This is a genomic window from Mycolicibacter minnesotensis, from assembly GCF_010731755.1.
Lineage (GTDB): Bacteria > Actinomycetota > Actinomycetes > Mycobacteriales > Mycobacteriaceae > Mycobacterium > Mycobacterium minnesotense.
Genome location: NZ_AP022589.1, coordinates 57406 through 171274 on the forward strand (window position 1 = coordinate 57406; position 113869 = coordinate 171274).

General features: G+C 66.6%; 109 protein-coding genes, 4 tRNA genes and 1 pseudogene (2 of these 114 running past the window's edge). 43 read left to right on the forward strand and 71 right to left on the reverse strand.

What is annotated here, in order from left to right; genetic code table 11:
• Positions 1-477, forward strand: partial view of a protein kinase domain-containing protein gene (locus tag G6N09_RS00290; RefSeq protein WP_083024975.1) — the final stretch only. Its footprint begins 1491 nt before the window's first position; 477 of the gene's 1968 nt are visible here — the last part of the coding sequence; its start codon lies beyond the left edge, outside the window; it ends in the stop codon at positions 475-477.
• Positions 478-491: 14 nt separating this feature from the next.
• On the opposite strand, the gene G6N09_RS00295 is transcribed toward G6N09_RS00290, so the two are convergent.
• The 6 genes from G6N09_RS00295 to yajC form a co-directional block, all read right to left on the reverse strand.
• Positions 492-2810, reverse strand: coding sequence for a RelA/SpoT family protein (locus G6N09_RS00295; RefSeq protein WP_083024901.1), 2319 nt, complete (start codon positions 2808-2810; stop codon positions 492-494).
• Positions 2811-2927: 117 nt separating this feature from the next.
• Entirely contained in the window at positions 2928-3467 is a 540-nt protein-coding gene (locus G6N09_RS00300; protein WP_179959859.1) for an adenine phosphoribosyltransferase, read from the reverse strand.
• Positions 3464-5122, reverse strand: a complete 1659-nt coding sequence (locus G6N09_RS00305; protein ID WP_083024905.1) for an ABC transporter substrate-binding protein — start codon at positions 5120-5122, stop codon at positions 3464-3466. The genes G6N09_RS00300 and G6N09_RS00305 overlap by 4 nt, the downstream gene beginning before the upstream one ends.
• A gap of 6 nt (positions 5123-5128) precedes the next feature.
• Positions 5129-6448, reverse strand: a complete 1320-nt coding sequence (secF, locus tag G6N09_RS00310) for a protein translocase subunit SecF (protein WP_083024907.1) — start codon at positions 6446-6448, stop codon at positions 5129-5131.
• Between the two features lie 4 nt (positions 6449-6452).
• A complete protein-coding gene (gene secD / locus G6N09_RS00315; RefSeq protein ID WP_083024909.1) occupies positions 6453-8558 on the reverse strand; it encodes a protein translocase subunit SecD in 2106 nt (701 codons plus the stop codon).
• Between the two features lie 173 nt (positions 8559-8731).
• Positions 8732-9040 (reverse strand): preprotein translocase subunit YajC, encoded by a 309-nt coding sequence (gene yajC, locus G6N09_RS00320; protein WP_083024912.1) that lies wholly within the window; start codon positions 9038-9040, stop codon positions 8732-8734.
• A gap of 183 nt (positions 9041-9223) precedes the next feature.
• Here yajC and G6N09_RS00325 point away from each other — a divergent pair, with 183 nt between their 5' ends.
• Positions 9224-9544: a hypothetical protein gene (locus tag G6N09_RS00325; protein WP_109558886.1), complete on the forward strand. Its 321-nt coding sequence runs from the start codon at positions 9224-9226 to the stop codon at positions 9542-9544.
• 40 nt (positions 9545-9584) lie between these two features.
• Positions 9585-10925, forward strand: a complete 1341-nt coding sequence (gene gabT, locus G6N09_RS00330; protein WP_109558891.1) for a 4-aminobutyrate--2-oxoglutarate transaminase — start codon at positions 9585-9587, stop codon at positions 10923-10925.
• 7 nt (positions 10926-10932) lie between these two features.
• Here the strand turns inward: gabT and ruvB are convergent, their stop codons facing one another.
• The 4 genes from ruvB to G6N09_RS00350 all read right to left on the reverse strand — a co-directional run bounded on the left by ruvB (position 10933) and on the right by G6N09_RS00350 (position 14497).
• Positions 10933-11991 (reverse strand): Holliday junction branch migration DNA helicase RuvB, encoded by a 1059-nt coding sequence (ruvB, locus tag G6N09_RS00335; protein ID WP_083024916.1) that lies wholly within the window; start codon positions 11989-11991, stop codon positions 10933-10935.
• On the reverse strand, positions 11988-12578 hold the full coding sequence (gene ruvA, locus G6N09_RS00340; protein WP_083024918.1) for a Holliday junction branch migration protein RuvA: 591 nt from the start codon (positions 12576-12578) through the stop codon (positions 11988-11990). Before ruvA ends, ruvB begins: the two co-directional genes overlap by 4 nt.
• Positions 12575-13132, reverse strand: coding sequence for a crossover junction endodeoxyribonuclease RuvC (gene ruvC / locus G6N09_RS00345; RefSeq protein ID WP_083024920.1), 558 nt, complete (start codon positions 13130-13132; stop codon positions 12575-12577). Before ruvC ends, ruvA begins: the two co-directional genes overlap by 4 nt.
• A 105-nt stretch (positions 13133-13237) precedes the next feature.
• Positions 13238-14497, reverse strand: a complete 1260-nt coding sequence (locus G6N09_RS00350) for a DUF2252 domain-containing protein (RefSeq protein WP_234806973.1) — start codon at positions 14495-14497, stop codon at positions 13238-13240.
• A gap of 666 nt (positions 14498-15163) precedes the next feature.
• Here G6N09_RS00350 and G6N09_RS00355 point away from each other — a divergent pair.
• Both G6N09_RS00355 and G6N09_RS00360 read left to right on the forward strand, forming a co-directional pair.
• Positions 15164-16108 carry a bile acid:sodium symporter family protein gene (locus tag G6N09_RS00355; RefSeq protein ID WP_083024925.1) on the forward strand — a complete coding sequence of 315 codons (945 nt, stop codon included), beginning with the start codon at positions 15164-15166 and terminating at the stop codon, positions 16106-16108.
• Positions 16109-16242: 134 nt separating this feature from the next.
• Complete coding sequence (locus G6N09_RS00360) at positions 16243-18468, forward strand: arylsulfatase (protein WP_083024927.1); 2226 nt, start codon at positions 16243-16245, stop codon at positions 18466-18468.
• Here the strand turns inward: G6N09_RS00360 and G6N09_RS00365 are convergent.
• The 13 genes from G6N09_RS00365 to G6N09_RS00425 form a co-directional block, all read right to left on the reverse strand.
• Positions 18465-18836, reverse strand: coding sequence for a hypothetical protein (locus G6N09_RS00365; RefSeq protein ID WP_133053082.1), 372 nt, complete (start codon positions 18834-18836; stop codon positions 18465-18467). The two genes, G6N09_RS00360 and G6N09_RS00365, sit on opposite strands and share 4 nt — an antisense overlap.
• Positions 18837-19306: 470 nt before the next feature.
• On the reverse strand, positions 19307-20302 hold the full coding sequence (eccE, locus tag G6N09_RS00370; RefSeq protein WP_083024931.1) for a type VII secretion protein EccE: 996 nt from the start codon (positions 20300-20302) through the stop codon (positions 19307-19309).
• The gene (gene mycP / locus G6N09_RS00375; RefSeq protein ID WP_083024933.1) at positions 20299-21720 is read right to left on the reverse strand and encodes a type VII secretion-associated serine protease mycosin; all 1422 of its coding nucleotides are present in this window, start codon (positions 21718-21720) and stop codon (positions 20299-20301) included. The genes eccE and mycP overlap by 4 nt, the downstream gene beginning before the upstream one ends.
• Complete coding sequence (eccD, locus tag G6N09_RS00380; protein ID WP_109558887.1) at positions 21717-23117, reverse strand: type VII secretion integral membrane protein EccD; 1401 nt, start codon at positions 23115-23117, stop codon at positions 21717-21719. Before eccD ends, mycP begins: the two co-directional genes overlap by 4 nt.
• A gap of 40 nt (positions 23118-23157) precedes the next feature.
• Positions 23158-27120, reverse strand: coding sequence for a type VII secretion protein EccCa (gene eccCa / locus G6N09_RS00385; protein ID WP_163752587.1), 3963 nt, complete (start codon positions 27118-27120; stop codon positions 23158-23160).
• Positions 27117-28715, reverse strand: a complete 1599-nt coding sequence (gene eccB, locus G6N09_RS00390; protein WP_163752590.1) for a type VII secretion protein EccB — start codon at positions 28713-28715, stop codon at positions 27117-27119. Before eccB ends, eccCa begins: the two co-directional genes overlap by 4 nt.
• Positions 28712-30553: a type VII secretion AAA-ATPase EccA gene (eccA, locus tag G6N09_RS00395; RefSeq protein WP_083027633.1), complete on the reverse strand. Its 1842-nt coding sequence runs from the start codon at positions 30551-30553 to the stop codon at positions 28712-28714. Before eccA ends, eccB begins: the two co-directional genes overlap by 4 nt.
• A gap of 50 nt (positions 30554-30603) precedes the next feature.
• Positions 30604-31569, reverse strand: a complete 966-nt coding sequence (locus tag G6N09_RS00400) for a TauD/TfdA dioxygenase family protein (protein ID WP_083027634.1) — start codon at positions 31567-31569, stop codon at positions 30604-30606.
• A 161-nt stretch (positions 31570-31730) separates the two neighbouring features.
• Positions 31731-32018 carry a WXG100 family type VII secretion target gene (locus G6N09_RS00405; RefSeq protein ID WP_083027635.1) on the reverse strand — a complete coding sequence of 96 codons (288 nt, stop codon included), beginning with the start codon at positions 32016-32018 and terminating at the stop codon, positions 31731-31733.
• Between the two features lie 18 nt (positions 32019-32036).
• Positions 32037-32330, reverse strand: a complete 294-nt coding sequence (locus G6N09_RS00410) for a hypothetical protein (protein ID WP_046187970.1) — start codon at positions 32328-32330, stop codon at positions 32037-32039.
• Positions 32331-32373: 43 nt separating this feature from the next.
• Positions 32374-33963: a PPE family protein gene (locus G6N09_RS00415; protein ID WP_083027636.1), complete on the reverse strand. Its 1590-nt coding sequence runs from the start codon at positions 33961-33963 to the stop codon at positions 32374-32376.
• Position 33964: 1 nt separating this feature from the next.
• Positions 33965-34273 carry a PE family protein gene (locus tag G6N09_RS00420; protein WP_083027637.1) on the reverse strand — a complete coding sequence of 103 codons (309 nt, stop codon included), beginning with the start codon at positions 34271-34273 and terminating at the stop codon, positions 33965-33967.
• Between the two features lie 567 nt (positions 34274-34840).
• Entirely contained in the window at positions 34841-36433 is a 1593-nt protein-coding gene (locus G6N09_RS00425; RefSeq protein WP_083027638.1) for a PPE family protein, read from the reverse strand.
• Positions 36434-36877: 444 nt separating this feature from the next.
• Between G6N09_RS00425 and G6N09_RS00430 the strand changes: the two genes are divergently transcribed.
• Both G6N09_RS00430 and G6N09_RS00435 read left to right on the forward strand, forming a co-directional pair.
• Positions 36878-37129 (forward strand): hypothetical protein, encoded by a 252-nt coding sequence (locus G6N09_RS00430; protein ID WP_133053105.1) that lies wholly within the window; start codon positions 36878-36880, stop codon positions 37127-37129.
• A gap of 224 nt (positions 37130-37353) precedes the next feature.
• Positions 37354-37965 carry a TetR/AcrR family transcriptional regulator gene (locus tag G6N09_RS00435; protein ID WP_197745887.1) on the forward strand — a complete coding sequence of 204 codons (612 nt, stop codon included), beginning with the start codon at positions 37354-37356 and terminating at the stop codon, positions 37963-37965.
• A gap of 21 nt (positions 37966-37986) precedes the next feature.
• On the opposite strand, the gene G6N09_RS00440 is transcribed toward G6N09_RS00435, so the two are convergent.
• The 13 genes and pseudogenes from G6N09_RS00440 to G6N09_RS00500 all read right to left on the reverse strand — a co-directional run bounded on the left by G6N09_RS00440 (position 37987) and on the right by G6N09_RS00500 (position 50966).
• Positions 37987-38742 carry a YebC/PmpR family DNA-binding transcriptional regulator gene (locus G6N09_RS00440; protein WP_083027639.1) on the reverse strand — a complete coding sequence of 252 codons (756 nt, stop codon included), beginning with the start codon at positions 38740-38742 and terminating at the stop codon, positions 37987-37989.
• Between the two features lie 61 nt (positions 38743-38803).
• On the reverse strand, positions 38804-40156 hold the full coding sequence (locus tag G6N09_RS00445) for an ABC1 kinase family protein (protein ID WP_083027640.1): 1353 nt from the start codon (positions 40154-40156) through the stop codon (positions 38804-38806).
• Between the two features lie 66 nt (positions 40157-40222).
• Positions 40223-40819 carry a pyridoxal 5'-phosphate synthase glutaminase subunit PdxT gene (gene pdxT / locus G6N09_RS00450; RefSeq protein WP_083027641.1) on the reverse strand — a complete coding sequence of 199 codons (597 nt, stop codon included), beginning with the start codon at positions 40817-40819 and terminating at the stop codon, positions 40223-40225.
• Positions 40816-41661 (reverse strand): acyl-CoA thioesterase II, encoded by an 846-nt coding sequence (gene tesB / locus G6N09_RS00455; RefSeq protein WP_083027642.1) that lies wholly within the window; start codon positions 41659-41661, stop codon positions 40816-40818. The genes pdxT and tesB overlap by 4 nt, the downstream gene beginning before the upstream one ends.
• 7 nt (positions 41662-41668) lie before the next feature.
• Entirely contained in the window at positions 41669-42586 is a 918-nt protein-coding gene (gene pdxS / locus G6N09_RS00460) for a pyridoxal 5'-phosphate synthase lyase subunit PdxS (protein ID WP_083027675.1), read from the reverse strand.
• A 183-nt stretch (positions 42587-42769) separates the two neighbouring features.
• Complete coding sequence (locus G6N09_RS00465) at positions 42770-43783, reverse strand: alcohol dehydrogenase catalytic domain-containing protein (RefSeq protein ID WP_083027643.1); 1014 nt, start codon at positions 43781-43783, stop codon at positions 42770-42772.
• 62 nt (positions 43784-43845) lie between these two features.
• Positions 43846-44902: pseudogene (locus G6N09_RS00470) on the reverse strand (NUDIX hydrolase).
• Entirely contained in the window at positions 44902-46026 is a 1125-nt protein-coding gene (locus G6N09_RS00475) for a glycosyltransferase family 4 protein (RefSeq protein WP_083027644.1), read from the reverse strand. Before G6N09_RS00475 ends, G6N09_RS00470 begins: the two are co-directional and overlap by 1 nt.
• Positions 46026-46961 carry a phosphatidylinositol mannoside acyltransferase gene (locus G6N09_RS00480; protein ID WP_407662704.1) on the reverse strand — a complete coding sequence of 312 codons (936 nt, stop codon included), beginning with the start codon at positions 46959-46961 and terminating at the stop codon, positions 46026-46028. The genes G6N09_RS00475 and G6N09_RS00480 overlap by 1 nt, the downstream gene beginning before the upstream one ends.
• 5 nt (positions 46962-46966) lie before the next feature.
• A complete protein-coding gene (pgsA, locus tag G6N09_RS00485; RefSeq protein WP_083027646.1) occupies positions 46967-47632 on the reverse strand; it encodes a phosphatidylinositol phosphate synthase in 666 nt (221 codons plus the stop codon).
• Complete coding sequence (locus G6N09_RS00490; RefSeq protein ID WP_083027676.1) at positions 47629-48171, reverse strand: ATP adenylyltransferase; 543 nt, start codon at positions 48169-48171, stop codon at positions 47629-47631. The genes pgsA and G6N09_RS00490 overlap by 4 nt, the downstream gene beginning before the upstream one ends.
• Positions 48172-48203: 32 nt before the next feature.
• Positions 48204-50270 carry a threonine--tRNA ligase gene (thrS, locus tag G6N09_RS00495; protein ID WP_083027647.1) on the reverse strand — a complete coding sequence of 689 codons (2067 nt, stop codon included), beginning with the start codon at positions 50268-50270 and terminating at the stop codon, positions 48204-48206.
• Between the two features lie 81 nt (positions 50271-50351).
• Positions 50352-50966, reverse strand: a complete 615-nt coding sequence (locus G6N09_RS00500) for a PaaI family thioesterase (protein ID WP_083027648.1) — start codon at positions 50964-50966, stop codon at positions 50352-50354.
• Between the two features lie 64 nt (positions 50967-51030).
• Here G6N09_RS00500 and G6N09_RS00505 point away from each other — a divergent pair, with 64 nt between their 5' ends.
• Positions 51031-51534, forward strand: a complete 504-nt coding sequence (locus tag G6N09_RS00505) for a DUF1990 domain-containing protein (RefSeq protein WP_083027649.1) — start codon at positions 51031-51033, stop codon at positions 51532-51534.
• Between the two features lie 12 nt (positions 51535-51546).
• Here G6N09_RS00505 and G6N09_RS00510 read toward each other — a convergent pair whose 3' ends face one another.
• From G6N09_RS00510 to fdxA, 4 genes are all read right to left on the reverse strand, one after another.
• Positions 51547-52437, reverse strand: a complete 891-nt coding sequence (locus G6N09_RS00510) for an NAD(P)H-dependent flavin oxidoreductase (protein WP_083027677.1) — start codon at positions 52435-52437, stop codon at positions 51547-51549.
• A gap of 65 nt (positions 52438-52502) precedes the next feature.
• Positions 52503-52841: a cupin domain-containing protein gene (locus tag G6N09_RS00515; protein WP_083027650.1), complete on the reverse strand. Its 339-nt coding sequence runs from the start codon at positions 52839-52841 to the stop codon at positions 52503-52505.
• A 38-nt stretch (positions 52842-52879) separates the two neighbouring features.
• On the reverse strand, positions 52880-53614 hold the full coding sequence (locus tag G6N09_RS00520; RefSeq protein ID WP_083027651.1) for a helix-turn-helix transcriptional regulator: 735 nt from the start codon (positions 53612-53614) through the stop codon (positions 52880-52882).
• Entirely contained in the window at positions 53611-53955 is a 345-nt protein-coding gene (gene fdxA, locus G6N09_RS00525) for a ferredoxin (RefSeq protein ID WP_083027652.1), read from the reverse strand. Before fdxA ends, G6N09_RS00520 begins: the two co-directional genes overlap by 4 nt.
• A gap of 231 nt (positions 53956-54186) precedes the next feature.
• On the opposite strand from fdxA, the gene G6N09_RS00530 reads away from it, so the two are divergent.
• On the forward strand, positions 54187-54993 hold the full coding sequence (locus tag G6N09_RS00530; protein ID WP_083027653.1) for an enoyl-CoA hydratase/isomerase family protein: 807 nt from the start codon (positions 54187-54189) through the stop codon (positions 54991-54993).
• Positions 54994-55010: 17 nt separating this feature from the next.
• Here the strand turns inward: G6N09_RS00530 and G6N09_RS00535 are convergent, their stop codons facing one another.
• Entirely contained in the window at positions 55011-56678 is a 1668-nt protein-coding gene (locus tag G6N09_RS00535) for an acyl-CoA synthetase (RefSeq protein WP_083027654.1), read from the reverse strand.
• 124 nt (positions 56679-56802) lie between these two features.
• Here G6N09_RS00535 and G6N09_RS00540 point away from each other — a divergent pair, with 124 nt between their 5' ends.
• Positions 56803-57459: a DedA family protein gene (locus G6N09_RS00540; RefSeq protein ID WP_083027655.1), complete on the forward strand. Its 657-nt coding sequence runs from the start codon at positions 56803-56805 to the stop codon at positions 57457-57459.
• A 108-nt stretch (positions 57460-57567) separates the two neighbouring features.
• A complete protein-coding gene (locus tag G6N09_RS00545) occupies positions 57568-58188 on the forward strand; it encodes a hypothetical protein (RefSeq protein ID WP_083027656.1) in 621 nt (206 codons plus the stop codon).
• Between the two features lie 21 nt (positions 58189-58209).
• Here the strand turns inward: G6N09_RS00545 and G6N09_RS00550 are convergent, their stop codons facing one another.
• Positions 58210-59721 (reverse strand): carotenoid oxygenase family protein, encoded by a 1512-nt coding sequence (locus G6N09_RS00550; RefSeq protein WP_083027657.1) that lies wholly within the window; start codon positions 59719-59721, stop codon positions 58210-58212.
• A gap of 250 nt (positions 59722-59971) precedes the next feature.
• A tRNA-Val gene (locus G6N09_RS00555) sits at positions 59972-60043 on the reverse strand.
• 158 nt (positions 60044-60201) lie between these two features.
• Here G6N09_RS00555 and G6N09_RS00560 point away from each other — a divergent pair.
• From G6N09_RS00560 to G6N09_RS00570, 3 genes are all read left to right on the forward strand, one after another.
• A tRNA-Gly gene (locus G6N09_RS00560) sits at positions 60202-60274 on the forward strand.
• A gap of 30 nt (positions 60275-60304) precedes the next feature.
• Positions 60305-60375: transfer RNA gene (locus tag G6N09_RS00565), tRNA-Cys, on the forward strand.
• A 17-nt stretch (positions 60376-60392) separates the two neighbouring features.
• Positions 60393-60467, forward strand: a tRNA-Val gene (locus tag G6N09_RS00570).
• A gap of 60 nt (positions 60468-60527) precedes the next feature.
• Here the strand turns inward: G6N09_RS00570 and G6N09_RS00575 are convergent.
• Complete coding sequence (locus G6N09_RS00575) at positions 60528-60809, reverse strand: hypothetical protein (protein ID WP_046187948.1); 282 nt, start codon at positions 60807-60809, stop codon at positions 60528-60530.
• Between the two features lie 186 nt (positions 60810-60995).
• Between G6N09_RS00575 and G6N09_RS00580 the strand changes: the two genes are divergently transcribed.
• Complete coding sequence (locus G6N09_RS00580) at positions 60996-61742, forward strand: Clp protease N-terminal domain-containing protein (RefSeq protein WP_083027659.1); 747 nt, start codon at positions 60996-60998, stop codon at positions 61740-61742.
• A gap of 97 nt (positions 61743-61839) precedes the next feature.
• Positions 61840-62376, forward strand: a complete 537-nt coding sequence (locus G6N09_RS00585; protein ID WP_083027678.1) for a hypothetical protein — start codon at positions 61840-61842, stop codon at positions 62374-62376.
• A 1-nt stretch (position 62377) separates the two neighbouring features.
• Here the strand turns inward: G6N09_RS00585 and zapE are convergent, their stop codons facing one another.
• Positions 62378-63457, reverse strand: a complete 1080-nt coding sequence (gene zapE, locus G6N09_RS00590) for a cell division protein ZapE (protein WP_083027660.1) — start codon at positions 63455-63457, stop codon at positions 62378-62380.
• On the opposite strand from zapE, the gene G6N09_RS00595 reads away from it, so the two are divergent.
• The 4 genes from G6N09_RS00595 to msrB all read left to right on the forward strand — a co-directional run bounded on the left by G6N09_RS00595 (position 63456) and on the right by msrB (position 67586).
• On the forward strand, positions 63456-64238 hold the full coding sequence (locus G6N09_RS00595; RefSeq protein WP_083027661.1) for a pyrimidine reductase family protein: 783 nt from the start codon (positions 63456-63458) through the stop codon (positions 64236-64238). The two genes, zapE and G6N09_RS00595, sit on opposite strands and share 2 nt — an antisense overlap.
• 10 nt (positions 64239-64248) lie before the next feature.
• Positions 64249-65835 (forward strand): alpha/beta fold hydrolase, encoded by a 1587-nt coding sequence (locus tag G6N09_RS00600; RefSeq protein WP_083027662.1) that lies wholly within the window; start codon positions 64249-64251, stop codon positions 65833-65835.
• A 69-nt stretch (positions 65836-65904) separates the two neighbouring features.
• Positions 65905-67182 (forward strand): arabinofuranan 3-O-arabinosyltransferase, encoded by a 1278-nt coding sequence (gene aftC / locus G6N09_RS00605; RefSeq protein WP_083027679.1) that lies wholly within the window; start codon positions 65905-65907, stop codon positions 67180-67182.
• Positions 67179-67586 carry a peptide-methionine (R)-S-oxide reductase MsrB gene (gene msrB, locus G6N09_RS00610; protein WP_083027663.1) on the forward strand — a complete coding sequence of 136 codons (408 nt, stop codon included), beginning with the start codon at positions 67179-67181 and terminating at the stop codon, positions 67584-67586. Before aftC ends, msrB begins: the two co-directional genes overlap by 4 nt.
• A 101-nt stretch (positions 67587-67687) precedes the next feature.
• On the opposite strand, the gene hemQ is transcribed toward msrB, so the two are convergent.
• From hemQ to hemE, 3 genes are read right to left on the reverse strand one after another with little or no spacing between them, the layout of a single operon-like run.
• Positions 67688-68389 (reverse strand): hydrogen peroxide-dependent heme synthase, encoded by a 702-nt coding sequence (gene hemQ / locus G6N09_RS00615; RefSeq protein WP_083027664.1) that lies wholly within the window; start codon positions 68387-68389, stop codon positions 67688-67690.
• Between the two features lie 34 nt (positions 68390-68423).
• Positions 68424-69788, reverse strand: a complete 1365-nt coding sequence (locus tag G6N09_RS00620) for a protoporphyrinogen oxidase (RefSeq protein WP_109559014.1) — start codon at positions 69786-69788, stop codon at positions 68424-68426.
• Positions 69782-70843 (reverse strand): uroporphyrinogen decarboxylase, encoded by a 1062-nt coding sequence (gene hemE / locus G6N09_RS00625; RefSeq protein ID WP_083027666.1) that lies wholly within the window; start codon positions 70841-70843, stop codon positions 69782-69784. The genes G6N09_RS00620 and hemE overlap by 7 nt, the downstream gene beginning before the upstream one ends.
• Before the next feature lie 265 nt (positions 70844-71108).
• On the opposite strand from hemE, the gene G6N09_RS00630 reads away from it, so the two are divergent.
• The 3 genes from G6N09_RS00630 to G6N09_RS00640 all read left to right on the forward strand — a co-directional run bounded on the left by G6N09_RS00630 (position 71109) and on the right by G6N09_RS00640 (position 73470).
• Positions 71109-71645 carry a DUF3000 domain-containing protein gene (locus G6N09_RS00630; protein WP_234807106.1) on the forward strand — a complete coding sequence of 179 codons (537 nt, stop codon included), beginning with the start codon at positions 71109-71111 and terminating at the stop codon, positions 71643-71645.
• 1 nt (position 71646) lies between these two features.
• The gene (locus tag G6N09_RS00635) at positions 71647-72897 is read left to right on the forward strand and encodes a ribonuclease D (protein ID WP_083027668.1); all 1251 of its coding nucleotides are present in this window, start codon (positions 71647-71649) and stop codon (positions 72895-72897) included.
• Positions 72898-73053: 156 nt separating this feature from the next.
• Positions 73054-73470, forward strand: coding sequence for a PACE efflux transporter (locus G6N09_RS00640; RefSeq protein ID WP_083027680.1), 417 nt, complete (start codon positions 73054-73056; stop codon positions 73468-73470).
• Here the strand turns inward: G6N09_RS00640 and dxs are convergent.
• Positions 73467-75380 (reverse strand): 1-deoxy-D-xylulose-5-phosphate synthase, encoded by a 1914-nt coding sequence (dxs, locus tag G6N09_RS00645; protein ID WP_083027669.1) that lies wholly within the window; start codon positions 75378-75380, stop codon positions 73467-73469. The two genes, G6N09_RS00640 and dxs, sit on opposite strands and share 4 nt — an antisense overlap.
• Before the next feature lie 47 nt (positions 75381-75427).
• On the opposite strand from dxs, the gene G6N09_RS00650 reads away from it, so the two are divergent.
• Positions 75428-75871 (forward strand): CBS domain-containing protein, encoded by a 444-nt coding sequence (locus G6N09_RS00650; protein ID WP_083027670.1) that lies wholly within the window; start codon positions 75428-75430, stop codon positions 75869-75871.
• Between the two features lie 8 nt (positions 75872-75879).
• Positions 75880-77169 (forward strand): ArsB/NhaD family transporter, encoded by a 1290-nt coding sequence (locus G6N09_RS00655; RefSeq protein WP_083027671.1) that lies wholly within the window; start codon positions 75880-75882, stop codon positions 77167-77169.
• A gap of 12 nt (positions 77170-77181) precedes the next feature.
• Here the strand turns inward: G6N09_RS00655 and G6N09_RS00660 are convergent, their stop codons facing one another.
• Together G6N09_RS00660 and G6N09_RS00665 are read right to left on the reverse strand one after the other, a co-directional pair.
• On the reverse strand, positions 77182-78360 hold the full coding sequence (locus G6N09_RS00660) for a class I SAM-dependent RNA methyltransferase (protein ID WP_109559015.1): 1179 nt from the start codon (positions 78358-78360) through the stop codon (positions 77182-77184).
• Positions 78361-78364: 4 nt separating this feature from the next.
• Positions 78365-80356, reverse strand: a complete 1992-nt coding sequence (locus G6N09_RS00665) for an APC family permease (RefSeq protein WP_163752594.1) — start codon at positions 80354-80356, stop codon at positions 78365-78367.
• 103 nt (positions 80357-80459) lie between these two features.
• Between G6N09_RS00665 and G6N09_RS00670 the strand changes: the two genes are divergently transcribed.
• Together G6N09_RS00670 and G6N09_RS00675 are read left to right on the forward strand one after the other, a co-directional pair.
• Complete coding sequence (locus G6N09_RS00670; protein ID WP_179959860.1) at positions 80460-81131, forward strand: potassium channel family protein; 672 nt, start codon at positions 80460-80462, stop codon at positions 81129-81131.
• Entirely contained in the window at positions 81128-81790 is a 663-nt protein-coding gene (locus tag G6N09_RS00675; protein WP_083027335.1) for a potassium channel family protein, read from the forward strand. The genes G6N09_RS00670 and G6N09_RS00675 overlap by 4 nt, the downstream gene beginning before the upstream one ends.
• Here the strand turns inward: G6N09_RS00675 and G6N09_RS00680 are convergent.
• Both G6N09_RS00680 and G6N09_RS00685 read right to left on the reverse strand, forming a co-directional pair.
• Positions 81776-82450: a DUF3159 domain-containing protein gene (locus G6N09_RS00680; RefSeq protein ID WP_083027337.1), complete on the reverse strand. Its 675-nt coding sequence runs from the start codon at positions 82448-82450 to the stop codon at positions 81776-81778. The two genes, G6N09_RS00675 and G6N09_RS00680, sit on opposite strands and share 15 nt — an antisense overlap.
• A 28-nt stretch (positions 82451-82478) precedes the next feature.
• On the reverse strand, positions 82479-82850 hold the full coding sequence (locus G6N09_RS00685; RefSeq protein ID WP_083027340.1) for an OB-fold nucleic acid binding domain-containing protein: 372 nt from the start codon (positions 82848-82850) through the stop codon (positions 82479-82481).
• Between the two features lie 111 nt (positions 82851-82961).
• Between G6N09_RS00685 and G6N09_RS00690 the strand changes: the two genes are divergently transcribed.
• On the forward strand, positions 82962-83663 hold the full coding sequence (locus G6N09_RS00690; protein WP_083027342.1) for an alpha/beta fold hydrolase: 702 nt from the start codon (positions 82962-82964) through the stop codon (positions 83661-83663).
• A gap of 70 nt (positions 83664-83733) precedes the next feature.
• Here the strand turns inward: G6N09_RS00690 and G6N09_RS00695 are convergent, their stop codons facing one another.
• A complete protein-coding gene (locus G6N09_RS00695) occupies positions 83734-84573 on the reverse strand; it encodes a DUF3710 domain-containing protein (protein WP_083027345.1) in 840 nt (279 codons plus the stop codon).
• 40 nt (positions 84574-84613) lie between these two features.
• Positions 84614-85078 (reverse strand): dUTP diphosphatase, encoded by a 465-nt coding sequence (gene dut / locus G6N09_RS00700; RefSeq protein ID WP_083027347.1) that lies wholly within the window; start codon positions 85076-85078, stop codon positions 84614-84616.
• 25 nt (positions 85079-85103) lie between these two features.
• Here dut and G6N09_RS00705 point away from each other — a divergent pair, with 25 nt between their 5' ends.
• Positions 85104-85589, forward strand: coding sequence for a DUF3093 domain-containing protein (locus G6N09_RS00705; RefSeq protein ID WP_083027348.1), 486 nt, complete (start codon positions 85104-85106; stop codon positions 85587-85589).
• 19 nt (positions 85590-85608) lie between these two features.
• Here the strand turns inward: G6N09_RS00705 and G6N09_RS00710 are convergent, their stop codons facing one another.
• Entirely contained in the window at positions 85609-85911 is a 303-nt protein-coding gene (locus tag G6N09_RS00710) for a DUF4193 domain-containing protein (RefSeq protein WP_083027351.1), read from the reverse strand.
• Positions 85912-86090: 179 nt separating this feature from the next.
• On the opposite strand from G6N09_RS00710, the gene cei reads away from it, so the two are divergent.
• From cei to G6N09_RS00740, 6 genes are all read left to right on the forward strand, one after another.
• Positions 86091-86741: an envelope integrity protein Cei gene (gene cei / locus G6N09_RS00715; RefSeq protein ID WP_083027353.1), complete on the forward strand. Its 651-nt coding sequence runs from the start codon at positions 86091-86093 to the stop codon at positions 86739-86741.
• Positions 86742-86766: 25 nt separating this feature from the next.
• Entirely contained in the window at positions 86767-87564 is a 798-nt protein-coding gene (ppgK, locus tag G6N09_RS00720; protein WP_083027356.1) for a polyphosphate--glucose phosphotransferase, read from the forward strand.
• Between the two features lie 182 nt (positions 87565-87746).
• A complete protein-coding gene (locus G6N09_RS00725) occupies positions 87747-89243 on the forward strand; it encodes an RNA polymerase sigma factor (protein ID WP_407662705.1) in 1497 nt (498 codons plus the stop codon).
• A gap of 11 nt (positions 89244-89254) precedes the next feature.
• The gene (locus G6N09_RS00730; RefSeq protein ID WP_083027358.1) at positions 89255-90337 is read left to right on the forward strand and encodes a methyltransferase; all 1083 of its coding nucleotides are present in this window, start codon (positions 89255-89257) and stop codon (positions 90335-90337) included.
• A gap of 32 nt (positions 90338-90369) precedes the next feature.
• On the forward strand, positions 90370-90645 hold the full coding sequence (locus tag G6N09_RS00735; RefSeq protein ID WP_083027360.1) for a hypothetical protein: 276 nt from the start codon (positions 90370-90372) through the stop codon (positions 90643-90645).
• A 549-nt stretch (positions 90646-91194) separates the two neighbouring features.
• Positions 91195-91509 (forward strand): hypothetical protein, encoded by a 315-nt coding sequence (locus G6N09_RS00740; RefSeq protein WP_163752598.1) that lies wholly within the window; start codon positions 91195-91197, stop codon positions 91507-91509.
• Positions 91510-91596: 87 nt separating this feature from the next.
• Here G6N09_RS00740 and G6N09_RS00745 read toward each other — a convergent pair whose 3' ends face one another.
• A complete protein-coding gene (locus G6N09_RS00745) occupies positions 91597-91953 on the reverse strand; it encodes a DUF952 domain-containing protein (protein ID WP_083027363.1) in 357 nt (118 codons plus the stop codon).
• Between the two features lie 119 nt (positions 91954-92072).
• On the opposite strand from G6N09_RS00745, the gene G6N09_RS00750 reads away from it, so the two are divergent.
• Together G6N09_RS00750 and G6N09_RS00755 are read left to right on the forward strand one after the other, a co-directional pair.
• Positions 92073-92267, forward strand: coding sequence for a DUF7455 domain-containing protein (locus G6N09_RS00750; protein WP_083027365.1), 195 nt, complete (start codon positions 92073-92075; stop codon positions 92265-92267).
• 74 nt (positions 92268-92341) lie between these two features.
• Complete coding sequence (locus G6N09_RS00755) at positions 92342-93298, forward strand: YihY/virulence factor BrkB family protein (protein WP_083027368.1); 957 nt, start codon at positions 92342-92344, stop codon at positions 93296-93298.
• On the opposite strand, the gene G6N09_RS00760 is transcribed toward G6N09_RS00755, so the two are convergent.
• The gene (locus G6N09_RS00760) at positions 93285-93524 is read right to left on the reverse strand and encodes a DUF3039 domain-containing protein (RefSeq protein WP_083027472.1); all 240 of its coding nucleotides are present in this window, start codon (positions 93522-93524) and stop codon (positions 93285-93287) included. The two genes, G6N09_RS00755 and G6N09_RS00760, sit on opposite strands and share 14 nt — an antisense overlap.
• Positions 93525-93590: 66 nt before the next feature.
• On the opposite strand from G6N09_RS00760, the gene G6N09_RS00765 reads away from it, so the two are divergent.
• The 3 genes from G6N09_RS00765 to G6N09_RS00775 all read left to right on the forward strand — a co-directional run bounded on the left by G6N09_RS00765 (position 93591) and on the right by G6N09_RS00775 (position 95983).
• The gene (locus G6N09_RS00765) at positions 93591-94025 is read left to right on the forward strand and encodes a DUF3099 domain-containing protein (RefSeq protein ID WP_083027370.1); all 435 of its coding nucleotides are present in this window, start codon (positions 93591-93593) and stop codon (positions 94023-94025) included.
• 129 nt (positions 94026-94154) lie between these two features.
• Positions 94155-95120, forward strand: coding sequence for a sigma-70 family RNA polymerase sigma factor (locus tag G6N09_RS00770; RefSeq protein WP_083027372.1), 966 nt, complete (start codon positions 94155-94157; stop codon positions 95118-95120).
• 170 nt (positions 95121-95290) lie between these two features.
• The gene (locus G6N09_RS00775; RefSeq protein ID WP_083027374.1) at positions 95291-95983 is read left to right on the forward strand and encodes an iron-dependent transcriptional repressor DtxR; all 693 of its coding nucleotides are present in this window, start codon (positions 95291-95293) and stop codon (positions 95981-95983) included.
• A gap of 10 nt (positions 95984-95993) precedes the next feature.
• On the opposite strand, the gene G6N09_RS00780 is transcribed toward G6N09_RS00775, so the two are convergent.
• From G6N09_RS00780 to G6N09_RS00790, 3 genes are all read right to left on the reverse strand, one after another.
• Positions 95994-97055: a DUF4192 domain-containing protein gene (locus G6N09_RS00780; RefSeq protein ID WP_083027473.1), complete on the reverse strand. Its 1062-nt coding sequence runs from the start codon at positions 97053-97055 to the stop codon at positions 95994-95996.
• A 105-nt stretch (positions 97056-97160) separates the two neighbouring features.
• On the reverse strand, positions 97161-98924 hold the full coding sequence (locus G6N09_RS00785) for an MOSC and FAD-binding oxidoreductase domain-containing protein (protein ID WP_083027474.1): 1764 nt from the start codon (positions 98922-98924) through the stop codon (positions 97161-97163).
• Between the two features lie 93 nt (positions 98925-99017).
• The gene (locus G6N09_RS00790) at positions 99018-99653 is read right to left on the reverse strand and encodes a pyridoxamine 5'-phosphate oxidase family protein (RefSeq protein WP_083027376.1); all 636 of its coding nucleotides are present in this window, start codon (positions 99651-99653) and stop codon (positions 99018-99020) included.
• A gap of 186 nt (positions 99654-99839) precedes the next feature.
• Between G6N09_RS00790 and sthA the strand changes: the two genes are divergently transcribed.
• Both sthA and G6N09_RS00800 read left to right on the forward strand, forming a co-directional pair.
• Positions 99840-101252 (forward strand): Si-specific NAD(P)(+) transhydrogenase, encoded by a 1413-nt coding sequence (sthA, locus tag G6N09_RS00795; protein ID WP_083027379.1) that lies wholly within the window; start codon positions 99840-99842, stop codon positions 101250-101252.
• 176 nt (positions 101253-101428) lie between these two features.
• A complete protein-coding gene (locus tag G6N09_RS00800; RefSeq protein ID WP_083027381.1) occupies positions 101429-102406 on the forward strand; it encodes a proteasome assembly chaperone family protein in 978 nt (325 codons plus the stop codon).
• A gap of 20 nt (positions 102407-102426) precedes the next feature.
• Here the strand turns inward: G6N09_RS00800 and G6N09_RS00805 are convergent, their stop codons facing one another.
• The 3 genes from G6N09_RS00805 to G6N09_RS00815 all read right to left on the reverse strand — a co-directional run bounded on the left by G6N09_RS00805 (position 102427) and on the right by G6N09_RS00815 (position 104061).
• Complete coding sequence (locus G6N09_RS00805; RefSeq protein ID WP_083027383.1) at positions 102427-102912, reverse strand: peroxynitrite isomerase; 486 nt, start codon at positions 102910-102912, stop codon at positions 102427-102429.
• A 38-nt stretch (positions 102913-102950) separates the two neighbouring features.
• Complete coding sequence (gene nrdR / locus G6N09_RS00810) at positions 102951-103415, reverse strand: transcriptional regulator NrdR (RefSeq protein ID WP_083027475.1); 465 nt, start codon at positions 103413-103415, stop codon at positions 102951-102953.
• A gap of 145 nt (positions 103416-103560) precedes the next feature.
• Positions 103561-104061 (reverse strand): LysM peptidoglycan-binding domain-containing protein, encoded by a 501-nt coding sequence (locus G6N09_RS00815; RefSeq protein ID WP_083027385.1) that lies wholly within the window; start codon positions 104059-104061, stop codon positions 103561-103563.
• A 212-nt stretch (positions 104062-104273) separates the two neighbouring features.
• On the opposite strand from G6N09_RS00815, the gene lexA reads away from it, so the two are divergent.
• Positions 104274-104960 (forward strand): transcriptional repressor LexA, encoded by a 687-nt coding sequence (lexA, locus tag G6N09_RS00820; protein ID WP_083027387.1) that lies wholly within the window; start codon positions 104274-104276, stop codon positions 104958-104960.
• Between the two features lie 34 nt (positions 104961-104994).
• Here the strand turns inward: lexA and G6N09_RS00825 are convergent, their stop codons facing one another.
• The 7 genes from G6N09_RS00825 to G6N09_RS00855 all read right to left on the reverse strand — a co-directional run.
• Positions 104995-106959, reverse strand: coding sequence for an LGFP repeat-containing protein (locus G6N09_RS00825; protein WP_234807091.1), 1965 nt, complete (start codon positions 106957-106959; stop codon positions 104995-104997).
• Between the two features lie 229 nt (positions 106960-107188).
• Positions 107189-108349, reverse strand: coding sequence for an acyl-CoA dehydrogenase family protein (locus G6N09_RS00830; protein WP_083027391.1), 1161 nt, complete (start codon positions 108347-108349; stop codon positions 107189-107191).
• Positions 108350-108431: 82 nt separating this feature from the next.
• Positions 108432-109784, reverse strand: coding sequence for a DEAD/DEAH box helicase (locus G6N09_RS00835; protein ID WP_083027393.1), 1353 nt, complete (start codon positions 109782-109784; stop codon positions 108432-108434).
• A gap of 215 nt (positions 109785-109999) precedes the next feature.
• Entirely contained in the window at positions 110000-111421 is a 1422-nt protein-coding gene (hflX, locus tag G6N09_RS00840) for a GTPase HflX (RefSeq protein WP_083027476.1), read from the reverse strand.
• On the reverse strand, positions 111418-112296 hold the full coding sequence (gene dapF, locus G6N09_RS00845; protein WP_083027395.1) for a diaminopimelate epimerase: 879 nt from the start codon (positions 112294-112296) through the stop codon (positions 111418-111420). Before dapF ends, hflX begins: the two co-directional genes overlap by 4 nt.
• 4 nt (positions 112297-112300) lie before the next feature.
• Positions 112301-113206: a tRNA (adenosine(37)-N6)-dimethylallyltransferase MiaA gene (gene miaA, locus G6N09_RS00850; protein ID WP_083027397.1), complete on the reverse strand. Its 906-nt coding sequence runs from the start codon at positions 113204-113206 to the stop codon at positions 112301-112303.
• Positions 113203-113869, reverse strand: partial view of a class III extradiol ring-cleavage dioxygenase family protein gene (locus G6N09_RS00855; protein WP_083027399.1) — the 3' portion only. The gene runs 2 nt beyond the window's last position; only the last 667 of its 669 coding nucleotides appear in the window; only part of the start codon is in view: it crosses the right edge, with 1 base visible at position 113869; its stop codon occupies positions 113203-113205. The genes miaA and G6N09_RS00855 overlap by 4 nt, the downstream gene beginning before the upstream one ends.

A 113869-nucleotide genomic window follows, 5' to 3' on the forward strand; every position in this document is an offset into this window, starting at 1 on the left:
GTGACTTGTTCGGAGGACCACCGGACGGCCTACCTGCTGGCGCCCGCGATCTTCACCGGAGCCCAGGTCACCGACGCGGTCGGGCGCCGGAGCTGGGATGTCGATGGCGACTACGTCAAAGTCCTCTTGTCGCCCGCCGCAACCGCCACCTGGGCAAGCTATGCCGCATCGCACATCGGCGATCAGGTCGCGTACACGTTGGACACCCAGGTGCTCAGCACGCAAGAGATACGCGAGACGAACCGCGATGGCGATCCCAAGATTGCGATGGGCAACTCACTGCCCGGAGACCTAAGCAGTTTGGCGAACACCTTGAAGCATCAGCCGTTGCCGACAACGTTCGGCATCGGCGCCCCTGAAGAGGCCCCGATAGCGTTCGACCGCCCGTCGACCGCGCTGGTCACCGGCACCGTGGCTGTGTCGCTGATGTTGCTTGGGGCACTGGCTTACCTGCTCCTGCGCCGACAACCTGACTAGCCCAAAACGGGCCGTCATGCCGCCGACGTCACCCGATAGACGTCGAATACACCCTCGACGTTGCGGACCACGTTGAGCAGGTGACCGAGATGCTTCGGATCACCCATCTCGAATGTGAAGCGGCTGATCGCCACCCGATCACGTGACGTGGTGACTGAGGCCGACAAGATGTTGACCTTCTCGTCGGCGAGCACCTTGGTGATGTCCGACAGCAGCCGGTGCCGGTCCAGCGCCTCAACCTGAATAGCGACCAGGAACACCGACGAGGGCGACGGTGCCCACTTGACCTCGATGATCCGCTCATCCTGCTGACGCAGCGACTCGGCGTTGGTGCAGTCGGTGCGATGGACCGACACGCCGCCGCCACGGGTGACGAAACCCATGATCTCGTCGCCTGGGACCGGGGTGCAGCACTTGGCCAGCTTGGTGAGCACGCCCGTGGCGCCCGGGACCGCGACTCCGACGTCGTCGGCGTGCCGTTCACGACGCGGAGTGGTCAGAGGTGTGGAGCGCTCAGCCAGGTCGTCCTCGGCCTGGTCGACGCCGCCCAGCTGAGCCACCAGCCGCTGCACCACGTGATGTGCCGAGATGTGGTTCTCGCCCACGGCGGTGTAGAGCGCGGAGACGTCCGAGTAGTGCAGTTCGCGGGCCACCGCGGCCATCGACTCGCCGTTGACCAGTCGCTGCAGCGGCAGACCTGCCCGGCGTACCTCGCGGGCCATCGACTCCTTGCCGGACTCCAGGGCTTCCTCGCGACGTTCCTTGGCGAACCATTGCCGGATCTTGGCCTTGGCCCGCGGCGACACTACGAACTGCTGCCAGTCGCGCGACGGCCCGGCGTTTTGAGCCTTGGAGGTGAAGACCTCCACAACTTCGCCGTTTTCAAGCTTGCGCTCCAACGCCACCAGCCGGCCGTTGACCCGGGCGCCGATACATCGGTGGCCGACTTCGGTGTGCACCGCGTAGGCGAAGTCCACCGGCGTGGAGCCGGTGGGCAGCGTGATCACATCGCCCTTCGGAGTGAACACGAAGATCTCTTTGACGGCCAGGTCATAACGCAGCGACTCGAGGAACTCACCCGGGTCCGCGGCTTCCCGCTGCCAGTCCAGCAACTGGCGCATCCAGGCCATGTCGTCGATCTCGGCGGCGGAGTTGACGTGCGGAACGCCGTTGCGGCCCTTGGATTCTTTGTAGCGCCAGTGCGCGGCGATCCCGTACTCGGCGGTGCGGTGCATCTCCCGGGTGCGAATCTGGATCTCCAGCGGCTTGCCCTCCGGGCCGATCACCGTGGTGTGCAACGACTGGTAGACCCCGTAGCGCGGCTGGGCGATGTAGTCCTTGAACCGGCCGGCCATCGGCTGCCACAGCGAGTGCACGACACCGACGGCGGCATAACAGTCCCGGATCTCGTCGCACAGGATCCGCAGTCCTACCAAGTCGTAGATGTCGTCGAAGTCACGGCCGCGCACGATCATCTTCTGATAGATCGACCAGTAGTGCTTGGGTCTCCCCTCGACGGTCGCGGTGATCTTCGACTTGGCCAGCGTATTGACGATCTCGGCGCGCACCTTGGCCAGGTAGGTGTCGCGGGACGGCGCCCGGTCGGCCACCAACCGGACGATCTCCTCGTAGCGCTTGGGATGCAGGATCGCGAACGAGAGGTCTTCAAGCTCCCACTTGACGGTGGCCATACCGAGCCGATGGGCCAGCGGGGCAATGACTTCCAGCGTCTCGCGCGCTTTGCGGGCCTGCTTCTCCGGCGCCAGGAATCGGATGGTGCGCATATTGTGCAGCCGATCGGCGACCTTGATCACCAATACCCGAGGATCGCGTGCCATGGCGATGACCATCTTGCGGATGGTCTCGGCCTCGGCGGCGGTGCCCAGCACCACCTTGTCGAGCTTGGTCACGCCATCAACCAGGTGGGCGACCTCGTCGCCGAACTCTGCGGCCAGCGCCTGCAGTGTGTAACCGGTGTCTTCGACAGTGTCGTGCAGCAGCGCAGCCACCAGTGTGATGGTGTCCATGCCCAACTCGGCCAGGATCGTCGCCACGGCCACAGGGTGGGTGATGTAGGGATCCCCCGAATGGCGCAGCTGGGTGGCGTGCCGCTGCTCGGCCACCTCGTAGGCGCGCTGCAGCAGCGCAAGATTGGCTTTCGGGTAGTACTGCCGGTGCACCGCCACCAGGGGTTCCAGCACCGGGCTCAGGGCACCGCGTTGCGCGGTGATGCGCCGGGCAATCCGGGCCCGCACGCGCCGGGAGGCACTGGTGGGTACCTTCAGCAGATCGGTGCGCTCGGTGGGCGAGTCCTGGGCGACAGCCTCCGACATCACTACCGGCTGACTCGTGTCGACGCCGTACCGATCGGGGTCTGAGCCCTGCTCGGGGCCGTGCGGAAAGCCATTTTCAGGGCCCACTGTGCTCACCTCCGACCACGAGAATATCGACTAAATCTGATGCAGGCGCTCAAGCCGCAACGGCGCCACCGCCGCGCGCCCGCCCAGCCCGGCCAGTTCCAGCACCACGGCCGCCGCAACCACTTCGGCGCCGGCCCGTCGTAGCAGGCGCTGCGCTGCGGCCAAGGTTCCGCCGGTGGCCAGCACGTCGTCGAGGATGACCACCCGCATCCCGGCTAGTTCGATTCCCTCGGCGGGTATTTCCAAAACAGCAGTGGCGTATTCGAGCTGATAATGCTCCGCAAGCACCGGCGGCGGCAGCTTGCCGCCCTTGCGGACCGCCAACGCGCCCACTCCCAGCCGGTCGGCTACCGCCCCGGCCAGCAGAAAACCGCGGGCGTCGATACCGGCCACCAGGTCCGCACCGGCGGCGATCCGGGCCAGCTCATCGGTGACCACGGCCAGCCCGGCGGCGTCGGCGAACACCGGGGTCAGATCTTTGAAGGCTATTCCCGGGGAGGGAAAATCGGCCACCTCACGGATCAGCGACGCAATGAGCTCAGCGGCCCCCACTGCCGGCCCGGGGTTCACTGCTGCAGCTCCCAGCGGTCCATGTTCCAGCCTGCGCCCCACCGAGTCGGATTGGCTGCCACACCGTAGGTCTTCTTCGACGACAACAGCGTCCGTTGCTGACGGTAGAGCGGCAGTGTGGGCACGTCGGCCCACAGCACAGGAGCACTTTCGCCGAGCAGCCGAACCATCTCGGCGGGGTCGGCGGTGACCGCCAGCGCAGAGACGATGCCATCGATCTGGTCGTTGTGGTAGCCGGACAGGTTGTTTCCGTTGCCGCTGAACAGCTCGTAGGCGTCCACCGATGACGATCCGCTCGAACCGCTGCCGGTCGATCCCCCGGTGCTGGCGAGCAACACGTCGATCTGCCCGTCACGCAGCGCCAGCGGACCGACGTCGTCGGAGGCCACCTCGACGACGGTGATGCCGGCCGGCGCGCATGAAGCGGTGATCGCCCCGACCACCGCGGCCAGCCGGGTGTTGGGACCGCGGTAGCCGATACGCACCGTCAGCGGCTTGCCCCCGAGTGTGTCGCGGGCGGCATCGGGGTCGGCATGGGCGAACTGACCGGCCTCAGGCACGTTCTCGGCCTGGTCGAAGGCGTCGTCGATGGCGGTGTTGAGCCGCGAGTTGACCACCGGAACGCCCGCGTCGCGGGCGATCACGTCACGCGGGGTGCACAGGGCCACCGCGCGGCGGGCAGGAGTCTCCGACAGCGGGCCGGCCGGGGCGAAGATCAGCTGCTCGATTCCCCCCGAGGGGCTGTCGCTGCTCTGGTAGTCGTCGGGGGTGTTCAGTGACCCCGCGGATCCGGTCGCCACGTCAACGACCTCGATGACCCGCTTGCTGACCCGGTCGGCGATGTCGGCGGTCTGGGGCCACACGGTGATCCGTGTGGTGACCGGCTTGGCGCCCCACCACAGGTCGTTGGCCACCAACACCACGGCGCCACCCTCGAGAACCGAGTCGATCCGATAGGGACCCGAAGAAGGAAAGTGCCTCAGGTCAGCTCCGCGATCAAGCTGCCAGGTCGTGTTCCAAGCCTGCGCGATCTTGGCGATGGCCTCGTCGGCCGGTCCGAGCTTGCCCAGCAGGACTTCGGTGGTGTTCAGGCCGAGCTGGTCGCTGATGACGTGCGACGGCATCATCGAGGTGGCGCTGAACAGTTCCTCGTAGTCAACGATGTTGCGGTCCGGGAAAAAAGACACTCGGGCCTTCTTCGCTCCGGGCTGACACTCGATGTTCTCGATGTCGAGGTAGCCGGCGCGGCTGGCGGCGTCGAAGCCGGCGAACCTGCCGGATTGGGCCGCCCACGCCAGGACAAGATCGTCACAGGTGATCGGTTTGCCGTCGGAATACACCGCCGCGTCCGCGATCTGATAGTCCAGCACCAGCGGGGCGCGGCCCACCACCGAAATACTGCCGAAGTCGTGGTCGGTGACGATCTGACCGTCCGGACCGTGGTATCCGAAGCCGGTCAGAGTACGGGAGAACGCCTGCGGGCCGGCCGAAGCCGCACCGACGACGGTGGTGGTGTTATAGGTCATCAGGCCGCCGTCGACGGCGTAGTCGATCTGATCGACGGTGGCGCCGGTGCACGCCGACACCGACCAGACGGCAAGGCCGGTGATGAGCGCCACCACCGACGTCGCAGCGTGCCGCCAGCGGGCCGCCATCGCCGGTTACCGACCGGCGCCCGGCTTGCCGGTCGGACGCTGGCCGCGCCGGCTGGTAGGCCGTACCGGCTTTGCGCCGGGAGTCGGTGCCCCTGAACCCGTGGTTGCCGCACCCTCGTCCTCAGGGGTGAGGTTGTCGTCGGCATCTCCGGAATCCTCGGCGGTGTCCGAGCCCTGCGTGCCGGCCGACACCGGTTTCGACCCGGCAGCGGCGTTGCGCCTACGCATCACTCGCCTGGTGTGGTTCTGCACCAGCTCGGTCCGCTCCCGCAGGGTGACCAAGAGCGGCGTGGCCAGGTAGATCGACGAATAGGTACCGACCACGACGCCGACCAGCTGCACCAGCGCGAGGTCCTGCAACGTTCCGACGCCGAGCAGCCACACCGCGACCACCATCAGCGAGATGATCGGCAACGCCGAGATCAGGCTGGTGTTGATCGAACGCATGAAGGTCTGGTTGATGGCCAGGTTCGCCTGTTCGGCATAGGTGTAGCGGGTCTTGTGCTCGAAACCGCTGGTGTTCTCCTCGACCTTGTCGAACACGATCACGGTGTCATAGATGGAGAACCCGAGGATGGTCAACAGGCCGATCACGGTGGCCGGCGTGACCTCGAATCCGACCAGTGAGTACACCCCGGCGGTGACGAGAATGTCGAAGACCATCGAGATCATCGCCGACAGCGTCATGAACCACTCGTAACGCACGGTGATATACAGCGACGCCAGCAGCAGGAACACCACCAGAGCGATCACGGCCTTCTGGGTGATCTGGCCACCCCAGGTCTCCGAAACCGCCGAGTCACTGATCGCCTGCCTGCTGGGCTGCCCATCGGGCCCCTGAGGCTGGAAGGCCTCGAACAGGTCATCGCGCAGTTTCTCGGTCTGCTCGTTGGTGAGCGTCTCGGCGCGGATCTGCACCGTCGCCGAATTGCCGTTGCCGACCACGACCACCGACTCGGGACTGTTCCCGACGCTCTTGCGGAATACCTCTTCGACCTGCGTGACGGTCGTGTCGCCGCGCGGGAACGACACCTTGGTGCCCCCGGCGAAGTCGATTCCGAAGGTGAAACCGCGGACCAGAATGCTCACGATGGCGATCGCCACCATGACGCCGCTGATGGCGTACCACATCCGCCTGCGGCCGATCACCTCGAACGCGCCGGTACCGGTGTAGAGCCGCGACAGGAAGCTGTGCTTCGGCGCCTTGGCTGAGCCCTTGCTTGGCGTCTTTTTTGCTACGGCGCCGCTACCGCTCTTCTTCGGCTCCCCGGCTGCCGGAGCCTTCTTTGCGGGCTTGGTGCCGCTGCTGGTGCTCGGTTTGGCCATCTGGCTATCCCTGTCCCGTCGACTGGGCGGTTACCCGCGTGCGCGCTTTGGTTCCGGGCTTGCCGCTCGATCCGCCCCCCGATTTGGCGAGCGCCCGCCGCTCACGTGCAACCTGCTGAACCGCGCCGAGGCCGTTGTAGGACGGCTTGGCCAGCGTCGGCGACTTGGACGCCAGGTAGACCAGCGGCCAGGTCACCAGGAACACCACCACGATGTCGAGGATTGTGGTCAGCCCCAGGGTGAACGCGAAGCCTTTCACCTGGCCGACTGCCAGGAAGTAGAGCACCGCGGCGGCCAGGAAGGTGACCGCGTTGCCGGAGACGATCGTCTTGCGGGCTCGTGCCCATCCTCGCGGCACGGCCGAGCGGAAAGACCGGCCTTCGCGGATCTCGTCCTTGATGCGTTCGAAGAACACCACGAACGAGTCGGCGGTGGTGCCGATTCCGATGATCAGACCGGCGATACCGGCAAGGTCAAGGGTGTAGTTGATGTAGCGACCCAGCAACACCAGGATCGCGTACACCACGGCGCCGGCCAATACCAAAGACAGCGCCGTCAGCACTCCGAGAACCCGGTAGTAGAGCAGCGAATAGATCAGCACCAGCGCCAGACCGATCGCACCGGCGATCAGACCTGCCTTCAGGGAGGTCATTCCCAGTGTGGCCGAGACGGTCTCTGCTTCCGAGGCCTCGAAGGACAACGGCAGCGAGCCGTACTTCAACACATTGGCCAGCTGGCGCGCGGCGTCTTGGGTAAAGCCCGGGGAACCGCCGGTGATCTGGGTGCGGCCACCGGGAATCGCTTCCTGGATCTGCGGGGCACTGACCACCTGAGAGTCGAGCGTGAACGCAGTCTGGGTGCCGATGTGTGCGGCGGTGTAGTTGGCCCAGACGTCGGCCGCACCGCTCTTGAACTGCACCTGGACGACGTTGGCGCCGCTGCGCTGGTCCATACCCGAGCTGGCGTCGGCGATCTGGTCACCGCTGATGATCGACGGGGCCAGAACGTAGGCGACCTGGTGGTCTTGGGAACACGTCACCAACGGCAGGTCCGGGTCGTCGTTGCCGGCAAGGATGTCTTCTTTGTCGCAACGGCCGGCCTGGATCTGCAGGGCCAGCGCTTGGACAACCTTGTTGTCGCTCTGCCGCAGGCGCTTCTCCGCCGCGATACGCGCGGCCAGGCCCTGGGCCTGGTCGCCCTGCCCGGGCAGACCTGGCAGCCCCGGCAGACCGGGGAGGCCCGGGAGTGCGGGCATCTGTGCACCGGGCACCGCGGGCATACCGGGCAATCCCGGTGCCGCTGGCGCCGGCAGTGTGGCGGACTGGCTGGGGCTGGCCGGCTCGGGGCTGGCTGTCGTGGTGCCCGGAGTGGGAGTCGGCTCCTGCGGGAAGGGCCGCGGCTGAGCCGCCGGCGTCTGCGGGAGTGACCCGCTGTTTCCACCGAACAGGCCCTGTCCGCTCGCGCCGGGACCGCCGGGCAGCGTTTGGCCCCCGGACGGGAGACCGGGGATACCGCCACCGCCGAGGCCCGGAGGCAGGCCAGGTACGCCACCGCCCAAGCCCGGAGGCAGACCGGGCACGCCACCGCCCAAGCCCGGAGGCAGACCGGGCACGCCACCGCCGAGACCCGGAGGTAGGCCCGGTACGCCACCGCCGGCACCGGGCGGCAGGCCGGGCATGCCACCGCCACCGAGACCGGGCATCCGGCCGGCGGCCTGCGCTGCTTCTTCGACCGACACCGCGTTGACCACCGGACGGATGTAGAGGCGGGCCGTCTGGCCCAGGGTGCGAGCCTCATTGCCGTCGCTACCCGGCACGGTGATGACCAGGTTGTTTCCATCGATGATGACCTCAGAGCCAGATACACCGAGGCCGTTGACACGGGCACTGATGATCTGTTGCGCCTGGTTGAGCGCCTCGCGGGTCGGCGCGGAGCCGTCCGGGGTGCGCGCCGTGAGTGTCACGCGCGTGCCGCCCTGCAGGTCGATCCCGAGTTTGGGTTCGGCAAGCTTGTTTCCGGTCAGGAATACCAGCAGGTAAACACCGATGAGCAATGCCAGGAACACCGCCAGGTTGCGGGCAGGGTGCACCGACGCCGAAGGCGATGCCACGTTGTTGAGTCTCCTTCGCTCATTGCGCAATGCGCTCTCATGATCGTCGGTGCTGGCCCAAGCCCAGGCCGCCCCCGCCGATCAGTACCACTGCACCCGGAAAAGGGTACGTGCCCGGCTGGCTGGAGCGATCGTTGGGCGGGCGTTCCGCGCGTCGGGCTCTTGAGGACCCGCTAAGCGCCTTCGACGGCCTGTTCGACTGCGGGCTCGGCCGCCAGCTCCTCCAGCTCGATCTTGTCCCGAACGGCCAGCTTCATCCAGGTGGTCACCACACCCGGTGCGATCTCCAGGTCGACATCGTCATCGGTGATGCCGGTGATAGTGCCCTGCAGCCCCGAGGTGGTGTGCACCCGGTCCCCTACCTGCAGCGACTCGTGCAGGTCGATGGTGGCCTGCATCGCGCGCTTCTGCCTGCGCGAGGCGAAGAACATAAAGGCACCCATGACCAGGATCAGAGGCAGGAAGGCAACCATGTTTTCCATGACGACAACCGATCTTTCATCGTGTTCGAATGAATCTCCGGCACCGGACCACCTGAAGTGTGGCGGGCCACAGTGATCACAACAGTGTGCCACTGAGTGCGGCGACCGCACGCCGGTACCGTCGAGCACCGCCTAGGCTGTGGGAGTCATGGGGGGTCAGGATTCTTGAGGGAAGGTTGACCGATGAGGAACTTCGCATGGGGTCTGGCGACTGCCGTTGCCTTCGCGGCAGCACCCCTGGCAGTGGGAGCGATCGCCATGCCCGCCGTCGGATCTGCGGAGCCGCTGGCCTGTCCGGGCGGGCAGTACTGGGAGCCGAGCACCAACACCTGCATGCCTCTCGGTCAGGGACCGACGCCACTGGACTGCCCTGGCGGCCAGTACTGGGAGCCCTCCACAAACACCTGCATGCCTCTCGGTCAGGGACCCAAGCCGCTGGACTGCCCGCCAGGTGAATACTGGCAACCGTTCGGCAACGCATGCCGGCCACTCGGCCAGATCTGACCCACGGCAAGGATCGCCCAGGAGGGTCCCTCCCATGTCTGTGCCGCCGCTGCCCCAGAGCCGTCACTTGGCCACCGAGATTCCCGGGCCGGGCTCGGTGCAGCTCTCCCGTCGCCGAGCGGCCGCCGTCGCCCGTGGCGTGGCAAGCACACTGCCGGTCTACGCGGCGCGGGCCGGTGGGGGCATCGTCGAGGACGTCGATGGCAATCGGCTGATCGACCTGGGTTCGGGCATCGCTGTCACCACCGTGGGAGCGGCCGCCCCCCGGGTGGTGGACGCCGTGCAGCGGCAGGTCGCCGAGTTCACCCACACCTGCTTCATGGTTACGCCGTACGAGGGATACGTGGCCGTAGCCGAGGCCCTCAACCGGATCACGCCGGGCACGCACGAGAAGACGTCCGTACTGGTCAACTCCGGTTCGGAGGCCCTGGAGAACGCCGTCAAGATCGCCCGGGCTCACACCCGTAAGACCGCGGTGGTTGCGTTCGACCACGGCTATCACGGCCGGACCAACCTGACGATGGCACTGACCGCCAAGTCCATGCCCTACAAGAGTGGATTCGGGCCGTTCGCGCCCGACATCTACCGTGCCCCGACGTCCTATCCCTACCGCGACAGCCTGATCGACAAAGACCTCGGCAGCGACGGCACGCAGGCCGCCGAGCGCACCATCAGCGTCATCGAGAGCCAGATCGGGGCCGCCAACCTGGCCGCGCTGGTCATAGAGCCGATCCACGGCGAGGGTGGCTTCATCGTTCCGGCGCCGGGATTTCTGCCCGCGCTGCTGGCCTGGTGTCGCGACAACAACGTCGTGTTCGTCGCCGACGAGGTGCAGACCGGATTCGCTCGAACCGGGGCGATGTTTGCCTGCGAGCACGAGCCGATCGTGCCCGACCTCATCTGTACCGCCAAGGGAATCGCCGGTGGATTACCGCTGGCAGCGGTCACCGGCAGTGCCGACATCATGGCTGCCCCACACCTCAGCGGGCTGGGCGGCACGTTCGGCGGCAACCCGGTGGCCTGCGCCGCGGCCCTGGCGGCCTTGGCCGCGGTCGAAGCCGACGAGCTGGTGGGGCGGGCACGCCAGATCGAACGGCTGATCCTCGAGCGCCTCCGCCGGGCACAGGCCGACGACGATCGGATCGGGGACGTTCGTGGTCGCGGCGCCATGATCGCCGTCGAACTGGTGCGGCCCGACAGCGCCGAACCCGACCCGGACCTGACCAAGGCGTTGGCGGCAGCCTGTCATCAGGCCGGGGTAATCGTGTTGACCTGCGGAACGTTTGGCAACGTGGTGCGCCTGTTGCCGCCGCTGACGATCAGCGACGAGCTACTGGCCGAAGGCCTAGACGTGCTGACCGCCGAACTCGCGAAGCTCTAGCTGCGAGTCAGTCGGCCTCGAACAGCCCCTGCTGACCGAGGCCCGCCGCGCCGGCCGGCGGCACCAAACCCAGGTGCGTCCAGGCTGCCGGTGTAGCGACACGACCCCGCGGTGTCCGGGCCACCATCCCGGCGCGCACCAGGAACGGCTCGCACACCTCTTCGACGGTGGTGGCTTCCTCGCCTACCGCGACCGCCAGCGTGGACACCCCGACCGGCCCGCCACCGAAACTGCGGGTCAGCGCTGAGAGCACCGCCCGGTCGAGGCGATCCAGGCCCAACTCGTCGACGTCGTAGACCGCCAGGGCTGCTTTCGCCACGTCGCGAGTGATCACCCCGTCGGCGCGCACCTCCGCGTAGTCACGTACCCGACGCAAGAGCCGGTTGGCGATCCGGGGAGTTCCGCGGGACCGCCGTGCGACCTCCACCGCCGCCGCCTCGCCCAATTCGATCCCCAGGATCTTTGCCGAGCGGGCCAGCACCCGCTGCAGTTCGGCGGGTTCGTAGAAATCCATATGCGCGGTGAAGCCGAACCGATCGCGCAGTGGGCCGGTCAGCGCACCGGATCGGGTGGTCGCTCCGACCAAGGTGAACGGCGCGACTTCCAGCGGAATCGACGTTGCCCCAGGCCCCTTCCCGACGACGACATCGACCCGGAAGTCCTCCATCGCCAGGTACAGCATCTCCTCGGCGGGCCGCGCGATGCGATGAATCTCGTCGATGAACAGCACGTCGTGTTCGACCAGATTCGACAGCATGGCGGCCAGGTCTCCGGCACGTTCCAGCGCCGGCCCCGAGGTGAGCCGCAGCGACGTGCCCAGTTCACTGGCGATGATCATCGCCAGCGATGTCTTTCCCAGCCCAGGCGGGCCGGACAGCAGGATGTGGTCGGGTGTGCCGCCCCGGTTCTTGGCGCCCTCGAGCACCAACTGAAGCTGTTCGCGGACCCGGGGCTGACCGATGAATTCGGCCAGGCTCCGTGGGCGCAGACCAGCGTCGATGTCTCCCTCGCCGACGGTCAGCGCCGGAGAGACTTCGCGTTCGTCGGGATCGCCGGGTTGGTTCACTTGGTCTTCCCCAGCCGACTCAGTGCGGTCCGCAGCACCTCAGAGGTGGTGGCGTCGGGAGCGTCGGCCAAGACCTTGTCGGTGGTCTCCTCGGCCTGCTTGGCGGCGAAACCGAGCCCGATCAAGGCCTCGATCACCGGAGCGCGCACCCCGTGAGCTGCGAACACGGCACCGTCGGAGGTCGCGACCGATCCGATCTTGTCGCGCAGCTCGAGCACCAGCCGCTCGGCACCCCGCTTACCGATTCCCGGTACGCGGGTCAAGGCCGTGACGTCCCCGTCGGCCAATGCCCGACGCAGCGCAGCCGCGTCGTAGACCGCCAGCGTCGCCAGGGCGATCTTGGGTCCGATTCCCGACACCCCGATCAGCGTGAGAAATAGATCGCGGGCCTCGGAGTCGGGGAATCCGTAGAGCGTCATCGAGTCTTCCCGCACGATCATCGCGGTGATCAAGCGGGATTCGCTGCCTCGTCGCAGGGTCGAGAGGGTCGCCGGGGTGGCCATCAACTTGTAGCCCACCCCCGCCGCCTCGACCACGGCATGATCCAGCGCGATGTCGACGACCTCACCACGGACCGACGCGATCATGCCCGCGCCGCCTTGAGTTTGGCGGTGTACTTGCGCCGCTGCTCTGCCGCCAGCGCCTCGGCGGCGGCCATCCGAGCGATCATCGGAGCCCGCCAGCAGTGGCAGATCGCGAGCGCCAGCGCGTCGGCCGCGTCAGCCGGAGTCGGCTTCTGCTGCAGCCCAAGTATCCGGGTGATCATCGTGGTCACCTGCGCCTTGTCGGCAGAACCGTTGCCAGTCACCGCGGCTTTGACCTCGCTGGGAGTGTGAAAATGCACAGCGATGCCACGGCGGGCGGCCTGCAGCGCGATCACCCCGCCGGCCTGCGCGGTGCCCATCACGGTGGAGACGTTCTGCTGGGCGAAAACGCGCTCGATCGCGATGACGTCGGGGCGGTGAGTGTCCAACCAATGTTCCGCAGTGTCACTGATAGTCAGCAAGCGCTGCGGAAGCGGCTGGTCGGCCGGGGTGCGCACCACGTCGACATCCAACGCGGTGACCTGACGGCCCTGCCCGCCTTCGACCACCGACAGCCCGCAGCGCGTCAGGCCGGGATCGACGCCCATCACCCGCATCCGATTCCTCTCCTTACCGAACAATTGTTCGACAGTCTAGAGGGGTGGTAGCTGTCGAGACCGACGCGACACGCGGCGCGGCTGCGCTCTCCAACGGCGCGGAGATCAGGCGGCGGTGATCCGGCCGCTCTCTGCCGCGGCGCGTAACGCCTGGTAGTCGCACTGGTTCTGCTCGGCATAGGCGATGGCGAACCGGGCCAGCGCCCGGTCTGCCTTGTCCCCCTTGCCAAGATAGGCCGCAATCGCCACCCGGTCACCGGAGCGGCTGTGCGCCCGCGCAAGCGCCCGCCCGCACGCCTGGATGTAGGCGGTAAGAACTCTGGGCCGCATCGTCTCGACGTCGGCGGAGCCCTTCATGTCCCACAGTTGTCGTACGTAGTAGTCGCCATGGTGGCCGTCAGGGCCGATCGCGTGCAGCCAGCCCAACAGGATGTCGCTGCTGGCCTGCATCAACCGCTGACCCGCGACCACCCGTTCGCCGGCATTCGGGTAGGAGCTGCGCGTGAGGTGGGCTTCCAACACCGATGGTCGCGCCTCTTTGACCTGCATGAGCAGTGGGTCGCGGCCGCTACGTCCTTCAAACAGCACGATCCACGTGCGGGTTCCGACGCTGCCCACCCCCACGACCTTGCGCGCCATCTCCACATAGCGGTAGCGCCTCGCCAAAACCCGCAGGTCGCCGCGAAGGCTGGATACATAGTCGCGAATCAGCTTGCGCATGTAGATGTCATAGAGGTGCGCGACGACGTCGGTGACCAGCTCGCCGGCCGGCACTATCAGCGGCGGATCACTGCGCAGGTGTCTGCGGCCGTCGCGCGAGTGGGTCAGCTTGTCGGCGGCCTGCTGTCGCCCGCGGGCCAGGGCTCCCGCCGCGGTGCGCCGGATCTCCTTGGCGTATAACGGTTCCACTGTGTCGAGTAGCTCAGCGTCGACGACAGATTGGGCGTACCAGACGTCGAGTTCACCCAGCTGCGACAACTCCCGCATCTGGCTGCGATAGGCCTGGGCGCACGCCCGAACCATCGACTCCTGGCGGGCAACATCGAGTCCCCTACTGCGGCACAGGACCGCAGTACTGGCCACCAGACGTTTGACATCCCAGTCCCACGGTCCCGGCAGCGTCTCATCGAAATCGTTGAGATCAAAGGTCAGATGGCGTTCCGGGGAGGCGTACAGCCCGAAGTTCGACAGGTGCGCGTCGCCGCACAGTTGCACCCCCAGCCCGGTGTTCTCCCCGGCAGCAAGGTCCGCGGCCATGATCACCGCGGCACCTCTGAAGAACGCGTAGGGCGAGGCCAACATGCGGGTGTAGCGGATCGGCACCAGCTCCGGGACGCGGTCCTTGGCCTGCGATTCCAGCAGCACTACCGGATCGCAACGCCTCGGTGACGCCGTATACTCCCCGAGCGCCGATCGCGGCAGGGCCTTCCGCCGTGATCTGCCGTTCTCTTGCCGCTCCCTCGCCGACACGGCGTCAGTCTAGATCCGTTGCCAGCCACCCGGCCCGGTATGACTGCGTTCGACTCAGACAGATTCCAGCCCGCACCCATGTCCGGACAGAAGTTGCCAGCCCAGAATCGCAACAGTCCGGGATGCCCGCCCACGGCGTTGCCCGCAGGCAAGCGCGCGGCGCTGGTCGAGCACGGTCCGCGATGCACGTCGTGGATCTACTACCGGGTAAAGATGATCATTCTTGTGCCATTGTCTCGCGGAATCTCCTTGCTGCACAGTTTATTAATGCACGGATCCCCCGCAGCGCGGCGAGGTCGGCGGTGCACCCTGAAGGCGATCCAGCGAGGCGGAGAACTCAATCGGATGGATGCTCGGACCAGCGCCCTCCGCCGAACCGGAGCCAGCCCGAATCCGTTTGCTCAGCGCCGCACCCGTGGGCGCATTCAGCTGTATCTCACCGCCACTCCCGGAGACGAGCTTCCGCCGCCTCCGGCACGCTGAGCATTCACTGCATCATTGCGCCGAGCCGCGGACCGCTTGACCGTCAGGGCATCTGCGCACGGACACCGCGGAGCACGCATGGATAGCCGGTTCTTCCCCTTGGTCGTCGTGACGGCCATGCTCGCCCTGGGAATGACCCTCACGGTCGCCGACTTCCGCAGGGCTGCAGCACTCAAGCGCCCCCTGGCGGTCGCCTTGATCTGCCAGGCGATCATGCTGCCGGCCCTGTGCCTGTTGATCGCCGAGGCCTTCCACCTCCCGCCCAATCTCGCGGTGGGGCTGATGCTGATCTCCGCAGTTCCCGGCGGCCTGTTGGCGAATGTCTTCAGTCACTTGGTCAATGGCGACCTTGCCCTCAATCTCACGCTGACCGCGATCAACGCCGTGCTGTCGATCGCTTCCCTACCAGCGATATTGGCGATATCCATCAGCTGGTTCACCGGCGAGGGGCGCAGCATCCCGCTGCAGCTGGACAAATTCGTCGCGGTGGTCGGCCTGGTGATCATTCCCACCGCCATAGGTGTTGCCATCCGCGAGCGCTTCCCCGATCTGGCTCGCCGCCTGAAGCGGCCGGTCCGGGTCGCCGCGGCCACGCTGCTGGTCGCGATCTCCGTGGCGGCGATCGTGGGCGGGCACACGACATTGGCGAACAACCTCGGCGCACTGACCGGTGCCGTCGTCTCCTTCGCCACCGTCAGCTTGACCGTCGGATATCTCGTGCCGCGCTGGATGAAGCTCGCTCCGAGGCAGGCGATTGCCATCAGCCTCGAGATCGGGATGCATAACGCGATGGTGGCCACCGCGATTGCACTGAGCCCACAACTACTCAACAGCGCCGAGATCGGAACCGTGCCGGCGCTGTATGGGGTCATCGCACCCGTTATCGCGTTGCTTCTGGTTGCCACCATTCGCGCCGTAGACCCCGCCCATCGTCAGGCCGCCGCGGATTCGCGGTCCGTTTCCGCGGCAACCCCAGCCCCTGACGACGATGCTCAGCCGGCGTCGGAGGCGGTGGCAACCTAGGCCCCAGTCCGAGGCACGGACGGACGGCGATGGACCCTGCGAAACCTTGTGATCCCTCTCTTCAACCCACCAGCGTTCCCAGCAAAGTAGTCATGCGACTACCCACAAGACACGGCGAAAGGTGACCTACCGAGATGAGCCTGCCCCAGCGCGCACCACAGGACGCGCCCAATGTCGTGGTGATCCTTCTGGATGACCTCGGCTTCGCTCAATTCGGTTGCTACGGGTCCGATATCGCTACTCCTGCAATCGATCGACTGGCGTCCGGAGGCCTGCGCTACAACCGGTTCCACGTCACCGCCCTGTGCTCGCCGACTCGGGCAGCGCTGCTGACCGGGCGCAATCACCACGCGGTCGGAATGGGTTTCCTCGCCGATCTGCCCACCACGCATCCCGGTTACACCGCGCACATTCCACGCTCGGCAGCAACGCTGCCACGGATTCTGCGGGACTCAGGCTGGAGCACGCTGGCGACCGGCAAATGGCATCTGGTTCCGCGCGGGGAGCGTGGCGGCGCGGGGCCGTTCGACCAATGGCCGCTGGGCTTGGGATTCGAGCGTTACTACGGATTTCTCCGGGGCGATGCCAATCAATGGGCACCGGAGCTGGTTCGTGACAATTCATTCGTCGAGCCGCCCGCTCGGCCCGACGAGGGATACCACCTGACCGAGGACCTCGCCGACGAAGCGATTCGGATGGTGCTGAGTCAACAGGCCAACGCCCCGGGCAAGCCGTTCTTCCTCTATTTCACTCCGGGCGCCATGCATTCGCCGCACCACGTGGAGCGCTCGTGGGCGGACGCCTACGCGGGCAAGTTCGATGTCGGATGGGATTCCTGGCGCGACGACTTGTTTGCTCGTCAGGTGAAATCCGGTGTTGTCCCGGCTGACACGACCTTGACGCCGCGGCCGCCGTGGGTGCCGGCCTGGGAGGACCTCAGCGCTGACGAACGCCGCCTCTACGCCCGGATGCACGAGGTCTATGCCGGTTTCCTGAGCCATACCGACGCGCAGATCGGCCGATTGGTCGACACTCTGGAGCGTATTGGCGTGCTCGACAACACCCTGATTCTGTTGATGTCTGACAACGGCGCCAGCGCCGAGGGCGGCGTATCGGGCACCGTCAACGAGCACCGGTTCACTCACCGAATCCGCGATGATCTCACCGACAACCTGGCACAGCTCGACGAGTGGGGCGGTCCGCACACCTACCCGCACTACGCGTGGGGCTGGGCGTGGGCCGGCAACACACCGTTTCGGCTGTGGAAGCGCTACACCTGGCTCGGGGGCACCCGGGTGCCATTCATCGCACACTGGCCCAAGACCATTCGCGAGGGCGGCGGGGTTCGTGGACAGTTCGCCCACGCCATCGACGTCCTGCCGACAGTGCTCGACGCGTGCGGAGTCACCGCCCCGGAGTCGGTGGACGGCATTGCCCAGCAGCCCATCCAGGGCGCCAGCCTGCTGCCCTCCTTCAGCGATCCCGCGGCACCCAATCCGCGTTCCGTGCAGTACTTCGAGATGATGGGTTCACGGGCGATCTTCGCCGACGGCTGGAAAGCCACCACCGATCACGTTCCGGTGGGCGTGATGGACGAGGACCTGCTGCTCACCGGCAGCCGCGATTTCGAGAGCGACCACTGGGCACTGTTCCGCCTCGACGAGGACTTCTCCGAGTCGCACGACCTCGCCGAGGACCATCCGGAAGTCATCGAGCAGCTCAAGGAACAATGGTCGAACGAAGCAGAGTCGAACAACGTTCTGCCGCTGCTGGACTCACTGATCGGTCGGCTATCCGCCGTGGCGCTGCCGCAGTATCCTGTCGGCCTGCAGGTCACGTTGTATCCGCAGGCCGGACCGGTGCTCGATGAGGCGCTGCCGATGCTTGCGGGCGGAGGTCACATCCTCGCCGATGTGGAGGTCTCGCCGGACTCCCCCAGCGGTGTGCTGTTCGCCATCGGCGACCGCAACGGCGGGTTGGCCGCCTACGTCGTCGACGGCAGCCTGAACGTCGCGGTGGCGTTGCCCAGCGGCCCGCTGCACCTGCGATCCGAGCAGCGCCTCCCCTCGGGCCGCCACCTCGTCGGTTGCGTACTACGACTGGTGTCCGGAGGTGTCGCCATCGACGCCATCGTCGATGACACCGTCATCGCAACTACGACGACCGAACATGCGCTGCCGTTCATCTGGCAGCACGGCGGCACGCACCTGACCCTCGGCTACGACCGTGGCCTACCGGTCTCCGATGACTACCAGCCACCCTTTGCCTGGAACGGGGACCTGCACGCGGTCCACGTTCAGGCGGGCCAAGCCGACCTGGACCAGATCGACGCGCTGCGCATAGCCCTGCAATCCGATTAGTCGCCGGTGAAGGCGAACTGGAAGCCGCTGAGGATTGAGTCCTTCTCGCTAACGTAGTCCGGGTTGTGCGGATCGAAGCCCTGAACGGTGAGCGTGGCGGACCACAGTGTGTTGCGACTGCCCCAGCCCGCAACGATCAGGCAGGTGGCACCGTGATTGTCCACGCCCGTATCGTAGGTAACAATCGCGGAGGAGTAACCGCAAGTCGTGCCGCGGATATCGTCAACAACGACGGCAATCCTGGATACCCCGACGATTTGCGCGTCGATTGCTTCTTCTGGAGTGTCTACCAGCTCGGAATTATTCTCCAGTGTCAGAACCGCTTTCGGCTGATAGCGGTTGTCCTCTCGACCTGGCCCAGTGCTCACCGCCCGAACTATTGGCGACATCGGCGCCGAGTCCAATCGCCATCCGGGCGGTAGCGGCAGTGCCAGCCGGGGCTCATCGGCGGCGTCATAGTCCAGGTTGACGAGCGGCACCGTGCTGGGCCTGCATCTGCTCGACAACGAGCTGAAGGAAGCTCGACCCTCCGGTGGAGGACTGGCAGATGCTCGATCCTCTGGTCGATGAGATGATTCGCCAGCCGGCGCATGGCCGCCGCGACTCACGATCAGAGCAGCGGCGACCAGCCCAACGGCCAGCACGACAGCGGCAGAAATAACGGCCACTGGTAGCCACAATCGTGCTGGCTGACTCGCGGCGTCATTGAGCGACTGCCCCGGCGGTTCCTGAGCGGATGGCCATTGGCTGCCGGGTGTATCGCTTTCCATCGGCAAAGAACAGCCCCCCCCCTGCGGGGTCAGGGCACGTGGCGCATGACGTCAAGACCACACACTATTCAGCCGGCAACACTCTGCGCCGGGGCCCGTCCCGCGATGCTGCTCGGCCACTGCACCCGGGTCAGCACGTCATGGGGCACGGCGACGTGACCGTCGAGGTGCTGCCCCGATGACGGATGCAGCGCCGCCAGTGACGCCCGCTGGTTTCCGGGTTGCGGGCTCAGTCCGGGCACGGGCACGCCAGTGGGTTGCCCCGCGGTGCGCAAGGCTGCGCCGAGCGCGAGGGTCTGATCGTCACCCGAGCCGGCGATCTCTAGGACCGTCCAGGTTTCCGGCGCCGGATGCGACCACACCTTCGCCAGCAGCTCAGGAACATCATGTCCGGGCGTAACCCCATACGCGGCAAGATAATCGCCCCCATCGCCCCCTACTGCCTGCCAGGTCTCGCGGGAGTGGCCGTCGTCGAGGTCCGGGATCTCCTCGGGACCGACAAGGTTGACCGCCCAGCCGGATTCACGCAGGCTGTCGGCAAGCCGTCGGGCGACTACCACCGCAGTTCTGTGCAACGGGATCTCCGGGGACCGGGCCGCAAGGGCGCCCAGGTTCTCCACCGCAGAGAGGGTGAGCCCGATCCACGTCGTTCGAGTGCGGTTGCCTGACTCATCCACGACATCTCGGCTGGTGACCCGGATCGCCTCAGCCCGCAGGCCGTAGCGGTCCAAGTAGCGGGCAATCAGCGGCAGCGGGAGTAGATCGGGCTCACTCTTCGGCGCCGTCACCGCCAAGAGGACTGTGACCCGCTCATTGGTATCGGGCCGGTGTGCGCCCCGCTCACCACCGCGGGGCAGCTTGAGTGCCGCCCAGCGCCGCACGAGCGTCGTGAGGTGCAAGCCCCGCCACCGTGCCACCGATGCGGCCGCCAGGGCAATGGCGACGCCCAGCACCCAGCGCTCCCGTCCTGACTCCCATGGGTAGGCCGTCGCCGCGGCGGCAAGCGCCAACAGCACCAAAGTGATCCGTCCGGTACCGAGCCGGGGTGATCGGTACGTGCTCACAGTGCGGTCTCCTTTCGCCGACGCGCCACGATCGCGGCGGCCAGGGCGGTCAATGTCAGCGCCGCTGTGCCGCCGAATGCAACGGCCAGCGGTGTGTAGTCCTTCGGAGCCGGCTCAGGAGGCGCGGCAACCTGTTTCACCGGATCTGCGTCGCGGCCGCCCCCTGCGGGCAGGTGCCAGGTCAGGGCGGCTACCGGATCCACCGCGCCGGCACCCACGATGTTCGATGGCGCGCGGGCGACGTTGTGGGCGGTTGCGGTGATCCGGTGAATCACCTCCGTCGCGGCGAGGTCCGGGTAGCGGCTCCTCAGGAGTGCCGCGATACCGGCCACATAGGCCGACGCGTAGCCGGTGCCGTTGAGCGAGGTCAGTCGCTGCTTGGCTCCGGGCAGGCCATTGGCCAGGCCGCCATCGTCGCGGTTGCTCACCGATACAACGTTTTCGCCCGGTGCCGCGACACCGACCCACGGTCCAGCCGCGGTGAACTTCGACGGCTGACCGTCAGCCGACAACGACGCCACCGACAACACGTAGGGCTGCCACGATGATGGGATCGACACCGAGGTGACAGCGGCCCAGTTGCGCGGGTCGGCGGGCCTGCTCAGGTCGGTCAGCGGGTTGGACTGGCATCCGGGTCCGCCGAACACCGACCCCCCGGAACCACTGTCACCGGAAGCAGCGATCACGACGGCGTCTTTCTCGACTGCGGCGTAGCGCAGCGCAGCTCCCAACTCGGACTGATCGATGTCGCGATCGGCCGGCAGGCAGAACACCGCCGAGACGGTGATGACTTGTGCACCAAGATCTGCGGCGTGCACGATCGCCCGGCTCAGTGCCGTCACCGCAGCGTTCGCCCGTACGACCTCTGGATCCCCGGTAGAGGCTGCGGGCGTGATCTTTGCGGAGGTGGCTCGCAGGGAAAGCACCCGTGACGCAGGTGCGACGCCGGAGAAGCCGTCGCCATCGGGTTGACCGGCGATGAGTCCCGCAACGAGCGTTCCGTGCCCGTCGCAGTCGACAAGACCGTCAGTGGTACCGACGTAGTCTCCCCCCGGATCGACTGCGGGCAACCGCGGTCCAGGCCGGACCCCGGTGTCTATGACGGCAACCGTCTGGCCTTCACCGCGGGAGAATCGCCACGCTGAAGGAAGATCCAGCAGCGAAAACGCGGGATTGGGCGCTGCCAGATCGGTTCCCGCGATGACCTCTGAGGTGCTGCACTCGCCGAACTGTTGAGTGGCTTGCACCGGACCGGGGGTTCCACTCGGTGGAGCCACCGCGGGATCGACGGTCGGCGGAGTGATCGCCGAACCCGACGGGGACGTGCACAAGGCTGTAGCCAGCACCACAACAAGCCCGGTGAGGGTGATCCCCACCCGCCCAGCCGGTCTCAGACCGGCTCCGGTCAGGCTGGTCATCGATTGAGGACCCAGCTGAATATCCCCACCAGGTAGGCGATCACGGGAATCAGCGAGGCGTCCAGACCCGAAGAAACAAAGCCCACCAGCCGACGCAGCGGCAGGGAATAGCTGTGCGGGTCGCCGACGGCGGGAACCAAGGCGGCCACCAACCACGCCGATACCAACACTGTCAGCACTGCCAGCGCCAACAGTGCGGCGAACGGGCGGCCTGTCGCTGCGTAGTAGACCAGCAAGGCGGCCGCCACCAGGTAGGGCTGGGCCAGTGACCAGGCCTTGCTCGCCGCCGAATCCCACACGCGCGCCCGCAACACAGCAGCTGCAGCACTCGCCGCGACGGCATACCATCCCCACCCCGGCAGTGTCGCTGGTTGGGCTGCAACCGCAAACGATCCCAAGGTGCTCAGCAGCACTGCGCCTGCAACCAGTCCGGTCTGGTAGGCATCAGCGGCCCGCACCCGCCGTGGCAAGTCTGACAACACCTGTTGCGACGGAGCAGCAGGGGTGGGATCTCCTGGCGCCGGGATGACCGGGAGGGGGAACCGCGCCCAGAGTGCGGCCAGCTGCGGCGCCGCGACGCTGAACAGCAGTCCGATCACGATCAGTCCCCCACCGAGGGTGCTCACTGGCAACGACCACAGCGATGCCGCGGCGGCCACCACGGTCAGACTCGCCCCGAGGACTCCCGTGGCGGTGAAGAAGCCGAGGTTTCGTCGCACGGCGAAAACACGGATCGCTGACCATGCGGCAACGCCGGCGGCGCCCAGCGTCACCTGCGCCGCACCAAACTGTCCCGGCACCGCCAAGGTGAGCGCCGCAGCGATCGGTGCCAGTGCGGCGACCGCCACAACAGCATCGTGCGGTGGCCGAGCCGCCAACGCGACGACCGCGGTAATCAGAGCAATCGCTGCGAGCGCATACAAGCCCGCAGGTGCGCCGGCCGCGACCCGATAAGTCGCCGCCAACCCGGTGGCCGCCAGGATCCACGCGACAAGCGCGGCCTGTGCTCCGCGTTGGATATGCGCCAGGCCCCACGGGTGACGCCTGGACTCCGAGAAGATCACCGCCGCGTCGGCGATGTCTTCGACGATGCCGGGTGCAGCGGGCCCGGGAGGCACCGGCTGCAGCGCCAGCAGATCACCGTCGACCACCCCGACGGTGTCCAAGCTGGCATCCAGGCTGAAGGGTGCGCCGCCGATGGGCGCGAGGCTGATTCGCTCGGGTATCGCTTGGGCACCGCCGACGTCATCGGAATCGTCCGAATCGTCTGGTAGGACCAAACGTTGGACCGTGGGAACGATCTCGCGCAGGGGTAGGTCCGCGGGCAGGGCGATCTCAGTCAGTCGGCTGTCGGCCAGGACAGCAATCCGCACGATCGGTATCACAGCGTTGGCCATCACGGGGTCCTCAGGTTCAGAAGTGACATGGTTTCTTCTCCTAGCGCGTCAAGGTTTGGCTGAATTGGGGGTTGACGAGTTGTAGGTAGGTGGGTTCGTCGTTGTCGGCTAGGAGGATTGCGCGGCCTGCGGGGAGGCGGGCGAAGCGTTGGCCGCGGATTTTGCCGCTGTCGGCGGGGTTGCCGGAGAGCATGAGTGTGGTGGCTTGGAGGTCGTTGAGGCGTCTGAGGAGGGGGTTGGTCATCAGTGCGTGGCCGGAGCCGGTGGCGCGGCCGGTGACGATGACGCGTAGTCCCAGATCGGTTGCTTGGGAGAGCAGTTCGATGAGGGTGGTCCAGGGACGTTGCCCGGCGTAGGGCCCAGACAGCGCTGGGGTGTCGGGGATCGCATCAACGTCGTCGATGATCAGGTAGTGGGTGTGGCCCTCATAGCTCCAGGCCGCCAGATCGGTCGCAGACAAGCCCGCCGGGGGGCGTCTGGAGCCGACCAACGCTGATAGGCCCAGCATCGCCGGGATGACCCGGTCAACGTTGGCGGTGTACTCATTGTCGGGATAGAGGGGCTCATCGACGAGGTGCAGGCGCCGGTCGATGACGGTGAACGCGACCTGCTCAGCCGTGTTGTGTTCGCGCACGGTGCGGATGAGGTGCCGCAGCAGGCTGGTCTTGCCTGACTTGGTGTCACCGAGCACCAACAGCAGGGGGTTGGTGGTGAAGTCGACCTGCACGGGTGCCAGGTCCTCTTCGCGCACCCCGATCACCACATGCTCTGGTGCCGGGTAGAGGGTTCCGAGTTCTTCGGGGGCCAGGTTGGTCGGCAGCAACCGCACCGGGGGTGCAGCCAAGCCGGGGTGGCGGGCGTTGATCGCAGCGATCTGCTCCAGGTCGGGTTGGGCGATCAAGAAATGCTCGGCGGCCATGGTCAGACCGCGACCGGGCTGGTTGGCCGGCACGGCTTCAGCCGGGCGGGTCAACGCCCCAGCAACACGCACGTTGGAGTCGCGGGCATCATGGAGTTTCAGTTCCAGGCGCAGGCCCAAACCGTCACGCATCGCCAACGGCACTTCCAGCCAGCTGGGGGTGGTGACCACGACATGGATGCCGTAGGCCAGCCCCACATTGACCAGTTCAGTGACCTTGGCCAGCAACGGGTTGCGGGTGTTGAAGGCATCGGTGTTGTCACGACTGAACCCATACAGGTTGTCGATGATCAGGAACACTTCACCGTAGCCGTCGTTGAAGGCACCGATACTGCCGTCGCGGAACGCTTCACGTTGCTGACGTGCGGTCAACAACTGCTCGAGTTCCCCGAACGTGCGGCGGATCTTGTCCGGTTCCAGCCCCGAGGCCACACTGCCCACATGAGCCAGCCCGTCGAGGGCCCGCAACTGCCCGCCCCCGTAATCCACGCAGTAGAAGCTGACTTCCCGCGGGGAATGCAGTGCTGCCGCCGAAAGGATGAACGTTTGCAAGGCGGTGGTCTTACCCGACTTGGGGCTGCCATGGATGAGCAGGTTGCCGCTGGCGGAGCGGGCATCAAAGACCAGTGGGTCACGACGCATGTCGAAGGGCTTGTCGATCTGCCCCAACGGCCACCGCAACGCCCGCTCGGAGATCCCCGCGGTGGCCAGGGTCGCCGCCAACGGGATCGGCTCCTCCAACGGCGGCAACCACAACGGTGGCGCCTGGGGCCCATACCCGGCCAGCTGGTCACCGATGGTGGCGATCAACTTGCGCGGCGCCACCTCGGGCAACTCCTGCTCATCGACGATCGTGGTGTCCTGCCCGGAGTCCACGGCTGCGGCGGTGAACAGTCTCGGTTCCGGCAAGGCATTGATCACCACCGCCCGCGATCGCCGCGGCGGATCATAAATCCCATCGACATAGGTGGAACGGAACTTGATCGGCGCCGCACCCGGGGCCGGCACCAAAAAGCCCTCACCTTTATGTTCTTTACCCGATTCGATGTGATAGGCGTCCTCGACACCGATGATCTGACGCGACACGCTCGCCGAGGCGACCTTCAACCCGATCCGATACGACGTGTTCTTGTCGATGTCTTTGATCTTGCCGACATCCAACGTCTGCGACGCGAACAAGATATGGATCCGGAAGGAACGGCCCTTACGGGCGACGTAGTCGAACAACTCGGCGTACTCGGGATGATCGGCCAACATCAACGTGAACTCATCAGCAACGATGAACAGGGTCGGGATCGGCGCCAGATCATGACCGGCCGCGATCGCCGCCTCATACTCAGTCACCGAGTTAAACGCACTGCCCTGAACCCGGCGGCCCGCCTCCCGCAGCAACAACTCCCGGCGGGCGACCTCACCACGCAACGTGTCCGCGAACCGATCGGCTAGGGACTTCTTCTCGGCCATGTTCGAGATCACCGCAACGACCTGCGGGAAATGCCGGAAGATGTCCGCGCCGGCCTCACCCTTGAAGTCGGCGTAGATCACGATCAACCGATCCGCCGAATGCGTCGTCAGCAACGACAACAGGATCGACATCAACGTCTGCGACTTACCCGAACCGGTCATACCGATCATCAACCCGTGCGGACCCATCCCGCCCTCGGCCTCATCCTTGAGGTCGAAGTACAACGGCTCCCCGGTCGCGGTCACCCCAATCGGCACCCGCAGCTCGTCCTCACGAGACCGGGGGGACCACAACGCCGGCACATCCAACTGCGAGGCATCAGCAATGCCCAACAACGTGGTGAACGTCGCACCCCGAGTGCCCGCCGACCGCAACCCGGCATGAGTGGGATTGGAATCCCAGCGTGACAACCGCCGGCCCAAATGCCCCACATCAGCAACACTCACACTGTCAGCGGCATCCACAAACCGCACCCAGCCACCGGTCTGCCAGCGATCAATGGCCTGCCCGCCGGCGGTGATCCGCAAGATCGGGCGTTCCGGGTCGGGGTACTGCTCACGATGCGGAGCGCTAGCACCGCCCACCACAATGACCGTCACCCCAGCACGACCGGCACCCAACACTGAGGCCGCCACATCAAAATTCGGGTCATCAACAATCACCAACAAGTGCCGCACCGCATCAGCAGGCTCACCGGTAAACGGTGGACGTGTCGCCAACACCGGCGCCAACAATCCCACCAACTGCTCACCACTGGCCGCCAAATACCGGGCCGGGCCCACACCATCAACCGCACCCGCAATATCAGTGTGCGGCAACCACTTCAACCACGACCACTCCGGAGATTCCAACTCCGGCGACGCCAACGCCACCCCCAACATCGTCGGGTCATGCCAGCACACCGCCTGAGCAAGCCACGCCCGCACCGCCGCACGCACCTCATCGCCGGCCTGCTCACCCTCACCAAGCACCGTCACCCGCGACACCGACGCCACATCCAAGCCCACCGGGACATCACGCACCGTGCGCTGGGTATCCAACAAACTGCGCAGAGCACTGTGAGACACCGGCTCCAAATCAATCTCATCAGCGGTATCAGCCACCCGCACCGCACTCGCCAGCCCCACGACATGGCGGCCCGTGCGCACGACCAGGAAGTCCTCATCGTGGGGATCGCGTTCCCACTGCCGACGCGAACCGGGTACCGCCACCAAGTCCACCGGATCCGGATGCGACCACTCCGCCGCCGCCCGCTGCTTAGCTGCCGAACCCCGAATGTTGTCGCGGACCACCGACAAATACCGCAGATAGTCCGCCCGCTCAGCGTCGACCTCAACAGTGCGGGACTTCTTGTCCCCGCCGCGATAAATACCCGCCGCCGCCACCAACAACGCGAACGGGAAGAACAGCATCACCGGCGAGATCAACCGCATACCCGTGGCGAACATGGCAATCACCATGCCCACGATCAACAACACGATCACCACCGGCAACGCCCGCTGCAAAAATGACGCTGCAACCAACCGCGGCAACTCCGGCGGCGGCTCCACAGTGATCGCACCCCGATCCACCGGCGGGACCGGCAACCGACGACGTGCCTCAAAGATCAAACGACTCATCGGGTCTCTCCCCCGCTAGAACCAACCGCTGACACCCGACGACCCGGCCGCGCATCCGGCGCCAAACCGTCATGAGCCAACAACGCATCGACGCGCGACAACGACGGCCCCACCGCAAACTGCGACAACACCGACCACGGAATCGGCACCGCAGGCTCACTCAAACCCAACGCCGACACCGTGTCACCCTCACCACCAGTGGTGCCGCCCTCAGTGTCAATGCCATAACGCACACCCGTGTCAGAAACCCAAAACAACGGACCTGCAACCGGATCCGCTGCCGGATCACCATTCACGCTCTGCACGAAATACCCCGAACCCGCAGGCAACGCCACCCGAGCAGCAGTCCCACCCACACCAGCACCCACCAGATCCAACGTCGCCACACCCTCACGCAACGGCAACACCGAACCCGACAACAACACCAACGAACTCGTCGAAGCCCCAGCAGGCCTACTCCACTGCGCACACGTCACCGGAGCCGACACCACATCCACCACACGCACCGGCCGCTCCGGAAAACGCGACACATCCAACAACCCCGACACCGGCAACCGCGCAACATCATCAGCACCCAACACCGGCGGCCGATCCAACCCCTGCGAATCCGAATTACGCAACACCGCCGCCAACACACCCGAAATCGGCTGCAAACCATCCCCCAGCACCGCGTAATAACGCAACCCACCAGCAGAATTGCTCTCGGTGACCTCATGGGCTACGACCACACCACCGACGGGCACGGGCAAGCCGAACGACGGGAGGCTTCCCAACTCGGGGATCGCCGGTGCCGTCAATGGCGGCGCCTCGGGGATCGCGTTGAACAGTCCGGTAGCGATCTGCCGTGGCCTCGCTGCGGCATCCACACCAAGCGCTGCGGTCACGGCCCGATCGCTGAGGTCGATCCTGCTGCGTTTGCCGTCCCACAGCAGCCATGCGCCGGCACCGTTGTCGACCAGCACCGCATGGTCAGGCTGCAAAGTCTCGGCCCGAGAACCACTGCTGTCCAACGGACCTGCGATCAAGGTAACGCCGCTGGCCGTGCCAGAAGCGGCATCGCAAACCGTCCAGTGTGCGTCGACAGAAGTGCTTTGCACCGTCCGCTCGGGCGCCCCGGGAATGCCCAGAAGATTGCCCCGCGGGAATTCGTCGAGGACAGCCGGTCTCACCGGAGTCGGGTTGACCGGACGGCCCACGATGAGTCGCGCGGAGGTCAGGTTCAGCACCGGGTGCAGCTGGTCGCCGACCCGGACATACAACGCCGAAGTCGACCGGTCGGCCAACACCGGATCGTTGTGGGCCGCACTGTTGGGCCGAATCAGGGTCAGGACAAAGCAGCCGGCCAATCCAGCCACCAGGAGGACCGCGCCCATCAGTACCGCTCGGGATTGCGAGCGCAGTGGCTCCACCAGCATCCGGGTGTCGTGCAGCGCCACTCCGGAAGCGATCCGTCGCATGACGAAGCGCCATCCACTGACCTGGTGCTTGGTGACGAACCCGCGTCGGTACTCCACCCGGTCGGGATTCTCGTTCACCGGAGTACGAGAGGCGAAGGAACGCCGCCCGTCGTCGGACCAATCGGATTGCTCGCTCACGCCTGCACCTCCAATCCGAGGCCGCGCAGCAACGGTGCCACCGAGTTACTAACGTCGTCGGCCGTGATGGTCATGAGCTCCTCATCGGTGAACGCCTCGGTGCCGGCCTGTTCGGAATGGTCAAGCCGGAATTCACGCTCTTCCTCGGAGCGCTCCACCAGGTTTCGCACGAACCGGCCGTTACCGGCGATGTCGAGGCTGCGCCGATCAACACCGTTGGCATCCGGGTGCGAGGCAGACGCCAAGTGCGCGAACAAGGTCTGAAGGTCTTCCTGCGCGGAGGGCTCAAAGACGCTGTCGCGGTGTTGCGCCATCACCGTGGCGATCTCCACCAGCTCGGCCGCTGTGTAGGACGGGAAGTCGATGCTGCGGCTGAAGCGTGACCGCAGACCTTCATTGGTGTCGAGGAACCGGTCGAGGTCGGCCCGGTAACCCGCGATGATCACCACGAGCCGGTTGCGGTCGTTCTCCATCCGCGCCAGCAGCGTGTCGATCGCGATGAGGCCGAAGTCGTTCTTGGCACCGGTGGCCACCAGGGCGTAGGCCTCATCGAGGAACAGCACGCCGTCCAACGCGCTGTCGATGACCGCGTTGGTCTTGGCCTCGGTCTCCCCGATGTGCTGACCGATCAGGTCAGCCCGGTGGACCTCTCGCACGTTCTCCTTCTTCAACAGTCCCAAGCCGCAGTAGATCTTGGCCACCACGCGAGCGATGGTGGTCTTACCGGTTCCAGGCGGACCCGCGAAAACCAGGTGATGAGCACGCTGAGCGACGGCCAAGCCATGCTGTTCACGCCGGATCGCCATCGCCACGGAACTTTTGAGCCGCTGAACCTGATCCTTGACCTCGTCGAGCCCGATGAATTCGGCGAGTTCACGTTCGGCCTCGGCCAGTAGTTCGGCCTTGCGCTCGTGTGATCCCGGATCGATGAAGTCGGCTTCAGCCGGCTCGGTCGCGGGGTCCCAGGGATCGGTCCTCGCCGCGATCCGATCCGCGGTGGTCGTGACGATCCCGAAACTGTGGTCCAGCAAGGCATGCTGGACCTCTTCGTTCTCCGGATTGGCCGCATAGAGGTCCTGCAGTACCTCCGCCGCGGTCTCCTCATCGTCCTGCGCCCGCAAGATAAGACCCTTTGCCAGCGCGCCATCGGTGGCGGCGACCGCGATCGGGCCTTCCGGTTCTTCGAGGTAGGACAACGCCGGCGCGTACATACCCAGCCGGGCCAGCGCTGTGCCCAGGGCGATCTTGGCGGCGTGGGCGAACAGCTCGTCGAGTCCTGGATCGTTGACGATCGGCGTCAGCAGCTTGACGACATCCGACCAACGCTGAGCCCGATAGTGGATCACGATGGCGATCCAGCGGGCGTCACGGAAACCTGGCCTGCGCTCAGCGATCTCGATGACGATCCGATTGGCCTCGCCGAAACGGCCGGCCGCAGCGAGCGCGGCGGCGTAGGCCAGTCGAAAGTCGTCGGTATCGGTGGCGCGGAACTTCAGGTAGAGACCTGAGTCGTAGTGGAAGCCCAGTTCGCCCGGCGGAAGCTCAAGCTTCCGCTGCAGGATTCCCACCGTGGGCGCGGTGCGCCACACTGCCTCCAGCACCCGTGGCGATGTATCACCGGCCGCAGCCAGCCCCACCCATGCGTCGCACTGCTCATGGGCGACGCGGGTCAACGCCGCGAAACCGGTGCGAGCCGCGTCCAGGTCGGCGGGCCGCTTCCGACCGTGGACCGCAATGCCCAGTGCCCTACTGCAGGTGGCGAACCGGCTGACGACGTCGGCGTCCACTCTGGCTGTGGCGGTGCGTGCGTCCAGCACACCCACGTCACGGTTACTCATTCTCAGATCACTTCCCACTCAAAGCTGTACGGCCCGGGTCGAGCGGTGGCTTATGCCACTGCTCGGGGCTCTGCGATGACGGAGTACGCCGAAGCGTCCCCTTGGAGTACGCGGCTGCGCTCGCCGTGGACACTGACGGGAATGTCGCCGGCGAGGGTGATGCGGTGCAACCGCCGATGCGCCTGCCCGAAGTCGGAGACTCCGTAGTGCTGGGTAGAACGGTTGTCCCAGATCGCCAGATCGCCCAGCTGCCAGTTCCACCGGATGGTGTTCTCCGGCCGGGTGATCCGCTCCTGGAACAGCTGGAACAGCGCACGCGACTCGGAGTGCTTCACATCGGCGATTCGCTGCACAAAGTTGCCGAGAAGCAGCGAACGTTCTCCGCTCTCGGGATGCACCCGGACCACCGGGTGCTGCGTCTCGTACGTGGTGGAGTTGAACGTCTGGATGTACTGCTGGAACTCTTCGGATTGCAGAAGGTCGGCGTACTTCTCCAGCTGCTTGGAGTCGGTCAAGTCGAGCTGCGTGTAGTCGAAGGCGTTGCTGTGCACGGCCCAGAGCTCGTCCGCCAGCCGGGCCAGCGGATGGGGCAGCTGCTCGTAGGCGGTGACGGTGTTCGCCCACAGGGTGGTTCCGCCGTAGGGGGGCAGCTCTACGGCCCGCAGAAGTGATGCCTTGGGGGCCCGATCCACGAACGTGACGTCGGTGTGCCAGCTGTTGGCGGCGGTGCCTCCAAACGAGTCGATCGGCAGGATCGCGCCCTCGCCCTTCAGCAGCGGGTGGGGCGCCGTCGGGGTACCCAGCAACTGCGCGAACTCGAACTGGCTGACGTCGTCCAGATTGTGCTGTCCCCGGAAGAAGATGACCTTGTGGGTGACCAACGCGTCGTTGATCGCGGTGACCGTCTCGTTGTCCAGGTCACCGCCCAACTGGACGCCATCTATCCGGGCGCCGATGTATTCGCCGAGTTTCACCACGTCGAGGTCGGTGCGGGTGGGCGACGAGCTGCTGGACATAGTTCTCTCCTCAAGGTTGTACGAGCTGACTTGTGTGCGATGTTCATGCGGTGCGCCGACGATCCGTCATGCGCGGCGGGAGGCCGAAAAACATTTCGGCGCAAAGGTTGTACGGGGAAAGGCGCGTCGATCTGGACGCCCCGAATGAGCTGGCGCCGGAGTCAGCCCCAGCGGGCGGCCTCGGCGGTATCGCGCGCGTTCATCAGCAACGTGTTGGTCTCGTGCGTCGACGCCATCGCGCGATAGGCCAGAACCAACTCCTCCATCGCCTGGTTCCACTGCACCTGCCACGCCTGATAGGTCAGCCCGGTATCGCCCTGCCACGCCGCGTGCAACGCCGCCTGCTCAGTGGCGATGTCCGCGCCCACCGCCTGCAACGTGCCCGCGTACCCATTCATCTCCGCGGCGTGCGCCAACATCGCCGGGTAGTTGTACAGAATCTGCGACATCACTCAATTCCCTTCTCGTCAGAATCCGGTGTAGGAGCTCGCCGCCGCGGCGTCAGCCGCCACATACGTGCTGCCCGCATCCGCCAAGTTCACCTGCGCCGTGTCCAGCAACGCATTCACCCGTGCCGCCAACGCCACAAACCGCGCATGCGATCCCTGAAACGCCGCGGCCGCCTCACCCACATGCACCGCCTGCGCCGACAACGCCGCCTGCTCCGCCTGCGCCATCGTCGACCGCATCAACGCCGCCTTGGCACCAAACGCCGACTCCGACGCCACCAACTGCGGAATATGTGCATCCAAAAAACTCATCGTCTACTCCCTGTCCACATCGATTGCCTTGTGTTTCCGGTGATCAGGTCTGTCCGTGGCCATTCGCTCCTTCGCTGGGCTGACCGGTCCAGCTGGCCGGCAGTAGTGGCTCGGTTGGAGCGCTCTGGAAGGAGTCCCCCGTCAGGGTGGTCAGTCCCGCTTGCCGCACGTCATGTTTGACAACGCTTCCCTCGAACCCGAGCGCGCCCGCGCTCCCGTCCGAAGCAAGCGGTCCCCCACCGGTAGGCGGTGCCCATTGGGCATCCACCTCAACATTCATGTCGGCATACCCGTGATCGTGCAGCTGCGCCTTGCGCCGGCGACGCGTCCGCGAAGACCGCCGCGCAGCCGACTCCTCCGCAGCGGAATCCGATGCCGGGCTTTTCGCGTGGGCACCCGTTCCACTTCCGGTCCTGTTGGTCGAATCGAAGCCCACACCGGGACCGCCTCCGAAGCCGACCACGGCCGGAAAGAATCCCATCGCCGCCGGCGCCGTAGGCGGTGGTGCCGGCGGAGCCGCGCCGCCGGGCACACTCGCCGGCGGCGCTGCCGCCGGCGCTCCGGTCGCCGGCACCGACCCTGGCAGACCCACCACATGCAGGTTCGACACCGTCGTCACCGGCACAGGAGCCGCAACCGCCTGCGGAAGCCCCACGTCAATGGGCAGTGCGAAGGCGAATGGCCGCGGCAAAGCGCCTAGTGCCGACAATGCACTCAAGCTCGCCCAGGGTGCCGCGAGACTCGAAGAGATCGCGGCACCCAGCTCGATGGCGGTCAAGGGGTGCGCGAGCAGCCACGGCGCGAGAGTCACTGGGTTGAGAAGGAGCAGGCCCACTTCCGGGTTCGTCGAAAAGTTGGCGATGATGTAGTCGATCTCTTGGATCTGCGTCAGTGTGTTCTTGAGCCAGTAGGCCACGGTCAAAGGGTTGGTGTAAGAGGTGTAGGGCAGCCCGTCGATGGTGCCGGTCACCGGATCCCAATTGAGGCCGAAGACTGCTCGGACGAAATCCGCGACGCCCTCGAGAAAGGGGTCGGTCCAGGTGTGGGCGGGCCCCCATGGGTCCGATGAGTCCGCAGCCGCTGCCGAAGCCTCCGACTTGAGGATCGCCGGCGCCACTGGAGTCGGCGGCACAGACGCCGCAGCCGAACCCGCAACCGCCTGATAAGCACTCATCGTGGCCGCCGCCTGAACCCACATCCGCGCGTAGTCCGCCTCATTGAGCGCAATCGGAATCGTGTTCACCCCAAAGAAATTGGTCGCCACCAAAACTCCGTGCACTGCATGATTGGCAGCCAGCTCCGCCATCGTCGGCATCGCCGCCAACGCGGTCACATAGGCCGCCGCCACCGTCTCATGCTGAGCCGCCGCCACCGCACTATCAGCACTAGCCTGCGCCAACCACGCCAAATACGGCACATTGGCAGCCGCATACGACTGCGCGCTAGGACCCTCCCACACCCCAGCCTCAATCGCACCAAGCACCTCACCAAGCTCCGCAGCCACCTCGGCATACTCGGCACTGAGCGAATTCCACGTCCCCGCCGCAGCCAACACCGCACCCGGCCCCGGACCACTACTCAACAACGCCGAATGCACCTCCGGCGGCAAGGCCATAAACGCAGGCGCCGTCACACTAACCACCCCAACTCGAGTAGACCGCTGCCGCGTGGGCGTCGCCGACCGCATAGCCCACAGCCGCCTCGCCGACACCGATGCCCGAGCGGCCGAGTTCAGCTGTGCCGGCCGCGGCGACCACGACATGCCGACTTCCGTGACCACTCAATGTCGCTGCGCTCTGCAGGGAGACGGGGTCGGCGGCGGGAGGAAGCACTGCCGTGATGATCGGCACCGCGCCGGCGTGGACGGCGGCGAGCCTGGCGCTCAACGCTTCGATACGAGCGCTGGCGGCGGCCAGTCCTTCGGGGACGACATGTAGCGGCATGACCAATCTCCTTCCGAACCGAGAAACACACCCTCAGGCAACTGCCTTGTGGTACTCATACGACCACCAAGACCGAACACGTGTCGACCGCCGGGGCGGCGTAGGGCGCGCTCTGACCCGGGATGCGGGGCCGGGGAACGTCAGCTCGATTTTTCTGAATAGTGCTGGTGAGAGGCATTTTTCAGAATTGAAGGAAGATATGTTAATCGTTGCACGTCGCACGCTCTGAGTTTGAATCAGCAGGTTCGGAATGACAGACCGGCACTGGGAAGTCAGATCCGGCATGCGGTCTGGTGATGCTCACCGTGGCGGAAGTCCGCAGTCGTGCCTGCTCTCGATTCTGCGCATGACAGATCTGCGAGGCGCCGGTCTTCTCGAATCATGCTGTGCAACAAAGTTGTAGTGGCTCCAGCCCGGTCAGATTCGGCGAGGCGGAGCAGTCGTCCGGGCATGCATGTGTTCGCGCATGCGACAAGGAGGATGCGAACAAGAGACTGTGCGGCGTCCGCCGCGCGCAGCGGTGGACGCCGCACAGCGAGGAAATGACTAAAGTGCGCTTGTCGGCGATCAGGGCTGTGCGTCGGGATCCTTCACTTCACTAGGCTGACCGGTCCAGCTACCCGGCAGTAGTGGTGCAGTCGGAGCAGAGCCGAAGGAGTCCCCCGCCAGGGTGGTCAGTCCCGCTTGCCGCACGTCATGTTTGACAACGCTTCCCTCGAACCCGAGCGCGCCCGCGCTCCCGTCCGAAGCAAGTGACCCCCCACCGGTAGGCGGTGCCCATTGGGCATCCACCTCAACATTCATGTCGGCATACCCGTGATCGTGCAGCTGCGCCTTGCGCCGGCGACGCGTCCGCGAAGACCGCCGCGCAGCCGACTCCTCCGCTGCAGAGTCCGACGCCGGACTCTTCGCCTGCGCCCTCGCGCCGCTTCCGGTCCTGTTGGTCGAATCGAAGCCCACACCGGGACCGCCTCCGAAGCCGACCACGGCCGGGAAAAATCCCATCGCCGCCGGCGCTGCAGGCGCCGGTGCCGGCGGAGACGCACCGCCGGGCACACTCGCCGGCGGCGCTGCCGCCGGCGCTCCGGTCGCCGGCACCGACCCCGGCAGACCCACCACATGCAGATTCGGCACCGTGGTAACCGGACCAGGATCCGCAACCGCCTGCGGGAGTACGTCCAGCGGCAGCGGTGATCCCGTTGGCCACGGTATGGCGGCCAGTGCCGACAGCGCGCTCAGTCCCGCCCAGGGCGCGGTAAGGCTCGAGCCGATCGCGACACCCAGTTCGATGGCGACCAGGGGATGCGCGATCAGGAAGGTCGAGAGCGTTGCCGGGTTGAGAAGGAGCAGTGCCACTTCCGGGTTCGTGGGAAAGTTGAAGAGGACGTAGTTGACCTCCTGAATCAGGGTCACCGTGTTCTTGACCCAGTACAGGCCGGTCGCGGGGTTGACGTACGCCGTGTACGGCAGCCCGTTGATGGTGCCGCTCGCAGGCTCCCAGTTGACCCCCACGGATCGCAACACCTGCGCGATGCCCTCCAGTACCGGGTCGGTCCAGGTGTGGGCGGGCCCCCATGGGTCCAACGGATCTGATGAGTCCGCGACTCCGGCAGCCGCCTCTGACTTCAGAATCGCCGGCGCCACTGGAGTCGGCGGCACAGACGCCGCAGCCGAACCCGCAACCGCCTGATAAGCACTCATCGTGGCCGCCGCCTGAACCCACATCCGCGCGTAGTCCGCCTCATTGAGCGCAATCGGAATCGTGTTCACCCCAAAGAAATTGGTCGCCACCAAAACTCCGTGCACTGCATGATTGGCAGCCAGCTCCGCCATCGTCGGCATCGCCGCCAACGCGGTCACATAGGCCGCCGCCACCGTCTCATGCTGAGCCGCCGCCACCGCACTATCAGCACTAGCCTGCGCCAACCACGCCAAATACGGCACATTGGCAGCCGCATACGACTGCGCGCTAGGACCCTCCCACACCCCAGCCTCAATCGCACCAAGCACCTCACCAAGCTCCGCAGCCACCTCGGCATACTCGGCACTGAGCGAATTCCACGTCCCCGCCGCAGCCAACACCGCACCCGGCCCCGGACCACTACTCAACAACGCCGAATGCACCTCCGGCGGCAAGGCCATAAACGCAGGCGCCGTCACACTAACCACCCCAACTCAGGCACGCGCTCAAGTCCTACGGGAGGCGGGCAGCTGGCGATCAGCCCCTCGGGGAAGACGCAGTGCGGCATGGCCAATCTCCTTCCGAACGGGGAATCACACCCTCGAGTGACTTCCTCTCACTAGCCATGGGACCACCGTGGCCGAATACTGTCGACCTCCGAGGCGGCAGCCTCGCATGTAGTTTCCCGGAGAGGCCAACCAGAGGGAAGCGCCGATAGCAATGAATTAGCTTGTTCGCCAAGGGAATTAGGGCGCCGCCTGCAGCACCCATGGAGCAGAAGACGCCTCGATCGAGTTTCAATCAGTAGAACCTGAAAGCTACACCGGCACTTGAGAATCGGATGGTCCCATCAAGGCGATCGCAAGATTCAACGCGTCACGCGTGTTGGTTCTCAGGCATGGGGAGAGCAGAAAAGTGAGCGAGTGGCCTCACTCGCATTGCACAGCAACGCATATGCGGCCATAGAGCTCGATATTGAGCGAACCCCTCTGATGACTGAATCAGATGAGGTGGAGCCGCAATCCGCGGATGCGGAAAGCGCATCGGGGCAGATTGAGCCGGAACTCACGCACTGGGACCACGGGGAGATCAATTGTGGCGCGCGATCAGTTCAAGATCGTCAATCCGACAATCCGGGCACGGACGTCTGCATGGCGGCGGTGCCGGTGTCATGATCCCGTGACGTCACGAGGAGCGGAAACAATAACATCGCCCGCTCCCGTCCAGCCGTCGGCACCACAACTCCGACCGGCTCCGGGCGACCTGTCCGACGGTAGGCCTCGGAGACACCATAGGGACCTCCATGAGTTGGCGGATCGGTGTCGCCCCTGCCGCGCCCGTAACGACGCGCCAGGTTAGTCAAACGACTACACCGATGCGGTACGGCTAGCGTAGTCATGTGGCTGACAAGAGGGCAACAGATGCCCAGACCGACGAGAGCACATCGTCGGCACGCGAGGAGACCATCGCCGCGGTGCTGACACACGCGGCCGAGTTGTTCGCCGAGCGTGGACCGGCGGCCACCTCGATCCGTGATATCGGCACCAGGTCGGGAGTCAACCACGGCCTGGTTTTCCGCTACCTTGGCACGAAGGATCAGCTGGTCAAAGCGGTCTTGAATCATCTCGCCGATGACGTTTCCGCTGCCGCGCAGGCCGGTGCTCCAGTGGCCGTGATCGCCGCCAAGACGGAGCTGCAGCTGCGCGTGGTGGCCCGGGCCACCCTCGACGGGTTTGCGGTCGGCCGCCTGCAGGACCGATTTCCGATCGCAGCAAATCTCATCAGCCATGCACTGTGCAGCAACGAAGATGAGCGCACCGGACGACTCTCCGCCGCGAATGTCATTGCACTACAACTGGGTTGGCAGCTTTTCGAACCACTCGTGCGCGCGGCCACCGGCACCGAGGACATCCCGGCCGATGAACTTCAGCACATCATCAACACTGAGATTGCGCGCATGCTCCGAACCGATCCAGCAGAGCTCTACCAGATTGCATTCCCGGTGAACTAAAGGACGGGCCGCCGATACCGGTTATTCGGCTTCCAAGGCGGCCAGGACCTCGTCGGACAGATCGACATTGGTCCACACGTTCTGAACGTCATCGTTGTCTTCAAGAGCCTCGACCAGCTTGATCACCTTGCGGGCACCCTCGACGTCAACGGCCACACTCACCGACGCCACGAAACTGGCCTCCGCCGAGTCGTAGTCGATACCCGCATCCACCAGCGCCGAGCGCACCGCCACCAGGTCACCCGGCTCCGAAATCACCTCGAAGCTTTCGCCCAGGTCATTCACGTCCTCAGCGCCGGCATCCAAAACCGCCACCAAGACGTCATCCTCGGTCAGACCGTTCTTGTCCAAAGTGACCGTCCCCTTACGGCTGAACAAGTAGGCCACCGACCCCGGGTCAGCCATCGCCCCGCCGTTACGGGTCATCGCCACCCGCACCTCACTGGCCGCGCGGTTACGGTTGTCGGTCAGACACTCGATCAGGACCGCGACGCCGTTAGGCCCATAGCCCTCATAGGTGATGGTCTGATAGTCGGCCCCACCAGCCTCTTCACCAGCACCACGCTTTCGCGCCCGCTCGATGTTGTCGTTGGGGACCGAACTCTTCTTCGCCTTCTGAATCGCGTCATACAACGTCGGATTACCCGACGGATCCCCACCACCAACGCGCGCGGCGACTTCGATGTTCTTGATCAACCGCGCAAAGTTCTTCCCGCGACGCGCGTCAATGACGGCCTTCTTGTGCTTGGTGGTAGCCCACTTGGAATGGCCGCTCATGCGATTGCCTACCTCACTGTTGCGTCAGAACTTTGCGCGACGAGTCTACGTGTCAGCTCGGTCAGCGCGCCGGGGGCTGCCCCGGCGGGAAGAAGCCGGGTGCCCATCGCTCGATCAGCGCGGCATAGTCGACGTGCGCGTCCAGCTGAACCGCGACCCCCAACAGGCCGCCCAGTGTGCGCAGCAACATGACGTAACCAGCCGGGAGTGTCATCTGACGCGCCATCCGGAATCGGTCGCCGAAGCCTTCGGCCAACGGATCGGTGGTGACCAGCGCAGACTTCTGGAACCACTTGCGGGTGAAGTGGAACTCGCCCGACCGCAGCGGATCGATGTAGGGCCACAGCGGCTGGATGTACTCGACCAGCTGCTCGGCACTCAGCTCGTAGTCGGCCGGCATGAATCCGAGCTGCTTGAGCAGACGGATCGACTCGTCCCACTGCTCATCACGCGCCCAGCACAACAGTTCGGCGAAGCCGGAGGGGATGCCGCCGGGATGTTCGGCCACCGCACCGAAGTCGATGACGCCCAGCCGGCCGTCCGGCAACAGCATGAAGTTGCCCGGGTGCGGGTCGGCGTGCACCAGCCCGACCCGCGCCGGTGAGCTCAAGGTGAACTCCAGCAGCAACGCGCACGCGGAGTCTCGCTCCTGTTTAGTGCCGCTGCTGATGATGGCGGAGAGTCGCCGTCCTTCGATCCACTCCGAGACGATCACCTTGGGTGCGCTGGCGATCACCGCCGGAACGAAGAACTTGGGATCATCTGCGTAGGCCTTGGCGAACGCCCGCTGGTTGTCGGCCTCCTGGCGGTATTCCAGTTCGGCTTCCAGGGTGTCGTTGATCTCCGAGACGAGCCGGTCCACATCAGCACCGGGCACGACTTGCTTGGCTATCCAGTTGAATCGCTGAATCAGTTTGAGGTCGGCGCGCAGCGCCTCGTCGGCGCCGGGATATTGAATCTTCACCGCGACGTCCCGACCGTCCTTCCAGACAGCCCGGTGCACCTGTCCGATGCTCGCCGATGCGGCGGGTGTGTCGTCGAAGGACGCGAAGCGCTCGCGCCACTTGGTGCCGAGCTGGGCATCGAGCACCCGGTGCACTTTGGCGGCAGGCAAGGGTGGGGCCTCACTCTGCAGCTTGACCAGGGCCTCGCGGAAAGGTTCGGCGAACTGCGGAGGGATCGCCGCCTCCATCACCGAGAGGGCCTGCCCGACCTTCATCGCGCCGCCCTTGAGCTCGCCGAGCACCTTGAACATCTCGTCGGCGGCCTTCTCCAGGAGCTCGGCACTGACCTCGTCCTTGGACTTGCCGGTCATCCGTTTACCTACGCCCAGCGCTGCGCGGCCCGCGACTCCGGCCGGGAGGCTCGCCAGTTTTACTGCGCGGCGAAATCCACCTCGCGCGAGATCTGCCATGCCGCCATCATGCCTCGCCGGCGCCGGCGGCGGTATTCCTGGTCGCCGGATCGGTGGCCGCGTCGGTCAGGCCTGCCCCGCGACGATGTCGACGAAGAGCCGGTGGATCCGGCGATCGCCGGTCACCTCAGGATGAAATGAGGTGGCCAATACGCCACCCTGACGCACGGCCACCGGATGCCCGGCGGCCTGCGCCAGCACCTGCACGCTGGGACCGATGCGTTCCACCCAGGGCGCGCGGATGAACACCGCGTGCACCGGCCCTTCCAGGCCTTCGAAGTCGACGTCTCCTTCGAAGGAATCAACTTGGCGCCCGAAGGCGTTGCGCCGCACGGCCATATCGATTCCGCACAGCGGGGTCGCCGCACGTCCCTGCGCACCGGCATCCAGGATCTCGCTGGCCAGCAGGATCATCCCCGCACACGATCCGTAGGCCGGCATCCCGTCGGCCAGCCGATTCCGCAGCGGTTCGGTCAGCTCCAGCTCACGCAGGAGAAGACTGATCGTGGTCGACTCCCCACCGGGGATCAGCAGCGCGTCTACGGCATCCAGTTCTGCGCGGCGGCGTACGGGCACCGGGTCGGCGCCGACGGCACTCAGTGCGGCCAGGTGTTCACGAACGTCGCCCTGTAGGGCGAGCACACCGATCTGGGGTCCGCTCACTGGGCGGTCGGCTGATGTCCGGACGGGAAGCGGGTCAGCCCCTCCTGCATGACGGCGGCCACCATGTCCCCGGATCGGTTGTAGATCTTGCCCTGGGTCAATGCCCGCCCCGCCCCCGCCGACGGCGAGGACTGGTCGTAGAGCAACCATTCGTCGGCTCGGAACGGCCGCAGAAACCACATGGCATGATCCAGTGACGCCACCTGAAGGTGATCGCGCATCTCCGGGTGAATGGCCCACGAGGTGCCCAGCAGGGTCAAGTCACTCATGTAGGCCAGAGCGCAGATATGCAGCACCGGATCGTCGGGCAGCGGGTCGCGGTGGCGGAACCAGACCTGCTGCTCGGCGACCTTGCCGGTCCTGTGCGGCAGCTGCTCCCGCGGAACCCGGCGCAGATCCCACTCGGCGAAGGCCTTCAGGCCCTCGTCATCGAAGGCCTTCATCGCGCTGATGTCCGGAAGATCCCCCGGCTCGGGCGCACCGGACATCACATCCTGGTGCTCGATGCCCCGCTGCTCGGTCTGGAACGAGGCCGACATATTGAAGATGGTCTCGCCGTGCTGGACGGCGTTGACCCGCCGGGTGCAGAACGAACCACCGTCACGCACTCGCTCCACCAGAAACACGGTGGGGGCCCTGGCATCCCCGGGACGCAGGAAGTATCCGTGCAGCGAGTGGACTCGGTAACGCGGATCCACGGTGCGAACCGCCGATACCAGCGCCTGACCGGCGACGTGGCCCCCGAAGGTGCGCTGGGTCTCCGCGGAGTTCGGGCTGAACACGCTCCCGCGGTAGATGTTGACCTCAAGTTGCTCGAGGTCAAGGATCTCTTCGATCGCCACGAGTGGGCTACCAGCCGCGTTCTGCGAGCCGGTGCGGCGCAGCGATGTCCTCCACATTGATGCCGACCATTGCCTCGCCGAGGCCGCGCGAGACGCGGGCCAGCACGTCCGGGTCGTCGTAGAAAGTGGTGGCCTTGACGATGGCCGCTGCACGCGCGGCGGGGTCACCGGACTTGAAGATGCCGGAGCCGACGAACACGCCCTCTGCACCGAGCTGCATCATCATCGCCGCGTCCGCGGGGGTAGCGATACCACCCGCGGTGAACAGCGTCACCGGCAGCTTTCCGGCCCTCGCAACCTCGGCTACCAGCTCGTAGGGCGCCTGGAGTTCCTTTGCGGCAACGAACAATTCGTCCTCGGACAGCGATGTGAGCCGACGGATCTCGCCACCGATGGACCGCATGTGCGTGGTGGCGTTGGAGACGTCGCCGGTGCCGGCCTCGCCCTTGGAACGGATCATGGCCGCGCCCTCGGTGATCCGGCGCAACGCCTCGCCCAAGTTGGTGGCCCCGCACACGAACGGCACGGTGTAGCGCCACTTGTCGATGTGGTGGGTGTAGTCGGCCGGGGTGAGCACCTCGGACTCGTCGATGTAGTCCACCCCGAGGCTCTGCAGAATCTGCGCCTCGACGAAATGTCCGATACGCACCTTGGCCATCACCGGGATGGTGACCGCGGCGATGATCCCCTCGATCATGTCCGGGTCACTCATCCGCGAGACCCCGCCCTGGGCACGAATGTCGGCGGGTACCCGCTCCAGGGCCATCACCGCGACGGCTCCGGCCGCCTCAGCGATGCGGGCCTGATCCGGGGTGACGACGTCCATGATGACGCCACCCTTGAGCATCTCGGCCATGCCGCGCTTTACTCGCGCAGTACCCGTTTGTCCATCGGGTGCCGAACCGTTCTGCGCCGCGCTGTCCACTGAATGCTTCTCCTTGCTGGCCACTGATACCCGATCAGTGTAGTGGGCCGCCGCCAGCCGTTTTCCGGCTCGTTGCCCCTGCGGGGTCAAGTAGGGGTCCACCGGATACCGGCCGACCCTCGGTGAGGCCGACACAACGGGCCTCACCCGGCTACGGGCCAGCTCAGGGTCGTCGACCGAAGTTCACATCGTCAGAACCATGCGGTAGTGCGCCCGGCCCTCCACCATGGCGGCATACGCCTGGGCGGCCTCGGCCAACGGTCGTTCTTCGATGCGCGCCCGAACTCCGGACAACACCGCAAAGCGCATGGTCTCCTCGATATCGCGGGCGGTGCCCGAGGGATGGCCGGTGACACTGAGCCCGGGGCTGATCAACTGCATCGGGGTGATCGGCAGTGGTTCGGCGGTGACACCGATGATCACCAGCTCGCCCCGCGGCGACAGTCCGTCGAGGGTGTCAGCCATGGCCCGCGAATTGGCCGCGGTGGCCAGCACCACCGATGCTCCCCCGAGCGCGGCCATCGCGCGAGCGACATCCGTGGTGGTCGAGTCGATGTAGTGGTGAGCGCCGAGCGCGCGAGCATCGGCCTCTTTGGCGGCCCCGCGGGCGATCGAGATGGTCTCGAAGCCCATGGCCCGGGCGAACTGCACACCCAGGTGACCCAAGCCGCCCAGGCCGAGCACCGCGACCCGGTCCCCCGGTCGGGCCTTGGTGGAACGCAGCGCGTGGTAGGTGGTGACCCCGGCGCAGCCCATGGGTGCGGCCTCAACGAAGGACAATTCGTCGGGGATTCGGGCCAGAGCGTTGGCTGGAACCGTGACCGATTCGGCGTATCCGCCCGGGTAGTGCAAGCTGGGCACCTCAGCGTTGACGCAGTGGATGAAATCGCCCTTGCGGCAGGGGATGCAATGGTTGCAGTTGCCACCGAACCAGCCCACCGCGACGCGTTCACCCAGCCGCCAGTCCGTAACTCCTGAGCCCAACTCGGCTATCGTGCCGGCGATTTCGTGTCCCAGCGTCACCGGCCACGTCATTCCCGGAAAGCCACCTTGAACGAAGGCGTGATCGGTGCCGCAGACGCCGCAGGCGGCCACCGCGATACGGACCTGGCCCGGCCCCGGCCGGGGGGTGTCGACGTCGACCAGCGTCAGCGGCGCATCGACAGCAGCCACCTGAACAGCGCGATGTGAGGGCATAGGGGCTCCCTTGGTAGCGCGGATGATTCGCCAAATACTTCGTTCAGCCTAGGCCGCCGCGGTCAGGAAATCCGGCGAAGAAACACATCGCTTCCGGGCCCGCGGTCGGCCGAGCGCGCGGCTTCGGCGAGCCGCTGGCCCAGCTGTACCGGGTAGACCTTCTCCCCGGCGGCAGCCAACGCCTCGATCGCTGCCGCATCACACCAGCGATGGCCCTGCAGGTAGCGATGTTCCAGGCCGGTCCGCCCGCGATCAGACAGCTCGAACCGTTCGGTGCGGTGGGTGAAGAAGAACTCCTGGCTTTTTAGGCGCTCACCGTTGAATTGGAACACCGCGTCGCGGCGCCAGATCGGCCCGACGAGCTCTTCGCCGCCCACGCGCAGACCGGTCTCCTCCGCCAACTCCCGGGCCGCCGCAGCGGCGAGCGACTCCTTCGGCTGGACCTGTCCGCCGACGGTGAACCACCAGCGTGGAGCCGGATCTGATGGCTCATCGGGCAGTGCCGGATCGCGACCACGCAACAGCAGCACGCATCCGGCCTGGTCGAGCAGTACTACCCGCGCCGATACGCGGGGGGCGGCGACGCCACGCTCACCGCTCATCGCGTGCGATCATGCCCGCGCGCTCGACGATCTCGAAATATGTGGGCATCGGCGCGGTTCCACCCAGGTGCAGGGCTCGAACCAGCGGACGCTCTCGCAGTGCCACGGTGTCACGGACCGCGTCGTTGTGGAACCGGCGTGCCAGCAGCACCCGGGCTTCGGCATCGGCAAGCTCGGCGACCATCACGTGTGGCAGCGCGCCGGGATCGACCAGTGCCAGTTCAGCCGACAGCGCGTTCTCGGCGGCCTCCCGCGCGTCGCGCGGCGCTCGTTCGGCCGCGTCGGCCAGGCTCGCGAGTCGCCGACCGGCCGCCGCATCCCCGTAGGCGTCGATCGCAACGGCCCGGGCCACCACCGCTCGGCGGGCCAACGCCCCGTCCAACGCCTGCCAGGACAGGTCACAGCGCACATGCAGCCGGTTGAGCCGATTGGCGGTTTGGTAGGCCCAGGCCCCCGCGGCCGCCAGCACCGCCACCCCGATCAGCACAACGACGGTCGCCATGATGGTCATCTCCATCAGTCGCCCACCGTCACCTTGCTGCCGACGCCGGCCACGGTCTCGTAGACCCGGATGATCTGGTCTGCCACCACAGGCCAGTCGAACCGGCGTACCGCCTCGGAACCGGCTGCCACGTAGGACGCCCGCAGGGCGTCATCGTCGAGCAGGTCGATCAGGGCGGCTGCCAGCGCGGCGTGGTCACCGACCGGTACCAGTCGACCGGCTACCCCATCGTTGAGCACCCGGCGGAAGGCGTCCAAGTCGCTGGCGACCACCGCGGTGCCGGCGGCCATCGCCTCGGCCAGCACGATGCCGAAACTCTCTCCGCCGGTGTTGGGCGCGCAGTACACATCGGCGCTGCGCAGTGCCGAGGCCTTCTCGGCATCGTCGACCTGCCCGAGAAAGCGGAGGTGGTTCGCTAATTCTCCTGCGCTGCTGCGTAGTTCGTCTTCATCCCCTCGGCCGACGATCAGCACCTCAACGTCGCTGTGCCTTGCGACGAGCGCCGGAAGCGCCCCCATGAGCACCGCCATCCCCTTGCGGGATTCGTCGTAGCGGCCCAGAAAAAGCACTGTTCGGCCCGTGCGCGGATACCCCGGCAGGGGCTGCGCGGTGGCGAACGCGGCGACGTCGACTCCGTTGGGGATCTCCACCGCGTCGGATCCCAGGGCCTCCATCTGCCAGCGCCGGGCCAGGTCCGAAACGGCGATACGGCCGATGATCTTCTCGTGCATGGGCCGCAACAAGCTCTGGACCACGCTCAGCGTCAATGATTTGGTGGTTGAAGTGTGAAACGTTGCCACGATCGGGCCCTCGGCCACATTCAGCGCCAGCATCGACAAGCTGGGGGCGTTCGGCTCATGCAGGTGCAGGACGTCGAAGTCCCCCTCCATGACCCACCGTTTGACCTTGCGGTGCGCTGCCGGGCTGAATTGCAGCCGGGCAACCGAGCCGTTGTAGGGAATCGCGACGGACTTACCTGCCGACACCACGTAGTCGGGCAGCTTCACATCCGGCGACGCCGGCGCCAGCACGCTGACCTGATGTCCTCGCTCGCGCAGCACCTCCGCCAGCTGCAGCACGTGGGCCTGCACCCCTCCCGGTACATCGAACGAGTAGGGGCAGACCATGCCGATGCGCATCAGGTCTCCCCCAAGCGCGCCTGTCGCGATTCGGGAAGGTCGGCGATCCACTGCGGCTGCATCATGTGCCAGTCCTGCGGGTACGCCGCGATACTCTTCGCGAACTTGTCGGCCAGCGCCTGGGTGATCACGCCGACGTCCCCACTGCTGCAGTCCAGTGGAGCGCCGAGGTCGACGCCCCAGCCCGCGCCGTCGAACCAGCAGAATGCCGGGAGCAGTGCCGCTCCGGTGGCAATGGCGAGTTTGGCCGGACCGGCCGGCATCCGGGTGGGCTCACCGAAGAAGTCGACCGCCACCCCGTTGCGGCTCAGATCGCGGTCGGCCATCAGACATACCAGGCCGTTGTTGGACAGCCTCTCGACGAGGATCTCGAATGGCGGTCGACTGCCACCGGAGGAGGGCACCACCTCGAAACCCAGGCTCTCCCGGAACGCGAGGAACCGCCGGTAAAGCGACTCGGGTTTGAGGCGCTCGGCGACGGTGGTGAAGCCGCCGTGGGTCTGGGCCATCCAGACCCCGGCCATGTCCCAGTTGCCGCTGTGCGGCAACGCCAGCACCACGCCACGACCGGCCTCCAGCCCCGCAATGACGTTGTCGCGTCCCCGCACCGACTCGTGCAATTGCTTCGCCAGCGCCGCGTGGTCCATCGTCGGCAGTCGGAAGGCTTCTCGCCAATACCGGGCGTAGGACGCCAACGATGCCCGCATCAACTCTGGCGGTACCTCGTGCGGCGCCACCCCCACCACGCGGGCCAAGTTTTTGCGCAGCTGCTCTGGGCCGCCACTACGAGCCGCGAACAAGGCGCCGGCGTCGAAGGCACCACGCGCGAAGAACTCCGGCATCGCACGCACCAGCATCCAGCCCGCCGCGTATCCGGCGTCGGTGGCCCACTCGTCTAGCTGACTGAGCCCCGGAAGGCGCAGGGCGCTCGGGATGAAGGTCACAGTCCCCCGGTCTCCTCGCCCTCGGTCGCCCGCGGCAACGGCTGCACTGCACCCGGCGACGTCCGCACGGTGTGCAGTCGCTGGGCGCAGGTGATCAGACTCGCCACGGCCAGCAGCCACATCGCCACGGGCAGTGCCCACGGCAGCGGGAACACCGGCAGACCGGACAGACCGGCACCCACCAACACGATGATCAACCGCTCGGGACGTTCGATGTAGCCGCCGTCCCCGCGCAGGCCACTGGCCTCGGCTCGGGCCTTGATGTAGGAGATCACCTGCGAGGTGACCAGACAGATCAAGGTCGCCACCACCAGTGGGGGGCTGTCCAGTCCGAACGCCGCCCACCAGGCCAGCCCGCAGAACACCGCGCCGTCACTGATCCGATCGCAGGTGGCGTCCAGAACGGCGCCGAACGCGCTGCCGCCGCCACTGAGTCGGGCCATCGCCCCGTCGACCATGTCGAAGTGCACGAAAAACCAGACGATCAGAGTGCCGGCGAACAGCTGTCCGGTCGGGAACAGGGTCAGCGCCGCCAAGACCGCGCCGGCGGTGCCCACCATCGTGACGATGTCGGCGGTGAGCCCAGCGCGCAGCAGGAATCGCGCCACCGGCGTGGTGATCCCGGCGAACGTCGCCCGCGACAGAAACGGAAGCCTGCTCATTGCTGTCGAGCCCACTCGTCGGCGAGCAGCCGGCGAGTGTCGCGCAGCAGCTGCGGGATCACCTTGGAACCGCCGACGATGGTGATGAAATTCGCGTCGCCGCCCCAGCGCGGCACAACGTGGACATGTAGGTGCTCGGCCAGCGATCCCCCGGCTGACTCGCCGAGATTCATCCCGACGTTGAACCCGTGCGGACGCGACACCGCCTTGATGACGCGAATCGCCTTCTGGATGAACGCCATCAGTTCAGCGCCCTCACCCTCGGTGAGGTCTTCGAACTCCGAAAAACGCCGGTAGGGCACCACCATCAGGTGACCGGGGTTATACGGGTACAGGTTGAGCACGGCGTAGACGTGCTCACCGCGGGCCACCACGAGACCGTCCTCGTCGGACATCGTGGGGATGTCGGTGAACGGTTGGGTGGAGCGTGCCGACCCGGAGTCCGAACGCTTGAGGGGCGCCTCGGCCAGATACGTCATCCGGTAGGGCGTCCACAGTCGCTCCAACCGGTCGGGTTCACCGGCGCCGGTGTCGATCATGGCCGCCTGCTCCTCGCCCGCCCGGTCCCCGCTCACTGCGCCGCGCCTCCCGTGAGGCTTGCTTGGAGCGACTCTGCCGTCGGCACCGTGTTGGTCCGTGCGGCGATCCAGCCGGCGATGGCCGCCACCGCCTCATCGCGCGGCACGCCATTGATCTGGGTGCGATCGGCGAAGCGGAAGCTGACTGCGCCGGCTTCGACGTCGCGGTCGCCGGCGAGCAGCATGAACGGGACCTTCTGGTTGGTGTGGTTGACGATCTTCTTGGGCATGCGGTCGTCGCTGGCATCCACCTCGACCCGCACCCCCTGGCGGCGCAACTGCGCGGCCAGGTGGTCCAGGTAGGCGACATGGGCGTCGGCGACCGGGATGCCGACCACTTGGATCGGAGACAACCAGGCCGGGAAGGCGCCGGCGTAGTGCTCGGTCAACACGCCGAAGAAACGCTCGATGGAACCGAACAGCGCTCGGTGGATGAGCACCGGCCGCTGGCGGGTCCCGTCGGAAGCGGTGTATTCCAGCTCAAAACGGTCGGGCATATTGAAGTCGAGCTGAATGGTCGACATCTGCCAGCTGCGGCCCAGCGCATCCTTGACCTGCACGGAGATCTTCGGTCCGTAGAAGGCCGCACCACCCGGGTCGGGCACCAGGATCAACCCGGACGCCTCGGCGACTTCGCGCAGCGTCTCGGTGGCCTCCTCCCACACCTCGTCGGATCCGACGTACTTCTCCGGGTCCTTGGTGGACAGTTCCAGGAAATAGTCGTCCAGGCCGTAGTCGGCGAGCAGATCGAGCACGAACCGCAGCAACGAGGCCAACTCGTCGCGCATGCTCTCTCGGGTGCAGTAGATGTGCGCGTCGTCCTGGGTCATTCCGCGAACCCGGGTCAGTCCGTGCACGACACCCGACCGCTCATAGCGATAGACGCTGCCGAACTCGAAGAGCCGCAAGGGAAGTTCCCGGTATGAGCGCCCACGCGACCGGAAGATCAGGTGGTGCATCGGGCAGTTCATCGGCTTGAGGTAGTAGTCCTGGCCGGGCTTGCGCAGCGCGCCGGTCTCGTCGAATTCGGCGTCGATGTGCATCGCCGGGTACATGCCCTCGCGGTACCACTCCAAGTGCCCGGAGGTCTCATACAGTTCGGACTTGGTGATATGCGGGGTGTTGACGAACTGGTAGCCGGCTTCGATGTGCTTGCGCCGCGAGTACTCCTCCAGCTCCCGACGGATGATGCCGCCCTTGGGATGGAAAACCGGTAGACCCGAACCGATTTCGTCGGGGAAGCTGAACAGGTCCAGCTCAACGCCGAGCTTGCGGTGATCGCGGCGCAGCGCCTCCTCGATCAGCTCGAGGTGACGGTCCAGCGCCTCCTGCGATTCCCAGGCGGTGCCGTAGACGCGCTGCAGGCTGGCGTTGTTCTGGTCACCCCGCCAGTAGGCGGCCGACGAACGGGTGAGCTTGAACGCCGGGATGAACCTAGTGGTCGGGATATGCGGGCCCCGGCACAGATCGCCCCAAACCCGTTCCCGGGTACGTGGGTTCAAGTTGTCGTAGGCGGTGAGTTCGTCGCCGCCGACTTCCATGATTTCGCTGTCGCCGGACTTGTCGTCCACCAGCTCCAGCTTGAAGGGCTCGCCGGCGAGCTCGGCGCGGGCGGCATCCTTGGACTCGTAGACGCGCCGGGAGAACAACTGCCCGTCCTTGATGATGGCGCGCATCCGCTTCTCCAGCTTGACCAGATCTTCGGGGGTGAACGCCTCGGGCACGGAGAAGTCGTAATAGAAGCCATCGGTGATAGGCGGACCGATGCCGAGTTTGGCGTCGGGGAAAAGATCCTGAACGGCCTGGGCCAGCACATGAGCGCAGGAGTGCCGGATGACGCTGCGTCCGTCGTCGGTGTCGGCGGCCACCGGGGTCACCTCGACGTCGGCCTCTGGGGTCCAGCTCAAGTCCCGCAACCGGCCCTCGGAGTCACGGACCACCACTATGGCGTCCGGTGCACCTCGATCGGGTAGACCCGCCGCGCGTACTGCCGCGGCCGCGGTGGTCCCGGCAGGAACCCGGATCGGGCTGGCCGGGGCGGGGATGGCGGGCGCGCTCATGGCGTGGTCTCCAAGGGGGTGCTAGGGGCTAGAAACGTCCGCGACCATGCTATCCGGGCACCCGTTGACGACCGCCTGCGGTCATGGCTGGCCGGGTTTGAGCACCACAAACAACGCCTCACCGTCGGTCAGCACGGTGTCACCGTCACACAACCTGGTCTCGACGAAGATCTTGCGGCCTTCGGTCCTGCTGACCCACGCCTCGACCTGTAGCTCCTTGTCGATCGGGACGATCTGGCGATAGTTGAGATGCAGGTACGCCGTGCGTTGATAGGGGCCGCCGGTCAGTACCCAGGAGGCTGTTCCCAGCACCGAGTCGAACAGCAACCCGATGGCCCCGCCGTGCGCTGCACCGTTACGTCCCAGGTGAAACCGGCGGAACCGGGCCCAGCCGCGCAGCCGTCCGTCTTCATCCTTCTTGAGCTTCATCGGAATCGGCAGCAGATTGCCGCGCATCGGAAGGTCCAGCCGGCGACCCGATGGCGAGGACCACTCGTCGGCGTCGAACGGGGCCAGCATGTCGCAGACTTCTTGCAGGGCGTCTGCGGCGCGGGTGATCACCTCGGCTGGGGCGTCGACGGCACGCGCGTGATCCTGCAACGCGCGCATGGTCTCCAGGAACCGGCCGTAGTCCGGCCCGCCCTTCTCGGTCGGCTCCGGCGGGTTGAACCCGCCGCCGGCATGTGGGTCCTTCACCCCCCTATTTAACGTTCACGCGATAACCGGGCCAACGGCACGCCCGCGATGGCAAGGTGGGTCCGTGGATCTGAGGACGCTGCGCGAGTTGCCGCTCACCTACGCCGAAGTGGGCGCCACTGCAGGACCGCTGCCCGCCGGATACCACCATCTGGAACTGAGTGCGCCGATCGGCAGGGGCCGCGCACGTTTCGAACAGGCCGCCGACGCGGTGCTGCGCTGGGGTATGCACCGCGGTGCCGGGGTTGGGGTGCGGGTCGACGCCGACAGCGAGATCGCCGAGGTCGACGCGGTGGCGCTGGTGCGGCTCGGTCTCCTGCGTGCACCCTGCCGGGTGGTTTATGTCATCAATGAACCGGATCGGCGTGGGTTCGCTTACGGCACGCTGGCCGGACATCCCGAATCCGGCGAGGAGCTGTTCTCGGTGCGCTACGACCCGGCCGATGAGACGGTGTCCGCGCACATCCGGGCGTTCTCCCGGCCCGCAACCTGGTGGACGAAGGTGGGCGGCCCGGTCGGGCGGCTGACGCAGCGCGTGATCGCCAAACGCTATCTTCGGGCGGTGTGAACCCCTACCGGGTTAGGCCCAGCGGGACAATAGGCGCTGCGCCCCCGCGCACAGCTCCTCGATGAGCACCCCGGCCGGCCGGCTGTCGATCAGCATGCCCACGCCCTGACCGGCATCGACCGGAGCGAGTCGCTGATCGCCCGCGGCGATCCCGGCGGCCAGTTCCGCGCTGGCACGCAGATCTGCGGCCAGAGCGTCCTCGTGGCCCGCCCAACGGCCGGTGAACGCGTTGCGCAACACCCGCGACGGGAACCTCTCCGGCCAATCCAGTCGCTGCCCGACGTCGAACACCCGGGTGGTGACCGTGTCTGTGCCGGCCGCCTCGATCAGCGCTTGGCGGGAGCTCTCGCCGGTCAACGCCTCCGGGCACGCCGACAGGCAGGTTCCCAGCCAGGCCCCGGCGGCGCCCGCGGCGAGCACCGCCGCCAGGCTGCGTGGCGATCCGATCCCACCGGCGGCCAGTACCGGGCCCGGCACTGCATCGAGTACCACGTCGAGCAGTGGCAACGTGGCCAGCCGGATCTCACCGTGGCCACCGCCCTCGGCTCCACGCGCCACCAGGAGGTCCACCCCGGCGTCGTGCGCGCGGCGGGCGGTGTCGGCGTCATAGACCTGAGTGACGGCGAGTGTTCCGGCTGCATGGGCGCGATCGACCCAGGACAGGTCGGTGCCGAAGCTGACCGAAAGCATCGTGGGACGGGCGGCCAGCGCCGCCTCGAACAGGTCCGGCTGATCGCGAATCACCCAGTCCACCAAGCCGATCCCAAACCGGGTTACGGTCCCGAGTGCAGCCAGTTCGGAAGCCAGCGATGCCGCTGTGGCAGTGCTCCCCATCCCGACCATGCCCAGCCCGCCCGCAGCGGTGACGGCGGCGGCGAGCCGGCCCCCGGCCACCCCGCCCATCGGCGCATTGAGGATGGGCACCCGCAGGCCTGCTCCGTGCGACCAGGCGGTGCGCAGCGGCACGTTCAGTGCGAGGCGCTCTTGGCGACGGTCAGCAGCACTGCAGAATCTTCCAGCGCCTCGAGTGCGTGGCGGGTACGCGGCAGGGTGACCAGGTCCCCCGCCGCCCCCTCCCAGGCATCATCGCCGGCGGTCAGCCGCACCCGGCCGCGCAACACCTGCAGGGTCGACTCCCCAGGGCTGTCGTGTTCGGCCAGCGACTGGCCCGCCTGGAGCGCAACCAGTGTCTGACGCAGGTGGTGCACCGAGCCGCCGTAGACGGTGTGGGCCGCGCGCCCACTGTGGTGTTGGTTGGCCTCGGCGAGCTTCTCGTCGGCCAACGTGGTCAAAGAGATCGATTCCATCAACAGTCCTTCGGCTCAGTGGGCGAATGGAGCGACACTCACCCGATGGGCCCGTCAGCATGCACGACGGTCCGGGGCGAGAATCCGAGCGGCACTGCGTCGAGGTTCACCGGTTTCAGGTGCGCCACGCACAGATCAGGCCTGGTAAACGGGTCGAGTCGTTCGACGGTAACCGGCGAGTCCCAGGCCTCCAACGCTCCCTGCATGAGTCCCAGGTGGATCGGACAGACCACGTCAGTGGAGGTTTCGGCGAGCTCCAGAAACGGACAGTGCCGCAACCCGAGCTGGTCTTCGCCCGTGGAACCGGCGGCAAGCCGTTCGGATTCAAATCCCAACTCGTCGAGCATCTCCAGCAAGTGGCCGGTGGAGTCCTCGGCATCCGTCGATCTGGCCGTGTTCTCCAGCGGCCGCAGGCGCTGGCCCCACGCCCTGCCCGCAGCCAGTGCCTTGCCGCTGGGGTCGGAGTCGGCGGCCAGGCCGTTGGCGAGAATCTCGGCGAGGAGCCGGAACCTCCGGGTTCCGCCCCGATCCATCTGCCGGATGGCCCGGAACATCAGCGCCGGACGACCCCGCCCCTTGTGGTCGGGTTCGGTGTGCTCGACCCGACCTTCCTCAACCAGGGTGTCCAGGTGAAACCGCACCGTGTTGGGGTGTACCCCCAACTCGTCCGCGATCTGGGCGATGCTCAGCGGCTCGTCCGCGGCCTGTACCAACCGAAGTACGTCAAGGCGACGTCCTCCAGCAGACACAGGCGTCTTGGCGATGTCGGTCACTCCCCCTGGGGAGGATAACTGGCCACCAACGGGGTATCGATCCCCAGCGGGCCGACCTTGGCGGCACCGCCCGGTGAGCCGAGCGCTTCGTCACGACCCGGCAGGGCGTCGGTGAAGAACGCCGCATTGTCGGCCTGGTGAGGCTGAAGCTCATCCGGAAGGTCATCTTCGTAGTAGATGGCCTCGACGGGGCAGACCGGCTCGCAAGCTCCACAGTCCACACACTCATCCGGGTGGATATAGAGGGCTCGCCCGCCTTCGTAGATGCAGTCAACCGGGCACTCCTCTACGCAGGCCCGGTCCATCACGTCAACGCACGGCTTCCCGATCACATATGCCATGGGCAGAGAGTTTACACAAGAGATTTTGTAGAAACGAGAAAGGCAGACCTAATTCCCAGTGGCTGAATCCCGCGATTCGACGTACCGCATCATTGGACCCGTCGGTATGGCCAAATCGATTGCATCCGTTGCCGATTAGCCCAGTTGAGCCTCACTCGACAGGGCGGTTGCCCCACCGCCGCGGGCCGGGCCTGAGTGCCGTGATGCCAGGCCGTCGAGTAGAAACTAGTGATGACTGACGCGCCCCGCTATCGTGCCTCCTCCGACTTCCCCAGCCTGCGCTTCGAGCTCGGCGGCAACGGCGTGCTCGAGCTGGTGCTCGATGCACCGGGTCTCAACGCGGTGGGCCCACAGATGCACCGCGACCTCGCCGATGTGTGGCCGGCGATCGACCGGGACGACGAGGTCCGGGCAGTCCTGGTGCGCGGCGAAGGCAAGGCGTTCTCCGCCGGCGGCAGCTTCGAGCTGATCGAGAAGATCGTCGGCGATTACGCCGGGCGGATGCAGGTGCTGCGGGAGGCCCGCGATCTGGTGCTCAACATGGTGAGCTTCTCCAAGCCGGTGATCTCGGCGATCAACGGGCCCGCCGTCGGTGCGGGCCTGGTGGTGGCGCTGCTGGCGGATATCTCGGTGGCGGGGCGCACCGCGCGGTTGATCGACGGCCACACCAAGCTCGGAGTTGCCGCCGGGGATCATGCAGCGATCTGTTGGCCGCTGCTGGTGGGAATGGCCAAGGCCAAGTACTACCTGCTGACCTGCGAGACCCTGCAGGGCGAAGAGGCCGAACGGATCGGCCTGGTCTCCACCTGCGTCGACGACGACCAGGTGCTGACCACCGCCCTGCGGATCGCCGACGATCTGGCGCACGGTTCGCAGGACGCGATCCGCTTCACCAAGCACAGCCTGAACTACTGGTACCGGCAGTTCGCGCCGGCGTTCGAGACCGCTCTGGGGTTGGAGTTCCTCGGGTTCTCCGGTCCCGACGTCCACGAAGGCCTGGCCGCCATCCGCGAGAAGCGCAAGCCGCAGTTCGGCTGAGCCACCTACACGGCCGCTCAGACCCGCTGCGCGGCCACCGCCTGCTCCTTGGCCCAGCGGTAGTCGGCCTTGCCCGACGGCGAACGCTGCACCTGGGCGCAGAACACCACATCCTTGGGCAACTTGTACCGCGCGATGTAGTTGGCAGCCTCGGCCACGATGTCGTCGGCTTCGGCGTCGGCATCCCGGGCCAACTGCACCACAGCGACTACCTCGTTGCCCCAGCGTTCGCTGGGCCGGCCAACCACCACCACGTCGTAGACGGCGGGATGGCGCGAAACTGCGGCTTCGACCTCCTCGGCGAAGATCTTCTCGCCGCCGGAATTGATGGTCACCGAGTCGCGGCCCAGCAGATCGATGCCGCCGTCGGCGTCCCAGCGCGCCCGATCCCCGGGTACCGAATGGCGGATGTCCTCGATGATCGGGAAGGTACGTGCAGATTTCTCCGGATCTCCGAGATACCCCAGCGGCACCTGCCCCTGCTGCGCCAACCACCCGATCTCGTCGTCACCGGGCGACAGAATGCGGGTCATGTCCTCGCTGACCACGACCGCACCCGGGTTCGGGGTGAACCGGCCGGTGGAGGCCTGTGCACGGCTGGTGGTCTGCCCCATCTGCGCGCCGGTCTCCGAGGATCCCCCGGCGTCGAGGATCGACAGGTGCGGCAGCAGGTTCACGAGCCGTTGCTTGATCGGCGCGGTGAACGGTGCACCGCCACTGGCCAGCACGAGCAGTCCCGACAAGCCCTCGGCCAGGGTGGGGCCGCCCGCTTCGAGGGCGTCGGCGAGCGGTCGAGCGAAAGCATCACCGACGATCGACAGTGAGACAATCCGCTCCTGAGCGGCCAGATCCCAGGTTCCGACCGGGTCGAACCGGTCGGTGGTTGTCGACATCACGAAAGGTCGCCCGCCCAGCAAGGTGATGAAGGCGGCCCACTGGGCCGCACCGTGCATCAGCGGTGCCACCGTCATCGAGCCGGCCGGCCGGGCCGCTCGGGCGCGTTCGACAATCTCCGTCAAGGTCGTAGGGATCGCCCCAGTGCCGAACTCACGGCCCCCCATCGCATTGATGAAGATGTCGTGCTGGCGCCACAACACGCCCTTGGGCATGCCGGTGGTGCCACCGGTGTAGAGCACATAGAGGTCGTCCGGAGATAGCACCAGGTCCAACGGGTCGGCGGAGGTCTCCGCCAGCAAATCCTCGTAGCGGACGGCACCGGGCAGCGGCGCGTTTCCGGAGTCGTCGTCCACGTGGATCAGCGGCATCGCGGGCAGCCGGTCGCCGGCCTGCTGGAGTGCGTCGGCCAGCGTAGGGGCGAACCGGGCGTGATACATGATGGCCTCGGTGGAGGCGTTGGTCAGCAGATAGACCAGTTCGTCCGCGACGTAGCGGTAGTTGACGTTGAACGGCGCCACGCGGGCGTGGTAGGCACCGAGCATGCCCTCGATGTACTCGTTGCCGTTGGCCAGATAGAGCGCGAGGTGACTCTGGCCGGATTCGTGGGGGGCTAGTTGGCAGCGCTCCCGGCGCGTTCCGAGGCCGCGCTCGTGCAGGGCGCGCGCCAGCCGGCGCGCGCGGTCCTCGATCTGCTGATAGCTGAACCGCCGGTCTCCGAAGACGACGCAGTCCCGTTCTGGGATGGCGTGCGACACCGCCGAGAAGACTTGGGCGAGGTTGAATTCCACTGCGCTCCTCGATTCGATCACCGGCACCTGAGCATCCGCGGGGTAACGCTACAAGGTGGTTCGGTCCGGACTCGGTGACGGTGTCGTTGGCCGGAACACACCGAAGTCAGGCATGCTTGGCCGCATGTCGGTGGATGTCCTGCTCTATGCGATCCCGCCCGTGCTGGTCTATCTGCTCGTCGGCGGTGTGATCGGGCTGGAGAGCCTGGGCATCCCGCTGCCGGGCGAGCTGATGCTCGTCGGTGCGGCATTGATGTCGTCGCGCCACGAACTGTCGATCGACCCGGCCGGCGTTGCCGCGGCGGCGGTGGTGGGGGCGGTGATCGGTGACTCGATCGGTTACTCGATCGGTCGGCGCTTCGGCATGCCGCTCTTCGACCGCCTGGGCCGGCGCTTCCCCAACCACTTCGGTCCCGGACACGTCGCGCTGGCCGAGCGGTCATTCCACCGCTGGGGCACCAGCGCCGTGTTCTTCGGCCGGTTCATCGCACTGCTGCGCATTCTGGCTGGTCCCCTGGCCGGGGCTTTGAAGATGAGATACCAGCACTTCCTCGCCGCCAACGTGCTCGGCGCGATCTGCTGGGCAGGTGGCACCACCGCATTGGTGTACTACGCGGGGGTCGCGGCCGAACACTGGCTGTCGCGGTTCTCCTGGGTGGCGTTGCTGGTGGCGGTCCTTGCCGGGGTTATCGGCACGCTAGCGCTGCGCGGGCGGGTCGGGGCCCAGATTGCCGAACTGGAAGCCGAGCATCGGGCCGAGCCGGACGCTGTCATCGACTAACCAGCGAATTGACGGCGAATAGGGCTTGTCCCCGCACCACGGCCGGAGCATGGTGGAAGGGACCGGCGGCGCCGCCGCGGCGTCGCCACCGTTGAACCGGAGGCCGACATGTTCGCGCGCGCAACCTCGATACACGCCCACCCATCCTTTCTCGATGAGGGAATCACCCACGTCCGCGGCGTGGTGATGCCGACGCTGGCCGACACCGAAGGCTGCGCAGGAATGTCCATGCTCGTCGATCGCGACGCGGGACGGTGCATCATCACCTCCTCATGGCTCGACGACGACACGTTGCGTGCCAGCGAGGGCAGCGCACAGCTGCTGCGCGACCGCGCCACCGAGATCTTCCACGCCACCGCCGAGGTCAGCCGATGGGAGATCGCCGCGGTGCGCCGCGATCACCGCGCGCGACGGCACGCCGGCGTCCGGGTCACCTGGCTACGCACCGATCCGGACCACCTGGAGCGGCTCATCGACACCTACAAGTTGGCGCTGATGCCCGAGATGGCGGACCTCGACGGCTTCTGCAGCACCACCTTGATGGTGGACCGGCCATCCGGCCGGGCGGTGTCGTCGGTCGGATTCGACGACCGCGCGGCGATGGTCGCCAGCCGTGGCCACGAACAGGCGATCTGGGCCAGGGCCGTCAACGACGCCGCCGCCCAAGTGCTCGAAGTCGCCGAATTCGACTTGGCGATAGCGCATCTGAACGCCCCAGAGATGGCCTGAGGGGGCTTCGCCCCCGGCCGGTCAGTCTGCCCGGCCGGGGCTGAAGCTGCCGTGAAAGCCCTGGGGCAGGTGATGCTTCAGGGCGGCCGTGGCGACCGGTCCGGCGCCGACATCGCGAGCGTCGATGATCACCAAACGGGAAGTGTGCTCAGCTGCCTGGTATTCGACCGTGAGCAGCCAGCCGTCGTCCTCGGCGGTGGCATCGGGCCGTGGGGTGAAGACAGGCTCGCAAAAGCTATTCCCGGCAGCCTCAGCGGTATAGGAGGCTTCGCTTCGGTCGATCAGGTCCAGCTTGGCAATCGAGTCGTAAAACGAACCCAGCCTCCGGCGACTACTCACGTAGGCGTATCTATGCGCCATCCCCTGGTAGCCGCCATGGTGGCGAGGAAACTCACACGGCGTGTCACTCAACTGCTCGCGGCTCACCCGCCCGGCGGCGGAGATCCGGAAGCGGGAGAACTCTGAGGGGGCATCGGACAGGCTGCTGGTATGGAACCGCGCGATGCGCCCGAGCAATCGACCGTCGGCGTAGGTGATCGCATCCACAACCACATCGCCACGGTCGTCGTAGGCGTTGCTGAGATGGAATTGCAGGACCGCGTCGCACTCCACCCGACGGATGGGGCCGCCGTCACGCGGGACCAGGATGAACACGCTGCCACGCTCGGGGCGATAGTGCATGGCATCGCCGAGCGGCGTGAGTCCCAGTGCGATCGGCATCGCGTCGGGAATGATCGGTGACACCAGAAAGACCAGATACCGCTGCGTCAGCGCGAAGTCGTGCACCATCGCGAGATAGGGCAGCCGGGCCGAGCGGAAATGCTCAAGCCGCCCACGTACATCGGTGCGGTAGATACGCAGGTGTGGCCGCGGAATGAATTCGACACCGAAGTTGAACATCTCGCCGCTCCGAGGACAGAAGCTGGGATGCGCTGAGTACGAGCCCATCCACCGCAGGCGCCCACCGAACCGACGGACCCCGCGGGTCTCGAGGGTAACCGGATCGATCTCGTGCGGCGGCCCGCCCTCCCACAACGCGTAGAGATGTCCTGCGTGCTCAACAATGTTGGTATTGGCAAGGTTTGGCGGAATTCTTCCGACGTTGGCCAGCCAGCCGCCGGTGGCGGCCGTGCCCAGGTGGCGGGTCCCCGATTTGCCGCGGAAGTGACGGGTGCGGACGTAACGATTGCGGTAGTGCACCTGCCCCGCGGCGAGGGTGAACGCCGAAACCATTCCGTCACCATCGAAGAGATGGTGCAGCGGTCGCCCGGTGTGGTCCTCCCACCTGCCCGGGCCGTTGCGATAGAGCGTCCCCGCCAAGCCGGCGGGCAGCGAGCCCTCGATCTGCTCGACTCGGTAGTCGTATTCGACCGGTTGCGGTTCACTCACCCCGAAGCTGAGCCAGTCGGCTTCATCGAGTCCGGCGAGTCGTTCGCTCGCGTGTTGACGTTCGCCGGCCGACAACTCATCCAGATATCGCTGCAGGCCTGGGTGAACGGCGGTATCGGCCGTCGGTTGCGAACCGTGGGTCACCGAGACTCCTCACGCAGGGGCTGCCCGGCAAATTAGTCGACCTCCGGCCAGTCCACCGACAATTCGCCCGCGGATCTCTTGAGGCCAATCTGCGCCATTCCGCGCCATTCCAACGATTGCCACCGGAGGAATGAATTTTCTGCGCGACTTGACCATTGGGGATCGAATACCCGGAATTATCAGCGGGTAGAAGCGTTAGCTGCCATAGCTGCCACGCCGGGCGAGGCCCGACGTGGCAGCATGACCGTTGTGGTCCCGGCTGGGATCGAACCAGCGACCTTCCGCGTGTGAGGCGGACGCTCTCCCCCTGAGCTACGAGACCGGGCGAACGAGGAGGAACAGTAGCACGCCCCCCTCGCTAAGCATCAATGCGCAGGCCGCTTTTCAGGCGAATCGCCGGGCTGACATGCAGAGTTGTGCTGTCTCACATGTCTCCGCTAATGTTCTGCAGGCACCGGGCGACGATCTCGCCCGAGGCACGCGGATGTAGCGCAGTTGGTAGCGCATCACCTTGCCAAGGTGAGGGTCGCGGGTTCGAATCCCGTCATCCGCTCGAGGGTGTCAAGTGGCATCAACCCCTTGCGGTGGAGTGGCCGAGTGGTGAGGCAACGGCCTGCAAAGCCGTGCACACGGGTTCGATTCCCGTCTCCACCTCCGTCCCAAGGCTCTAAGCGCGGTTAGCTCAGCGGGAGAGCGCTTCCCTGACACGGAAGAGGTCGCTGGTTCAATCCCAGTACCGCGCACCAGGCTTAACAGCGAAAACCCCTGCCGCCACGGTGTGACGACAGGGGTTTTTCCGTCCCGGGCTAGCCCTTCTGGTTGGCCTTGAGCACCAGACCGACCAGCGCGGTGACGACGGTGCCCAGCACGCCGCCGCCGACCAGACTGCCGGCAGCGTTGGCGAGGTCGAATCCACCGGCACTACCGCTGGCGAGGATGCTGTTCAGCAGGCCGCCGCCGGCTAGGCCACCGAGCCCACCACTGATCAGACTCCCCAGCCCTCCCGGACTGGGAATCTTTGCCGAAGCGTCGGCCGCTTTACCCCCGAGTGCGCCCCCGAGAGCCCCCGCGATCAGCGATTCGAGCATGGTGTACTCCTTTTCGACGGTGCGCCGCATTGTTAGCTACGCATACAGGTCAGTTATAACGAAGATCACAGTTGACAGCGCCGCGAATGCGGAGATCGGGCCGGAAATGCTCGGCGGAGCTACCACGAGGGCCATTCGTCAACTAACGGTTGACGCACGGCCACCGTCAACCTAGAGTTGACGATCATGGCCGATCCGACCCGCCTGTCCCCTACCGTCCGCCTCGACGACCTGATCAACGCCATCACGGGCGTGCATGACAATCCCTTGGAGCGCCTGACCGACGCGGTACTGGCCGCCGAACACCTCGGGGAGGTGGCCGACCATCTCATCGGGCATTTCGTCGACCAGGCACGGCGATCAGGCGCGTCCTGGACCGATATCGGCAAGTGCATGGGAGTCACCAAGCAAGCGGCCCAGAAGAGGTTCGTACCGCGGCCCGAGGCCGCCACTCTCGATCCCTCCCAGGGCTTCGCGCGTTTCACCCTGCGGGCACGCAATGCTGTGGTGGCGGCCCAGAACGCCGCCCAGCGCGCCCATCACGCCGAGATCACCCCCGAGCACCTGATTCTCGGACTGCTCGACGATCACGAGGCGCTGGCCGCCGCACTGCTGACCGCGCAGCACATCGACCCGGCGGTGGTCGCGGCCGCTGTCACCCTGCCACCGGGTGGCACCGAACCACCGGTGCTGATCCCGTTCAGCGGCCCGGCCCGCAAGGCCCTGGAGTTGACCTTCCGCACCGCACTTCGTCTGGGGCACAACTACATCGGTACCGAACACCTCCTGCTGGCCCTGCTGGAGGCAGAAGACGGCGACGGCCCCCTGCATCACGCCGGCGTGGACCGGGACCGGGCCGAAACCGACCTCACCGACGCGTTGGCGGCGATCACCACAGACGGCGCTGCCCCCGACGCTGAAACCACGAGCTGAGCGCAATCCCACCGCTGGGCGAACCCACCGGGCCAAGGCTGCTGCACCCGCGATCCCGATGTGCCATCATGCCCAGGAGGCAAACGAAGAGGACATGATGCAACGCTGGATTCTGGCCCTGGTCACGTCGGTCATCACCACGCTGGCGGCGTTGATGACGCCGGCCGTCGGGTACGCCACGCCAACCACCACCCCCGAGGCTCCGATCGGACGCCTGGGTGACACGCTGCGCATCTCCTACCACGACGAGGCATTCGGCCCCATCGTCGCCGATGTCACGGTGCATGACGTAGTGCCCAGCGAGATCCCGCCGGGTTGGGGTGCCAACGGTTCGCCGCGCTGGCGCAATCAGGGCGGGCCGTGGCGGGCCAACGTGACCATTCACCCGATCTCGGTGCCCAACCCCTACATCATGGCCGCCTCGGTGACCTTCGACGGCGTCACGCCCGGTGGCGATGCCTACGTCGCCAAGCACACCGATGACCCCACCACCCTGGACGCCGTACTGATCAACGCTCCCGCGGGCTCCACCGTGGACGGCGGCGTCTACTGGGATGTCTACCGGGGCTTAGTCACCCACGTGGTGATGCTGGCGCGCAACACCGGCCTGCGCCTGGCCCAGTGGAATCTGTGAATTAGTCGGTCCGGCTCAGCGCCAACAGCCGGGAGGTGGCCCGCAGATATTTCTTGCGATAGCCCCCGGCCAACATCTCCGCGGTGAAAATGCCGTCCAGCTTGGTCCCGGATGCCACCACCGGGATACCCGCGTCGTACAGCCGGTCGGTGAGCGCCACGAGCCGCAGCGCCACATTCTGATCTTCGATGGGGTGCGCCCCGGTGAGAAACACCGCGCTGACGCCCTCGATCAGCGTGAGATACCGCGACGGGTGCATGGTGGCCAGATGCGCGCAGAGCCCATCGAAGTCGTCCAGCGTGGCACCGGGCCGAGCGGCTGCGCGCTGAGCGACCTGCTGGGCTGAAGGAGGCTCGGGTGCCGGTGGAAGATCCCGATGCCGATAGTCCGGTCCGTCGACCCGTACCGGAGTGAAAATGCTTGCCAGTGCACTGATCTCGCGCAAGAAATCCTGGACCGCAAAACGCCCTTCGCCAAGTTGGTCGGGCAACGTGTTCGATGTCGCGGCGATCGACACCCCACGCGCCACCAGTTCCGACAACAGCCGCGAGACCAAGGTGGTATTGCCGGGATCGTCGAGCTCGAACTCATCGATACACACCACGGTGTAGCCACCGAGCAATTCGATGCACTCGGTGAAGCCGAAGACCCCGGCCAACTGAGTCAGCTCCATGAACGTCGCAAACGCCGTCCGGTGCGGCTGCGCTCCCGGAGCGTCGGTGATCTCGCGATAGACCGAAGCCAGCAGGTGTGTCTTGCCGACTCCGAAACCCCCGTCAAGGTAGATGCCCACGCCCGGAAGCACCTCGCGTCGGCCCAACAGCCTGCGGCGTCCGGCGCGCCGAGCCAGCGCCTGCGTGCAGAACGTGGTGCACGCACTCACCGCCGCCGCCTGACTGGGTTGCGCCGGATCCGGCCGGTAGCTGCTGAAGCGGGCGCCGGCGAACGTCGGCGGGGGTTTGAGCTGCGCTATCAACCGTTCCGGGGAGACCGCCGGATGCCGGTCCACCAGGTGAGGAATCGACTCGGCGGCGGGATTAGACACGCACGAACTGTAGTCACATGGTGCAATCGAGGCCATGTCCGACCTCAGCGCAGACCCCGGATTCACCCTGCTGGGCTCGACGTCCTCCGTCGATGACGTCGAGCTGGACAGGCTCTACGCCTACCCCGAGGCAGCCGAAGCACGGGTGTGGCTGCGGGCCAACTTCATCGGCAGCATCGACGGCGGCGCGACCGTGGTCGGAACCTCCGGCGGACTGGCCGGTCCCGGCGATCGGACCCTGTTCATGCTGCTGCGGGCACTGGCCGATGTCGTCGTCGTCGGCGCCGGAACGGTCCGGGTCGAAAACTACGGTGGAGCGCGACTGAGCGTGGCGCAACGCCAGGACCGCCGAGACCGCGGGCAGTCCGAGGTGCCGCGCCTGGCCATCGTGACGCAATCCGGGCAGTTGGACCGCGACATGCGGGTCCTCACCGACACCGAAACCGCGCCGCTGGTGCTGACCTGCGCTGCGGCCGCCGAGGACACCCGCCGGCGACTGATCGGGCAGGCAGAAGTGGTCGACTGCTCGGCGGATGACCCCGGCCGGGTCGATGCGGCGGCGCTGCTGGCGGCGTTGGCCCAACGTGGTCACCACCGGCTGCTCACCGAAGGCGGACCCACCCTGCTGGGATCCTTCATCGAAGGCGAACTGCTCGATGAACTGTGCCTGACCATGGCGCCTTTCCTGGTCGGCGGACTGGCCCGGCGCATCGCCACGGGTCCCAGCGAGCTGCGGACCCCGATGCGCTGTGCGCATCTGCTCGCCGACGAATCCGGCTACCTCTACGCCCGCTACCTCACGAGCGGGCGCCTATAAGGTGACAGGCATGACCAGCTCTTCGAGGCTCGCCCGGATCGCGGCAGTGACGGTAGCCGCCGCCGTACTGACCGGCTCCGCGTCCCTGCTGGCCGGTTGCGCACCCGGGCTGGCCGCCGACCCGCGTTTCGCGACCAACTCCGGGGCCGGGGCCCAGGGTCAACCCGAATCCACCCCGGATCACGCGGGGCCACCCCCGGTCGAGGTACCCAAGAACGACCTGCCCTGGCACGACTGCACGGCTCGGGTGTTCGGCGACGCCGCGCTGCCTGCCACACCCGGTGTACGGCTGGACTGCGCCAGCTACGACGCCGACATCGACCCGCTGGGCGGTGGCTCCAGCGCGATCAGCATCGGGGTGGTACGCGCCCGGTCGGTGCAGACCCCGGCAGATGCGGGCCCCGTGGTGTTCACCACCGGCTGGGACCTGCCGTCGTCGCTGCAGCTACCGATCTGGCTGTCGCGTGCCGGAGCGGACGTACTCACCAGCCACCCGATCGTCGCGGTGGACCGTCGTGGCCTCGGGATGTCCAGCCCGGTGGACTGCCGAGACCGCAGCCAGCGCGACACGATGTGGAATCAGGCGCAGTTCTCCCCCGGCGACGACCCGGTAGCCAGCCTGGCCACCGTCACGATGGAGGCCACCACCGACTGCACCGACTCGATCTCGCCCGGCGAGTCCTCCTACGACAACACCCACGCCGCCACCGACCTCGAACGCCTGCGCAGCATCTGGGATATCCCGGCCCTGTCGCTGGTCGGCATCGGCAACGGCGCCCAGCTCGCGCTGGCGTACGCCGCGTCGCACCCGGGGAAGGTGGCCCGGCTGGCACTGGACTCCCCCATCCCCTTGGGTGCGGCCGCCGAATCCGCTGCCGAGGAGCGGGTCAAGGGCCAAGAGGCTGCCTTCGAAGAGTTCGCCGCCCAGTGCCTCGCGGTGAGCTGCGCACTGGGCCCCGACCCCAAAGCCGCGATCGATGCGCTGCTGGGCGCGGCACGCGCTGGGCACGGCCCCGGCGGCGCATCAGTCGCCGCGGTCACCAACGCGATCGTTACGGCCCTGGGCTATCCCACCGGCGACCGTGTGAACAGCACCAACGAATTGGCCAAGGCGCTGGCCTCGGCCAATTCCGGCGATGCCAACCTGCTCAACAATCTGATCAACCGGGCCCAAGGCACCACCGGAAGCGACGGCCGGTTCATCAATTTCTGCGCCGACGCCCTCAACCGCCCCACCCCGGACCGAATCCGGGAACTGGTGGTCGCCTGGGGCAAGGAGTACCCCCAATTCGGTGCCGTCGGCGCCCTAGACATGGCGCAATGTCTGAGCTGGCCCAGCAGCAGCACCCCCGAACCGCCCAAGGAACTCACGATCGACGTCCTGCTGCTCGGGGTACAAAACGACCCGATCGTCGGTGAAGAGGGCGTGGCCGCAACCGCGGCGGCCGTCATCAACGCCGGAGCGACCAGCAAGCGCGTGATGTGGCAGGGCATCGGCCACGGCGCCGCGGTGTACTCGTCGTGCGCTCTGCCGCCGCTGATCGGCTACCTCGACAGCGGCAAGCTGCCCGAGACCGACGTCTACTGCCCCGCCTGACCCAGCCTGATCCGGACCACCAGTCCCGGTCCGGGGTACGGTTCGCTGGTGACGGCAGCCGACTCCTTGATGCACCGGGCGGGCACCGCCCTGCTGGCCGCGTTCCGGCCCCCCACGTCCCCGCCCAGCACCGCGACGGTCCTGCGTTCGGTGCTGTGGCCGGTGGCAATCATGTCGTTGATCCACCGCGCCATCATTCTGCCGTTGAACGGCAACATCACCGACGACTTCAAGCCGGTGTACCGGGCGGTGCTGAACTTCCGCCAGGGCCTCGACATCTACAACGAGCACTTCGACTACGTCGACCCGCACTATCTGTACTCCCCCGGCGGCACCCTGCTGATGTCGCCGTTCGGGTATCTGCCCGAGACCCTGTCGCGGTACACATTCATCGCCACCAACACGATCGCGATCGTGCTCGCCGCCTACCTGCTGCTGCGGATGTTCGGATTCGGGCTGAGCTCGGTCGCGGCGCCCGCCCTGCTTGCTGCGATGTTCCTCACCGAAAGCGTGAGCAGCACACTGGTGTTCACCAACATCAACGGCGTGATCCTGCTGGCCGAGGTACTGTTCCTACGCTGGTTGCTCGACGGCCGGGCGAGTCGCCAGTGGTGGGCCGGGCTAGCGATCGGGCTGACAGTAGTGGTCAAGCCCGTCCTGATTCCGCTGCTGCTGCTGCCACTGCTGAACCGGCAGTGGCGACCTCTCATCGGGGCGATCGCGATGCCGGCACTGTTCAACGTGGTGGCGTTCCCGCTGGCCAGCGACCCGACCAGCTACTTCACCCACACCGTTCCTTACATCATGGGAACGCGCGACTACTTCAACTCCTCGATCCTGGGCAATGGCGTGTTCTTCGGGCTGCCGTCGGGTCTCATTCTGTTCCTGCGGGTGTTGTTCACCGCCCTGGCCGCCGTCAGCCTGTGGCTGCTCTATCGCTACTACCGCACCCGCGACACCCGGTTCTGGCTGCTGACGTCCTCGGGTGTGCTGCTGACGGCGTCGTTCCTGGTCCTGTCACTGGGCCAGGGCTACTACTCGATCGTGTTGTTCCCGTTCCTGATGACGGTAGTGCTGCCCAACTCGGTGCTGCGCAACTGGCCGGCGTGGTTGGGTGTCTACGGCTTCATGACGCTGGACAAGTGGCTGATCTTCCGCTGGATGAATATCGGGCGGCCACTGGACTACCTCAAGATCACCTACGGCTGGTCACTGCTGCTGATCGTCGTCTGCACGGTGTTGTGCTACCGCTACCTGGACGCCCGCGAACAGGGTCGCCTGGCTGATGGAATCGATCCGGCATGGCTGGCCGCCGAGTCGACGCGGAAGGTTAACGTGGAGGTATGACGTCTCCCAAGGTGTCCCTCACCGACGACGAGTGGCGCGCGAAGCTGACCCCCCAAGAGTTCGCGGTGCTGCGCCGCGCCGGTACCGAACCGCCCAACACCGGCGAATACACCGATACGACCACCGAGGGTGTGTACGAGTGCCGAGCGTGCGGCGCCGAATTGTTCCGCAGCACCGAGAAGTTCCACTCGCACTGCGGCTGGCCGTCGTTCTTCGACCCGGCCGACTCCGACGCGGTGATCCTGCGCTCGGACAACTCGCTGGGTATGGCACGCACCGAGGTGCTGTGCGCGTCCTGCCACAGCCATCTCGGGCACGTGTTCACCGGCGAGGGCTACCCCACCCCGACCGATCAGCGCTACTGCATCAACAGCATTTGTCTGCGACTGGTGCCACCGTCCTGACGACACGGATCCTCTCGTCTGTCGGCGAGCCGGAATCTGACGACGGGACACGCCGATAGCGCGTCGCGGTTTTCCGTGTGGAGCCGCACGCGGTCGAGCTGTTAGGGCAGCGACGCCACCAGCTGTTCGACCTCGACCCGGGGACCGGTGAAGAACGGTGTCTCCTCGCGGGCGTGCAGACGGGCTTCGGTATTGCGCAGGTCGCGCATCAGGTCGACGATCCGATCGAGTTCGGGAGCCTCGAACGCCAGGATCCACTCGTAGTCACCGAGCGCGAACGCAGGCACGGTGTTGGCCCGGACGTCCTTGTACTCCCGTGCGGCCATCCCGTGCTCGGCCAGCATCCGGCGGCGGTCCTCTTCGGGCAGGACGTACCACTCCAGCGATCGCACGAAGGGGTAGACACAGACGTAGGCGCCTGCCGGCTCACCGGCGATGAACGCCGGGACGTGACTCCGATTGAACTCGGCCGGCCGGTGCAACGCCACGTTGCTCCACACCGGCTCGCAGGCCCGGCCCAGCGCGGTACGACGGAACCCGGCATAGGTGGCCTGCAGATCCTCGATGCGCTCGGCGTGGGTCCAGATCATGAAGTCGGCATCGGCTCGCAGGCCTGCCACGTCGTACACCCCGCGGACCACGACGCCGCGCTCCTCCTGCTGCTTGAGGTAGGTGACAACCTGGTCCGCGATCACCTCGCGGCTATCGGTCCCCTCATCGAGGACTCCGGGACGAACCGAGAACACCGAGAACATCACGTAGCGGAGGGTGGAATTCAGCTTGTCGTAATCGAGGTGCGCCATGGCCCCTATGCTGCCACGACGCGCCCGGCGATCTCTACGGCGCCGGGGTGGCGCTGATCACCGCCGCAACGGCCCGATCGGCCGCGGCGATACAGGCCGGCACACCGATGCCGTCGAGATAGTTGCCGGCGACCGCGATGGTCGCCGGCAGCGCGGCGCGCAACCCGCCGACCAGCCCCGCATGGCCGGACCGATACTGCGGCATTGCCGCAGGCCAGCGCTGCACCCGCACATCGATCGGGTCCACCGTGACCCCGAACACAGCCTCCAGGTCGCGTACCGACCACCCCACCAGCTCGGCGTCGGAGGCGCTGGTGCGCGAGTCTCCGAACCGGCCGAACGACAACCGCAACACCTCCACCCGGCCGCCGTAACCCCGATCGCCCCACTTACGCGACGTCAGGGTGATCGCCTTGGTGTACAGCCGTTCCCCGGTGGCCACCAGAACCCCGGAGTTGGCCGGGAACGCTGCGCCAGCCGGCACGGCCATCGCCACCACCACCGACGACGCGCTACCGATCCGGCTGGCCGCCGCCGCGGCACGCGGCGCGAACCCGGTTGCGAGCCGGGCCAGTGCGGGGGCGGGTACCGCCACCACCACCCGGTCGGCGCGGTGGTGGCCGCCACCGGCGTCCCGGAGCAGCCAGCTGTCACCGAGCGGATCGATCTGAGTCACCGCCGACTGCACCCAGCGCAGCCTGGCACTGCGCACCAGCGCGTTGACCAACACCTGATACCCGCCGGTGATGGCGCCGAACACCGGCTGACCGGTCGTGGTGGGCAATGCCCGCCGCACCGCGTCGGTCAGGCTGGCGGCTCCTTGATCGAGCAGGGTGGCCAGTCCCGGGACCGCCGACCGCAATCCGACCGTCGCTGCCGATCCCGCGTACACCCCGCCGATCAGAGGATCCACCGAGCAGGCGACCACCTGTTCACCGAACCGGTCGGCCACCAATGCGCCCAGCGTCGGATCACTACCCGGTTCGAATGAGAACGGGCGAGTGGGTTCGCCGGCGATCCGCGCAAGGGTCGGGGCATCGACCAGCCCGGTCATGGATTCCGGCGACGACGGAATCCCGCTGAGGGTGTTGGGCGGTAACGGGTGCAGCACCCGACGGCTGTACAGCAGTGGCCGCACCCCGGTGGTACTGCGTTGGCGTTCGGCCAGCCCCAGCTCAGCCAGTAGGGCGGGCACCTCGGGTCGGCGAGCGATGAACGCCTCGGCGCCCACGTCCACGCTCATGCCGCCGAGGGTCTCGGTGCGCAAAAGCCCGCCGAGTCGGTCCGCCGGATCGAAGACCGTGATGTCGGCGGAGTCGCCGAGTGTCGCACGCAGTCGGTGGGCGGCGGCAAGACCGGAGATGCCGCCCCCGACAACGCAGTACGACGTGGTCACAATGAATGGACCAGCGATACCAGGTCGGTCAGAATCTCGGGGTCTGACTGCGGCAGCACGCCGTGCCCGAGGTTGAACACGTGCCCCGCGGCCCCGGCGTCGACAGCGCAGCGGCCGTCGTCGATCACGGCTCGGGCGGCGCGCTCAACCACCGGCCAGCCCGCCAGCAAGACCGCCGGATCCAGGTTGCCCTGCAGGGCGATACCGGCGCCGACGCGGGCGGCGGCATCGGTCAGGGAAGTGCGCCAGTCCACGCCGACCATCGTTGCCGGGGCGGGGCGCATGACGTCGGCCATGGCTCCCAGCAGCTCGCCGGTCTGCACCCCAAAGTGCGTCATCGGCACCTGCCGGTGTGCGAGCGTGGCAAACACCCGGGCACTGTGCGGCGCCACGAACCGCCGGTAATCGGCCAGGCACAGCGCGCCGGCCCAGGAGTCGAACAATTGGATGGCGTCCACACCGTGGTCGAGTTGCACGGTCAGAAAGGCGATAGTCAGGTCGGTGAGGCGGGTCATCAGCTCATGCCAGCTGTCGGGATCGGCCAGCATCATCGCCTTGGTGCGGGCGTGGGTCCGGCTGGGCCCGCCCTCAACTAGGTAGGAGGCCAGCGTGAACGGCGCCCCGGCAAAACCGATCAGCGGCACGTCTTCAAGCGCCGCCACCAGCAGCGATACCGCCTCGGCGACGGCGGTCACCTGCTCTGGGTCGAGCGGCCGCAGAGCGGCGACGTCGGCCGCGGTGCGCACGGGTTCAGCGATCACCGGCCCGACGTCGGGAACGATGTCCAGATCGACCCCGGCGCCGCGCAACGGCACCACGATGTCGGAGAACAGGATCGCTGCGTCGACCCGGTGGCGGCGTACCGGCTGCAGCGTGATTTCACAGACCAGTTCGGAGTCGAAGCAGGCGTCCAGCATCTTGTGGTGAGCGCGCAGCTCACGGTATTCGGGCAGGGAACGCCCGGCCTGGCGCATGAACCAGACCGGGACCCGACTGGGTTTCCGGCCGGCAATGGCGGTCAGGTACGGGGAATCAGGCAATTCACGACGGGCACTCATCGCGTTCAATGCTGCCACGCCCCCTGCTGCCTCGCCCCACCCGGCGGTCCCGGCCTCACCCAGCGCCGAACTGTGCCCGGTTCGGCGCGCCTGTCTGCGCTGACCGGCGCTGGGGGTTAGCGTGAGATTCGGTGACCCCCGTCGCGGCGGTGCGCAACAGAACCCTGGGTGCCGGCCGTTGGAGACGCGGCACACAGCGAGCAGTTAAGGAGCGGCACCCGTGACATCAGCCGAGCCTGCCCCCTTCCGGGAAGCGGTGGCGACAATGCACGCCGCGACCGTGCGCTCCGAGATCGAATTGGGCCCGATCCGTCCGCCGCAGCGCCTGGCGCCCTACAGCTACGCGCTCGGCGCCGAAGTCAAGCATCCCGAGACCGAGGTCATTCCGGAGGATTCCGACGGCGACGCCTTCGGAAGGCTGATCCTGCTGTACGACCCCGACGGCACCGATGCCTGGGACGGCACCATGCGCATGGTGGCCTTCATACAGGCCGACCTGGATTCGCACGAGGCGATCGACCCGCTGCTGCCCGAGGTCGCCTGGAGTTGGCTGGTCGAGGCGCTCGGTGCCCGTACCGCGCATGTCACCGCGCTGGGCGGAACCGTCACCGCCACGACCTCGGTGCGCTACGGCGACATCTCCGGCCCGCCGCGGGGACACCAGTTGGAGCTTCGCGCATCGTGGACCGCGACCACGCCGGACTTGGGCAGCCATGTCCAGGCGTTCTGCGAAGTCCTCGAACACGCCGCGGGCCTCCCGCCGGTCGGGATCACCGACCTGAGCTCGCGAACCCGCGTCTGAGATGTCCGAGCAGAACACCGAACCGGCCACCGAAGAGCCCGCGCCGACACCGCTGTCGCATCCCGCCGACGGAGTGCCGGAGGTGTCGGTCACCCGCTCGCAGATCGGCGCCGCCGCAGACCTACTGGCCGGGGGCCACGGCCCGTTCGCGGTAGACGCCGAGCGGGCTTCGGGCTTCCGCTACTCCAATCGGGCTTACCTGATCCAGATCCGGCGCACGGGCGCCGGGACCGTGCTGATCGATCCGGTGGGCGCGGGCGAGGACCCGGCGGCTCTGCTACGCCCGGTGGCCGAGGTCCTCGACGACGACGAGTGGATCCTGCACGCTGCCGACCAAGACCTGGCCTGCCTGGCCGAGGTCGGTATGTGGCCCAAGGCGCTCTATGACACCGAACTTGCCGGGCGACTGGCCGGCTACGAGCGGGTCAACCTGGCCGCGATGGTGCAACGACTGTTGGGGCTGGGTCTGGACAAAGGCCACGGGGCCGCCGACTGGTCGAAGCGGCCGCTGCCCGCCGACTGGCTGAACTATGCGGCACTGGACGTCGAAGTGCTCATCGAACTCCGTCACGCGATCGCCGATGTTCTGGCTGGGCAGGGCAAAACTGATTGGGCAGCACAGGAATTCAACCACCTTCGGGTCACCGACTACGCCACGACCACGCGCCGGGACCGCTGGCGACGCACATCGGGCATCCACAAGGTGCGTGATCAGCGTGGCCTGGCAGCAGTTCGAGAGCTGTGGACGGTTCGTGACCAGATCGCGGCGCGACGTGACATCGCGCCCGGACGCATCCTGCCCGACTCGGCGATCATCGCCGCGGCCGTGGCCAACCCCACCACCGCAGAAGAGTTGCTCGCACTGCCGGTCTTCGGCGGACCCAGACAACGTCGCAGCGCGGCCACCTGGCTGGCGGCACTGGCCGCGGCCCGCGATAACCCCGAGCCGCCCGAAGCAGCAGAATCGAGCAGCGGCCCCCCGCCCCCGTCGCGATGGGCACGGCGCAAACCCGAGGCGGCGGCCCGGTTGGAGGCGGCTCGCGCCGCACTGGGTGTGGTGTCTGAGCGGGTGCAGGTACCGACGGAGAATCTGATCATCCCCGACCTGGTGCGCAGGTTGTGCTGGGACTGGAAACCGCCGAAGTCGGACACCACGGTGGTGATCGAGGAGTTCTTGGCCGCCGGCGGAGCGCGGCCATGGCAACGCGAGCTGACCGTGCCGGTGCTGGCACAGGCCCTCGGCAGCGCCTAGCCGGGACGGTCTTGCGGTCCGAGGCTTTGCGCCACTGTTGCTAGACTGCCCCGGAAGCGGCCGTCCGCCGAAAGGCCGGCTGCATTTCTCACGTCACTCATACCGTGGACGCGAACCGTCAAGGACTTCCCATGGTCGATTTCCTTGGAGGACTTCGTGTCACCAGCTTTTCGCCGGGTCGTCTACGTCATCAGCTACGAGCTCGTCGCTATCGTCCTGACCACAGTGGGCCTGGCGGTCCTAGGCTTCGGCGGCACCAGTTCTGGCGCCGTGGCGGTGACGGCGTCGACAGTCGCGGTGGTGTGGAACTACCTCTGGACCACCGCGTTCGAAGCATGGGAGCGCCGACAGGAATCCCCGACCCGTACGGTGGCGCGCCGGGTCGCACACGCGGTCGGATTCGAAGGCGGCCTGGTGGTGCTGCTGTTGCCGATCGTGGCCGCGATCTTGAAGGTGTCTCTGCTGCAGGCGTTGAGCCTTGAGTTGGGCCTGCTGGTCTTCTTCTTGGTGTACACGTTCGCGTTCGCGTGGTTGTTCGACACGGTCTGGCCGCCCATTGGAACGGGACGCTAGTCGAGCCGCTCGCTGACCTCGTCGACACACGGGGAGGCGGCCATCGCCGCGACCCAGCCGGTGATCTGGCGGGCCACATCCTGTGCGGTCAGGCCGATCTCGGCCAGCAATTCACCACGTGAGGCGTGGTCGTAGAAACGTTGCGGCAGGCCGACATCGCGACAGGGCAGGTCTACCTCGGCGCGCCGCAGCGCCGCCGAGACCGCCGAGCCGATACCCCCGGCGACACCGTTGTCCTCGCAGGTGACGACCAGTTTGTGCGTGGCGGCCATCTCAACGAGCACCTCCGGCACCGGCAACACCCAGCGCGGGTCGATCACCGTCACCCCGATGCCCTGGTTGTGCAGCCGGTCGGCCACCGCCAGCGCCATGGGCGCGAACGCCCCGACCGCCACCAGCAGAACGTCTTGCGGCAGGCCATCTGCCGGGACCGCGAGCACGTCCACCCCAGACCGCCGTTCGAGGGCGGGAATGTCTTCGCCCACCTCCCCTTTCGGGAAACGCAGTGCGGTAGGCCCGTCGCCGACGTCCAGTGCTTCGCCGAGCTCTTCACGCAGCCGTACGCCGTCGCGGGGCGCGGCCACCCGGATACCGGGCACGATCCCCAGGACCGACAGATCCCACATGCCGTTGTGACTGGCGCCGTCGGGTCCGGTGATCCCGGACCGGTCCAATACCAGCGTGACCGGCAGCTTGTGCAGCGCGACGTCCATCACGAGTTGGTCGAAGGCACGGTTGAGGAACGTCGAGTAGATAGCCACCACGGGGTGCAGGCCGCCCATGGCCAACCCGGCAGCCGAGGTGAGCGCGTGCTGCTCGGCTATCCCCACGTCGAACATTCGATCCGGAAAACGCTGCCCGAATGCCGCCAGGCCGGTGGGGCCGGGCATCGCGGCGGTGATCGCGACGACATCCCGGCGTTTGATGCCGTATTCGATGAGCGCATCGGAGAACACCGCGGTCCAGCCGCGGCCGGAGGTTTCGGTGGCGTAGCCGGTCAGCGGGTCGATCACACCGCACGCATGCATCTGCTCGGCCTCGTCATTCTCGGCCGGGGCGTAGCCCTTGCCCTTGCGGGTGACCACGTGCACGATCACCGGGCCGCCGAAGCCCCGCGCGCGACGCAGCGCGGATTCCACCGCGGCTTCGTCATGACCGTCGATCGGGCCGAGGTACTTCAAGCCCAGGTCGGTGAAGAGCGCCTGCGGCGCCAAGGCATCTTTGAGGCCAGCCTTGAAACTGTGGATCACCTGGTAGCCGATTTCGCCGACGACCGGCACTCCCCGCACCGCGGCGCGGCCCTTCTCCAGCAGCCTCTCGTAGGCGGGCTGCAGCCGCAGCGCGGCCAGATGGTCGGCGAAACCGCCGATGGTCGGCGCGTAGCTGCGGCCGTTGTCGTTGACCACGATCACCACGGGCCGGTGGCCTGAGGCAATGTTGTTCAAAGCCTCCCAGCACATGCCGCCGGTCAGGGCGCCGTCGCCGACCACTGCCACCACATGCCGGTTGCGGTGCCCAGTCAGCTCGAAGGCTTTGGCCAGCCCGTCGGCGTAGGACAGCGCCGCACTCGCGTGGCTGGACTCCACCCAGTCGTGCTCGCTCTCGGCACGTGACGGATAACCCGACAGACCGCCCTTCTTGCGCAGGGTGTCGAATTCGGGGGCGCGCCCCGTCAGCATCTTGTGTACATAGGCCTGATGCCCGGTGTCGAAGATGATCGGGTCATGGGGCGAGTCGAACACCCGGTGCAGCGCCAGCGTCAGCTCCACCACACCCAGATTGGGCCCCAAATGCCCACCGGTCGCGGCGACTTTGTGGATGAGGAACTCGCGGATCTCCGCCGCAAGATCGGTCAGCTGTGCCTGCGAGAGGTGCTGCAGATCGGCGGGGCCGCGGATCCCTTGAAGCATCCGGTCAGTCTACGCATCGCGGGCGGCAGCCACCGTATGGTCGTCCTATGCATGCCGCAGATATCGCCGAGGAATTCCCCGTGGTGTCCATCGACTCGGATGCTTTGGACGCTGCCCGGTTGCTGGCCGAGCATCGACTGCCGGGGCTGGTCGTGACCGACGCCGCAGGCAAGCCCTATGCGGTGCTGCCGGCCTCCCAGGTGGTGCGCTTCATCGTGCCGAGCTACGTTCAGGATGACCCATCACTGGCCGGTGTCCTCAGCGAAACGATGGCCGATCGGGCCGCCGAGAAGCTCGGCGGCAAGGCCGTGCGCGACGTTCTGCCCGAACACCTCCATGACGTACCGGCGGCCGATGCCAATGAGACCATCATCGAGGTGGCCGCTACCATGGCCAGAATGCGTAGCCCGCTTATCGCCGTGGTCAAAGACGGTGAACTGCACGGAGTCATCACCGCATCGCGGTTGCTGGCCGCCGCATTGAAGGTCTGATCCCGCGGATGGCGTTTATCGCGGTCACGGTGTTCCTGATCGCGTATGCGTTTATCGCCGCCGATCGAGTAAATAAAACCCTGGTCGCGCTCACCGGGGCGGCGGCCGTGGTGATCCTGCCGGTCATCTCCTCGGACGACATCTTCTATTCCCGCGAAACCGGAATCGACTGGGATGTCATCTTCCTGCTGCTGGGCATGATGATCATCGTCAGTGTGCTGCGCCAGACCGGCGTGTTCGAATACATCGCGATCTGGGCCGCCAAGCGCGCCAAGGGATCTCCCCTGCGGATCATGATCTTGCTGGTGCTGGTTACCGCGGTGGCATCGGCACTGCTGGACAACGTCACCACGGTGCTGCTGATCGCCCCGGTCACACTGCTGGTCTGCGACCGCCTGGAGATCAGCGCCGCGCCGTTTCTCATGGCTGAGGTGTTCGCCTCCAACATCGGTGGCGCCGCCACCCTCGTCGGCGACCCACCCAACATCATCATCGCCAGCCGGGCGGGTTTGTCGTTCAACTCTTTCCTGCTGCACCTGGCCCCCATCGTCGCCATCGTCATCGTCGTGTTCATCGCGATGCTGCCCCGGCTGTTTCCCGGGTCGTTCACTGTCGAGGCCGAGCGGGTCGCGGACGTGATGGCGTTGGAGGAAGGTGAGGCCATCCGCGACCGCGGGCTGCTGATCAAGTGCGGTCTGGTGCTCGCCGCGGTGTTCGCGGCGTTCATCGGGCATTCGGCGCTACACCTGGAGCCCTCGGTGGTGGCGCTGCTGGGCGCCGGCGTGTTGATCGTGATCTCGCGCCTGGAACGCTCGGACTACCTGTCGGGTGTCGAGTGGGAGACGCTGTTGTTCTTCGCCGGCCTGTTCGTGATGGTCGGCGCCCTGGTGGACACCGGTGCTATCGCCGCCCTGGCCAAGACCGCCACCGAACTGACCGGTGGCAATGCACTGCTGACCACGATGGGGATCCTGGGAGTGTCCGCGCCGGTGTCGGGGATCATCGACAACATCCCCTACGTCGCGACCATGACGCCCATCGTGGCGGAGCTGAGCGCCACCATCCCGAGCGACGTGCATCCCGATGCCCTGTGGTGGGCACTGGCGCTGGGTGCCGACTTCGGCGGCAACCTGACGGCGGTCGGTGCCAGCGCCAACGTGGTGATGCTCGGAATCGCCCGCCGCTCAGGCAATCCCATCTCGTTTTGGGAATTCACCCGCAAGGGCATCGTGGTCACCGCGGTCTCGGTGGCCCTGTCCGCGGTGTACCTGTGGTTGCGCTACTTCGTGTTCGGCTGATCTCCCCCGAGATCAACCGCGTGTCAGCAGCGCCACACACTCCACGTGATGGGTGAGCGGAAACGCGTCGAACACCCGGATCTGCTCGACGGTGTAACCGTGCCCGCGATACAGGCCGATATCGCGGGCGAAAGCCGCTGCTTCACAACCGATATGCACCACCCGCGGCACCCCGGCCCCGGCCAGTAGGTCGATCACCTCGCGGCCGGCACCGGCGCGCGGTGGGTCGAGCACGGCAACGTCGGCCACGGCACGCTCACCGCCCAACGCGCGGCGCACCGAGTCGGTCCGCACCGTAACCTGCGGCAGGTCGGCCAGCGCCGCCCTCGCCGCGCCAGTTGCCGCCCGCGACGTATCCACGCTGATCACCCGACCGGACTCCCCCACCGGCTCAGCCAATGCCGCGGCGAAGATGCCGGCCCCACCGTAGAGATCCCACGCCGTACCGCCGGTGGCGGGCTGCGCCCACTGCGCGACCAACGCGCTGTAGAGCGCGGCCGCCCGACGGTGCGCCTGCCAGAAGGAGGTCACCGGGATCTGCCAGCGGCGGCGCCCTACCCATTGCGTCGCGTGATAATCCCCCTCGATCACCTCCGGACGGTGCTCGCGGCCGGTGCTCACCACGTGGCGAACGCCGTCATCGTCGGCCACCACGTGCAGGTGGTCGCCGGGCCGCCAGGTCCGCTCGGCCAGCCCCTTGGTCATTCCCGTCGGCAGCTGCCCACAACGCAGGTCGGTGACCAGTTCCTCGCTGTGGTACCGGTGAAATCCGGCTCGCCCATCGGCACCCACCTCCAGACGCACCCGGCTGCGCCAGCCCGTCGCGCCCTCATCACTGAGTGCCTCCGCCTCGCCCCGCCATTCATGACCGCCGAGCCGGGCCAGCTGATTGGAGACCACATCGCCCTTGAGTGCCCGCGCCGTAGCCGGTTCGACGAAGGCCAGGTCGCAGCAGCCCGCACCGTCGACCCCGGCAATCGGACACAACGAGTCGATCCGGCCCGGTGCCGGTTCGAGCACCTCGACGCATTCGCCGTGCCAGTACGACCCTCGCTCGGCGGTGATGCGCACCCGCACGCGTTCGCCCGGCAGGGCGTAACGCACGAAGACGACCCGCCCGTCGTGCCGGGCCACACAACTGCCGCCGTTGGCCGGCGCCTCGGTGACCAGCGTGAGCTCTTGATCGATCACTGCGTTAGAAGCCTCTCCGGGTATCGCCGGGTGCGTGGTGCGGTTCCAGGACCTTGCGCCGCTCCGAGGAGTTCAGCTGCCAGGGCACCGAGGTGACCATGACCTGCGGCATGAACAGCAGCCGTGTCTTGAGCCGCAACGCACTCTGGTTGTGCAGCAGCTGTTCCCACCAATGCCCCACGACGTATTCGGGAATGTAGACGGTCACCACGGTGCGCGGCGACTCCTTACTGATGCGTTTGACGTACTCGAGTACCGGTCGGGTGACTTCTCGGTACGGCGATGCGATCACCTTAAGCGGAACGGTGACGTCGCTATCTTCCCACTCACGGACCAACGCTCGGGTCTCGGTGTCGTCGACGCTGACGGTGATCGCTTCCAGCGAGTCGGGGCGGGTCGCCCGGGCGTAGGCCAGCGCGCGCCGGGTCGGCAGGTGAAGTTTGGACACCAGGACCAGCGCATGAGTGCGGCTGGGCAGCACCGCCTGGCCTTCCTGGGCGGCCGTTTGTGCCGCCAGCTCGACATTGACGGCGTCGTAGTGCCGCCGGATCAGTTTCATCAGCCCGAACAGCACCGCCATCGCCATGATCGCGATCCATGCGCCGGCCAGGAACTTGGTGGCGATCACCACGATCAAGACCGCCCCGGTGGCGACGAACCCGATGGTGTTGACCACCCGGGAACGCATCATCTGAACCCGCGCCGCACGGTCGGTCTCGCTGCGCAGCAACCGATTCCAGTGTCGCACCATGCCGATCTGACTCAGCGTGAAGGAGACGAACACGCCGACGATATAGAGCTGGATCAGCGCGGTGACCTCCGCGCCGAACGCCACGATGAAGGCGATGGCCACCACCGCCAGGAACACGATGCCGTTGGAAAACGCCAGCCGGTCACCTCGGGTGTGCAGCTGGCGCGGAAGGTAGGAGTCCTGCGCCAGGATCGATCCCAACACCGGGAAGCCGTTGAAGGCGGTGTTGGCGGCCAGCGCCAGGATCAGCGCGGTCACCCCGGCGATGATCCACAGTCCAGGCGGAAAGCCCCGGAATACGGTCTCGGCCAGCTGCGCCAGCAACGTCTTCTGGTCGTAGTCGGCCGGGGCCCCGATCAGCTGGTCGTGCGGGCGGGCCGCGATCTTCACGCCGGTCTCACTGGCCAGCACGATGATGCCCATCATCATGGTCACCGCGATCGCGCCCAGCATCAGCAGTGTGGTGGCGGCGTTACGCGACTTCGGCTTGCGGAATGCCGGCACACCATTGCTGATCGCTTCCACCCCGGTCAACGCCGCACAGCCGGAGGAGAACGACTTCGCCACCAGGAACACCAGCGCGACTCCCACGAACTCGCCTTCGGTGGAGTCGATCCTGTAGGCGGCCGACTCGGCCTGCAATGGGTGATTCATCACGAAGATCTGGAACAGCCCCCACCCGAGCATGCCGAAGATCCCGATCATGAACGCATAGGTCGGGAAGGCGAACGCGGTGCCGGATTCGCGGATACCGCGCAGATTGGCCGCCGCCACCGCGATCACGGTCCCCACCGCGAACACAACCTTGTGCTCCGCGATGAACGGTATCGCCGAGCCGATGTTGGCGATCCCCGAAGAGATCGAGACGGCAACCGTCAGAACGTAATCCACCATCAACGCGCTCGCCACGGTCAGACCTGCGGTGGCACCGAGGTTGGTGGTGACAACCTCATAGTCACCTCCGCCGGAGGGGTAAGCGTGCACGTTCTGCCGGTACGAGGCCACCACAGTGATGAACACGAACGCCACCGCCAGACCAACCCACGGCGTCATCCGGTAGGCAGCAAGGCCGGCCACCGACAACACCAGAAAGATCTCTTCGGGCCCGTAGGCGACCGAGGACAGCGCGTCGGAGGCGAACACCGGCAGCGCGATGCGTTTGGGCAGCAGCGTGTGGCTGAGCCGATCACTGCGGAAGGGGCGGCCCAGAAGGAGACGCCGAGCAGCGGTGGAAATCTTCGACACGAGAGCCAAGGGTAAGCCAGCCGGGGCTTGGCGGTAGCGTTCACCGCATACGGGCACTACTCCAGTCGAAAGCCAGCCGGAACCGGCCGAAAGGACCTTGCACGTGCGGGTAGTTGTGATGGGATGCGGCCGGGTGGGCGCCTCGGTCGCCGATGGACTGTCCCGGATCGGCCACGAGGTTGCGATCATCGACCGAGACAGCACCGCGTTCAACCGGCTCAGCCCGGAATTCAACGGTGAGCGCGTGCTCGGCATGGGCTTCGACCGCGATGTTCTGCTGCGCGCGGGCATCGAGGAAGCCGCCGCGTTCGCCGCCGTCTCCTCCGGTGACAACTCCAACATCATCGCGGCACGACTGGCCCGTGAGACGTTCGGCGTATCCCGGGTGGTGGCCCGCATCTACGACGCCAAACGGGCCGCGGTCTACGAACGCCTGGGCATCCCGACCATCGCCACGGTGCCCTGGACCACCGACCGGCTGCTCGACGCACTGACCCGAGAGAACCAGACCGCCAAGTGGCGTGACCCCACCGGCACCGTCGCCGTCGCCGAGGTTGTCCTGCACGAGGACTGGATCGGTCGCCCCGTCACCGATCTGGAGGCCGCCACCAATGCTCGGGTGGCGTTCCTGATCCGATTCGGGACCGGTGTCCTGCCCGAGCCCAGGACCGTGATCCAGGCCAGCGACCAGGTGTACGTGGTAGCGGTCTCGGGACGGGTGGCGGAGGCCATCGCGATCGCCGCGTTGCCGCCGAGCGAGGATCTGGACAAATGAAAGTGGCGGTGGCCGGGGCCGGAGCCGTCGGACGGTCGATCGCGCGCGAACTGCTCGACAGCGACCACGAAGTCACGTTGATCGAGCGCAACCCGGATCACGTCGACACCGAAGACATCGCCGACGCGCACTGGCATCTGGGTGATGCCTGCGAGCTGAGCCTGTTGGAGGCAGTGCACCTGGAGTCGTTCGACGTGGTGATCGCAGCCACCGGTGACGACAAGGCCAACGTGGTGCTCTCCTTGCTGGCCAAGACCGAATTCGCGGTGCCCCGGGTAGTGGCGCGCGTGAATGACCCCCGCAACGAATGGCTGTTCACCGATGCCTGGGGCGTGGATGTCGCGGTATCGACGCCGCGGATGCTGGCCTCCTTGGTCGAGGAAGCCGTCGCGGTCGGAGACCTGGTGCGGCTCATGGAGTTCCGCAAAGGGCAGGCCAACCTGCTGGAGATCACGCTGCCCGACGACACGCCGTGGGGCGGCAAGCCGATACGCAAGCTGACCTTGCCGCGTGACGCCGCGCTGGTGACGATCCTGCGCGGGGCGCGGGTGATCGTGCCGCACGACGACGAACCTCTCGAGGGCGGCGACGAGTTGCTGTTCGTGGCCTCCGACGGCGTCGAACCCGAACTACGCGCGCTGCTGCTACCGGCCCACTGACCGGGGTTCGTCCTGCGGTGCCGCGGCGGCGGGCACTGCATCCAAGGCGCGCTGAACGTATTTCACCGCCAGGTAAGTGACCACCGCGGCAACCGCAGTCAGCGGCCAACCCATGGCGATACGCGCCACTCCCAACCACCCGGTCTGATCGGCGTCATAGAGGAGTCGCTGGACCACGAAACGGGAGCCGAACACCACAACCCAGGTCAACGTCGCGAGATCGTAGGCATAGACCGCCGTCCGCACCTCGCGCCAGGCCTGGGTTTGGCCGCTGGCCCACGACCAGACATAGCCGACCAGTGGCCGGCGAATCACGACAGATGCGGCGAACACGACCGCCCACACCAACGAGGTCCAGATTCCGAGCAGGAAGTACGCCTTGGAGTCGCCCATCCGGTAGGCGATCAGGGCGCAGACCGCGACCCCAAAGAAGCCGGATATCGCCGGTTGGGTGGATTGCCGACGAAAGAGCCGCCAGACCAGGACTGCCGCAGCCACCCCCAGTGCGGCAAGGACGGCGACCTTCAGTCCGAACAGGTTGGAGGCCGGGACGAACACCACGATGGGCAACGAGGAATAGATCAGGCCGGCGACCCCGCCGATCTGCTCAAGAAGCCGCTGCGGCCCCTGGGCGCCCTCTGCGCTGTAGTCCTCGCTCATAGGCACGCGGGCCCACCAGAAGGTCCCGTCACTGCTGAATTTCGTAATGCGGGTTGTAAATGGCCTTGCAGCCGCTCTCCAGCTTGCCCAGCCGACCATGCACCCGCAATGTACGGCCGGAGTCGATCCCGGGAATGCGTCGCTGGCCCAGCCAGACCAACGTCACCGTGTCGGTACCGTCGAACAGTTCGGCGCGGACACCTCCCACACAGCCCTTGGCGTTGGCTTCGACACTGCGCAAAACCCCGACCATGGTGACCTCTTGGCCGCGCTGGCAGTCGATCGCGCGTTGCGCGCCGGTGTTGAGCGCCTCGTCCGACAACTCTTCGACGTCACGCAGCTCGGGATCTTCGGTCAATCGCCGAGTCAGCCGCCGCAAGTAGCTTTCCGGAGCAGCCATTGCTCTCTCCCTCAATCGTGTGCGCACGCTACGGTAGACCTGTTGTTTACCTAATGCCACACGACCGGCCTGTGGCGTGGCCGACAACACCAAACACGATCAAGAGGTGGCATGGTTCTGCGCGGCGTGACGGCCGTTGTGCTGCCGGGCACCGGATCCGACGACGACTATGTCCGACGGGCGTTCCACTACCCGTTGCAGCAGGTGGGCGCCACATTGGTCACCCATCGACCGCAGCCCGACCGCCTCATTCAGGGCTATGTGGACGCACTGGACACAGCCGCAGCGCGGTCAGGTCCGATCCTTGTCGGCGGGGTGTCGATCGGCGCCGCGGTGGCCGCCGCGTGGTCGCTGCGTCATCCCGAACAAGTGGTCGGAGTGCTCGCCGCGCTGCCCGCCTGGACTGGAGTTCCCGACGAGGCGCCGGCAGCGCATGCCGCGCGTTACAGCGCCGGACAGTTGCGTCAGGACGGCCTGGCGGCAGTGGTGGCACAGATGCGGGCGTCGAGCCCGGCGTGGCTCGCTGACGAGTTGACCCGCTCCTGGACTGCCCAGTGGCCGCAGTTGCCAGCGGCGATGGAGGAGGCGGCCGCCTACGTCGCCCCCACCTACGCCGAGCTGGCGTCACTGCGGGTGCCGCTGGGGGTGACCGCGGCGGTCGACGACGCCGTCCATCCTCTACAGACGGCCTCCGAGTGGGTGGCGGCCGCACCGCGGGCGGCGCTGCGCACGGTCACCCTGGAGCAGATAGGCGCCGATCCGGCCGCGTTGGGAACCGCCTGTGTGGAGGCGCTGGCGCTCGCCACGAGCTGAGCGCCCACAGCCAGCTAACCGCCGGGGTTAGTACGGCGGTCCAGCTTCGCCTCTCCTACGTCGAGCCTCGCTAACCGCCGGTGATGGTGCGCAACTGCTGCATCGCCGAGCCCTCCGCACTGCGGCGGGCAGCCGGTGCGGGCGGGGCGGGCGGTGCCGCCGGTGCACGCGGCGCGTCGCCACCGCTGAAGATGGCGGCCCCGTGCAGTCCGGCCGCCTGCTGCGCAGCAGCCTGCTCGACGGCAGCCTGCTGGGCCGCGGCCTGTTGCGCCGCGGCAGCCCGCAACTGCTCAGCCATCGGCTCGGGCAGTCGAACCGGCAATGGGGTACGCACCGGCAATGGGGTGTCGCCGCGCCGGACGACGGTGTCTGCCAACGCCTGTCGCGCCATCTGCGACAGCGCCTCCATGGCCTCGGGTCGTCCATTGATGACGCAGCGCACCATCCAGCGGTAGCCGTCGATGCCGATGAACCGCACGGCGCCGGCCGCCATGCCGAGCACCTCTCGGCCCCACGGGCCGTCGATGATGCTGACGTTCGCATTGTCCCTGCGCAGCGCTTCAGCCAGCTCCGCAGCCACCTCCCGCCACAGACCAGCCGACTTGGGCGCGGCGTAGGCGGCGATATTGAACCGGCCGTGCGGCGTGACGAGCCACACCGCACTGGGGACCCCCGCTTCGCTCAGTTCGACCTGAACCTGTGCACCCGCCGGCATCGGTACCAAGACCGATCCCAAGTCGAGGCGGGCCGTCGCCGCCGCCTCAGGGTCGTCGAAATCCTCGATGTCGAAGGGACCCTCGAGCTCCTCCGCCAACTCCGATTCGAACCCTTCCGACTGGCCCGAGGCGTCCGGCCGGGCGCTCGTCGGCTCGACGGCCTCGCGCTTGCCTTTACCTCTACCGAATGCCATTACCGCCGCCCCACCTTCATCACGTCGTCGTCACAAGCCATCACAAGCTCGCGTGCCCACCCGAGGACCCATGTCCGCCGGAGCCACGCGTCGTCGGCTCCAACCCGGCCTCGTCAAACGAAGCCACCTCCACCAGCTCCGGAAGCTCAACCCGCTGCACCAGCAACTGTGCGATCCGGTCACCCCGATTGATCTCGATCGGGGTCGTCGGGTCGAGGTTGATCAATGAGACCTTTATCTCACCACGATAGCCCGCATCCACCGTTCCGGGACTGTTGACAATCGAAAGGCCCACCCGCGCAGCCAGACCCGATCGCGGATGAATCAAGCCAACCATGCCGAACGGGATTGCCACGGCAATTCCGGTGGGCACCAGCGACCGCTGCCCAGGGTCCAGCACAACATCGACTGAGCTGTAGAGGTCGACGCCGGCATCACCGGCATGCGCACGGCTCGGCAGGGGCAGATCCGGATCCAGGCGAACAACCGCGAGACTGGGCGACACGAGGCGCAAGACTACTCTTAGCCGGATGTCGGGATCGCGTCTGAACCACCGGGCATCGCAAACTGTGCGGTACAGCGAACAGCTGTGGGTGCCGTGGTGGTGGTGGCCACTGGGGTTCTTGGGTAACGGCCTGATGGCCTACGAAGTCCGGCTTGGCCTGCGCACCCTGCCTGACTGGCTGCCGTTCGCCGTGTTCTTCGCGATCACCGTCGGCGCACTGCTCTGGTGGGGGCGGATTCAGGTGCGCGTCATCGACAGCGGTGGGGAGACGCAACTGTGGGTAGGCGACGCGCACCTGCCCACCAACGCGATCGCACGCTGCGCTGAGGTACCCCGATCGGCCAAATCCGCAGCGTTAGGCCGCCAACTCGATCCGGCGGCATACGTCGTGCATCGCGCCTGGGTGGGGCCCATGATCTTGGTCGTTCTCGATGACCCCGATGACCCAACACCGTACTGGCTGATCAGCTGCCGCCAGCCCCAACGGGTGCTGGCGGCCCTGCAGAACTGACGAAGCGGGAAGGGGCGGGTCAGGCCGCGCAGTCGTTGCAGATCATCACGCCATTCTTCTCGCTGGCCAGACGACTGCGGTGCTGCACCAGGAAGCAGCTCGAGCAGGTGAATTCATCGGCCTGCTTGGGAACGACCCGCACCGAGAGCTCTTCGCCCGACAGGTCAGCGCCCGGCAGCTCGAACGACTCGGCCGACTCGGTCTCATCCACGTCGACCACGGCGGATTGCGCCTCGTTACGCCGCGCTTTGAGCTCCTCCAACGAATCCTCAGATACGTCATCGGTCTCGGTGCGCCGCGGGGCGTCGTAATCGGTTGCCATGGTTTCTCCCCTCAAGTCCCCTCGAGTCCCCTCGAAAGCCTGCGCGAGCTTTGTACCAGCGTCGAACGCATCCACCAAATGATTCGTGCCCGGATTCCACTCCGATCAAGTGTGATTTACGCCACATTGTATTCCTGACCACGGTTATCGCCCGCGCCGGCGCCCTCTAGAGTGCGTACGTGGTCGCGCAAATCACTTCCGGTACCGAGTTCGACAAGCACGGTCGGCCGTTCCGGCGACGCAACACTCGTCCGGCCGCCTACGGCCTGGCAGCCCTGGTGCTGTTGACCGCCGTGGCATGGGCGGTGGCCCTCACCCGTCCAGCCGATGTCCACGAGGTCGCGGCGTGCAACGCCCCGCCGGTCACCGCCGAGCCGGACCAGCCCAGACTGGGCACCCAGGTCCCGCGCGCCGCAATGATCAGCACCACCCCGGCCAAGCTCGCCGACATCAAGGCCCGCGTCCTCAACGCCAGCGGCAGGGCCGGGCAAGCCGCCGACGTCGCCGACGCGCTGCGCGACGACGGCTTCCCCCAGCCGACAGCCGCCAACGACCCGATCTACGCCGACGACCGGCTGGACTGCCAGGGCCAGATCCGATTCGGGCCGTCAGGCCAGGCCGCGGCGGCGGCGCTGTGGCTGGTGGCGCCGTGCACGGAACTGTTCCGCGACGACCGCACCGATGACTCGGTGGATCTTGCGGTCGGCGGCGATTTCGTCAGCCTGTCCCACAGCGACGACATCGAAGCCGCGCTGGCCGGCCTGCGCCCCGACGCCACCGGACTGCCCGACCCTGCACTGCTGACCAAGATTCATTCCGGTACCTGCTGACCACCGATCCGCCAGAGGAGATTCGATGACCGGCACCGACCCCGCTCCGTCCCCGATCGAGAGCACTCGACGACAGCGACGCGGCTTCGGCATCGACGTCGGCGGCACTGGAATCAAGGGCGGAGTCGTGGACCTCGATACCGGCGCCCTGATCGGTGAACGGTTCAAGCTGCCGACGCCGAGCCCTGCCACGCCGGTCTTGGTGGCTCAGACCGTCGCGGCGGTGGTTCACGACTTCGGCTGGACCGGACCACTGGGCGTCACCTATCCCGGCGTAGTGGTCGACGGGGTCGTCCGCACGGCTGCCAATGTCGACAAATCCTGGATTGGACTGAACGCCCAGCAGGCGATCGCCTCCGAACTCGACGACCAGGCCATCACCATCCTCAACGACGCCGATGCGGCGGGGCTCGCCGAAGCACGATTCGGCGCCGGCAAAAACATGCCTGGCGTGGTGGTGTTGTTGACCTTCGGGACCGGGATCGGCTCGGCGGTCATCCATAACGGAAAGCTGCTGCCCAACACCGAACTCGGGCATATCGAAGTGGGCGGAAAAGAGGCCGAGCATCGCGCTGCCGCGTCGGTCAAGGAACGCAAGAACTGGTCCATGGAGAAGTGGGCCGCGCAGGTGACCATGGTGCTGATGGCGGTCGAAGACGCGCTCTGCCCGGATCTGATCATCGTCGGCGGCGGCATCAGCCGAAAGGCCGAGCGGTGGGTGCCACTGCTGGGCAACCGGACTCCGGTGGTCGCCGCGACATTGCAGAACAGCGCGGGGATCGTCGGGGCCGCGATGGCGTCAACGGGCGACATGACCCGCTGAATAACGCACGCTCGGCGATCGCGGCCCCGCCTTGTCGTTACAATGGTCGACGGCGGCCGCCTAACCGATAGCGGCGACTATCCCAGTTGATCACCAACTGAAATAGAGCCGACATTCGACATACCCGACACTTTCGGTTGCGCACGATGCTGCAACCCGGAAGTTCAGTCCGACCGAAGGGCGTGGACGTGGCAGCGAGCAAGGCACAAACGGCGACTGAGGAGCCCACACCGGGCAGCGCCGCGAAGGCACCCGCCAAAGCCGCCGCGAAGACACCCGCGAAGGCCGCTGCTGCGGCGCCGGCCAAGCGGACCGCGGCCAAGGCAACCAAGGCCGCTCCCGCCAAGAAGGCGACCAAGTCGACGGCACGGACCGCCACTCGCGGTACGACCGACGGCGACGCCAAGCCCGCAACCCGAACGACTCGGGCGCCGGCCAAGAAGGCCGCCAAAGCCACCAAGGCGAGCGCCAAGAACGCCGACGGCGACTTGGCACCCGAGGACCTCGAGACCGAAGTCGAACTCGACGGCGAACCCGGCGCCGAGGACATCGACGAGGCCGACCTGAGCCTGGACGACCTTGACGAAGACGACACCGAATCCGGTGACGCCACCGCAACGACTCCGGCGGCCGAGGAGTCCGGCGACGACGACGAGGTCGCCGAACCCAGCGAGAAGGACAAGGCCTCCGGCGACTTCGTCTGGGACGAAGAGGAGTCCGAAGCTCTGCGGCAGGCACGCAAGGACGCGGAGCTCACCGCGTCGGCCGACTCGGTGCGCGCGTACCTCAAACAGATCGGCAAGGTGGCGCTGCTCAACGCCGAAGAGGAAGTCGAGCTGGCCAAGCGGATCGAGGCCGGACTGTTCGCCACACAGAAGATGGCCGAGCACGCCGAGAAAGGCGAGAAGCTGGCTGTCGCCTACCGGCGTGACATGGCGTGGATCTGCCGCGACGGCGATCGGGCCAAGAATCACCTGCTCGAGGCCAACCTGCGTTTGGTGGTGTCGCTGGCCAAGCGTTACACCGGCCGCGGGATGGCGTTCCTGGACCTGATCCAGGAGGGCAACCTGGGCCTGATCCGCGCGGTGGAGAAGTTCGACTACACCAAGGGCTACAAGTTCTCCACCTATGCCACCTGGTGGATCCGCCAGGCCATCACCCGCGCCATGGCCGACCAGGCTCGTACCATCCGTATCCCGGTCCACATGGTCGAGGTGATCAACAAGCTGGGCCGCATCCAGCGTGAGCTGCTCCAAGACCTGGGCCGCGAGCCCACTCCCGAGGAATTGGCCCGGGAGATGGACATCACCCCGGAGAAGGTGCTGGAGATCCAGCAGTACGCCCGGGAGCCGATCTCGCTGGATCAGACCATCGGCGACGAGGGCGACTCGCAGCTCGGCGACTTCATCGAAGACAGCGAGGCCGTGGTCGCTGTCGACGCGGTGTCGTTCACGCTGCTCCAGGATCAGCTGCAGTCGGTTCTGGAGACGCTGTCCGAGCGTGAAGCCGGCGTGGTGCGGCTGCGGTTCGGCCTCACTGACGGCCAGCCCCGCACTCTCGACGAGATCGGCCAGGTCTACGGCGTCACCCGCGAGCGCATCCGCCAGATCGAGTCCAAGACGATGTCTAAGCTGCGGCATCCCAGTCGGTCCCAGGTCCTGCGCGACTACCTCGACTAGCCCGAACGGACATGGCCAAAACTCCTCCGGCGGCAGTGCTCAACGCCGTCAACGCGTTTCGCGGCGGGCTTCAGCGCCTGCGCCAGGCCACGGTCCCCGCCTCGGTAGCCGTCCTGGAACTGGCATTCGGTCCGTGGGTGGGCCAGGCGCTTGCCGCGGCGGTGCGGCTCGGGATCGCCGACGCCCTCCGCGACGGACCGCTGACCGCCGAGGAGGTCGCCCAGCGGGTGGGCACCCACCCAGGCGCCACCTATCGGCTGATGCGCGCGCTGGCCAGCCAGTCGGTGTTCGCCCTGCGCCGTGACGGCCGCTTCGCCCTGACCCGGCTGGGCCGGACGCTGATCTCCGACGACCCGGGCAGCGTGGCGCCGATGATCGCGTTCATCGGTGACCCGGCCCACCGGGAACACTGGTCGCACCTGGAGCACTCAGTGCGCACCGGTGAGACCGCCGTCGACAAGGTTCGCGGGATGCCCATCTTCGAGTACTTGGACACCGACCCCGAATTGGCGCAGGTTTTCAACCGGGCGATGACCGGCGCGTCCGCGGTTGCCATCGAAAGCGCCGTCCCGGCATACGATTTCAGCAGCAGCAGGCTCATCATCGATGTGGGCGGCGGCCACGGCGCACTACTGGCCGAAGTGTTGCGTGCGGCCCCTCAGGCTCGCGGTGTGCTGTTCGACCTGCCGCAGGTGGTGGCCGGCGCTGGCGCGGCCATGACCGCAGCAGGGGTGGCGTCGCGCTGCGACACCCGCGGTGGGTCGTTCTTCGAGTCCGTCCCCGCCGGCGGCGACACGTATCTGCTCAAGACGGTCATCCACGACTGGGACGACGAACAGTCGGTGGCCATCCTGCGCAATGTCCGCGCCGCCATCGCGCCCGGCGGCAAGGTGCTGCTGTTCGAGATGGTGTTGCCCGAAGGAGCGCCATCTCATCTGGGCCTGGTTCTCGACCTGGAGATGCTGGTTGCCGCTGGCGGGCAGGAGCGCACCCGCCGAGAGTATGCCGAGCTGTTGTCCAAGGCTGGATTCGAGCTTCAGCGTGTGGTCCCCACCACCAGTCCGCTGGCGATCGTTGAAGCCCGGGCTGTCTGAAAGCCGAGTTCGGCGGCGTAGGATCGCCGAGCATGCCGACGGATGACGCGTCGCCCCAGACCTTCGCCGCGCTGCTCAAGCGTGCCGCCACCCATGGCCACCGGGTTCCGCCCGAAGCCGACCTCAATCCCGCTGTGCTCGAAGCGATCAACGCCTTCGCCGGCGCCTGGCCCAAGGTGCCCGCGGTGTTGATCAACAGGGCGCAGACCACCTTCGCCCGTAGCGAACTCACCCGGGCGTCGGCAGCCAAGCCGACCACCCCGATCAACCTCAATCAGCGGCCGCAACACCGGTCCTCGCCGGGCTGATAGTCGCCCGACGCCGAGCACCGCGCCACCGGTCAAGATGCCGTCGAGGCGACAGAACACCATGGCTTCCGAATCGGCAGCGGTCCCGTGGCATGAGAACGCCAAAGCGCCAGGGAAGGTGTGCTGAGCGATGGATTCACGCCCGCAGCAGAATGCGCCCAGCAACACTAAGACGTCGACAGGGATCAATTCGGCGCAGATTTAGCTGAGCTGTTACCTAGAACCCTGTGTAGCCAGAAGGTGTTCCGCAGGCGGCACGGATGCCGTGCATTCTGCCAGTTCGCCGGGCGTAAGCCAGGGAATCTCAATGCCCCTGAACTGAGGGTACCCGCCCATCTACCTGCATGTTAGCTTAGTTTTCACTAAGCAATTGACGAACTCGTAAACGGCCAATAGCTATCCAATATTCGAAGGGAAGCCATGTCGCGCAGATTTGCCGCCAAGGGCGCGGTGGCGACGGCTACGGCGGCAAGGGCGGCGCCGGGGGCACCGGTGTCGCCGGCGTAGGCGGCAACGGCGGTAACGGCGGGCTGGGTTCTGGCGGCGGCGGTGGTCAGTTCGGCGGCGGACTCGGGGGTACCGCTGGCGCCTACGGCGGCACCGGCGGCGTCGGAGGCGATGCCGGTCTCGGTGGTGGCGGCAAAGGTGGTGACGGCTTCGCCGGCGGTCCCGTCGGATCGGCCGGGGGTGTCGGCGGCGGTGGAGCCGGCGGATACGGCGGTCCCGGTAACCCCGACGGTGACGCAGGCGGCAATGGCGTCGGTGGAATCGGCGGCGAAGCCGGTCTCGGTTATGGCGGCAGCGGCAACGGCGGTGACGGCGGTAGCGTCGGCGGTCCGATCAGCCAGCCCCCCCGCTACTTGACGTTAAGGCTCACCCTGATCCTGCACTGAGCCGTTCGCCCTCAGCGAACGGCTCAGTGCCCCAACTCGTTCGCGCTGAGCGAACAGCTCACGGCGACACCTGGCGGAAGACCCCGTCGCTATCCGGCCGGTATGCGACCACCCCGACCACCGCTGCCGCCGGCAGCGGTCCATACAGGTGCGGGAACAACATCGCCTCAGGATCGCCCGGCACACCCGGCTCCCACCGCACCGGTGCGGCAACCTTGTCCGCGTTCACCTGCAGCAACACCAGATCCGTGCGGCCCTGATACAGCCGATTGGCGGGCAGGTGTACCTGCTGCGGGGTCGAAAGATGAACGAATCCGACGCTGTCCAACGACTCCGGACGCAGCGCCCCTGACGCCTGCGCCTGGGCCCAGTCGTCGGCGCTGCAGAGGTGCACGAAGATCTCGGCGGGCTTCATGGCACCGATCCTCCCGCACCGGCGACCGGGGTGAGACACGACACAGCCGAACCGGGGAACAACACCGAACGCTCATACGTCTGACACACTGAACGACAACCGCGAGAACGGAGGAGCCCATGAACGCGACTCTGACCAGTCCTGAACTCACCCGGGCTGATCGATGCGACCGGTGCGGTGCCGCCGCCCGGGTACGCGCCACGCTGCCCTCCGGCGCCGAACTTCTTTTCTGCCAGCATCACGCCAACGAGCACGAAGCCAAGTTGATCGCGTTGGCAGCGGTGATTCAGGTCAGCGAGCCGGCTGAGGCGTAACAGGGTCCTGCGCGCAACACGCCCGATGGCGAGATTGTGCATCGGAGCCACTCGTCAGGAATGCTGGGCTGGTCATGACTGACCAGAATCATCAGGGCCTCAAACCTTCCCGTCACCACCTGCTACGGATAGCACGACGCACGCTGGTGAAGAGTTGGGACGACTCCATCTTTGCGGAGTCGGCGCAGGCAGGTTTCTGGTCGGTGTTATCTCTGCCCCCGCTCCTGCTGGGAATGCTGGGCAGCCTGTCCTATGTGGCGCCACTGTTCGGCCCGGACACGCTGGCCACCATTCAGGATCGGCTGATCAGCTTGGCGAGCAGCTTCTTCTCCAAGAACGTCGTGGTCGAGATCATCGAACCGACGGTGCGCGACATCGTGGCCAACGCACGCGGCGAAGTGGTCTCGCTCGGATTCGTGATTTCACTGTGGGCCGGATCGTCGGCGATCTCGGCGTTTGTGGATTCGGTGGTAGAGGCACACGATCAGACCCCGTTGCGTCATCCCGTCCGGCAACGCTTCTTCGCTTTGGGTCTCTACGTGGCGATGCTGATGATTGCGGTGGCAACGGCGCCGCTGGCCGCGCTGGGTCCGCATGCGGTGGCCGAGCACCTGCCCGTTCAATTGACCGATGCGCTGCGGTTCGGCTATTACCCGGCGCTGGTGTTGGGTCTGCTGTTGACGGTGACGGTGCTCTACCGAGTATCACTGCCCAAGCCGCTTCCGTCGCACCGCCTGATTTTCGGGGCGCTGCTGGCCACCACGGTGTTCGTCGTGGCAACGGTGGGGCTGCGGATCTACCTGCGCTATATCACCAGCACCGGCTACACCTACGGTGCGTTGGCGACGCCGATCGCCTTCCTGCTGTTCGCGTTCCTGCTCGGATTCGCCATCATGCTGGGCGCGGAGTTGAATGCAGCCGTCCAAGAAGAGTGGCCGGCGCATGCCACCCACCTACACCAGCTGCGCACCTGGGTGGTGTCCCGGGCCGGCCGAACCGACGAGGACACCACTGCGGTCAAGCCTGTTTGAGGGTCGCGTAGATCTTCTTGCAGTCCGGGCAGACCGGCGAACCCGGCTTGGCCGACTTGGTGACGGGAAAGACCTCACCACACAGCGCCACCACGTGCGTACCCATGACCGCGCTCTCGGCGATCTTGTCCTTCTTTACGTAGTGGAAGTACTTCGGAGTGTCGCCATCGGTCCCGTCGTCGACGCGTTCGTCGGTATCGGTGCGCTCAAGGGTGTCGGTCTCTATGCCCATGGTGCCCATTGTGCCCAGAACTGGGGATGATCCAAAACCCCTCGTGCCTTCGAGCCCGGCGTGTGGGACAGTGGAGTGATGAGGCACGGCCCCGAACTGGGGTTCGACGACGACGGTCGGCCGGTCTTGATCACCGCGGCCGCCCCGTCCTTCGAGCAACAGCACCGCGAACGGGTACGCAAGTACCTGACCCTGATGGCGTTCCGGGTGCCTGCGCTGATCCTGGCTGCGATCGCCTACGGGATGTGGCACAACGGTCTGATCTCTGTACTGATCCTGGTGGCCTCTATACCGCTGCCATGGATGGCGGTGCTGATCGCCAACGACCGGCCGCCGCGCAGCGCCGAGGAACCTCGCCGCTACGAAGCGGCCCCCACTCGCACCCCGCTGTTCCCCACAGGCACCAGGCCCACCTTGGAACGGCCGAAGCCACCGGAACCCCCCAAATCGGGCGGTGACACCGCCGGCGAAGCGCCGTACGGTACAGGTTCTTAGCACATTCTCAAAGTCATTGCCGTATTTCCGCACGTCAGGTGGTGTGGAAATGCGATCGGCCGGGAACTCTGCACTCGTGTTCCGCGTTAACACGTGTGACAGCTGAAGCCGATCAACGGGAGGCCCGCAATGGCAAAGGCAGACGCCACCACCAGCCGGATCGACGGCGACCTGGACTCGCAGAGCCCAGCCGCCGACCTGGTGCGTGTGTACCTCAACGGTATCGGCAAGACGGCCTTGCTCAACGCCGCCGACGAGGTGGAGCTCGCCAAGCGGATCGAGGCCGGCCTGTACGCCCAGCACCTGCTCGACACGCGCAAGCGTTTCGGCGACAAGCGCAAGCGCGAACTGGCGGCGGTGGTACGCGACGGCGAGGCCGCCCGTCGGCACCTGCTTGAGGCCAACCTTCGCCTGGTGGTCTCGCTGGCCAAGCGCTACACCGGCCGCGGTATGCCTCTGCTGGATCTGATTCAGGAGGGCAACCTCGGATTGATCCGCGCCATGGAGAAATTCGACTATGCCAAGGGATTCAAGTTCTCCACCTACGCCACGTGGTGGATCCGCCAGGCCATCACCCGCGGAATGGCGGACCAGAGCCGCACCATCAGGCTTCCAGTCCACCTGGTTGAGCAGGTCAACAAGTTGGCCCGGATCAAGCGCGAGATGCACCAGCAGCTGGGTCGCGAAGCCACTGATGAAGAGTTGGCGGCCGAATCCGGCATCCCGGCGGAGAAGATCAGCGACCTGCTGGAGCACAGCCGCGACCCGGTCTCCCTCGACATGCCGGTCGGCTCCGACGAGGAGGCTCCGTTGGGCGACTTCATCGAGGACTCCGAGGCCATGTCCGCGGAGAACGCCGTGATCTCCGAACTGCTGCACACCGATATCCGCAGCGTATTGGCCACCCTCGACGAGCGTGAGCACCAGGTGATCCGCCTGCGGTTCGGCCTGGATGACGGACAGCCCCGCACGTTGGACCAGATCGGCAAGCTGTTCGGCCTGTCCCGGGAGCGGGTCCGCCAGATCGAACGCGAGGTGATGACCAAGCTGCGTCACGGCGAGCGGGCCGACCGACTGCGCTCTTACGCCAGCTGACGCCGCCCCGGGCCGCTCGAGCAGTGGCCCGGAGCGCTTGTCCCCCGCTTCGGCGGGCCGCCGACTATGCCGGTGGCCCGCCGAAGCTGCGTTATGGCCGCGCGGCGGCGTCGCTCGCTAACCGAGTACTTGGCTTGCGAAGTAGACTCAGCTGCGACGGAAGGTGCCGAATGAATGACTTGGTTGATACCACCGAGATGTACCTCAGGACGATCTACGACCTTGAGGAAGAGGGTGTCACCCCGCTGCGCGCGCGGATAGCCGAGCGACTGGAACAAAGTGGCCCGACTGTCAGCCAGACGGTATCCCGAATGGAACGCGACGGCCTGTTGAAGGTGGCCGGCGACCGGCACCTCGAACTCACCGAAAAGGGACGCACGCTGGCGGTCTCGGTGATGCGCAAGCATCGGCTGGCTGAGCGCCTGCTGGTCGATGTGATCGGCCTGCCGCTGGAAGAAGTGCATGCTGAGGCCTGCCGCTGGGAACACGTGATGAGCGAGGATGTCGAACGGCGCCTGGTTCAGGTTCTCGACAACCCGACGACGTCGCCTTTCGGCAACCCCATCCCCGGACTCCCCGACCTCGGCTTCGGCGCGGGCTCCGCCGGCTGGGACTCTGACCTGGTGCGGCTGACGGAGTTGCCGGCCGGCTCCCCGGTCGCGGTGGTGGTGCGCCAGCTGACCGAACACGTGCAGGGTGACATCGACCTGATCACCCGGCTCAAAGAGGCCGGTGTGGTTCCCAACGCCCGGGTGACCGTGCAGGCCGATGGCGACGACGGCGTAACCATCGTGATTCCCGGACACGCTGACGTCAGCCTGCCCTACGAGATGGCACACGCCGTCAAGGTCCAGAAGGTCTGACCACACCACCTCAGCCGGCCCGCCGCCCCAGGCCCTGCCCCTGCCGCCCAGGTAGTTGCACCCCCATCTGCTCCGCCAACCGATAGCCGGTATCGGCCAGCCCGCGGATCCGTTCCGGCCGCAGCCCTGACTGCAACGCAGTGTCGAGTAGGCCTGCCATCCGATGCTCCGGTGCGCCACGTAGTGCCGCCTCCAGAGCTACGCCGGCCAGCGGCCCATCGCCGCGCGAGTAGGCGCTGAAGGCCAGCAGAACCAGCGCTTCGGCCCGCCACGGCGGCGGCAGGGTCCGGGCCAACTCCGACCAGAGCAGCTCTGCTGCTGCGGCGTGTTCTCCAATCGCCAATGCACACAACGTGTCCCGGACCCTCACGTCAGTAAGCGGGCATCCGATCCGAGCCAGCTCCACGTCTGTGGGTTCGCGTCCGCCCGCCAGTGCGGCGACAGCGGTCAGGGCGTGCTCGATGTCGCGTCGGGCCCGGTCGCGGGTATCAGCACCCTCAGCCACGCGTTGCGCCACGGACTCGTCGATCACCGCAGCCACCGCGGCGCAACGCGCCGGATCACCGGGGGCGATCACCGCCTGCAGATCTGACCGGCGGGCATAGAGCCGCCTGCCTTCCAGCACTGCGGCGGCCGCCAACGGTGACGCGTCCGGGTCGTCGACCGGACCACCGGCGCCGCATCCGTCCGCGCAATGCCACCGTCCTCCGGCGGCGATCCGGTCCACCACATGGGCGCTCAGCAGCACGATGTCGCGGTCTGCCAACTCCTCGCACAGTGCGGCGACCAGCCGGCGGTGTTGGTCGTTGCAGGCCGGGCAGCGCGCCCCCTGGGCGTCGACGATCACGGCGATGGCCGCTGCCGGCGCGGCGGCCGCAGCGACCTCCGCGACCCGCCCGGCGAGATCGGCGAGCGCGTCGGCGAGGTCGACCCGCAGCACCGAGCCCAGCTCACCGCCGTCCACCGCCACCAGGATCAGCGATTTCTCCGGGACGAAGCCGAGGATGGCCGGTAGCCCCGCGATGAGGGCTCCGGGCCGATTGAGGGTGAATTCCGGTTGCGTGGTTGTCATGCCAACCACGTTGACGATCACCCCCGTCACCAAGGGCGCGTCCGTGCCTTCCCGGTTGCCCGGTTGGGGATGACCCGATGACTGTGAATAAATGCCGTTGCTCGCTCAGAGGTCGATCACAACTGGCCCGCGGGGGCGTGAGCAGCAGATCAAGATATTGCCCTCGGCGGGTGGTTCCAGCGGTTGCGGGTCATAGTCGACGGCGCCCGACAGCAATGCCGTCTCGCAGTTGTGGCATACCCCGGTTCGACACGACCATCGCGTGGCGATGTCGCAGGCTTCAGCGAACTCGAGCAGGCTGGTGCTGGGTGGACCCCAAGGCGCCGCCAGTCCACTGCGGGCAAATTGCACGTCGGGACCGCGGCCGGGCGGCCCAGCAGGAACGTGCGGGGCGATCGACGTCACGGCGATGCCAGGTGTGAGCGGAGCTGCGGCACCGAAGGTTTCGGAGTGCACTCGCGCGGGATCCAGCCCGGAGGTCACCAGGCCCGCGGTGATCTCGTTCATGAATTCCGAGGGGCCACAGAGATAGACCTCCGCGTCGCGTGGCAGACCGAGGCCGACGATCGCCGAGCCAGACAGCCGGCCCTGCTCGGAGAAGTCGAGGCCCTGTCGGTCTTCTGTGGTTGGACGGCTGTAGAAGATGTGCGAATGGCTGCCCGGCAGTTGATTCAGCAGGCGGCGGCTCTCTGCGGCAAAGGGATGCTCGGTCCCCTCGCGGGCGCCGTGCAGCCACCAGACCTCCCGTTCCGAGTGGGTCGCGGCAAGCTGGTGCAGCATCGAAAGCACCGGCGTCACCCCCACCCCGGCCGAGAGCAGGATCAGTGGTGACGCCGTGTCGCGAAGGAAGAAGGTCCCTCGGGGTGCGGCGACGTCGACGAGATCACCGGGATGAACGTGGGCGTGAATCTGGCCGCTGGCCAATCCATGTGGCTCGCGCTTGACGCTGATCCGGTATTCCGCCGACCCTGGTGCGTTCGACAGCGAGTAGTTGCGGACCACTACGGCACCGTCGACCTGGGTGCGAAGCCGCACAGCGATCGACTGGCCCGGAAGCCATTCCGGTAATGCCGCGCCATCGGGGTCGTTCAACGAGATCGAGCGAACGTGCCGGCTCTCGTCGTGGACCGCGCTGACACGTAGCCGGCGAAACCCAGGCCACGCCGGCGGCGGACCGGCCGCAGCCGCAGTCAGACCGACATTGCCCGCCGATCCAGCTGGCGTCTGCGGCTGCTCCGACAGCGCCTGCAGGGACTGCTTCCAGCCGGGGCTCAGCGCCGGAATGCGCAGGGCCCGCTGGAGAACGTCGCGGGGATGTCCGGGCAGGTAGAGCAATGCGTCGATCTGGGCGACCGAAATCTGTTCCGGCCCAGCGCTGACCTTGATGATCTCCTGGCCGGCCTCCACCTCACCTTCCTCGATCACCCGGCAGTAAAAGCCGGGTCGCCCGTGCTCGACCAGCAGGGCCGCCATTCGCGGTTCGCCGATCCGCATCCCGGCGCGGTAGCAGGTGACCCGCGGCTGGGTGACTTCCAAGACAGCCTGTCCGATCCGGTATCGGTCACCGATGCAGACTTGATCGTCGGGCAGTCCCTCGACGGTGAGGTTCTCCCCCAACAGACCCGGCACCAGATCCCGACGCTGGAGAACCTGAGCCCAGTGCTGGTAGGAATCAACCTGATAGACCAGAACCGCACGGTTCTCACCGCCATGGCCGGCCAGGTCACCCTGACCGTCGCCGTCTACGTTGAGCCTGCGGATCATCCGGGGTCCGGGCACCGGCTGTTTCCACGCACCGGTGTAGACGGTGCGCCGGTTCCAGGTGACATTCTGCGGCATCCCGACGTTCACCGAAGTCAGTGTGGCCACCACCATCTCCTCTAGCCGGTCACCGGAAAGTGCCACCGAGGCGCCGCACTGCCGACCATTGCGGCTGGTGAATTAATTTGGGCCACAATCACTCTAATCGTCGGAGTGCAACATGCTGCGCAGCTCGGCGTTCTCGGCCTGCAGTCCGGCGAGCTGCTCGCGCAACGGAGCCAGGTGCGCCTCCAGCTCTGCCACGGTGAACCGCGCAGTGATGTGTTGCGGACAGTTCCAGTCGAAAGCCTCGACGTCAACCACGACTGCCCGCTCGACGACAGCGTCATAAGCGGGATCGGCGAGTCTTGCGACCAGAGTCGGGTCCTGCTCCGCGGTGACGATGCGGGCGTGACCATAAATTTTCAACCGCCGATGGTGGGGGTAGTCCATGACGATCAGGGCGACCCGACTCTCGCCGCTGGCGTTACCCGTACTGATGTACTGGAGGTTGCCGCGGAAATCCGCCCATCCGATTGTGTGATCGTCGAGGACGCGCAAGAAGCCGGTGGGTCCGCCACGGAATTGCACATAGGGCCAGCCTGTTTCGCTGACCGTTGCCAGGTAGAAGCTGTCCCGCTCCGCGAGATAGGCCTTCTCCACGTCGGTGAGCGGGTCAGTACCCGGCGCGGCCGCACCTTGGACGCGCTTGCGCTCGTAGAAAGCGTTGCTGCCGTGGGCACGCTGGACGTCGCGAACCGCGTCAGTGAAGGCGATCGTGCCGTAGTGCTTGCTCACCGGGGTACTCCTTCAGTCGCTACCGAAGTTCTCTGTCGCCCACGCGCAGGTGAAAGAAATGCCGCCAGTTCGCATACACGAACCAGATCATCACAGCCCCAGGGTAGCTCCGGGAAACCACCGCGAACTGTTAACAGTGTGTGTTCAAGATGCACAACCCCAGGAAGGGGCGTAATTGTCTGTGTCATGGATTCGAAGCGGGAATACGACATCATCGTGATCGGCTCAGGTCCAGGCGGACAAAAGGCCGCGATCGCCGCGGCCAAACTGGGCAAGTCAGCAGCGGTGGTCGAACGCGGCCGAATGATCGGCGGCGTGTGCGTCAACACCGGCACGATTCCCTCCAAGACGCTGCGCGAGGCGGTGATCTACCTGACCGGAATGAACCAGCGCGACCTCTATGGCGCCAGTTACCGGGTCAAGGACAAGATCACCCCCGCTGACCTACTCGCGCGCACTCAGCATGTCATCGGCAAGGAAATCGAGGTAGTGCGCAGCCAATTGATGCGCAACCGCGTCGATCTCCTCCTCGGCCACGGCCGATTCATCAACCCGCACACGATCGTCGTCGACGGGCACGGTGCCGAGACCACCACCATCACCGGCGATTACATCGTGATCGCCACCGGAACCAAACCCGTCCGTCCCGCCGGCGTCACCTTCGACGAGGAAAGGGTGCTGGACTCCGACGGGATCCTCGACCTGCGCTTCATCCCTGCGTCAATGGTGGTCGTCGGCGCCGGCGTGATCGGAATCGAGTACGCCTCGATGTTCGCGGCACTGGGTACTCGGGTGACGGTGGTGGAGAAGCGTGACTCGATGCTGGAATTCTGCGACCCGGAAGTCGTCGAGGCGCTGCGCTTTCACCTACGTGACCTCGCCGTTACCTTCCGGTTCGGCGAGGAAGTGACCGCCGTGGATGTCAGCCCGAACGGCACCGTGACCACTTTGGCCAGTGGCAAGCAGATTCCGGCCGAGACAGTGATGTATTCGGCTGGGCGCCAGGGGCACACCGACCACCTCGATCTGGCCAAAGCAGGACTGGCGACCGACCAGCGCGGGCGCATCGTGGTCGACGAGACGTTTCAGACGTCGGTCAAGCACATCTACGCCGTCGGTGACGTCATCGGTTTCCCAGCATTGGCGGCCACGTCCATGGAGCAGGGCCGACTGGCCGCCTACCATGCGTTCGGCGAACCGACCGACGGGATCACCGAACTTCAGCCGATCGGGATCTACTCAATCCCCGAGGTGTCCTATGTGGGAGCCACCGAACTGGAGCTGACCCGCAACGCTATCCCCTACGAGGTGGGAGTGGCCCGGTATCGGGAGCTGGCCCGTGGCCAGATCGCCGGTGATTCCTACGGGATGCTCAAGCTGCTGGTGTCAACGACCGACCTCAAGCTGCTCGGCGTGCACATCTTCGGTACCAACGCTACCGAGATGGTGCACATCGGCCAGGCGGTGATGGGATGCGGCGGAACCGTGGAATACCTGGTGGACGCGGTATTCAACTACCCGACGTTCTCCGAAGCCTATAAGAACGCCGCGTTGGACGTGATGAATAAAATGCGCGCTCTGCAACAATTCCGCGGCTGAGGGACACACCGCAGCACCGTTCCTCGCAGGGCGAACACCGCACTGGCCGCGGAATGCCTGCCCCAGCAGCTACGTTGTGCCACACATGCGCGCACCGTTTTTCGGTGCGGGCCCCAGTGGGGGAAACTAGACGATGCGATCCACACTGCGATCTGCACGATGAGGAGGCGAACGCGATGGCCGACTACCCGGATAACGGACCCGACCGGGGCCGGCACTACCAGGCTGAGAAGAGCGGTATGTACGAGCTGGAGGTACCGGCGCCGCAGCTGATGTCGGCAGACGGCGAGGGGCCGGTCCTGATCCACGCTTTGGAAGGGTTCTCCGACGCCGGTCACGCGATTCGCCTGGCGACCGGGCACCTCAAGACCGCGCTGGACAGCGAACTGGTGGCATCGTTTGCGATCGACGACCTGCTTGACTATCGGTCGCGGCGCCCTCTGATGACATTTAAGGCCGACCACTTCACCCACTACGCCGAGCCCGACCTGAGTCTGCATGCTTTGCGGGACAGTGCCGGCACGCCGTTTCTGCTGCTCGCGGGAATGGAGCCAGACCTAAAGTGGGAGAGGTTCATCACGGCCGTTCGACTGTTGGCCGAGCAGCTTGGCGTGCGTCGCACCATTGGGCTGGGCACCATCCCGATGGCCGTTCCGCATACGCGGCCGGTGACACTCACCGCGCATTCCAATAATCGCGACCTGATCAGCGATTTCACCCCGTGGATCACCGAAGTCCAGGTTCCCGGCAGTGCATCTAACCTGCTGGAATACCGGATGGCGCAGCATGGGCACGAGGTTGTCGGCTTCACGGTGCACGTGCCGCACTACGTGGCCCAGACCGACTACCCCGAGGCCGCCGAGGCCCTGCTGAAGCAGGCCGCCCAGTCCGGTGCGTTGGAGTTGCCGCTGACCGAACTGAGCGACGCCGCGACCGAGGTTCGCGCCAAGATCGATCAACAGGTGGAGGCAAGCGCCGAAGTGGCCCAAGTGGTGACCGCACTGGAACATCAGTACGACGCCTTTGTGACCGCCCAGCAGAACCGCTCATTGCTGTCCCGCGACGAAGATCTGCCCAGCGCCGACGAACTCGGTGCCGAATTCGAGCGCTTCCTGGCGCAGGAGGCCAAGAAGAACCTCGACGGCGAGGACTGAGGCACCCGCGCCTCGGTGCCTTATCCGGTGCGGTGCAGCGTGGCGGTCAGGTGGTTCTGCGCAGGCTGGCCGACGGCGCCCATATCCAGCGTGTAGGACAGTTCGTCGCCTGAAAGGCGATAGCGCCGGCTCAGTACGGTCACCGCTTTGGCCGTCGGCGCCAGGCCGATCGTGGGCGCCGACATCTGCAGTTCCACACCGTTGCCGGTCACCGCGTAACTACCGACCTCGATCTCGGTGATACCGCTGGGGTGCGCGAGAACCCACTCGATCCGGCCGGGTTCGGGCACCCGCAGGTAGCCGACCTCGGCGTGCAGGGGCAGGCCGTCGGTGGGCGACGTGGTCTTCTGGCCATACACCAGGAACGGCTTGCCTACGTGGGAGAAGACCACCTCTTCGAGGTAGTCGAATGACGGAATCGTGGGATAGACCCCAGATCCCCGGCCCGCCCAGGTGCCCAGCAGCGGCGCCAGCTCCATCAGATTGGGATGCAACTCGGGTGCCATTCGGCCAGCGTAGTGCGCGACGTCGGCGCTCGTACGGCTCAACCGGAGCTGGGTACCTCGCGGTGCTCGCGCAGCGCCTCGATCTCACGCTCAAAGTCGGCCGCCGAGGAAAATGACCGATAGACCGAAGCGAACCGCAGATAGGCCACCTCGTCGAGTTCGCGCAGCGGGCCGAGAATGGCCAGCCCAACCTCATGGCTAGGGATCTCCGGGGAACCCGCGGCCCGCACCGCGTCTTCCACCTGCTGCGCCAGCAGGTTCAGTGCATCATCGTCGACTTGGCGGCCCTGGCACGCCCGGCGCACCCCACTGACGACCTTCTCACGGCTGAACGGCTCTGTGACGCCGCTGCGCTTGACCACCGCCAATACCGCGGTCTCCACGGTGGAGAATCGACGGCCGCATTCGGGACACGATCGACGGCGCCGGATGGCCTGGCCTTCATCGGTCTCGCGGGAATCGACCACCCGGGAGTCCGGATGGCGACAAAACGGGCAGTGCATTGCCGCTCCTTCGCCGTGCCGGGAACCCGGAGCCTCAGACAGCTGAGGAACCGCGGCCCGCTGGGACATCTGCGAGCCTACCTGTGTGCGCCCAAGCCAACGCCCCGCAGTGGCAGCAGACGACGGTAGAGCCGACACCGCGCCCTCACCCCAACGGCGCGATCAGCGTCTGGCCGGCGTCCAGAGCGACCGACTCCAGGCCGTTGAGCTCACGAATGCGTTCGATCACCCGGCCGGAGGGCGCGCCAGGTGCGACCCGGGCCGCCAGGTGCGCCAGGTTCTCGCCACTTTGGACGCGCACCACGCCGAGCTGGTCGGGCACCGCAGCCCCGGCATCGGCCGCCGCCGCACCGAACTGGGCGATCAGCCCCAGCCACACGGTGATAGCGGCGGCGATCAAGGCCAGGACCACCGTGGTTGCCGGCGTGATGGCCTGGACCGGCCGTGGCCGGTGCGGCGTCCGCGACATCACCACGGCATGCCCGCGGTGGCGCAGCGGGGCGCCGCCGGGCCGCGGTCGGACCAGCCGTGCCGGACGAGTGCGGACAGGATATGCGCGACCCGACGTCCGGGGACCGCGGTGCATCCGCGGCTGACCCTGCCCGGCCGGCTCGAACGTAGGAGCCATCGTGTCGATGAGCATCATGTGCGGTTCTCCCTCACTCGGCGTCGGCGACCCTGTTCGCTCGACTGTTCGAATAGTAATCGATTGTATGTTCGATATCCGAACATGTGATCGATTTGTTGTCGAAAACATTAGCGAAGGGGTACGACAAGCCAGGATCTCTTCGAACGCCCGCGCGACACACCTCGAACACATGTTTGATTAATCGCAGGTATACGACTAGATTCGGGCGCATGAGTGACAGCACCAGTAACGCGGCGGGCCCGGACTCAGCATTGACCGCGCGGCAGCGCACGATCCTCAACGTCATCCGCGCCTCGGTGAACGAGCGGGGGTACCCGCCGAGCATCCGCGAGATCGGCGACGCTGTCGGACTGACCTCGACGTCGTCGGTGGCGCACCAACTAAGAACGCTTGAGCGCAAAGGCTTTCTGCGTCGTGACCCCAACCGTCCCCGCGCCGTCGACGTTCGCAGTCAGGACGATGTGGCCGGAGCCGTGGAGGCCGCTCAACGTACAGAATTCGCCGGGTCGGACGCCCTGCCCGAGCCCACTTACGTTCCAGTCCTGGGCCGGATCGCCGCCGGTGGCCCGATCCTGGCCGAAGAGGCCGTCGAAGAGGTATTCCCGCTGCCCCGCGAATTGGTGGGCGAAGGTGAGCTGTTCCTGCTTAAAGTGGTCGGCGAATCGATGGTGGACGCCGCGATCTGCGATGGCGACTGGGTGGTGGTGCGCCAGCAGAACGTCGCCGACAACGGCGACATCGTGGCCGCCATGATCGACGGCGAGGCCACCGTGAAGACCTTCAAGCGCACCGGCGGTCAAGTCTGGCTGATGCCGCACAACCCGATCTTCGACCCGATTCCCGGCAACGACGCGGTGGTGCTGGGCAAGGTCGTGACCGTCATCCGCAAGATCTGACCGGTCACGCCCCGCCCGGCGTCGAGCAGCGCGCTCAGCCGGCCCGGGTGAATCCGTTGAGCCGCGCTGCATCCTCGGTGGCGAACCAGATCTCGGCGAGAGTGTCGTCGTACAAAGCGTTCTGCGGGGTGTAGTAAAGACCCGAGCCGATGTTCGCCTTGATCGGATAGCCGGTGGGCTGTTGGTAGGGATCATCCAGCGGCAGATGCATCACCGGATGGATCGATTCGTCGAGACCGAACGTTCGAGTCTCCGTGCTGCCACCGAACCTGCGCGGGGCAGCGACAGAACCGAAGGAACGCGGGTCAGCCCCGCCGCCCCCGTGCCCGACGGCGTGCCGACCGGTTCCGAAATCTTCCTCGGTCACCACCCGGGTGGGTGCGGTGTCGGTGTCGTCCTCGTCGTCGAGGTCAGCCTCGGTCTCGTGCTCGCCGTAGTGCAGCCACGGCGCATCCGGGATCGAGGAGACCGGCAACTCGGGCTCGGGAACGTACTGAGGTGCGCCATAGCGGCTCGGCAGCCGGACGGTGCCCTCGTGCTCGCGGTGGTCTTCTCTGCGGTCGTGATGAGCCCACTGCTCCTCATCCTCGTCATAGTCGTCGGCGACCGGCGCGGGCACGGCGACCGGCGCACCCTGCAGTACCGGGGCAGGTCGACGCCGCTGCCACCACATCGCCGCGCCGGCAAATGCACCCAGCACCGCGAGCACCACCACGGGAATCAGTACCCAGGACCAATTCCAGTGCGACTCTTTGGCTGCGCCGCCTGCGGTGGACTTGCTGCCGTCCGGCAGATTCTTACCGGGAATCTGCAGTCCCGACAACGATTGCGCCAGCTCGGCCGGTTCGGTGCTGTATGTGTTGGTGGCCTGGTTCCATGCGATCAAGCCGCCGGTGAACTTCTGCGACACCACGTCACCTTCGACGGTTTCGTCGCCCACCGGGGCACCGAGCTTTCCGGTGGCCCCTTCGAGCTTGTCCCAGGCCTCCTTCATCGCGCCGCGCACCACGTAGGCACCGTTGTCGGGGCTGAAGAAGATCACCGGCTCGTCCTCAGCGGCGAACGCGTTGAACCTGCTGCCACTGAGCGCACCGTCTGCCGTGCTCGTGATCGGGAAACCCAGGTCACTACCGGCGGGCCCACCCAGCGACTCGTACTTGGCCAACACGTCGCCGTCGACGACATTAGCTCCGGTCACCGGGCTGAAGTAGACCTTGCCGTGGGCGAAGTCTTGTCCCACGCCGCCGTTCTCACCGATCGTGTACTGGTCGCCCTGCTTGGCTCCCAGCGCTCCCGCCGGGCCGCCGGCGGTGCGCCAGGCCTGATCGATGGCCGCGATCGGGTCCGCCTGCGCCGCCACGTCGGCCAGCTGCGCCGCCAACTCCGGCGGAATCGTGGTGAAGGTGCCGGTCGCACTGTCGAACGACAGCACACCGCCGCTGAATTTCTGCGTGACGACGGCACCGTCGTAGTTCTCGTCCTCGACTGGGACGCCCAGCGCACCAGTGGAACTGCCGAGCTTGTCCCAGCCGGCGTTGATCGGCCCGCGCACCACATGGGCACCGTGCTCAGGCGTCCAGAAGATCACCGGGTTGTCGGCGCCGGCCAAGATGGCCACCCGACTGTCGGGGACCAGCCCGGGCACTTCGTCACTGCTGGGGAATCCGAGGCCGTTGTCCGCCGCACCCCCCAGCGCCTCGTACTTGTCCAGGATCGCACCGTAGAGGGCCCTGGCTCCGGTCTCCGGGGTGAAAAAGACGGTGCCACCGGCAAAGTCCTGCGCGAATCCCACGCCGGCCGGGTGCACGTCCCCCTTGGGAGCGCCCAACGGCGATCCGTCACCGCCGGCAGCCTGCCACGCCGCCGTGATGGCGTCGTGGGCATCGCTGTCCGGCGTCGCCGCGGCGGTCTGCACCGACAAGAGCACGGTGACCGTCGCCGCGAGGCCGAGCGCCATGCGCACCGCCGTCTTGCCGAACCGATCTTTCCGACTAGTCACCAGCCCTCCCAGGCATCGTTAACGACGCAAATGTTTCCGGCATAGACTTTCCCGCAATCGGCCCAAGTTTCGAAGCCAAGTCACCGATATTGCGGAAACAGATACCCACCCGATGCTGAAATGATGCCAAAGTCGCTGCGCAAATCAAAACAAGGGGCACTACCAAACGTGCTGGTAGCGCCCCTTGCAGCACCCCGTGGGGTGCATTGACTGTGTTCGATTGCCCCGACTAGACGCCGAGGCTGCGGCCGATGATCTCTTTCATGATCTCGGTCGTGCCGCCGTAAATGGTCTGAACGCGGGCATCCAGATAAGCCCGCGCGACCGGGTATTCGCGCATGTAACCGTATCCGCCGTGCAGCTGAAGGCAACGGTCGATCAGGTGGACCTGCTTCTCGGTGGAATACCACTTGGCCATCGCGGCCTGCTCCACGGTGAGCTTCTTGTCCAGGTGCAGCTTCACAAACTCATCGACCATCATCCGCACCACGGTGGCCTCAGTGGCCAACTCGGCCAACAGGAACCGGCTGTTCTGGAAGCTGCCGATCGGCTTGCCGAAGGCCTTGCGTTCCTTGGTGTACTGAATGGTCTGCTCCAGAACCGCCTCCATCGCCCCGGCGGCCATGATCGCGATCGAGATGCGCTCCTGCGGCAGATTCTGCATCAGGTAGATGAAGCCCTTGCCCTCCTCGCCGAGCAGGTTCTCCACCGGGACATGCACGTCGGTGAAGGACAGCTCCGCAGTGTCCTGGGCGTCCAAACCGATCTTGTCCAAGTGGCGGCCGCGCTCGAAGCCCTCCATGCCACGCTCCACGACCAGCAGGCTGAAGCCCTGCGCACCCTTCTCCGGGTCGGTCTGGGCCACGACGATCACCAGATCGGAGTGAATACCGTTGGTGATGAAGGTCTTCGACCCGTTGAGCACGTAGTGGTCGCCCTGCTTGACCGCGCGGGTCTTGATGCCCTGCAGGTCGCTGCCAGTGCCCGGTTCGGTCATCGCGATCGCGGTGATCAACTCGCCGGTGCAGAACTTGGGCAGCCAGCGCTGCTTCTGCTCCTCGTTGCACAGTTCCAGCAGGTACGGCGCGCAGACGTCGTTGTGCAGGCTGAATCCCAGCCCGCTGTAGCGGCCCGCAGTGACTTCCTCGGTGATGATCGTGTTGTACCGGAAGTCGGGGTCGCCACCGCCGCCGTATTCCTCGGGTACCGCCATGCCCAAGAAGCCCTGTTTGCCGGCCTCGAGCCATACGGAGCGGTCCACGATCTTCGCCTTGTCCCACTCCTCCTGGTGAGGAGCGGCATGGCGATCCAGGAAGGCCCGGAAGGACTCCCGAAACAGATCGTGCTCGGGCTCGAACAGGGTTCGCTGGTATTTGACTGCGGCACTCATTGCCTGGACCTCCGGTCGACGGATCTTTCCGACGAGAATAGACCAACCGGATGGTTGGGCGGCGCGGTGGTGCGCCTCAGCCCTAGCGCGCAGCCTCCGTGTGGCGCCGGGGCCCGGAACCGCCACGCTGCCGACGTCGGGCGTCGCCCTGCGCGGCAGGCTGCTGGGCACCGCCGGCCCCACGACGGCGACGCGGGCGGCCTGGCTGCCCCGGCGAGCTCTTGGCGCGAGTCGGCGGGGCAACCGTGGGAGCCACCGGGGCCGTCCGCAACGGAGCCACCTCCCCCACCAGCTCAAGCACCGATGCCGAGTCGGCACCCACCTGCTGCGGGGCAACGGTGATACCCGCGCGGCGCAACAGCACCTGGGTCTCTCGGCGCTGCTCGGGCAGAACGACGGTGACGACGTCTCCGGCGCTGCCCGCACGTGCCGTACGCCCCGAACGGTGCAGGTACGCCTTGTGTTCGGCAGGCGGGTCCACGTGCACCACGAGTTCCACCTCGTCGACGTGAACACCACGCGCCGCGATGTCGGTGGCGACCAGCACCCGCACATCCCCGCCGGAGAACGCCGCGAGGTTGCGCTCGCGGGCCGGCTGCGACAGGTTGCCATGCAGATCGACTGACGGGACACCGGACTCGGTGAGTTGGCGTGCCAGCTTGCGCGCCTGGTGCTTGGTGCGCAAGAACAGGATTCGTCGCCCGGTGCCCGATGCCAAAAGCTGCACCAAGTCCTTCTTGTCCTGAAGACCCGAGACGTGGAACACGTGGTGGGTCATGGCCGGAGGAGGTGCGTCGAGTTCATCGACAGAGTGCGACACCGGATTCCGCAGGAATCGCTTGACGAGCTTGTCGACTCCGTTGTCCAGGGTTGCCGAAAACAGTAGCCGCTGGCCGGTTTCGGCTGTTGCAGCCAGGATCCGGGTAACACCCGGCAGGAACCCGAGATCTGCCATGTGGTCGGCTTCGTCCAGCACGCTGATGCGCACCGCGTCGAGCGTGATAAGCCGCTGCTTCATCAGATCCTCGAGCCGGCCCGGGCAGGCCACCACGATGTCGGCACCTGCGTTGAGCGCCGCGACCTGACGGTTCTGCGACACCCCGCCGAAGATGGTGGTCACCTTCAGACCGCTGGCCTGTGCCAGCGGCTCGAGTGTGGCGGCGATCTGGGTCGCCAGCTCCCGAGTAGGGGCCAGTACCAGGCCAGTCGGCCTTGCAGGACGGCGCTTTTCACCGGTCAAGCGAACAACCAGCGGCAAGGAGAAGGCCAGGGTCTTGCCGCTGCCGGTCTTGCCTCGGCCGAGCACATCACGGCCGGCCAGACTGTCCGGCAGTGTCGCGACCTGAATGGGAAAAGCGCTGGCAATGCCTCGGTCAGCGAGGACGTTCACCAGGGCTGCGGGTACGCCGAGTTCGGCGAAAGAATCGGTAGTCATGACATGCCTTTCCGGCATCGGCTGTGCCACAGAGGGCCGTCACGACGGCACCGTTTCTGTCTGCGACACAGAGTTGGCGAGATTGCCTGTTGGCAATAGCGATCGCCGCGAGAAGAGCTTCACACGCCAGCTGAATCGGCACCAAGGGCCGCGACGGCGGTGAGTAAGCGTTCCACGACGCGTGACCCCAGCCTATAGCACCGGTGCGGTTCTGCCTAAAACGCGGCGAATTCGCGCAGGCTGGCCGCTAGTGCCGCGGGAACCCGCGCGCGAATCCGGGTACCACCCTCCCCGTGCTCAGCCTGCTGAACACGCCCCTGTTCATGCACCCTGGCCACCAAATCTCCCCGGCCGTAAGGGATGACGACATCAACCGCGGTGTCGACCGGCGCCACTAGCTCGCTCATCCGCTGTCGCAACGCATCGATGCCATCACCGGAGTGCGCCGAGACGAATACCGCTTCGGGCAGAGCACGTCGCAACTGAGCCAGTGCCAGATCACCTGCGGCATCAATCTTGTTGACCACCAACAGTTCCGGAGCACGCCGACCACTGGGACCGGAATCGTGCTCGGCGATCACTTGCGAGATCACTTCGCGAACGGCACTGATCTGAGCAAGGGGAGCCGCGTCGGAGCCGTCGACCACATGGACCAACAGGTCGGCGTCGGCGACCTCCTCCAGCGTGGACCGGAACGCCTCCACCAGCTGTGTAGGCAGGTGTCGCACAAAACCGACTGTGTCGGTCAACACAAAAGGCCGGTCGTCGTCGAATTGCCCACGCCGGCTAGTGGGTTCCAATGTGGCGAACAGCGCATCCTGCACCAGCACCCCGGCACCGGTAAGCGCGTTGAGCAGGCTGGATTTGCCGGCATTGGTGTAACCGACGATCGCCACGGAGGCGACATCGCTGTGTCGGCGGCGGCTGCGCTGAGTGTCGCGCACCTGCTTCATCGCCTTGATCTCGCGGCGCAGCTTGGACATCCGCTCACGGATTCGGCGCCGGTCCGTCTCGATCTTGGTCTCACCGGGACCGCGGGTCCCCACCCCACCGCCAGCACCCCCGGCTCGTCCGCCGGCCTGGCGCGACATCGACTCTCCCCAGCCGCGCAGCCGCGGCAGCATGTACTGCATCTGCGCGAGCGCTACCTGGGCCTTGCCTTCGGCACTGGTGGCGTGCTGGGCAAAGATGTCGAGGATCAGGGCGGTGCGATCGATGACCTTGACCTTGACCGCCTTTTCCAGCGCGTTCAGTTGCGCAGGAGACAGCTCGCCATCACAGATCACCGTGTCAGCGCCGGTGGCCAGCACCATCTCCCGCAGCTCCTGGGCCTTGCCAGAGCCGATATAGGTGGCTGGGTCGGGCCGCTCACGGCGCTGGATCAGGCCCTCAAGCACCTCCGATCCTGCCGTTTCGGCCAGCGCGGCCAGTTCCACCATGCTGGCGTCGGCCTCAGCGGCGGTGCCGTCGGTCCATACACCGACAAGCACCACCCGCTCCAGGCGCAGCTGGCGGTATTCGACTTCGGAGATGTCGGCGAGTTCGGTGGACAGCCCGGCCACGCGGCGCAGCGCGGCACGGTCATCGAGGTTCAGCTCACCGGTACTGGGCTGCTGCCTCGAATCGGGGTAGCTCACTGCGCCGCCCACCACCGCGGCGCGATATCGCCGCGCGCCACCAGCTCCGACGGGCCACGCAGGTAACTGCCCGCCTCGGTGACGGTGACGAAAACCTGCCCACCGGGGATATCGACCCGCAATGTGCCGGTAGCGACGCCGCTGTGGGCCAGAGCCGCCACTGCGGCCGCCACGGTGCCGGTGCCGCAGGAACGGGTCTCGCCGACGCCGCGCTCGTGCACCCGCATCGACACGGCACCGTCGTGCACAGCGGTCAGAACCTCTACGTTGACCCCGTTCGGGAACTGGTCGGTGTCGAAGGACACCGGTGCACCGACGTCCAACGCGGCCAGCTCCGCCCCCGACAGGCCCGGCGCCACACAGGCCAGGTGGGGATTGCCGACATCGATGCCCAGACCGGCAAAGCGTCGCCCACCGACCAGGACCTCGAATGCCGGGCCGGAGCTGCCCAGCAGGTTCGGTTTGCCCATATCGACGGTGACCTCGGCGTACACGTCATCGGCATGGTGCACGACTACCGGTCGCGGCCCTGCCAGCGAACCCACGATGAACTCATCGGCCGACTCCAGGCCCGCGGCCCGCAGGTAGTGCGCGAATACCCGGACACCGTTGCCGCACATCTCGGCCACCGAGCCGTCGGCATTGCGGTAGTCCATGAACCAGTCACCGGACGCCACGCCCTCGGGCAACCGGCCCAGCACGCCGGCGTCGACCGCCGCACCGGCGGTGGTCACCCGGAGCAGACCGTCCGCGCCCAGACCGCGGCGGCGGTCGCACAACGCGGCCACCGCGGCCGGTGTCAGGGCCAGTGCCGCGTCCAGATCCGGCAACAACACGAAGTCGTTCTGGGTGCCGTGGCCCTTGGCAAAAAGCATGTGCTCAGGATACGTGCCGGAGCGCGGCCAGGGCCGTGTCGAGCACGTCGTGGGCGGCGGCGTCGATCCAGTGCGTGCGGTGGTCGCGGCGGAACCAGGACCGCTGACGACGCACGTAGCGGCGGGTGCCGATGAATGTCAGCTCCCGGGCGCCCTCGCCGTCGCCTCCGGCATCGAGGTCGGCGATCACCTGGGCGTAGCCCAGGGCTCGGGCGGCGGTGACCCCGTCCCGGAGGCCCGACTGCAGCAGCTGCTGCACTTCGGCAACCAGCCCCTGGGCGAACATCGTGTCGGTGCGGGCGGCCAACCTTTCATCCAGAATAGTTGTGTCGCAGTCTAATCCGAGGATCATGGTGTTCCAGCGTGCCGCTCCGATGCTCGGCGCAGAGGCAGCGAAGGGCTGCCCGGTCAGCTCCACCACCTCCAATGCCCGCACGATCCTCCGGCCGTCAGTAGGCAGGATCGCCGCGGCGGCTGCGGGGTCTACGCCGGCTAGTTCGGCATGCAGGGCCCCCACCCCCACTTCGGCCAACCGCTGCTCGTAGCGGGCGCGGATCACCGGATCGGTCGCCGGGAACGTCCAGTCGTCGAGCAATGCCTGCAGATAGAGCATCGAACCGCCGACGATGATCGGCACCGCGCCACGGTCCATGATCGCCGCCACGTCGGCCGCAGCCGCCTGTTGGTAACGGGCCACCGTCGCGGTCTGTGCCACCTCGAGCACGTCGAGCTGGTGATGCGGGATGCCGCACCGCTGCTCCAGTGGCAGCTTTGCGGTGCCGATGTCCATGCCGCGGTACAGCTGCATGGCGTCGGCGTTGACGATCTCGCCGCCAAGGCGCGCAGCCAAATCCAACGCCAATTGCGACTTGCCGGTACCGGTGGGCCCGACCACCGCGATTGGCCTCACGGCTGCCAGACCCCCACGAAGTAGCCGACCCCATACGGCGCATCACGGTAGAGCTGCGTGACGCTGCGCGGCGAGGTTCCGGCCAGTCCGGCCAGAGCCGCGAACCCGGCACGGCCGACGACCGGTGCCGGCAGCTCGACCAATGCCTCGACGTGGCCGGCGGCCAGCGCGTCGTCCAGAGCACGCTGGTATTCGACGTCGGCGGGGCAATGCCCACCCGGTGCCGCCGCGGTCAGGGTGTTGGCCCCGTCGGCGAGCACCAGCACCCCAACGGGCTCTGAGGCCTGGTCGATCTCGGCGCGCAGGCGCCTCCCGACGGCCAGCGCCGTGCCTGGATCGGCGCAGCAGTGGACGACCACCTCCGCGGCCGGGTGGACCTGCTCACGCACCCAACCGGCGATCAATGCGCACAAGGGAAGCTCATCAGGTTCGGCGGCACCGGGCGACAGTCGCACCGTGACGTCGGCGCCGAATCCCCCGAAATTACCGGTGCCACGGGGTCCGTACACCGCATCCGGTCCGGTCCCAAGAGCTATCCACCGCTGCGGCAGTGCCTGGGCGGCAGCCAGGGCCGCGGCCCGCAACTCGGCGGCTTCGGCGGCGGTGCCGGCCAGTTCAGGCACCAGCACCGGCGCCGACGGCATGATTGCTATCGGTCCCAGC

What these genes read in the sequence shown, in the direction of transcription:
- G6N09_RS00295 (WP_083024901.1), bottom strand. Translation starts at nt 2,810, where the DNA reads ATGTCGGAGGCTGTCGCCCAGGACTCGCCCACCGAGCGCACCGATCTG.
- G6N09_RS00305 (WP_083024905.1), bottom strand. Translation starts at nt 5,122, where the DNA reads ATGGCGGCCCGCTGGCGGCACGCTGCGACGTCGGTGGTGGCGCTCATC.
- secF (WP_083024907.1), bottom strand. Translation starts at nt 6,448, where the DNA reads ATGGCCAAACCGAGCACCAGCAGCGGCACCAAGCCCGCAAAGAAGGCT.
- yajC (WP_083024912.1), bottom strand. Translation starts at nt 9,040, where the DNA reads ATGGAAAACATGGTTGCCTTCCTGCCTCTGATCCTGGTCATGGGTGCC.
- G6N09_RS00325 (WP_109558886.1), top strand. Translation starts at nt 9,224, where the DNA reads ATGAGGAACTTCGCATGGGGTCTGGCGACTGCCGTTGCCTTCGCGGCA.
- ruvA (WP_083024918.1), bottom strand. Translation starts at nt 12,578, where the DNA reads ATGATCGCGTCGGTCCGTGGTGAGGTCGTCGACATCGCGCTGGATCAT.
- ruvC (WP_083024920.1), bottom strand. Translation starts at nt 13,132, where the DNA reads ATGCGGGTGATGGGCGTCGATCCCGGCCTGACGCGCTGCGGGCTGTCG.
- G6N09_RS00355 (WP_083024925.1), top strand. Translation starts at nt 15,164, where the DNA reads ATGGATAGCCGGTTCTTCCCCTTGGTCGTCGTGACGGCCATGCTCGCC.
- G6N09_RS00360 (WP_083024927.1), top strand. Translation starts at nt 16,243, where the DNA reads ATGAGCCTGCCCCAGCGCGCACCACAGGACGCGCCCAATGTCGTGGTG.
- mycP (WP_083024933.1), bottom strand. Translation starts at nt 21,720, where the DNA reads ATGACCAGCCTGACCGGAGCCGGTCTGAGACCGGCTGGGCGGGTGGGG.
- eccD (WP_109558887.1), bottom strand. Translation starts at nt 23,117, where the DNA reads ATGGCCAACGCTGTGATACCGATCGTGCGGATTGCTGTCCTGGCCGAC.
- eccCa (WP_163752587.1), bottom strand. Translation starts at nt 27,120, where the DNA reads ATGAGTCGTTTGATCTTTGAGGCACGTCGTCGGTTGCCGGTCCCGCCG.
- eccA (WP_083027633.1), bottom strand. Translation starts at nt 30,553, where the DNA reads ATGAGTAACCGTGACGTGGGTGTGCTGGACGCACGCACCGCCACAGCC.
- G6N09_RS00400 (WP_083027634.1), bottom strand. Translation starts at nt 31,569, where the DNA reads ATGTCCAGCAGCTCGTCGCCCACCCGCACCGACCTCGACGTGGTGAAA.
- G6N09_RS00405 (WP_083027635.1), bottom strand. Translation starts at nt 32,018, where the DNA reads ATGTCGCAGATTCTGTACAACTACCCGGCGATGTTGGCGCACGCCGCG.
- G6N09_RS00410 (WP_046187970.1), bottom strand. Translation starts at nt 32,330, where the DNA reads ATGAGTTTTTTGGATGCACATATTCCGCAGTTGGTGGCGTCGGAGTCG.
- G6N09_RS00420 (WP_083027637.1), bottom strand. Translation starts at nt 34,273, where the DNA reads ATGCCGCTACATGTCGTCCCCGAAGGACTGGCCGCCGCCAGCGCTCGT.
- G6N09_RS00440 (WP_083027639.1), bottom strand. Translation starts at nt 38,742, where the DNA reads ATGAGCGGCCATTCCAAGTGGGCTACCACCAAGCACAAGAAGGCCGTC.
- G6N09_RS00445 (WP_083027640.1), bottom strand. Translation starts at nt 40,156, where the DNA reads ATGGCAGATCTCGCGCGAGGTGGATTTCGCCGCGCAGTAAAACTGGCG.
- G6N09_RS00465 (WP_083027643.1), bottom strand. Translation starts at nt 43,783, where the DNA reads ATGCCCTCACATCGCGCTGTTCAGGTGGCTGCTGTCGATGCGCCGCTG.
- G6N09_RS00475 (WP_083027644.1), bottom strand. Translation starts at nt 46,026, where the DNA reads ATGCGCATCGGCATGGTCTGCCCCTACTCGTTCGATGTACCGGGAGGG.
- pgsA (WP_083027646.1), bottom strand. Translation starts at nt 47,632, where the DNA reads ATGAGCAGGCTTCCGTTTCTGTCGCGGGCGACGTTCGCCGGGATCACC.
- G6N09_RS00490 (WP_083027676.1), bottom strand. Translation starts at nt 48,171, where the DNA reads ATGATCGACACCGGCGCCGGTGAACCCGACCGGTTGGAGCGACTGTGG.
- thrS (WP_083027647.1), bottom strand. Translation starts at nt 50,270, where the DNA reads ATGAGCGCGCCCGCCATCCCCGCCCCGGCCAGCCCGATCCGGGTTCCT.
- G6N09_RS00510 (WP_083027677.1), bottom strand. Translation starts at nt 52,437, where the DNA reads ATGGGCGGGGTGGCCGGGGGCCGGCTCGCCGCCGCCGTCACCGCTGCG.
- G6N09_RS00515 (WP_083027650.1), bottom strand. Translation starts at nt 52,841, where the DNA reads ATGGAATCGATCTCTTTGACCACGTTGGCCGACGAGAAGCTCGCCGAG.
- fdxA (WP_083027652.1), bottom strand. Translation starts at nt 53,955, where the DNA reads ATGGCATATGTGATCGGGAAGCCGTGCGTTGACGTGATGGACCGGGCC.
- G6N09_RS00530 (WP_083027653.1), top strand. Translation starts at nt 54,187, where the DNA reads ATGACTGACGCGCCCCGCTATCGTGCCTCCTCCGACTTCCCCAGCCTG.
- G6N09_RS00540 (WP_083027655.1), top strand. Translation starts at nt 56,803, where the DNA reads ATGTCGGTGGATGTCCTGCTCTATGCGATCCCGCCCGTGCTGGTCTAT.
- G6N09_RS00545 (WP_083027656.1), top strand. Translation starts at nt 57,568, where the DNA reads ATGTTCGCGCGCGCAACCTCGATACACGCCCACCCATCCTTTCTCGAT.
- G6N09_RS00575 (WP_046187948.1), bottom strand. Translation starts at nt 60,809, where the DNA reads ATGCTCGAATCGCTGATCGCGGGGGCTCTCGGGGGCGCACTCGGGGGT.
- G6N09_RS00580 (WP_083027659.1), top strand. Translation starts at nt 60,996, where the DNA reads ATGGCCGATCCGACCCGCCTGTCCCCTACCGTCCGCCTCGACGACCTG.
- G6N09_RS00585 (WP_083027678.1), top strand. Translation starts at nt 61,840, where the DNA reads ATGCAACGCTGGATTCTGGCCCTGGTCACGTCGGTCATCACCACGCTG.
- G6N09_RS00595 (WP_083027661.1), top strand. Translation starts at nt 63,456, where the DNA reads ATGTCCGACCTCAGCGCAGACCCCGGATTCACCCTGCTGGGCTCGACG.
- zapE (WP_083027660.1), bottom strand. Translation starts at nt 63,457, where the DNA reads ATGGCCTCGATTGCACCATGTGACTACAGTTCGTGCGTGTCTAATCCC.
- G6N09_RS00600 (WP_083027662.1), top strand. Translation starts at nt 64,249, where the DNA reads ATGACCAGCTCTTCGAGGCTCGCCCGGATCGCGGCAGTGACGGTAGCC.
- aftC (WP_083027679.1), top strand. Translation starts at nt 65,905, where the DNA reads ATGCACCGGGCGGGCACCGCCCTGCTGGCCGCGTTCCGGCCCCCCACG.
- msrB (WP_083027663.1), top strand. Translation starts at nt 67,179, where the DNA reads ATGACGTCTCCCAAGGTGTCCCTCACCGACGACGAGTGGCGCGCGAAG.
- hemQ (WP_083027664.1), bottom strand. Translation starts at nt 68,389, where the DNA reads ATGGCGCACCTCGATTACGACAAGCTGAATTCCACCCTCCGCTACGTG.
- hemE (WP_083027666.1), bottom strand. Translation starts at nt 70,843, where the DNA reads ATGAGTGCCCGTCGTGAATTGCCTGATTCCCCGTACCTGACCGCCATT.
- G6N09_RS00630 (WP_234807106.1), top strand. Translation starts at nt 71,109, where the DNA reads ATGCACGCCGCGACCGTGCGCTCCGAGATCGAATTGGGCCCGATCCGT.
- G6N09_RS00635 (WP_083027668.1), top strand. Translation starts at nt 71,647, where the DNA reads ATGTCCGAGCAGAACACCGAACCGGCCACCGAAGAGCCCGCGCCGACA.
- dxs (WP_083027669.1), bottom strand. Translation starts at nt 75,380, where the DNA reads ATGCTTCAAGGGATCCGCGGCCCCGCCGATCTGCAGCACCTCTCGCAG.
- G6N09_RS00650 (WP_083027670.1), top strand. Translation starts at nt 75,428, where the DNA reads ATGCATGCCGCAGATATCGCCGAGGAATTCCCCGTGGTGTCCATCGAC.
- G6N09_RS00655 (WP_083027671.1), top strand. Translation starts at nt 75,880, where the DNA reads ATGGCGTTTATCGCGGTCACGGTGTTCCTGATCGCGTATGCGTTTATC.
- G6N09_RS00675 (WP_083027335.1), top strand. Translation starts at nt 81,128, where the DNA reads ATGAAAGTGGCGGTGGCCGGGGCCGGAGCCGTCGGACGGTCGATCGCG.
- G6N09_RS00680 (WP_083027337.1), bottom strand. Translation starts at nt 82,450, where the DNA reads ATGAGCGAGGACTACAGCGCAGAGGGCGCCCAGGGGCCGCAGCGGCTT.
- G6N09_RS00685 (WP_083027340.1), bottom strand. Translation starts at nt 82,850, where the DNA reads ATGGCTGCTCCGGAAAGCTACTTGCGGCGGCTGACTCGGCGATTGACC.
- G6N09_RS00690 (WP_083027342.1), top strand. Translation starts at nt 82,962, where the DNA reads ATGGTTCTGCGCGGCGTGACGGCCGTTGTGCTGCCGGGCACCGGATCC.
- G6N09_RS00695 (WP_083027345.1), bottom strand. Translation starts at nt 84,573, where the DNA reads ATGGCATTCGGTAGAGGTAAAGGCAAGCGCGAGGCCGTCGAGCCGACG.
- G6N09_RS00705 (WP_083027348.1), top strand. Translation starts at nt 85,104, where the DNA reads ATGTCGGGATCGCGTCTGAACCACCGGGCATCGCAAACTGTGCGGTAC.
- G6N09_RS00710 (WP_083027351.1), bottom strand. Translation starts at nt 85,911, where the DNA reads ATGGCAACCGATTACGACGCCCCGCGGCGCACCGAGACCGATGACGTA.
- ppgK (WP_083027356.1), top strand. Translation starts at nt 86,767, where the DNA reads ATGACCGGCACCGACCCCGCTCCGTCCCCGATCGAGAGCACTCGACGA.
- G6N09_RS00730 (WP_083027358.1), top strand. Translation starts at nt 89,255, where the DNA reads ATGGCCAAAACTCCTCCGGCGGCAGTGCTCAACGCCGTCAACGCGTTT.
- G6N09_RS00735 (WP_083027360.1), top strand. Translation starts at nt 90,370, where the DNA reads ATGCCGACGGATGACGCGTCGCCCCAGACCTTCGCCGCGCTGCTCAAG.
- G6N09_RS00745 (WP_083027363.1), bottom strand. Translation starts at nt 91,953, where the DNA reads ATGAAGCCCGCCGAGATCTTCGTGCACCTCTGCAGCGCCGACGACTGG.
- G6N09_RS00750 (WP_083027365.1), top strand. Translation starts at nt 92,073, where the DNA reads ATGAACGCGACTCTGACCAGTCCTGAACTCACCCGGGCTGATCGATGC.
- G6N09_RS00755 (WP_083027368.1), top strand. Translation starts at nt 92,342, where the DNA reads ATGACTGACCAGAATCATCAGGGCCTCAAACCTTCCCGTCACCACCTG.
- G6N09_RS00770 (WP_083027372.1), top strand. Translation starts at nt 94,155, where the DNA reads ATGGCAAAGGCAGACGCCACCACCAGCCGGATCGACGGCGACCTGGAC.
- G6N09_RS00775 (WP_083027374.1), top strand. Translation starts at nt 95,291, where the DNA reads ATGAATGACTTGGTTGATACCACCGAGATGTACCTCAGGACGATCTAC.
- G6N09_RS00780 (WP_083027473.1), bottom strand. Translation starts at nt 97,055, where the DNA reads ATGACAACCACGCAACCGGAATTCACCCTCAATCGGCCCGGAGCCCTC.
- sthA (WP_083027379.1), top strand. Translation starts at nt 99,840, where the DNA reads ATGGATTCGAAGCGGGAATACGACATCATCGTGATCGGCTCAGGTCCA.
- G6N09_RS00800 (WP_083027381.1), top strand. Translation starts at nt 101,429, where the DNA reads ATGGCCGACTACCCGGATAACGGACCCGACCGGGGCCGGCACTACCAG.
- G6N09_RS00805 (WP_083027383.1), bottom strand. Translation starts at nt 102,912, where the DNA reads ATGGCACCCGAGTTGCATCCCAATCTGATGGAGCTGGCGCCGCTGCTG.
- nrdR (WP_083027475.1), bottom strand. Translation starts at nt 103,415, where the DNA reads ATGCACTGCCCGTTTTGTCGCCATCCGGACTCCCGGGTGGTCGATTCC.
- G6N09_RS00815 (WP_083027385.1), bottom strand. Translation starts at nt 104,061, where the DNA reads ATGATGCTCATCGACACGATGGCTCCTACGTTCGAGCCGGCCGGGCAG.
- lexA (WP_083027387.1), top strand. Translation starts at nt 104,274, where the DNA reads ATGAGTGACAGCACCAGTAACGCGGCGGGCCCGGACTCAGCATTGACC.
- G6N09_RS00830 (WP_083027391.1), bottom strand. Translation starts at nt 108,349, where the DNA reads ATGAGTGCCGCAGTCAAATACCAGCGAACCCTGTTCGAGCCCGAGCAC.
- G6N09_RS00835 (WP_083027393.1), bottom strand. Translation starts at nt 109,784, where the DNA reads ATGACTACCGATTCTTTCGCCGAACTCGGCGTACCCGCAGCCCTGGTG.
- dapF (WP_083027395.1), bottom strand. Translation starts at nt 112,296, where the DNA reads ATGCTTTTTGCCAAGGGCCACGGCACCCAGAACGACTTCGTGTTGTTG.